General features: G+C 44.3%; 96 protein-coding genes and 1 tRNA gene. 35 read left to right on the top strand and 62 right to left on the bottom strand.

Annotated features, from left to right (window positions below):
* The first annotated feature begins 173 nt into the window (after nucleotides 1-173).
* Nucleotides 174-1,931, top strand: coding sequence for an aromatic amino acid hydroxylase (locus ACLI09_RS13415; protein WP_411420139.1), 1,758 nt, complete (start codon nucleotides 174-176; stop codon nucleotides 1,929-1,931).
* Between the two features lie 127 nt (nucleotides 1,932-2,058).
* Here the strand turns inward: ACLI09_RS13415 and ACLI09_RS13410 are convergent, their stop codons facing one another.
* The 4 genes from ACLI09_RS13410 to alaS all read right to left on the bottom strand — a co-directional run bounded on the left by ACLI09_RS13410 (nucleotide 2,059) and on the right by alaS (nucleotide 7,186).
* Nucleotides 2,059-2,670, bottom strand: a complete 612-nt coding sequence (locus ACLI09_RS13410) for a DUF4230 domain-containing protein (protein WP_411420138.1) — start codon at nucleotides 2,668-2,670, stop codon at nucleotides 2,059-2,061.
* Between the two features lie 51 nt (nucleotides 2,671-2,721).
* Nucleotides 2,722-3,678: a GSCFA domain-containing protein gene (locus ACLI09_RS13405; protein WP_411420137.1), complete on the bottom strand. Its 957-nt coding sequence runs from the start codon at nucleotides 3,676-3,678 to the stop codon at nucleotides 2,722-2,724.
* A 3-nt stretch (nucleotides 3,679-3,681) separates the two neighbouring features.
* The gene (locus ACLI09_RS13400) at nucleotides 3,682-4,431 is read right to left on the bottom strand and encodes a hypothetical protein (protein ID WP_411420136.1); all 750 of its coding nucleotides are present in this window, start codon (nucleotides 4,429-4,431) and stop codon (nucleotides 3,682-3,684) included.
* A gap of 112 nt (nucleotides 4,432-4,543) precedes the next feature.
* Nucleotides 4,544-7,186: an alanine--tRNA ligase gene (gene alaS / locus ACLI09_RS13395; RefSeq protein ID WP_411420135.1), complete on the bottom strand. Its 2,643-nt coding sequence runs from the start codon at nucleotides 7,184-7,186 to the stop codon at nucleotides 4,544-4,546.
* A gap of 165 nt (nucleotides 7,187-7,351) precedes the next feature.
* Between alaS and ACLI09_RS13390 the strand changes: the two genes are divergently transcribed.
* From ACLI09_RS13390 to ACLI09_RS13365, 6 genes are read left to right on the top strand one after another with little or no spacing between them, the layout of a single operon-like run.
* The gene (locus ACLI09_RS13390) at nucleotides 7,352-8,329 is read left to right on the top strand and encodes a M23 family metallopeptidase (protein ID WP_411420134.1); all 978 of its coding nucleotides are present in this window, start codon (nucleotides 7,352-7,354) and stop codon (nucleotides 8,327-8,329) included.
* 1 nt (nucleotide 8,330) lies between these two features.
* Complete coding sequence (locus ACLI09_RS13385; RefSeq protein ID WP_411420133.1) at nucleotides 8,331-8,660, top strand: MerR family transcriptional regulator; 330 nt, start codon at nucleotides 8,331-8,333, stop codon at nucleotides 8,658-8,660.
* Nucleotides 8,661-8,673: 13 nt separating this feature from the next.
* On the top strand, nucleotides 8,674-9,273 hold the full coding sequence (locus ACLI09_RS13380; RefSeq protein WP_411420132.1) for a LemA family protein: 600 nt from the start codon (nucleotides 8,674-8,676) through the stop codon (nucleotides 9,271-9,273).
* Nucleotides 9,273-9,710 (top strand): TPM domain-containing protein, encoded by a 438-nt coding sequence (locus ACLI09_RS13375; protein ID WP_411420131.1) that lies wholly within the window; start codon nucleotides 9,273-9,275, stop codon nucleotides 9,708-9,710. The genes ACLI09_RS13380 and ACLI09_RS13375 overlap by 1 nt, the downstream gene beginning before the upstream one ends.
* Nucleotides 9,711-10,502, top strand: a complete 792-nt coding sequence (locus ACLI09_RS13370) for a TPM domain-containing protein (protein WP_411420130.1) — start codon at nucleotides 9,711-9,713, stop codon at nucleotides 10,500-10,502.
* A 12-nt stretch (nucleotides 10,503-10,514) separates the two neighbouring features.
* Nucleotides 10,515-10,970 carry a GNAT family N-acetyltransferase gene (locus ACLI09_RS13365; RefSeq protein WP_411420129.1) on the top strand — a complete coding sequence of 152 codons (456 nt, stop codon included), beginning with the start codon at nucleotides 10,515-10,517 and terminating at the stop codon, nucleotides 10,968-10,970.
* Between the two features lie 102 nt (nucleotides 10,971-11,072).
* Here the strand turns inward: ACLI09_RS13365 and der are convergent, their stop codons facing one another.
* The 7 genes from der to ACLI09_RS13330 all read right to left on the bottom strand — a co-directional run bounded on the left by der (nucleotide 11,073) and on the right by ACLI09_RS13330 (nucleotide 17,087).
* Entirely contained in the window at nucleotides 11,073-12,383 is a 1,311-nt protein-coding gene (gene der, locus ACLI09_RS13360; RefSeq protein ID WP_411420128.1) for a ribosome biogenesis GTPase Der, read from the bottom strand.
* 86 nt (nucleotides 12,384-12,469) lie between these two features.
* Nucleotides 12,470-12,805, bottom strand: a complete 336-nt coding sequence (locus ACLI09_RS13355) for a DUF86 domain-containing protein (protein WP_411420127.1) — start codon at nucleotides 12,803-12,805, stop codon at nucleotides 12,470-12,472.
* Nucleotides 12,798-13,088: a nucleotidyltransferase family protein gene (locus tag ACLI09_RS13350; RefSeq protein WP_411420126.1), complete on the bottom strand. Its 291-nt coding sequence runs from the start codon at nucleotides 13,086-13,088 to the stop codon at nucleotides 12,798-12,800. The genes ACLI09_RS13355 and ACLI09_RS13350 overlap by 8 nt, the downstream gene beginning before the upstream one ends.
* Nucleotides 13,089-13,131: 43 nt before the next feature.
* On the bottom strand, nucleotides 13,132-14,016 hold the full coding sequence (gene era / locus ACLI09_RS13345) for a GTPase Era (protein ID WP_411420125.1): 885 nt from the start codon (nucleotides 14,014-14,016) through the stop codon (nucleotides 13,132-13,134).
* Between the two features lie 108 nt (nucleotides 14,017-14,124).
* Nucleotides 14,125-14,865 carry a tyrosine-protein phosphatase gene (locus ACLI09_RS13340; protein WP_411420124.1) on the bottom strand — a complete coding sequence of 247 codons (741 nt, stop codon included), beginning with the start codon at nucleotides 14,863-14,865 and terminating at the stop codon, nucleotides 14,125-14,127.
* A 46-nt stretch (nucleotides 14,866-14,911) separates the two neighbouring features.
* Nucleotides 14,912-16,078 carry a DUF4105 domain-containing protein gene (locus ACLI09_RS13335; RefSeq protein ID WP_411420123.1) on the bottom strand — a complete coding sequence of 389 codons (1,167 nt, stop codon included), beginning with the start codon at nucleotides 16,076-16,078 and terminating at the stop codon, nucleotides 14,912-14,914.
* 19 nt (nucleotides 16,079-16,097) lie between these two features.
* Nucleotides 16,098-17,087 (bottom strand): PorV/PorQ family protein, encoded by a 990-nt coding sequence (locus ACLI09_RS13330; protein ID WP_411420141.1) that lies wholly within the window; start codon nucleotides 17,085-17,087, stop codon nucleotides 16,098-16,100.
* A 183-nt stretch (nucleotides 17,088-17,270) separates the two neighbouring features.
* Between ACLI09_RS13330 and ACLI09_RS13325 the strand changes: the two genes are divergently transcribed.
* On the top strand, nucleotides 17,271-18,011 hold the full coding sequence (locus ACLI09_RS13325; protein WP_411420122.1) for a CDP-alcohol phosphatidyltransferase family protein: 741 nt from the start codon (nucleotides 17,271-17,273) through the stop codon (nucleotides 18,009-18,011).
* A gap of 8 nt (nucleotides 18,012-18,019) precedes the next feature.
* Nucleotides 18,020-18,919 (top strand): glycoside hydrolase family 25 protein, encoded by a 900-nt coding sequence (locus tag ACLI09_RS13320; RefSeq protein ID WP_411420121.1) that lies wholly within the window; start codon nucleotides 18,020-18,022, stop codon nucleotides 18,917-18,919.
* A gap of 328 nt (nucleotides 18,920-19,247) precedes the next feature.
* Here the strand turns inward: ACLI09_RS13320 and ACLI09_RS13315 are convergent, their stop codons facing one another.
* Both ACLI09_RS13315 and ACLI09_RS13310 read right to left on the bottom strand, forming a co-directional pair.
* Complete coding sequence (locus ACLI09_RS13315; RefSeq protein ID WP_411420120.1) at nucleotides 19,248-20,804, bottom strand: NAD(P)/FAD-dependent oxidoreductase; 1,557 nt, start codon at nucleotides 20,802-20,804, stop codon at nucleotides 19,248-19,250.
* 164 nt (nucleotides 20,805-20,968) lie between these two features.
* Complete coding sequence (locus ACLI09_RS13310; protein ID WP_411420119.1) at nucleotides 20,969-22,039, bottom strand: DUF2891 domain-containing protein; 1,071 nt, start codon at nucleotides 22,037-22,039, stop codon at nucleotides 20,969-20,971.
* Between the two features lie 103 nt (nucleotides 22,040-22,142).
* On the opposite strand from ACLI09_RS13310, the gene ACLI09_RS13305 reads away from it, so the two are divergent.
* Nucleotides 22,143-22,409, top strand: coding sequence for a hypothetical protein (locus ACLI09_RS13305; protein ID WP_411420118.1), 267 nt, complete (start codon nucleotides 22,143-22,145; stop codon nucleotides 22,407-22,409).
* A gap of 80 nt (nucleotides 22,410-22,489) precedes the next feature.
* On the opposite strand, the gene recQ is transcribed toward ACLI09_RS13305, so the two are convergent.
* The gene (recQ, locus tag ACLI09_RS13300) at nucleotides 22,490-24,685 is read right to left on the bottom strand and encodes a DNA helicase RecQ (RefSeq protein ID WP_411420117.1); all 2,196 of its coding nucleotides are present in this window, start codon (nucleotides 24,683-24,685) and stop codon (nucleotides 22,490-22,492) included.
* A gap of 88 nt (nucleotides 24,686-24,773) precedes the next feature.
* On the opposite strand from recQ, the gene ACLI09_RS13295 reads away from it, so the two are divergent.
* Genes ACLI09_RS13295 through lptB form a run of 5 tightly spaced genes read left to right on the top strand, consistent with a single transcriptional unit; the run spans nucleotide 24,774 to nucleotide 29,322 of the window.
* Nucleotides 24,774-25,739 carry an SIS domain-containing protein gene (locus tag ACLI09_RS13295; protein WP_411420116.1) on the top strand — a complete coding sequence of 322 codons (966 nt, stop codon included), beginning with the start codon at nucleotides 24,774-24,776 and terminating at the stop codon, nucleotides 25,737-25,739.
* A gap of 7 nt (nucleotides 25,740-25,746) precedes the next feature.
* A complete protein-coding gene (locus tag ACLI09_RS13290; RefSeq protein ID WP_411420115.1) occupies nucleotides 25,747-27,288 on the top strand; it encodes a hypothetical protein in 1,542 nt (513 codons plus the stop codon).
* A gap of 18 nt (nucleotides 27,289-27,306) precedes the next feature.
* Nucleotides 27,307-28,137, top strand: coding sequence for a twin-arginine translocase subunit TatC (tatC, locus tag ACLI09_RS13285; protein ID WP_411420114.1), 831 nt, complete (start codon nucleotides 27,307-27,309; stop codon nucleotides 28,135-28,137).
* Between the two features lie 2 nt (nucleotides 28,138-28,139).
* Entirely contained in the window at nucleotides 28,140-28,496 is a 357-nt protein-coding gene (locus ACLI09_RS13280) for a carboxymuconolactone decarboxylase family protein (protein WP_411420113.1), read from the top strand.
* Nucleotides 28,497-28,506: 10 nt separating this feature from the next.
* Entirely contained in the window at nucleotides 28,507-29,322 is an 816-nt protein-coding gene (gene lptB / locus ACLI09_RS13275) for an LPS export ABC transporter ATP-binding protein (protein ID WP_411420112.1), read from the top strand.
* On the opposite strand, the gene ACLI09_RS13270 is transcribed toward lptB, so the two are convergent.
* The 4 genes from ACLI09_RS13270 to ACLI09_RS13255 form a co-directional block, all read right to left on the bottom strand.
* The gene (locus tag ACLI09_RS13270; RefSeq protein ID WP_411420111.1) at nucleotides 29,317-30,267 is read right to left on the bottom strand and encodes a hypothetical protein; all 951 of its coding nucleotides are present in this window, start codon (nucleotides 30,265-30,267) and stop codon (nucleotides 29,317-29,319) included. The genes lptB and ACLI09_RS13270 overlap by 6 nt on opposite strands.
* Nucleotides 30,268-30,271: 4 nt before the next feature.
* On the bottom strand, nucleotides 30,272-31,717 hold the full coding sequence (locus ACLI09_RS13265; protein ID WP_411420110.1) for an MBOAT family O-acyltransferase: 1,446 nt from the start codon (nucleotides 31,715-31,717) through the stop codon (nucleotides 30,272-30,274).
* 61 nt (nucleotides 31,718-31,778) lie between these two features.
* Complete coding sequence (locus ACLI09_RS13260) at nucleotides 31,779-34,598, bottom strand: outer membrane beta-barrel protein (protein ID WP_411420109.1); 2,820 nt, start codon at nucleotides 34,596-34,598, stop codon at nucleotides 31,779-31,781.
* 94 nt (nucleotides 34,599-34,692) lie between these two features.
* Nucleotides 34,693-37,485 (bottom strand): outer membrane beta-barrel protein, encoded by a 2,793-nt coding sequence (locus ACLI09_RS13255; RefSeq protein ID WP_411420108.1) that lies wholly within the window; start codon nucleotides 37,483-37,485, stop codon nucleotides 34,693-34,695.
* A 270-nt stretch (nucleotides 37,486-37,755) separates the two neighbouring features.
* Between ACLI09_RS13255 and ACLI09_RS13250 the strand changes: the two genes are divergently transcribed.
* The 5 genes from ACLI09_RS13250 to ACLI09_RS13230 all read left to right on the top strand — a co-directional run bounded on the left by ACLI09_RS13250 (nucleotide 37,756) and on the right by ACLI09_RS13230 (nucleotide 42,903).
* Nucleotides 37,756-39,153, top strand: coding sequence for an alpha/beta hydrolase family protein (locus ACLI09_RS13250; protein WP_411420107.1), 1,398 nt, complete (start codon nucleotides 37,756-37,758; stop codon nucleotides 39,151-39,153).
* 10 nt (nucleotides 39,154-39,163) lie between these two features.
* A complete protein-coding gene (locus ACLI09_RS13245) occupies nucleotides 39,164-39,586 on the top strand; it encodes a PH domain-containing protein (protein ID WP_411420106.1) in 423 nt (140 codons plus the stop codon).
* An 86-nt stretch (nucleotides 39,587-39,672) separates the two neighbouring features.
* The gene (locus tag ACLI09_RS13240) at nucleotides 39,673-41,508 is read left to right on the top strand and encodes a peptidase M61 (RefSeq protein WP_411420105.1); all 1,836 of its coding nucleotides are present in this window, start codon (nucleotides 39,673-39,675) and stop codon (nucleotides 41,506-41,508) included.
* 141 nt (nucleotides 41,509-41,649) lie between these two features.
* Nucleotides 41,650-42,381: a DUF4369 domain-containing protein gene (locus ACLI09_RS13235; RefSeq protein ID WP_411420104.1), complete on the top strand. Its 732-nt coding sequence runs from the start codon at nucleotides 41,650-41,652 to the stop codon at nucleotides 42,379-42,381.
* Between the two features lie 75 nt (nucleotides 42,382-42,456).
* Complete coding sequence (locus ACLI09_RS13230) at nucleotides 42,457-42,903, top strand: hypothetical protein (RefSeq protein WP_411420103.1); 447 nt, start codon at nucleotides 42,457-42,459, stop codon at nucleotides 42,901-42,903.
* Nucleotides 42,904-42,916: 13 nt separating this feature from the next.
* Here ACLI09_RS13230 and ACLI09_RS13225 read toward each other — a convergent pair whose 3' ends face one another.
* The 12 genes from ACLI09_RS13225 to ACLI09_RS13170 form a co-directional block, all read right to left on the bottom strand.
* Entirely contained in the window at nucleotides 42,917-43,519 is a 603-nt protein-coding gene (locus tag ACLI09_RS13225) for a nucleosidase (protein WP_411420102.1), read from the bottom strand.
* Between the two features lie 101 nt (nucleotides 43,520-43,620).
* A tRNA-Thr gene (locus ACLI09_RS13220) sits at nucleotides 43,621-43,694 on the bottom strand.
* A gap of 80 nt (nucleotides 43,695-43,774) precedes the next feature.
* Nucleotides 43,775-44,041: a hypothetical protein gene (locus tag ACLI09_RS13215; RefSeq protein WP_411420101.1), complete on the bottom strand. Its 267-nt coding sequence runs from the start codon at nucleotides 44,039-44,041 to the stop codon at nucleotides 43,775-43,777.
* A gap of 55 nt (nucleotides 44,042-44,096) precedes the next feature.
* Nucleotides 44,097-45,065, bottom strand: a complete 969-nt coding sequence (locus ACLI09_RS13210) for a type I phosphomannose isomerase catalytic subunit (protein ID WP_411420100.1) — start codon at nucleotides 45,063-45,065, stop codon at nucleotides 44,097-44,099.
* Nucleotides 45,066-45,080: 15 nt separating this feature from the next.
* Entirely contained in the window at nucleotides 45,081-45,494 is a 414-nt protein-coding gene (locus ACLI09_RS13205) for a 6-carboxytetrahydropterin synthase (protein ID WP_411420099.1), read from the bottom strand.
* A 72-nt stretch (nucleotides 45,495-45,566) separates the two neighbouring features.
* Nucleotides 45,567-46,094, bottom strand: coding sequence for an isopentenyl-diphosphate Delta-isomerase (gene idi, locus ACLI09_RS13200; RefSeq protein WP_411420098.1), 528 nt, complete (start codon nucleotides 46,092-46,094; stop codon nucleotides 45,567-45,569).
* Between the two features lie 239 nt (nucleotides 46,095-46,333).
* Nucleotides 46,334-47,644, bottom strand: a complete 1,311-nt coding sequence (locus ACLI09_RS13195) for an ABC1 kinase family protein (protein ID WP_411420097.1) — start codon at nucleotides 47,642-47,644, stop codon at nucleotides 46,334-46,336.
* Nucleotides 47,645-47,659: 15 nt separating this feature from the next.
* Entirely contained in the window at nucleotides 47,660-48,328 is a 669-nt protein-coding gene (locus tag ACLI09_RS13190; RefSeq protein ID WP_411420096.1) for a TetR family transcriptional regulator C-terminal domain-containing protein, read from the bottom strand.
* Nucleotides 48,329-48,555: 227 nt separating this feature from the next.
* Nucleotides 48,556-48,828 (bottom strand): DUF2805 domain-containing protein, encoded by a 273-nt coding sequence (locus tag ACLI09_RS13185; protein ID WP_411420095.1) that lies wholly within the window; start codon nucleotides 48,826-48,828, stop codon nucleotides 48,556-48,558.
* Nucleotides 48,829-49,071: 243 nt separating this feature from the next.
* Nucleotides 49,072-49,425, bottom strand: coding sequence for a DoxX family protein (locus ACLI09_RS13180; RefSeq protein ID WP_411420094.1), 354 nt, complete (start codon nucleotides 49,423-49,425; stop codon nucleotides 49,072-49,074).
* A gap of 27 nt (nucleotides 49,426-49,452) precedes the next feature.
* Nucleotides 49,453-50,082, bottom strand: coding sequence for an EamA family transporter (locus tag ACLI09_RS13175; protein WP_411420093.1), 630 nt, complete (start codon nucleotides 50,080-50,082; stop codon nucleotides 49,453-49,455).
* 38 nt (nucleotides 50,083-50,120) lie between these two features.
* Complete coding sequence (locus tag ACLI09_RS13170; protein ID WP_411420092.1) at nucleotides 50,121-50,345, bottom strand: hypothetical protein; 225 nt, start codon at nucleotides 50,343-50,345, stop codon at nucleotides 50,121-50,123.
* A gap of 175 nt (nucleotides 50,346-50,520) precedes the next feature.
* Between ACLI09_RS13170 and ACLI09_RS13165 the strand changes: the two genes are divergently transcribed.
* Nucleotides 50,521-51,279, top strand: coding sequence for a phosphatase PAP2 family protein (locus ACLI09_RS13165; RefSeq protein WP_411420091.1), 759 nt, complete (start codon nucleotides 50,521-50,523; stop codon nucleotides 51,277-51,279).
* A 3-nt stretch (nucleotides 51,280-51,282) separates the two neighbouring features.
* Here ACLI09_RS13165 and ACLI09_RS13160 read toward each other — a convergent pair whose 3' ends face one another.
* The gene (locus ACLI09_RS13160; RefSeq protein WP_411420090.1) at nucleotides 51,283-51,729 is read right to left on the bottom strand and encodes a hypothetical protein; all 447 of its coding nucleotides are present in this window, start codon (nucleotides 51,727-51,729) and stop codon (nucleotides 51,283-51,285) included.
* Between the two features lie 219 nt (nucleotides 51,730-51,948).
* On the opposite strand from ACLI09_RS13160, the gene ACLI09_RS13155 reads away from it, so the two are divergent.
* The gene (locus ACLI09_RS13155; RefSeq protein WP_411420089.1) at nucleotides 51,949-52,578 is read left to right on the top strand and encodes a MarC family NAAT transporter; all 630 of its coding nucleotides are present in this window, start codon (nucleotides 51,949-51,951) and stop codon (nucleotides 52,576-52,578) included.
* Between the two features lie 179 nt (nucleotides 52,579-52,757).
* On the opposite strand, the gene ACLI09_RS13150 is transcribed toward ACLI09_RS13155, so the two are convergent.
* The 4 genes from ACLI09_RS13150 to ACLI09_RS13135 form a co-directional block, all read right to left on the bottom strand.
* Entirely contained in the window at nucleotides 52,758-53,921 is a 1,164-nt protein-coding gene (locus ACLI09_RS13150; RefSeq protein WP_411420088.1) for a DUF1501 domain-containing protein, read from the bottom strand.
* A 13-nt stretch (nucleotides 53,922-53,934) separates the two neighbouring features.
* The gene (locus ACLI09_RS13145; protein WP_411420087.1) at nucleotides 53,935-55,302 is read right to left on the bottom strand and encodes a DUF1800 family protein; all 1,368 of its coding nucleotides are present in this window, start codon (nucleotides 55,300-55,302) and stop codon (nucleotides 53,935-53,937) included.
* Between the two features lie 157 nt (nucleotides 55,303-55,459).
* On the bottom strand, nucleotides 55,460-55,651 hold the full coding sequence (locus ACLI09_RS13140) for a hypothetical protein (protein WP_411420086.1): 192 nt from the start codon (nucleotides 55,649-55,651) through the stop codon (nucleotides 55,460-55,462).
* 2 nt (nucleotides 55,652-55,653) lie between these two features.
* Nucleotides 55,654-56,646 carry a hypothetical protein gene (locus ACLI09_RS13135; protein WP_411420085.1) on the bottom strand — a complete coding sequence of 331 codons (993 nt, stop codon included), beginning with the start codon at nucleotides 56,644-56,646 and terminating at the stop codon, nucleotides 55,654-55,656.
* Nucleotides 56,647-56,806: 160 nt separating this feature from the next.
* On the opposite strand from ACLI09_RS13135, the gene ACLI09_RS13130 reads away from it, so the two are divergent.
* A complete protein-coding gene (locus ACLI09_RS13130; protein ID WP_411420084.1) occupies nucleotides 56,807-57,745 on the top strand; it encodes a hypothetical protein in 939 nt (312 codons plus the stop codon).
* Nucleotides 57,742-58,266: a hypothetical protein gene (locus ACLI09_RS13125; protein WP_411420083.1), complete on the top strand. Its 525-nt coding sequence runs from the start codon at nucleotides 57,742-57,744 to the stop codon at nucleotides 58,264-58,266. The genes ACLI09_RS13130 and ACLI09_RS13125 overlap by 4 nt, the downstream gene beginning before the upstream one ends.
* A gap of 254 nt (nucleotides 58,267-58,520) precedes the next feature.
* Here ACLI09_RS13125 and ACLI09_RS13120 read toward each other — a convergent pair whose 3' ends face one another.
* The 3 genes from ACLI09_RS13120 to ACLI09_RS13110 all read right to left on the bottom strand — a co-directional run bounded on the left by ACLI09_RS13120 (nucleotide 58,521) and on the right by ACLI09_RS13110 (nucleotide 61,534).
* Nucleotides 58,521-59,771 (bottom strand): sulfate adenylyltransferase subunit 1, encoded by a 1,251-nt coding sequence (locus ACLI09_RS13120; RefSeq protein WP_411420082.1) that lies wholly within the window; start codon nucleotides 59,769-59,771, stop codon nucleotides 58,521-58,523.
* A gap of 136 nt (nucleotides 59,772-59,907) precedes the next feature.
* Nucleotides 59,908-60,813 (bottom strand): sulfate adenylyltransferase subunit CysD, encoded by a 906-nt coding sequence (cysD, locus tag ACLI09_RS13115; RefSeq protein WP_411420081.1) that lies wholly within the window; start codon nucleotides 60,811-60,813, stop codon nucleotides 59,908-59,910.
* 4 nt (nucleotides 60,814-60,817) lie between these two features.
* Entirely contained in the window at nucleotides 60,818-61,534 is a 717-nt protein-coding gene (locus ACLI09_RS13110) for a phosphoadenylyl-sulfate reductase (RefSeq protein WP_411420140.1), read from the bottom strand.
* Between the two features lie 209 nt (nucleotides 61,535-61,743).
* On the opposite strand from ACLI09_RS13110, the gene lpxB reads away from it, so the two are divergent.
* The 3 genes from lpxB (at nucleotide 61,744) to ACLI09_RS13095 (ending at nucleotide 65,687) form a co-directional block, all read left to right on the top strand.
* The gene (gene lpxB, locus ACLI09_RS13105) at nucleotides 61,744-62,859 is read left to right on the top strand and encodes a lipid-A-disaccharide synthase (protein WP_411420080.1); all 1,116 of its coding nucleotides are present in this window, start codon (nucleotides 61,744-61,746) and stop codon (nucleotides 62,857-62,859) included.
* 68 nt (nucleotides 62,860-62,927) lie between these two features.
* Complete coding sequence (locus ACLI09_RS13100) at nucleotides 62,928-63,617, top strand: C40 family peptidase (protein WP_411420079.1); 690 nt, start codon at nucleotides 62,928-62,930, stop codon at nucleotides 63,615-63,617.
* A 33-nt stretch (nucleotides 63,618-63,650) separates the two neighbouring features.
* Nucleotides 63,651-65,687 carry a ComEC/Rec2 family competence protein gene (locus tag ACLI09_RS13095; protein ID WP_411420078.1) on the top strand — a complete coding sequence of 679 codons (2,037 nt, stop codon included), beginning with the start codon at nucleotides 63,651-63,653 and terminating at the stop codon, nucleotides 65,685-65,687.
* 50 nt (nucleotides 65,688-65,737) lie between these two features.
* Here ACLI09_RS13095 and ACLI09_RS13090 read toward each other — a convergent pair whose 3' ends face one another.
* The 5 genes from ACLI09_RS13090 to ACLI09_RS13070 form a co-directional block, all read right to left on the bottom strand.
* Nucleotides 65,738-66,307, bottom strand: coding sequence for a hypothetical protein (locus ACLI09_RS13090; protein WP_411420077.1), 570 nt, complete (start codon nucleotides 66,305-66,307; stop codon nucleotides 65,738-65,740).
* A gap of 39 nt (nucleotides 66,308-66,346) precedes the next feature.
* Nucleotides 66,347-67,087, bottom strand: coding sequence for a lycopene cyclase domain-containing protein (locus ACLI09_RS13085; protein ID WP_411420076.1), 741 nt, complete (start codon nucleotides 67,085-67,087; stop codon nucleotides 66,347-66,349).
* A 125-nt stretch (nucleotides 67,088-67,212) separates the two neighbouring features.
* Nucleotides 67,213-67,524 (bottom strand): YchJ family protein, encoded by a 312-nt coding sequence (locus ACLI09_RS13080; protein ID WP_411420075.1) that lies wholly within the window; start codon nucleotides 67,522-67,524, stop codon nucleotides 67,213-67,215.
* A gap of 970 nt (nucleotides 67,525-68,494) precedes the next feature.
* Entirely contained in the window at nucleotides 68,495-69,169 is a 675-nt protein-coding gene (locus ACLI09_RS13075) for a response regulator (RefSeq protein WP_411420074.1), read from the bottom strand.
* 81 nt (nucleotides 69,170-69,250) lie between these two features.
* Nucleotides 69,251-70,009, bottom strand: coding sequence for a sensor histidine kinase (locus tag ACLI09_RS13070; protein WP_411420073.1), 759 nt, complete (start codon nucleotides 70,007-70,009; stop codon nucleotides 69,251-69,253).
* 199 nt (nucleotides 70,010-70,208) lie between these two features.
* On the opposite strand from ACLI09_RS13070, the gene ACLI09_RS13065 reads away from it, so the two are divergent.
* The 3 genes from ACLI09_RS13065 to ACLI09_RS13055 all read left to right on the top strand — a co-directional run bounded on the left by ACLI09_RS13065 (nucleotide 70,209) and on the right by ACLI09_RS13055 (nucleotide 72,298).
* Nucleotides 70,209-70,619: a DUF2721 domain-containing protein gene (locus tag ACLI09_RS13065; RefSeq protein WP_411420072.1), complete on the top strand. Its 411-nt coding sequence runs from the start codon at nucleotides 70,209-70,211 to the stop codon at nucleotides 70,617-70,619.
* 163 nt (nucleotides 70,620-70,782) lie between these two features.
* Complete coding sequence (locus ACLI09_RS13060) at nucleotides 70,783-71,862, top strand: carboxypeptidase-like regulatory domain-containing protein (RefSeq protein ID WP_411420071.1); 1,080 nt, start codon at nucleotides 70,783-70,785, stop codon at nucleotides 71,860-71,862.
* Nucleotides 71,863-71,932: 70 nt separating this feature from the next.
* On the top strand, nucleotides 71,933-72,298 hold the full coding sequence (locus ACLI09_RS13055) for a CoA-binding protein (protein ID WP_411420070.1): 366 nt from the start codon (nucleotides 71,933-71,935) through the stop codon (nucleotides 72,296-72,298).
* Nucleotides 72,299-72,365: 67 nt separating this feature from the next.
* Here ACLI09_RS13055 and surE read toward each other — a convergent pair whose 3' ends face one another.
* Nucleotides 72,366-73,142: a 5'/3'-nucleotidase SurE gene (surE, locus tag ACLI09_RS13050; RefSeq protein WP_411420069.1), complete on the bottom strand. Its 777-nt coding sequence runs from the start codon at nucleotides 73,140-73,142 to the stop codon at nucleotides 72,366-72,368.
* 134 nt (nucleotides 73,143-73,276) lie between these two features.
* Between surE and ACLI09_RS13045 the strand changes: the two genes are divergently transcribed.
* Together ACLI09_RS13045 and ACLI09_RS13040 are read left to right on the top strand one after the other, a co-directional pair.
* The gene (locus ACLI09_RS13045; RefSeq protein ID WP_411420068.1) at nucleotides 73,277-75,544 is read left to right on the top strand and encodes a carboxy terminal-processing peptidase; all 2,268 of its coding nucleotides are present in this window, start codon (nucleotides 73,277-73,279) and stop codon (nucleotides 75,542-75,544) included.
* Between the two features lie 7 nt (nucleotides 75,545-75,551).
* Nucleotides 75,552-76,661 carry an ABC transporter permease gene (locus ACLI09_RS13040; protein WP_411420067.1) on the top strand — a complete coding sequence of 370 codons (1,110 nt, stop codon included), beginning with the start codon at nucleotides 75,552-75,554 and terminating at the stop codon, nucleotides 76,659-76,661.
* A 124-nt stretch (nucleotides 76,662-76,785) separates the two neighbouring features.
* Here the strand turns inward: ACLI09_RS13040 and rodA are convergent, their stop codons facing one another.
* From rodA to purH, 6 genes are all read right to left on the bottom strand, one after another.
* The gene (gene rodA / locus ACLI09_RS13035) at nucleotides 76,786-78,042 is read right to left on the bottom strand and encodes a rod shape-determining protein RodA (protein ID WP_411420066.1); all 1,257 of its coding nucleotides are present in this window, start codon (nucleotides 78,040-78,042) and stop codon (nucleotides 76,786-76,788) included.
* Nucleotides 78,039-79,904 carry a penicillin-binding protein 2 gene (gene mrdA / locus ACLI09_RS13030; protein WP_411420065.1) on the bottom strand — a complete coding sequence of 622 codons (1,866 nt, stop codon included), beginning with the start codon at nucleotides 79,902-79,904 and terminating at the stop codon, nucleotides 78,039-78,041. Before mrdA ends, rodA begins: the two co-directional genes overlap by 4 nt.
* The gene (locus tag ACLI09_RS13025; protein WP_411420064.1) at nucleotides 79,901-80,407 is read right to left on the bottom strand and encodes a rod shape-determining protein MreD; all 507 of its coding nucleotides are present in this window, start codon (nucleotides 80,405-80,407) and stop codon (nucleotides 79,901-79,903) included. Before ACLI09_RS13025 ends, mrdA begins: the two co-directional genes overlap by 4 nt.
* On the bottom strand, nucleotides 80,400-81,230 hold the full coding sequence (mreC, locus tag ACLI09_RS13020) for a rod shape-determining protein MreC (protein WP_411420063.1): 831 nt from the start codon (nucleotides 81,228-81,230) through the stop codon (nucleotides 80,400-80,402). Before mreC ends, ACLI09_RS13025 begins: the two co-directional genes overlap by 8 nt.
* 10 nt (nucleotides 81,231-81,240) lie before the next feature.
* On the bottom strand, nucleotides 81,241-82,269 hold the full coding sequence (locus ACLI09_RS13015; protein ID WP_411420062.1) for a rod shape-determining protein: 1,029 nt from the start codon (nucleotides 82,267-82,269) through the stop codon (nucleotides 81,241-81,243).
* Nucleotides 82,270-82,331: 62 nt separating this feature from the next.
* Nucleotides 82,332-83,858, bottom strand: a complete 1,527-nt coding sequence (purH, locus tag ACLI09_RS13010) for a bifunctional phosphoribosylaminoimidazolecarboxamide formyltransferase/IMP cyclohydrolase (protein WP_411420061.1) — start codon at nucleotides 83,856-83,858, stop codon at nucleotides 82,332-82,334.
* A gap of 170 nt (nucleotides 83,859-84,028) precedes the next feature.
* Here purH and ACLI09_RS13005 point away from each other — a divergent pair, with 170 nt between their 5' ends.
* Together ACLI09_RS13005 and ACLI09_RS13000 are read left to right on the top strand one after the other, a co-directional pair.
* The gene (locus tag ACLI09_RS13005; RefSeq protein WP_411420060.1) at nucleotides 84,029-85,279 is read left to right on the top strand and encodes an ABC transporter permease; all 1,251 of its coding nucleotides are present in this window, start codon (nucleotides 84,029-84,031) and stop codon (nucleotides 85,277-85,279) included.
* 243 nt (nucleotides 85,280-85,522) lie between these two features.
* Complete coding sequence (locus tag ACLI09_RS13000) at nucleotides 85,523-86,368, top strand: hypothetical protein (protein ID WP_411420059.1); 846 nt, start codon at nucleotides 85,523-85,525, stop codon at nucleotides 86,366-86,368.
* 54 nt (nucleotides 86,369-86,422) lie between these two features.
* On the opposite strand, the gene ACLI09_RS12995 is transcribed toward ACLI09_RS13000, so the two are convergent.
* The 5 genes from ACLI09_RS12995 to ACLI09_RS12975 all read right to left on the bottom strand — a co-directional run bounded on the left by ACLI09_RS12995 (nucleotide 86,423) and on the right by ACLI09_RS12975 (nucleotide 100,432).
* Complete coding sequence (locus tag ACLI09_RS12995) at nucleotides 86,423-87,499, bottom strand: serine hydrolase domain-containing protein (RefSeq protein ID WP_411420058.1); 1,077 nt, start codon at nucleotides 87,497-87,499, stop codon at nucleotides 86,423-86,425.
* A 194-nt stretch (nucleotides 87,500-87,693) separates the two neighbouring features.
* On the bottom strand, nucleotides 87,694-95,118 hold the full coding sequence (locus tag ACLI09_RS12990) for a T9SS sorting signal type C domain-containing protein (protein WP_411420057.1): 7,425 nt from the start codon (nucleotides 95,116-95,118) through the stop codon (nucleotides 87,694-87,696).
* A 678-nt stretch (nucleotides 95,119-95,796) separates the two neighbouring features.
* Nucleotides 95,797-96,651, bottom strand: a complete 855-nt coding sequence (gene accD, locus ACLI09_RS12985; RefSeq protein ID WP_411420056.1) for an acetyl-CoA carboxylase, carboxyltransferase subunit beta — start codon at nucleotides 96,649-96,651, stop codon at nucleotides 95,797-95,799.
* 91 nt (nucleotides 96,652-96,742) lie between these two features.
* Nucleotides 96,743-97,810, bottom strand: coding sequence for a class II fructose-bisphosphate aldolase (gene fbaA / locus ACLI09_RS12980; RefSeq protein ID WP_411420055.1), 1,068 nt, complete (start codon nucleotides 97,808-97,810; stop codon nucleotides 96,743-96,745).
* A gap of 48 nt (nucleotides 97,811-97,858) precedes the next feature.
* Complete coding sequence (locus tag ACLI09_RS12975; protein ID WP_411420054.1) at nucleotides 97,859-100,432, bottom strand: BamA/TamA family outer membrane protein; 2,574 nt, start codon at nucleotides 100,430-100,432, stop codon at nucleotides 97,859-97,861.
* A 39-nt stretch (nucleotides 100,433-100,471) separates the two neighbouring features.
* Between ACLI09_RS12975 and ACLI09_RS12970 the strand changes: the two genes are divergently transcribed.
* Entirely contained in the window at nucleotides 100,472-101,197 is a 726-nt protein-coding gene (locus ACLI09_RS12970) for a TrmH family RNA methyltransferase (RefSeq protein WP_411420053.1), read from the top strand.
* Nucleotides 101,198-101,241: 44 nt separating this feature from the next.
* Here ACLI09_RS12970 and ACLI09_RS12965 read toward each other — a convergent pair whose 3' ends face one another.
* The 7 genes from ACLI09_RS12965 to ACLI09_RS12935 form a co-directional block, all read right to left on the bottom strand.
* A complete protein-coding gene (locus ACLI09_RS12965; protein WP_411420052.1) occupies nucleotides 101,242-101,958 on the bottom strand; it encodes a porin family protein in 717 nt (238 codons plus the stop codon).
* A gap of 1 nt (nucleotide 101,959) precedes the next feature.
* Nucleotides 101,960-102,691, bottom strand: coding sequence for a bifunctional demethylmenaquinone methyltransferase/2-methoxy-6-polyprenyl-1,4-benzoquinol methylase UbiE (gene ubiE / locus ACLI09_RS12960; RefSeq protein ID WP_411420051.1), 732 nt, complete (start codon nucleotides 102,689-102,691; stop codon nucleotides 101,960-101,962).
* A gap of 80 nt (nucleotides 102,692-102,771) precedes the next feature.
* Nucleotides 102,772-104,235, bottom strand: a complete 1,464-nt coding sequence (locus ACLI09_RS12955; RefSeq protein WP_411420050.1) for a WG repeat-containing protein — start codon at nucleotides 104,233-104,235, stop codon at nucleotides 102,772-102,774.
* A gap of 39 nt (nucleotides 104,236-104,274) precedes the next feature.
* Entirely contained in the window at nucleotides 104,275-104,925 is a 651-nt protein-coding gene (locus ACLI09_RS12950; protein ID WP_411420049.1) for a hypothetical protein, read from the bottom strand.
* Between the two features lie 587 nt (nucleotides 104,926-105,512).
* Nucleotides 105,513-106,004 (bottom strand): dihydrofolate reductase, encoded by a 492-nt coding sequence (locus ACLI09_RS12945; RefSeq protein ID WP_411420048.1) that lies wholly within the window; start codon nucleotides 106,002-106,004, stop codon nucleotides 105,513-105,515.
* On the bottom strand, nucleotides 106,004-106,348 hold the full coding sequence (locus ACLI09_RS12940; protein WP_411420047.1) for a 2TM domain-containing protein: 345 nt from the start codon (nucleotides 106,346-106,348) through the stop codon (nucleotides 106,004-106,006). The genes ACLI09_RS12945 and ACLI09_RS12940 overlap by 1 nt, the downstream gene beginning before the upstream one ends.
* Before the next feature lie 81 nt (nucleotides 106,349-106,429).
* On the bottom strand, nucleotides 106,430-107,275 hold the full coding sequence (locus ACLI09_RS12935) for a thymidylate synthase (RefSeq protein WP_411420046.1): 846 nt from the start codon (nucleotides 107,273-107,275) through the stop codon (nucleotides 106,430-106,432).
* Nucleotides 107,276-107,455 lie beyond the last annotated feature (180 nt).

Here is a 107,455-nt window from a genome sequence, read left to right as displayed (position 1 = left end):
ATAGCATATACCGAATCTTTATATTTATTAATCAATTCCACCTGTGCGGTTTTCAATATTGATATCTCCTAATAGAAATATTCTACTAATAATTTTTGTTATAAATTGCAGAGGGAACCGATTTCTATTATTAAATCTATAATTTTACAAGTGCACAATACAATTATATTCGCATGAGTTCACCTTTTGAAAGTAATATTTTACTCGACAGGCTCCCTAAACATTTAAGGCAGTTTATAAAACCGCAGGATTATAATAGCTATACCCCTATAAACCAGGCGGTGTGGCGCTACGTCATGCGTAAAAATGTAGATTATCTTAGTAAGGTAGCACATAGTTCCTATCTTGAAGGCCTGCAAAAAACCGGAATTGAGGTAGAAAATATTCCAAGTATGTATGGCATGAACCGTATACTTAAAGATATAGGCTGGGCTGCCGTAGCAGTAGACGGCTTTATTCCGCCAAACGCGTTTATGGAGTTCCAGGCATATAATGTATTGGTTATAGCTTCCGACATCCGCCAACTTGAAAATATAGAATATACCCCCGCGCCGGATATTATTCATGAAGGTGCCGGGCATGCGCCAATAATAGCCAATCCTGAGTATGCCGAATACCTGCGCCGCTTTGGCGAGATAGGCTGCAAGGCCATATCGTCGGCCCGCGATTATGAGATTTATGAGGCCATACGCCTGCTTTCGATACTGGAAGAAGCCGAAGGCACCCCGCAGGAAGAGCTTGACGCGATACGTGCGAAAGTTGATGCCCTGCAAAATGAGCCAGCCGAACCAAGCGAAATGGCACTCATCCGCAACCTGCACTGGTGGACGGTAGAGTATGGCCTGATAGGCACGCCCGAAGAACCTAAGATATACGGTGCCGGCCTGCTGTCATCTATTGGTGAAAGCGCCTGGTGCATGACCGATAATGTAAAAAAACTGCCGTATGATATTAACGCCGCTTACCAGGGCTTTGATATTACCAAGCCCCAGCCGCAGCTGTACGTAACGCCCGATTTTGCCCACCTGAGCCTGGTGCTGGAGGAATTTGCCAATAAAATGGCGCTACGCACCGGTGGCCTTAGTAGTATAAGCAAACTTATAAACAGCAAGGCACTAGGTACTATAGAACTCAGTACCGGTATACAGATATCGGGCGTGTTTACTAATGTTATAGAAAATGAGGGTAAGCCCGTGTATGTGCAGACTACCGGTAAAACAGCGTTAAGCTACCGCGAAAAAGAACTGGTAGGCCATGATACATCATATCACGCTGAGGGCTTTGGCAGCCCAGTAGGCAAGCTGAAAGGCATTAACCTGGCCATTGAAGACATGAGCCCGCGCGACCTGATGGCTTACAATATTTATGAAGGCTTTGCGGTAACGCTGGAGTTTGAAGGGGATATTACCGTTACCGGCGAAATCATTACCGGTACACGAAACCTGCAGGGCAAGATCATCATCATCAGCTTTAAAAACTGCACGGTTACGCATAAGGATACAGTGCTGTTTCAGCCGGAATGGGGTATTTATGATATGGCCGTGGGTAAAAAAGTGGTTTCGGCTTTTTCCGGCCCGGCTGATGTAAGGAGTTTTGACTTAGTAAGCCACGTGCCATCAAGCAAAACCATTAAGGCTAAAAAAACCGATGAGCGCGAGGAGCTTGAAGGATTATATAAAAATATCCGCGATATTCGCGAAGGCAAAGAAACTACGCTTAGTATAGCTGAGATTTTTGCTGTACTGAAAGAAAAGCATGCTGAGGACTGGCTGCTTTCGGTAGAGATTGCCGAGTTGTTGCACAAGCAAAATAACGAAACCCTGCTTGATGAAGTACTAAATCATCTTGAAGATTTGAAAAAAAAACGCCCTAAGGTAGCGCACCTTATTACCGGTGGGCTTTCGCTGATATTTGAAAAAGAAAGCATATAATGCAAACGAAGGCTGCCAAACAGGTAGCCTTTTCCATTTCGACGATAGGAGAAATCTCTATAAGTAAATTGTGAGATTTCTCCACTTCGGTCGAAATGTAAGAGCGTTGTCTTACAAATCAAATATATTACAGCAACGTATTAATATTTGCATCTTCCACCGGCTGCCCATTATACACTAATTTCCAGTCCATAGTATTGGTAAGTATAAGTATCTTGCTCAGTTCGCTCAACAGGCGGTTCTTGGCGTTAGTTTTCAGCGTGCTTTTCTCAATTTTTTTACGCAGGCTGGCTTTTACTTTAGCGTTTATCTTGTTATAATCATCTCCGGTAAACTCGTTAAACGTGCTCGACTCCACATCATAAAACTTAATGTCGGGGGAAATCTTTATTTCTTCCTTCGGGATGTTTTTTATCATAATGGTTTTTGTGGCCTCGTTAATGTCGTACTGTATCTGGCGCAGGTCGTAGCTTACCGTAGCATCAGCGTTGACAATTACCAATGCCTTTTTTTCAAAAGACAACATGTCCATCATATAGCTTTGCTGGTTCTTATAGGTAAGCACTTCGCTGTAATGGCCTTCGGTAACTACGAGCTTGCCTACATTTAGCAGCTGCTGCTGTATGAGCGCGGTTTCTTCAAAGGTTGTTTTATCATCATCATGCTTAAATTCGCAATAGCGGAATGCAAGTACAATGAGAAATATGATACCAATGGTGACAAGGATTTTTTTACCCATTTTTTATTTTAAATGTAAGAAAAGTATTCAGGGCACTGTGTTATAGCATCCTTAAAACTGTATGTGCGGATGCTGTTGCTGTAGCATAGCAATCTTTGTGCCGAGGTTAGCCGTAAACTTTTTATGGCTTTCAGACTCGGGGTTAAACGGGCGGTGCTGCAGGCTTTTTTGTATAGTATCTGCCAGCTTCATGGTGTGCTGGGCTTCCTCGCTTATCCAGGCCGATGTAAACTGCTGCCAGATATAATCAATAGCTACCTGGTTCGGGTGAATCATGTCTTCGGCATAAAAACGATAGTCGCGCAGCTCGTCCATCATTATTTCGTAGGAGGGGAAATAAAGCCCCCTAACCCCCAAAGGGGGAACTTGCAGCGCCGAATGAAGGGCGGAGACGAGGTTGGCTTTGCTCAACTGGTTTTCGGTAAAGCCGTCTTTTATATGGCGCACCGGCGATACTGTAAAAATAATTTTAGCCGATGGATTTATGCTTCCAACCAATGAGCAGATGTTTTGAAGGCTTTGCGCAATGACATCGATAGATAACAACTCTTTTGTAAATTCCTTTTGCGCTACCTTGTGGCAGTTGGCCACCAGTGCATTACTTTCTGTGAAACGGTATACCCAGGAAGTGCCGAGGGTTATAATGATATGGCTAACCTGTTTTAGCTGGATGCCTAATAAAGCTGTGGCATTATTAAGGTTTTGCAACAGTACGTCCTTATCGGCATGGCTCAGGTCGCTGTGGGCATCAAAGCTGTGCCAGCGCTCGTTATGAAAAAAAATATCGGCCCCGGTAAACGTGTATCCGTTTACAGCGAAGCCGATAATCTTTTCTATAGCTAAAGGATGGAACAAAATACCAAAAGGGTTGGTTACATTCCTGAATTTGAAATAGTCAAGTTTTTGCCCTATGTTTACCGCAAAACATGACCCCAGCGACACTATGTGGCTGTTGTAATCTATTGCCGGGTTGCCTTGTTGCAGGGGTATTTGTGTGGTAAATTGCATGGGCTAATAGCTGTAAGCCGTGCTTGTAATACTTCCGTTAGCTGCTGTGTAGGTAGACGTAAGCGGATAGTCGATAGGGTTATAGGTATATGTTGTAAGTGTATTTACAATGGTGCCACTATTATTTACCTGTAGCGTTGTAATGTTATTAGCCCCGCCTTCAAATTCAGCAAGTGTTATTGCCTGGTATCCTGCAATTTCGCGCATCGGGCTGCTCTTGGTGTCAAAACCATAGTTTATGGTAGTATTGCCGCTGACATATTTTGTGATGTTGCCATGTATTGTAACCGAGAGCGTTGCAGTACCCGCGGGCGTGGTTTGCGCGGCCTCATCACCGCTGAATTTAGTTACCGATACCGTACCACCGGTATAGGTATAATTATATTTAAGGGCGTGGTTATTGGCTGGGTTAGCCAGGTCATAAAAATAAGAGATGTGTGTGGCAAGCCCTATTTCATCATATGTAAACACTTCTTTTTCTATTAGGCTGCTATTTTGGTAGTGCTTTATCTCGGTAATATAGTTATTGGTATAGGTATATGTTTCGTTAGTCCCATCACTGTGGGTTACGGTAGTAAGCTTATTATCATCATAATTATATTGTGTTGTAACAGCCGCGGCACCGGGAGGCGTTACCACTTTTTTCTTTAACAGTACATAGCCGCCGCCATTTCCCGGTCCACTGTTTTCAAGGTCGTCTGAGCAGCTAACGGTTAATACTGCCGCGGTAATAAATAACAAAATCTTTTTCATAATTTAAATAAACAATTTAATGTAAAGATACTGTTTTGTGCAAAAGGTTGCGTTTGCAAACAGAAAAGAGCGCCTTTGCAAAACAAAAGCGCTCTTTGTAGTATTATACGGTTTACTTTACAAAAGCTTCCGCAGCTTTAAGTGCCTCCGGTATACCTGCAGGGTTTTTACCTCCTGCGGTGGCAAAGAACGGCTGGCCGCCGCCGCCGCCCTGTATAAACTTACCCAGCTCGCGCACTACCTGCCCGGCGTTTAAGCCTTTTTCGGTAGCAAGTTCTTTGGAGATGTAGCAGGTAAGCATCGGCTTATCATCACTAACTGTAGCAAGCACAATGAACAGGTTAATGCCCAGGTTGCCAAGTTCGTAGGCAAGGTCTTTAGCACCGTTAGCGTCAAGGTCTACCTGCTTGGCAAGGAATTTCACGCCGTTTATTTCGGTCAGTTCCGCTGCAAGTTCGCCCTTAAGGTTCTTGGCTTTATCGCGCAGCAGTTGCTCCAGTTGTTTTTTTAGTTTAGTATTTTCATCTTGTAGCGATACTACCGCTTTCAGCGTATCCTGCGGATTTTTAAGGGTAGCTTTAATGTTTTCTAGCGTTTTTTCCTGCACAGCGAAGAAATCTTTAACGGCTGTGCCGGTTATGGCCTCAATACGCCGAATACCGGCCGCTACGGCGCCTTCGCTTATGATTTTAAAATACCAGATATCGGCGGTGTTCTTTACGTGGGTACCCCCGCAAAGCTCCATACTGTCACCAAATTTAATGGCACGCACATTATCTCCGTATTTTTCGCCAAATAATGCCATCGCGCCTTCTTCCACCGCCTGTTTAAAGGGTATGCTCCTGCGCTCTACAAGCGGCAGGTGCTCCTGTATACGGGCGTTTACAAAGGCTTCTACCTGCTGCTGCTCTTCTTCGGAAACTTTTGCAAAATGTGAAAAGTCGAACCTCAAATAACCCGGGCTAACCAGTGAGCCTTTTTGCTCTACGTGCGTGCCCAGTATGCTGCGTAATGCCTGGTGCAGTAAGTGCGTAGCGGTATGGTTGCTTTGGCTCTCCGCGCGAAGTGTTGCATCTACTTTAGCGGTAAATGCACCATTTACATTCTCCGGCAGCGCTTTGGTTATATGCAGTATAAGGTTGTTTTCTTTTTTAGTGTCAAGTACCTCAAAGGATTCGTTAGCCGATTTAAGCACACCTTTATCACCTACCTGCCCACCACCTTCCGGGTAAAAAGGCGTGGCATCAAGTACAATCTGGTATTGCAAACCATCTTTTTTAGAGTCGACTTTGCGGTAACGGGTTATCTTCACTTCGTTCTCCAGTCGGTCGTAACCTACAAAGCTTTCGGTATTGCCTTCCACTAAAATAACCCAATCGTCTTTAGCCACTTCAGAAGCGGCGCGGCTACGTGTTTTTTGTTTTAGCAATTCGGCATCAAAGCCGGCTTTATCATAGGTAACCCCTTTTTCCTTGAGTATAAGTGCTGTAAGGTCTTCCGGAAATCCAAAGGTGTCATACAATTCAAATACTTTAGCACCGGGAATATTGCCGCCTTTTTCGCCTAACACGGTATAATCGGCAATGATGGTATCCAGCAGCTGAAGCCCCTGGTCAAGCGTGCGTAAAAACGAAGCCTCTTCTTCACGTATCACATTGGTTACAAGTCCTTTCTGAGACCGTATCTCCGGGAAAAAATCACCCATTTGGTCAGCCAGCACGGCTACCAGTTCATAGATAAACGCTTCTTTTTTATCCAGGAAGGTGGACGCATAGCGTATGGCCCTCCTTAATATCCTGCGGATAACATAGCCCGCGCCACCATTACCTGGCAGTTGGCCGTCGGCAATGGCAAAGGCCACGGCACGCACGTGGTCGGCCACTACGCGTATCGCTATGTTTACTTTTTCTTCTTCGGGTGTAGCGTTTTTTGCTACATATTTAGTGCCGGTTACGGCTTCTATTTTAGTGATAAGCGGCGTAAACACGTCGGTATCGTAGTTACTCTGCACACCCTGCAGCACCATGCACAGGCGCTCAAAGCCCATACCTGTATCTACGTGCTGTGCGGGTAGTTTCTCCAGGCTCTTATCGGCCTTACGGTTAAACTCCATAAATACGTTGTTCCATATCTCAACCACATGCGGGTGGTCGTTATTTACCAGGCTTTTGCCCGATACCAGCGCTTTTTCTTCGGCAGAGCGTATGTCTACGTGAATTTCGCTGCACGGCCCGCACGGCCCCTGGTCGCCCATTTCCCAGAAGTTGTCTTTTTTATTGCCGAGGATAATACGGTCTTCGTCGATAAGCCCTTTCCAGATGTCGTACGCCTCCTGGTCAAAAGGCACGCCTTCTTCAGGGTTACCTTCAAAAACGGAAACATACAGTATATCTTTCGGAATCTTATATACTTCGGTAAGGAGTTCCCATGCCCAGTTAATGGCTTCTTTTTTAAAGTAATCGCCAAAGCTCCAGTTGCCCAGCATCTCAAACATGGTGTGGTGGTAGGTATCAAAACCCACATCCTCCAGGTCGTTGTGCTTTCCGCTTACGCGAAGGCATTTCTGGGTATCGGCAATACGCTTGCTTTTGGGCGTGCCGTTGCCTAAAAAGAACTCCTTAAACTGCGCCATACCACTGTTGTTAAACATCAGGGTTGGGTCGTCTTTTGTAACTATGGGTGCAGACGGAACGATTAAATGGCCCCTGTCTTTAAAAAATTGCAGGAATTGCTTCCTTATATCCTGGGATTTCATAAGATATGAAAGTTTGTTTTATGCGTTCAAAATTACATTTAAAATAACCTTTGCCGTATAAAAGCCGTGCTAAAAAGCGCAACATTTATTACATTTGCCTGTTACACATCAGGCACATGGCACGGTTTTTCGGGTTAAGGTGCAAAAATAGAATAATTTACCCACATGGCGAAGGCAAAATATTATTACGACCCGGAAAGGCTCGCCTTTACTAAAATAAAGACAAAAAAAGGGAAGAAGATAGGTGTGGTACTGCTGTTCCTTACGGCATCTGCATTGTTTGGTTTCCTGTGTTTTGTAGCGCTGCTTAATACACCGTTTTTTGAAACCCCGAAAGACAGGCTCCTTACCCGCGAGATAGAGAACCTGAAAATCCAATACCAGATTCTCAACCGCAAGGCTGCCCTTATGGAAGAAGCCATTAGCAACGTAGAGGAGCGCGATAATAATGTATACCGCACTTACTTTAACGCCACACCCATAAGCGAAGAGCAGCGTAAGGCAGGCTTTGGGGGGGTTAACCGTTATAAAGAACTGGAGGGCTACAACAATAGCGACCTGGTAATTAACACCACAAAACGGCTCGACGTGCTGAGCAAAGAGATAGTAATAGAAAGCCAAAGTTTAGATGAGATAGCCAAACTTGCTAAAGACAAGGCCAAGCTCCTTACTGCCATACCAGCCATACAGCCGGTTAAGAACGAGGATTTGAGGCACGTGGCATCAGGCTTTGGTTACCGCAGCGACCCGTTTACAAAAATCCGTAAATTTCACGCGGGTATGGACTTTAGCGCGCGTACCGGTACGCCCATTTATGCCACCGGCGACGGTGTGGTGAGCGCCGCCGATAACAAAATGTCGGGCTACGGCAACCGCGTGCTTGTTAGCCACGGCTTTGGCTACCAGACGCTTTATGGGCATATGAGCAAATTTGCCGTACGCTCAGGCCAAAGGGTAAAACGCGGCGATATACTGGGCTATGTGGGCAGTACCGGCCGTAGCGAGGCCCCCCACCTGCACTATGAGGTACATAAAAACGGCACGGTGGTAAACCCCCTAAACTTCTATTACGGAAATATTTCTGCTAAAGAGTACGTTTTAATTGCTAAATTAGCAAATCAGGAAAACCAATCCCTCGATTAAAATGCACTTAGACCTGCCCGAAAAACGATACTACAGCATAGGCGAGCTTGCTAAGGCGTTTGATGTAAACGCTTCCCTTATACGCTTTTGGGATAAGGAGTTTGACATCCTTAAGCCTAAAAAGAATGCTAAGGGTAACCGCATGTTTACACCCGACGATGTAAAGAACCTGCAACTGATTTACCATCTTGTTAAAGAACGCGGCTTTACGCTCGACGGCGCAAGGGTGCATCTTAAAGAAGGCCAAAAGAAAACCATGGACACCTTCGAAATAATTCGTAAATTAGAGGCTATAAAAACACAACTGGTTAATATAAAAAATCAACTTTAAACTAAAACTAAAAATGAAAAAGTGGTTAATACCTGTAATAATTATTGTTGCTCTGGTTATAATTGGCTTTATATGGTCAGTAAATATTAAAAATGGCGCCATTACCCAAAACCAGGCTGTGAGTGCCGCGTGGGGCGAGGTACAGGCAGATTATCAGCGCAGGAACGACCTTATAGGCAACCTGGTAAAAACCGTGCAGGGTGCCGCTGATTTTGAAAAAAGCACGCTTACCGCAGTTGTTGAGGCGCGTGCCAAGGCCACGTCAGTAACTATAGACCCGTCTAATATCACCCCGGAACAGCTTGACGAATTTAACAAAGCGCAAAGTGGCGTTAGCTCATCATTATCCAGGCTATTGGTAAGCGTAGAGAACTATCCGAACCTCAAGGCAAACGAGAACTTCCTGAAGCTACAGGACGAGCTCGCCAGTACCGAAAATGAGATACGCACGGCAAGGGTACGCTTTAACGAGGCGGTGCAGAGTTATAACAACTATGTGCTGAGATTTCCCAACTCAATGTTCCTGGGCGGCTATAAAGAGAAACCTTATTTTAACTCGGTTGAAGGCGCTGATAAACCTGTAGATGTAGAATTTAATTTCGATAAGAAGTAATGGCAACGGCTACTGATTTTTTTACCCCTGATGAGGAAGCGGCAGTTATAGAAGCCATTCGCCAGGCCGAAAAAAACACCAGCGGTGAAGTACGCGTACATATAGAAAATACATCAGAAAAACCTCCGCTCGAAAGGGCACAGGAGGTTTTTGGTTTTTTAGGCATGAATGCTACCGCTGACCGGAATGGTGTGCTTTTTTATGTGGGTATTGAAAACCATTCGTTTGCCATACTGGGCGATGAAGGAATTGATAAAGTAGTAGAACCTGACTTTTGGGACAGTACTAAAGATATAGTTATAGAGGAATTTAAGCAAGGCCGTTTTGCCGAGGGTCTTGTGAAAGGAGTTTTGCTGGCGGGTGAACGGTTAAAAATTTATTTCCCTTATGATAAAAATGATATTAATGAATTGCCCGACACCATATCTAAAGGATAAATGAAAGCAAAATATACGTTCAGCCTTATAATTGTCATGCTTTTATTAGTGCCATTACAGGGTTTTGCCCAATTTAAAATTCCGGATAAGCCGCGTTTGCAAACCAGCGTTTATGATAATGCAAACCTGCTTTCGGCAACTGATGAAGCTGCGTTAAAAGAAAAACTGGTGCAGTATAGCGACTCTACTTCTACCCAGATAGTGGTCGCTACTGTAGATAACCTTAATGGTGAAAGCGCTTCACGCGTAGCACCTGACTGGGCACAGCAATGGGGTATAGGCCAGGCTAAGGAAGATAACGGCATTTTTATACTGGTAAGCCGTGATGACCGCGATATGTACATTGCCACCGGCTACGGGGTGCAGGGCAGGCTGCCTGCAGGTACTGTGGGTACTATTATAAGGCGCTATATAACACCTGAGTTTAAAACCGGAGATTATTATACCGGCCTCGATAAAGGCACCGATGCTATTTTCCTTGCACTAAACGGTAAGTTTAAAGAAGAGCGTGTAACGAAGGACCATGATGGCGGTATGGCAGGCCTGCTACCATTTATTATATTTATTATAATACTGGTTGTAGTGTTTTTAGGGCGCGGCACGCGCGGGGGCAACAACCGTGGCGGTGGTGGCGGTTCCGGGCTTTTAGGTGCGCTTATATTAAGTAGCCTTGGCAGCAGCCGTGGAAGTAGTGGTGGCAGCTGGGGTGGCGGAAGCTCTGGTGGTGGTGGCTTTAGCGGTGGCTTCGGCGGCGGCGGTTTTAGTGGCGGCGGTGCCGGGGGAAGCTGGTAAAGAAATATTTTTATGGAAATTATACTGAAAAAAACCGATTCATCTGATGCTGATTTTATAGCACTTGTAAAATTACTTGATGCCGACCTGGCCCTACGCGATGGTGATGAGCATGCTTTTTACGACCAGTTTAACAAGGTAACTGCCATAAAGCATGTAATAGTAGCCTATAACGATGGCACACCCGTAGGCTGCGGCGCCATAAAGCACTTAGCGGACGATGCCATGGAAGTAAAGCGCATGTATGTGCTTGAAGGCTACAGGGGCAGGGGTATAGCGGTTGAAATTCTGACCGCATTAGAACACTGGGCGGCCGAACTGGGCTACTCCAGATGCCTGCTCGAAACCGGGCTAAAGCAGCCCGAAGCTATTTCCCTCTATAAAAAATCAGGCTATAGCATTATACCAAATTACGGGCAATACGCAGGTGTGGAAAATAGTGTGTGCTTTGAGAAGGTGTTCTTGTAGTTATGTTTCACAATGGGTTTACAAAGTGGAATAAGAATGTGAAAATTCAACCACATTTATAAAAACAATAAAAACCGCAGCTCTCACTGCGGTTTCTTATTATTATTTCTGGCGGAAATAAATATCTATAGGTACACCCTGTAGGTTATAAATTTCGCGCATCTTATTTTCAAGGAAACGTTTGTAAGGCTCCTTAACATACTGTGGCATATTACAGAAAAATACAAACTGCGGGGTAGGGGTAGGCAGCTGCATACAGAATTTAATCTTTACATACTTGCCTTTAAGTGCCGGTGGCGGCATGGCCTCTATAATAGGCAGCATGGTTTCATTAAGCTTGCTGGTGGCTATGCGTTGCTTGCGGTTTTCAAACACCTCTACGGCAGTTTCAAGTGCTTTAAGCAAACGCTGTTTTGTAATGGCCGATACAAACAGTATGGGCACATCGGTAAACGGTTGCAGTTCTTCGCGAATCTTAACCTCGTAATCGCGGGTACTCATAGTGTCTTTTTCTACAAGGTCCCATTTGTTTACCAGTATCACCACACCTTTGCGGTTTTTCTCGGCCAGCCAGAAGATGCTCTGGTCCTGTCCTTCAAAACCACGGGTAGCGTCGATAACCAGTATACATATATCACTATGCTCTATGGCACGTACTGAGCGCATTACACTATAAAATTCAAGGTCTTCCTTCACCTTTGCCTTACGGCGGATGCCTGCGGTATCGACAAGGTTGAACTTGAATCCAAAACGGTTGTAGGTAGTATCTATGGCATCTCGAGTGGTGCCGGCAATATCGGTAACCACAAAACGGTCTTCGCCAATAAGCGCGTTTATAAACGATGATTTACCCGCATTAGGGCGTCCCACTACGGCAAAGCGTGGCAGCGCCACTTCATTTTCATCCGGGGCTACAGCCTCCGGGAGCAGGTCAACCAAGGCATCAAGCAGTTCACCCGTACCGCTTCCGCTCATACCGGCAATGGTATAGTATTCGCCAAGGCCCAGGTTATAAAACTCAACCGCGTCTTTTTCACGCATGGAGTTGTCAACTTTATTAACCGCTACAAGCACCGGTTTAGTCACCTTGCGCAGCAGCTTAGCCACTTCCGCATCCATGGGCGTAATGCCTTCCTCAACATCCACAAGAAACACAATAACATCGGCCTCATCAATGGCCAGTTCTACCTGGCGGCGTATTTCGGCCTCAAAAACGTCGTCACTACCTTTTATATATCCCCCGGTATCAATTACCGAAAACTCTTTTCCGTTCCATTCACTTTTTCCATAGTTGCGGTCGCGCGTTACCCCACTAACGGAGTCAACAATTGCTTCCCGGCGCTGTATGAGGCGGTTAAAAAAAGTAGACTTCCCTACATTAGGCCTTCCCACTATGGCTACGATATTATTCATTTCCTGAAATTTAAGGGTGCAAAGATAGCTTTTTTAGTTGGGAGTGGGGCATACAGAATTTAGAGATTTTAAAAAACCTTGCCCTCTTATGCTGTATAGGCCTCGAGCCATTCAATTAGTTCGTGTAAATAGGATTCTATAATCGCCCAGACAATTTCTGTATCAATGCCAAAATATTCATGTACAATACGATTGCGAAACCCGCGTATCCTGTTCCACTCAATTTCAGGGTTTTCTAACCTGAAGTCTTCTGGTATGCGGTTTGCGGCTTCGCCTATGATTTCAAAATTGCGGATAACAGCGTCAATGCTTTTGTCGTCTTCAGCAAATGATTTATAATCAAGGCCCTGGGTATATTTCCTGATTTTATATGCAGATTGCAGCATATCATCTAACAGTAATGTAACATTCCGTTTAGACATAAATTAAATCGGTACTGATGGCATCAAGATATTTTCCTTTTATAGCATTTTTAGAAACCAGGTCTACTTTTGTACCTGTAATTACTTCTATTTCTTCTGCCAGGTCTATAAAACGGATTCCTATTTTGCCGGAAAACTCAATCAGCACATCTAAGTCGCTGTCTGTTTTTTGCTCATTACGCGAATATGAGCCAAAGATAGCAAGCGATTTTATAGGGTATTCCCTGAATAATCGCTGCTTATGGCTCACTAAAACCGATTGAATTTCCTGTAACGTATTCATATCCAAAGCTACAAAAAGATAATTAATAATCAAAAATCTGAAATTACTTATTGTTATACCCGAACCTCCTCAACTGATAGTTGTTGCTGCGCCAGTCCTTGTTCACCTTAACAAACATCTCAATATGAATTTGCTTGCCAAAGAACTTCTCAAGGTCTTCACGGGCCTGTATGCCCACTTTTTTAAGTGCGCTGCCTTTATGGCCTATAATAATGCCTTTCTGGGTATCACGCTCTACCATAATTACCGCACGTATGCGGATGATGTTATCATCTTCAATAAACTCTTCCGTTTCTATCTCTACGGCATAAGGGATTTCCTTATCGTAGTTCAACAGTATTTTTTCCCGAATGGTTTCATTTACAAAAAAGCGCTCTGGTTTATCGGTAAGCGCGTCTTTAGGGTAATAGGGCGGCGATTCGGGCAGGATTTCGAGTATGCGGTTAAACACATTCTGCACGTTAAAGTTCTTAAGCGCGCTTATGGGATATATTTCGGCATTTGGCACTTTTTCCTGCCAGTGCTGCACCTGTGCTTCCAGCTGTTCCTGGGTGGATGTGTCTATCTTATTTAGCAGCAGTAATACCGGGATTTTAGTGTGTACAATTTTATTAAAAAATGCCTCATCTTTAAGCTCTTTTTCGCCTATTTCTACCATGTAAATAAGGATGTCGGCATCTTCAAAGGCGGTTTTTACAAAATCCATCATACTGCTTTGCAACTGATACGCCGGCTTAATGATGCCGGGCGTGTCGCTGAGCACTACCTGAAAATCATCGCCGTTTACAATGCCCAGTATGCGGTGCCTGGTGGTTTGCGCCTTACTGGTAATGATGGAAAGGCGTTCGCCCACAAATGCGTTCATCAGGGTGCTTTTACCCACATTAGGGTTGCCTATTATGTTTACAAAGCCTGCTTTATGTGCCATAGTATGTGCTGAATAAAAAAGGCCATTAGTTAAAATGGCCTTTTGTGATGTTATGCTGCAAAGGTATTACTATTATCGGTTATGGCAATACAGTATTTTTATGGAGTGTTATATGCCAAAACACTCATTGGCCCTTAACGCTTTTTCAAGCGGTGCCATATCTTTTAGCAACACCGGGTTAAGGAAGGCTGAAGTGTGCCGCTCGTGGTGTGTGTCGCTGCCGGTATAGTCTATCATGCCGTCATTTAGCAACTTCTCTGCAATTTCTGCCACATGCTTGCCATAATATCCGGTTACCGAAAGCAGGTTGAGCTGAAACTTGCAGCCCGCTTTTTTTAGCTTGTCATACTCCTGGGTGTTGCGGTGATAAAACAGGTAGCGCTCCGGGTGTGCCAGTAGGGGCTGGTAGCCCTCCATCTGGAGTTCAAAAATTATTTCATACAGTTGCAATGGGGCATTAAGGTAACTCATTTCTACCAGCACCATCTTGTCTTTTAGGGTAAGCAGCGGCTCGGTTTTTATCTTTTTTAAAAAAACATCATCCATCAGGTATTCGGCCGCGGCCTTAAACGGGTGCCCAATACCCTGGGTTTTTAAAAACTCCTGCGTTGTTTTTTCTACTGTGCGTATGCCTTCAGTTGTGTTGTTCCATACACCGGTAAGCACGTGCGGGGTAGTGATGAACTGCCCGAAACCATAATCGCGCAGCGTATTGATAAGGCTAAGCGAATTTGCCTGGTCGGCAGCGCCGTCGTCAATGCCCGGCAGCAGGTGCGAATGTATGTCTACATAGCCCTGGGGAATAAGGCTGGCAAGGGTGGTTTTAGGCTTCTTTTTAAAAAACAGCAAGGCGACAGATATTTAATTTTAACAAAAATAGCGAAACAATTTTGCTTTACGCGTGCTTTTTGGTTTTAATATGTGAGTTTTGCCATCCCTTTCCTTTTAGCGGTATGGCCTGGCGAACGAGCATTACGGCTACCACCGCTATAAGGGGCAGCATAATAAACAGGTGTGGCTTATTAAGCATAAACAGTACATACAGTACCATAATGCCCAGCAGTACATAACTCAGTTTTCGTTCTGCCACAGCATTGCGTTTAAGGCTAAAGTACAGCATCAATAAAAACAGTGGGTTAATAAGCAGCGCGTTGTAGTTTTGCGTTACCTCCGTATGAAAGGAATAAAGGCCTACAAAGCAAAAGAAAACACCCAGCAGGCCAAAAACGGTGTAAAGTACCCTCCTGACAATTATATTGCTACTGAATATCATAAGCAGAAGGCATATAAAGGCGCAGGTGTAGTAATTGTTTAACCACGATTTTCCTGCCACAAAATTGCCTTTTACAACAGCCTGCGCGGGTTGTGCCAGCGGTGTGCCGTCGGCTAATTTAGTATTGTCTATGCCCTGCATCAAATGCACCGGCAGGAAAAGGTTATGCAGCTCTGTATCGGTTTTATACCCAAAGATAAGGCTGATACCCAGGTTCTCATAAAAGCTGTTGTCCAGCCTTTCAATCACTATCTTTCGGTAGCTTTTTCCCGAATCTTCATTTTTTTGTGAAATGGTTACCGGAAGGTTTTTTTGCAGTACGTCACCCACCATGGTGGTACAATTGCGGTGAAAATACTTATAGGTGTAAAAACGGTCTTCAGAAATGAGCGTTGCGGCAAGTTCGTTTGCAATGTTTTGTTTTTGGGCTTGTGTAAGGTTTAGTTTTTGCTCAAAAACATCGCGGCCATAATATTGGTAGGCAGATACAAAATCGGTGTAACTGCTTGCCGATACAAAGTATTTAAGGTCGCCTTTTACAAATTTCAGGTAAAAATTTGGGGTGCTAAAGTCAAATGTGCCATAGTTGTACACTATGTCTGTAAGTGTGGCAGGGTCATACACCCGGATGGCGGTATGGCCAAAGACAGAGTACAGTTCGTCACCGGGGCCGCAGGTTAATAATGAAATGGATGATTGCCCGCTAAGGGGCGTTTGCGTTCGGGCATATTGCGGCAGGGCCAGCAATAAAACAATCGCCAACAATCGTAACAGGGGAAGGATACGCATGTTTTTGGTTTAAGGATTTTTAGTGCCTAAAGATACCCAAATCTACTTTAAGAGAAAAAATATTTGAATATAATGCTGCACTTTGGTCGCCAATGTCGGTAAGGGCGTAGTCTACCTGCACACCGCGGTACTTAAAACCCACGCCTATATTGGGTTGGAAGGTAACCTTCTGTGTATTATCCAGCTGCATCTCGTTCTGGAAATTTCCCGCGCCCGCCCGGATGAACACCATATCGATATAGCCAAACTCTAAACCCACGGCCGGGTCAATGCTTACAAAGTCGAGGTTAACAATGTCGTTTGTTTTGGCAAACTGCATATTAAGGTTTACCGCTGCCATAAGGCTGTAATCATTATGGAACATAAATTTTTTAGAAGTACCCAGCTGCGCCTTTGGCAATGTTATCTCGGTAGTTTCGGGCAGTTCCTGGTTCTGGCCGGCTACCGCGCCGCTTATGGTGTTAAATTCTTCTTCGTCTATGGCCCAAACATTATAGGTAGTGGTAATATCGCGCAGCATAAAGCCCAGCTTCCATTCGTTTTTGGTTTCATACTGCATGCCAAAATCAAACCCAAAACCCCACGAGTTGGCAAACTTACCAATGATACGGCGAATTACTTTGGCATTGACACCATACGTAAAGCCGTCTAACGGAGCCTTGCGTGCGTAGCTTAGGGTAAATCCATAATCGGCAGTAGAAAAAAGGGAAATGCGGTTGTAGTCGATATTGCCCTGGTCGTCTATAAGCTGTGTGGTATTAAGGATGTCATCTACCCCAAAGCGGATAACCGATACACCAAGGACGCTGCGGTCGTCTATAGGCATGGCAAAGGCGGCATAGTCATACTGGGCAATATTGGCAAAATAACTGGCGTGCATCAGCGCAAGCTGCTTGTCCTCTACACCCATAAGGCCCGCCGGGTTCCAGTAGCCTGAATTTACATCACCTGTGCTTGAAGTTACAGCATTACTCATACCTAAAGCGGCGGCATCTACCCCTATACTCATAAACTCATTGGAGTATTTCCGGGTAGTTTGCGCGGTGGCTACAAGGCCTGTAAGTAAAAGTATGGCGGTAAATAATTTTCCCAACACGGTAATTTTGTGCAAATATGATATAAAAATCTCAATTACTAAACTCCGTTTCTATTAACTTTATTGTATTACCTTTGCCGATAAAAGTTAACCGCTATGTCTGTAAAAAAGCATATCCCTAATATCATTACACTTTTAAACCTCACCTCGGGGCTTATCGCCCTTGATTATGCATATAATGCTAACCTTGGCATGGCCTTCTTTTGGGTGTGCATGGGCATATTTTTCGACTTTTGGGACGGCTTTGCCGCCCGAGCGCTTAAGGTGCAAAGCCCTTTAGGGCTACAGCTCGACTCGCTTGCTGATATGGTAACCAGCGGCGTAGTGCCCGGCGTAGCCATGTTTAAGATGATAGAAAACATTATAATGGATGACAATGCCGGCCTTACCTGGGATTCCGGCTATATAGTGCTGCTGCCGTTCTTAGGTTTTGTTATTACCCTTGGCGCGGCTTACAGGCTTGCCAAATTTAACGTGGATACGCGCCAGACCGACTCGTTCATTGGCCTGCCCACACCGGCTAACGCGCTCTTTATTATGAGCCTGCCCATAATTGCCTATAATGATACCTATCCGTTTTTGGCGCCAATTTTTAGTAACCCTTTTATCCTGATAGGGATTTGCCTGGTAAGTGCTTTTGTTATGAATGCCGAAATTCCGCTTTTCTCATTAAAAATTAAGTACCTGAACTGGGAAACCAATAAGTTGCAGTTCACTTTCCTTATACTGAGCATACTGTTGCTGTTTGCGCTGCAATATATAGCCATACCGCTTATCATAATGCTGTATGTTATTTTATCGGTAGTGAACAACAAACTCTGGGCTAAAACAGCCTAAACCTTTGCATGGCTGCCCCGAAACGTACTGTGCCGCCTAAGGCTAAAGCGCCCATAAAGGCTGTACGTAAGCCTGCAGCTAAAAAGAAAACTACATCATCTGCTACTACGCCTTTTAAGATATTGCGGTGGTCGCTCCTGTTGCTGTTTCTGTCTTTTATAGTAGCGGGCATATACCACTACCGTCACGGGGTACTATATTACCTGGGCTTTAAGAGCAGCAAGCGCATTGATGTAATTACCAAAGACGAAAAGAAAATAGGCGACCTGCGTATTTACGAAATTGTGAGCCGCCATAAGGACCGTGTTTTTGGGTTTGATATTTCGCATTACCAGGGCAGCATCAACTGGGACAGCATTGAGCGTACTAAAGGCGACATTCCGCTCGATTTTGTTTTTATCCGCGCCACCGCCGGGGTAGACGGTGCCGACACCGAGTACAAACGCAACTGGAAACAGTCTAAAAAAGCAGGCTTTATACGTGGAGCCTACCATTATTACCGCCCCGACGAAAACTCGATTAAACAGGCAGATAATTTTATAAAAACGGTAAAACTTGGCAAAGGCGACCTGCCCCCGGTTTTAGATATAGAAAAAGTAAGCGGGGTGCAAAGCATTGACAGCCTTAAAAGCGGGCTGCGCAAATGGCTCGTAAAAGTTGAGGGCCATTATGGTGTGAAGCCAATCATCTATAGTGGTGAAAGCTATTATACCGATTTTTTAAAGGAAGAATTTACAGAATACAACCTTTGGATAGCCAACTATAGCTTTTTTGAAGAAGAGATACGCAAGGAATGGCTCTTCTGGCAGTTTACCGATAAAGGTGCTGTTAAGGGTATTGATGGTACCGTGGATGTTAATATCTATAACGGCAACCTTGATGGGTTGAAAAAGCTGCAAATTCAATAATATAGCAATTTTTTTATATTTCAATGTACCAATTGCTCACTCATTCCCGATAATCGGACTGTCGAAAAATCCAACAATCTGTTTGCCTAAAATATCTTAAATATACAGCCGACTTCGACATGCTCAGCCTGACTGTATATTTAAGATATTTTTGCCTGAAATTAAAGTAAGTAATAGTCACACTGAGCCTGTCGAAGTGCGGCTATTACTTACTTTAATTCGTTATATATTAAGCTAATCTATGTTTGAACAGTCTAAAATACTGATATGCTTAAATTCTAATATACTGGGCAGTCCATACAATCTAAAATACCAAAATTCTAATATATTAACCAATACATTTCAAAGCACACTTCTCCCCATCAATAGCAGCTGAAATAATACCACCTGCATAACCGGCGCCTTCTCCGCAGGGGTAGAGGCCTTTTATTTGTAGATGCTCTAAGGTCTCGTTATCACGTGGTATACGCACGGGCGATGAGGTGCGCGATTCAGGCGCGTGCAGTATGGCCTCGTTAGTCAGGTAGCCTCGCATCGATTTGCCAAATTCCATAAACCCTTCACGCAGTGTTTGCGTAAGGAAGCCCGGGAATACCTGCCCCAGTTCAACCGGCGTAGTACCGGGAACGTATGAGGTTTTAGGGATATCTGCTGAAAGCTTGCTTTGGGTAAAGTCGACCATGCGCTGGGCGGGCACACGCTGGGTTTCACCGGCGAGGTGCCATGCCTTTTGCTCTATCGCCTTTTGGAATTCCATTCCTGCCAGGGCGCCAAATTTTGCAAATGGGGCAAAATCCTCCAGCTTTAGTTCGACCACTATGCCGGAATTTGCCGTGTCCTGGTCGCGCTTGCTGGGGCTCCACCCATTAGTAACCACCTCGCCGGGGCTGGTGGCACATGGGGCAATAACCCCACCGGGACACATACAGAACGAGTACATGCCGCGCCCGCCCACCTGTTTTACAATAGCATAGGGGGCAGGGGGCAGGTAGTCGCCACGGCCTGAGTTAAAATCGCAGCTGTATTGTATGCTGTCTATGAGCGCTTGCGGATGCTCGGCACGAACGCCCAGGGCAAACGGCTTGGCCTCTATAAATATCTTTTTACGGTCGAGCAATTCAAAAATATCACGGGCAGAGTGGCCGGTAGCCAGTATAATCTTGTCGGCTTTTATGGTATCGCCCTTTTGGGTAACCACCCCGGTTACGGCACTGCTTTTAATGAGGATATCGGTAACACGGGTTTCAAAAAGCACCTGCCCGCCAAATTCGATTATCTTTTCGCGCATGGCCTTGATTATCTTCGGGAGCTTGTTGGTACCTATGTGCGGATGGGCTTCCACCAATATTTCGGGCGAAGCGCCAAAGGCCACAAAAAGTTGGAGTATGCGGTCTACATCGCCGCGCTTTTTAGAGCGGGTGTAGAGCTTGCCGTCGCTATAGGTACCGGCACCGCCTTCGCCATAGCAATAGTTAGAATCTTCGTCAACTATATGGTCGCGGTTTATGGCCTTAAGGTCGCGGCGGCGTTCCTGCACATCCTTACCGCGCTCTAACACTATGGGTTTTAAGCCAAGCTCAATTAACTGTAATGCACCAAATAATCCTGCAGGCCCGGCGCCAATAATAATTACCTCTTTGGCATTACTCACGTCCTTATATTCTGGCAAGGGTATCGTGGTTTCGTGGTACTCTTCATTAAGGTATACTTGTAGCTTAAGGTTGACCTTAATGGCTTTCTGGCGCGCGTCGATACTGCGCTTAAGTATTGCAATGTGCTTTATGTCGGCAGGGTTAACGCTAAGCTGCTTCGCCACGTGCGAAATGAGCATCGGCATTTGCGCCGCTACTTCGGGCGCTACCTGTAATGAGAGTTCTTTCGGCATGGGGCAAAAGTACTGTTTTTTGTTGCAAGTTTAAAGTTGTTTCAAGTCCGATGTCGGATGTCCGAAGTCCGATACACAATCTACATCCGAGTGAAGCTGCTCTCCTCTCTTTCGGAGAGGGGCTGGGGGTGAGGCCTCTGCCAACTGCGACTGACCACTGAACACTACTCCCCCTTCGGGGGCCGGGGGGCTTCCTCAAACGCGTGCAGTGCAAAACTCGCCAGCCAGTGTTCACCCTCATAATTGCCGTCGACCACAGCGGGGAGGGAATAGTTAAGGTGTGTATCAGCCAGGGCGTTCAGGTGGCCCAGCTGTTTGGGGAACTGTTTTGCCAGGTGGTAAAAGTTCCACGCACGGCTAAAGTTAAGGCCGTCAAGGTGCACGAGTAGGCCATCGGTACGGTCAGACACCTTTCCGGGTTCCCAGTTGTAATTTTTATCGAACAGCTTCGGGGCAAAATCCTTCAGCCATTTCATAAATTCTTTTTCGGGCATAATACGCTGCATAATCCCTATCTCCTCCATACAGGGTGAAAGGAAATCAGTTCCGCTGGGTTCCCAGTCAAAAGGCCCATTTTTATCTTCCTTAAAAAGGCGCAATGCATTTTCGCGGATGCTGTTTTGCAGTGCGGTGTTTTTGGAATGCACGGCATAATCCCACGCAAAAGATAATCCGAAAGCCGTATTAGAATGCGTACCCACGCGTAACGGGTAGTTCAGTTTAGGCAGGAATTCGATATAGCGTTCGGCTACAAGCTGTGTAAGCGGCAGCAGGTTTTGCGACAGTTTTTTAGCAAAAGGCGCATCATAGGTGTCAAGTTCGTGCTGCAACTTGAGAAGCCATGCCCAGCCGTAGGTGCGCTCAAAAGATTTTTCGTGCTTCTTGGTCAGGTAGGCTACTTCCTGGGCAATGTTCTCTTTGCTGAGGTTGGTGTTCAGTTTGGTTATTATCTCCTCGCGTCCTTCTAAATTAGGGAAATGCTTTAGCAGATATACCAGGCTCCAGTGGCCATGCACTGATGAATGCCAGTCAAAACAGCCGTAAAAGGCAGGGTGCAGGGTTTTTGGGTTGGCAATCTCAGTACTGTCATTAAGCAGCTGGCCGAGCTTGTTTGGGTATTCCTGCTGCAGGCATTTTATGGGCAGTTTTGCCAGGCCGTTAGCGCGTTCTATAGTGAGTTGCTGCGCAAAGGTTAGGCTGGTAGCAAACAGCAGGGCAGTGGTGAGGAGTTTCATTGTGTGGGTTTTTTCAAAAGTAAGAAAAATTCAATAGTATCTGGATTGTAGGTTGCGTTGTGCCTAAACTTTATAACTTTACAACATTAAACTTTACAACTACATGTCTCGACAAATAAAACTGATTTGGGATTTCCGTGGGCCGGATGGCGCGAAGATTGCCGAACACCACGAAAAGCACCTTAAGGAATTTATAGCCCTCGAAAAACTACCGTTGAATATTACCGGCTTCGATATCCTTACCGATATGCACGCCATTGCCTGGATGGTAGTAACCGATGAGCACATGATAGCCGTAAGGGATGCATTAAAGCCGCATAGGGGGGAGGTTTATGAAGCCCCCTACCCCCCAAAGGGGGAACTCCGCTGAACGCAAAAATCCCCTGCAAGTTTATTTACAGGAGATTTTTTATGGTTTACAAACTCCCCCTTTAGGGGCTTGGGGGGCTTTTAATTCGCTACTTCGCTTATAAATTTTATGCGCATAAGCCTTAGCTCTTCGGTGTCATAATCGCCGTCAAATTCTTTCAGGGCATCTTTAATAGAGTCTGATTCTGATTCCATATAATAGTCGTGGATTTCTTCCTGCTGCTCATCGTCCAGTATTTCGTCTACCCAGTACTTAATATTAAGCTTGGTGCCACTGTAAACTATCTGTTCCATTTCCTTCAGCAGGGATTCCATGTCCAGGCCTTTGGCTTTGGCTATGTCGTTAAGCGGCAGCTTGCGGTCAATGTTTTGTATGATGTACAGCTTTAGCGCCGAGTTAGCCCCCGTGGTTTTTACCACAAGGTCGTCCGGGCGTATGATGTCATTATCCTCAACGTAGCGGGCTATAAGGTCTACAAACTCTTTACCGTATTTTTTGGCCTTGCCTTCGCCCACGCCATGTACACTACCCAGCTCTTCTATGTTAACGGGGTATTTAAGCGCCATATCTTCCAGCGATGGGTCCTGGAACACCACAAACGGCGGTACACCCAGTTTTTTGGCTACTTTTTTACGCAGGTCTTTCAGCATGTTGGTAAGTACCTCGTCGGCCACATTGGTAGCTTTTGTGGCAGTAACCGTATTTTCGTCGTCGTTTTCGCTATACACATGGTCTTCCGTCATCATAAATGACGAAGGATTCTCTATAAACGCTTCACCTTTTTTGGTAAGCTTTAAGATACCGTAGGTTTCAATATCCTTATCCAGCAGGTCGGCCACCAGCACCTGGCGGATGAGCGCCATCCAGTGCTTTTCGTCAAAGTCTTTGCCTATGCCAAAGTAAGGCTGTGTATCAGTTTTGTGGGCTTTAATTACCGCATTTATCTTTCCGGTAAGGGCAAATATAATTTCTTTGCTTTTGTACATCTGCTTGGTGTCGCGCACTATTTTTAGCAGCGTTACCACCTGGTCCTGCGCCTCAATCTTCTTTTTAGGGTTGCGCACGTTGTCATCCATATCGGCACCGTCGCCGTTTTCCTCGTCAAATTCTTCACCAAAGTAGTGCAGCAAAAACTTGCGCCTGCTCATAGATGTTTCGGCATAGGCTACCACTTCCTGCAGTAGTGCAAAGCCTATTTCCTGCTCGGCTACGGGCTTGCCGCTCATAAATTTCTCAAGTTTTTCTATGTCCTTGTAGGCGTAATAGGCCAGGCAGTGGCCTTCGCCGCCATCGCGCCCCGCGCGCCCGGTTTCCTGGTAATAACTCTCCAGCGATTTAGGGATGTCGTGGTGTATCACAAAGCGCACGTCGGGCTTGTCTATACCCATGCCAAAGGCTATGGTAGCCACTACCACTTCTACGTCTTCCATCAGGAACATGTCCTGGTGGCGGGCGCGGGTTTTTGCATCAAGCCCTGCATGGTAGGGTACGGCGCTTATACCGTTTACCTGAAGTACCTGGGCTATTTCCTCAACCTTTTTACGGCTAAGGCAATAAATAACCCCGCTTTTGCCCTTGTGCTGGCGGATAAAGCGTATGATGTCGCCCTCTACCGTTTTTTGCTTCGGGCGTATTTCATAATACAGGTTTGGCCTGTTAAACGATGCTTTAAAGGTATTGGCATCGGGCATGTCAAGGTTTTTCAGTATGTCTTCCTGTACCTTTGGAGTTGCTGTGGCGGTAAGCCCTATAATGGGAATATCCCCCAGGTTGCGTATTATGGTGCGCAGGTTGCGGTACTCCGGCCTGAAGTCGTGCCCCCATTCACTTATACAATGGGCTTCGTCTATCGCTACAAAAGACAGCGGCACGGTTTGTAAAAACGCGGTATATTCTTCTTTGGTGAGCGATTCCGGGGCTACATAGAGCAGCTTGGTAATTCCTGAGGTTATGTCTTTTTTAACCTGGGCTATTTCGGTTTTGGTAAGGGATGAGTTAAGCACGTGCGCTATACCCGGGTCAGCCGAAAGTCCGCGGATGGCATCTACCTGGTTTTTCATTAGTGCGATAAGTGGCGACACCACTATGGCAGTGCCTTCAAGAACCAGTGCAGGCAGCTGGTAGCAAAGCGATTTGCCACCGCCTGTAGGCATGATTACAAAAGTGTTGTTGCCGTAAATAATACTGCGTACCACCTCTTCCTGCAGCCCCTTGAATTTGTTAAAACCAAAATATTTTTTTAACTCTTTATGTAAGTCAATTTCGGTCGATTTCATTATATCATTATAGTAATTTACATAAATTTGCAGAACTAAAGATACAAAAATCTTTAATAACAACAACTAATAAAACTTTTCATACGATTTGATTGATACTCAAGCCCTACTGGCAGTGGCCAAAAAGGCAATACTTTCTGAAAGTGAGAGCATTGCCGCCCTTGTAAATTATCTTGATGACGATTTTACTGACAGTGTTAACACCATTTATGAGGCGCAGGGGCGCACAATAATTACCGGAATAGGCAAGAGCGCGCTTATAGCGGCTAAAATTGTGGCAACCTTAAACAGCACCGGTACCCCCTCGATATTTTTACATGCCGGCGAGGCCATACATGGCGACCTGGGTATGGTGCAGCCGGGTGACGTGGTTATTTGTATCAGCAAGAGCGGCAACAGCCCCGAGATTAAGGCGCTTGTCCCCCTTTTAAAACGGGGCGGCAATGTACTGATAGGCATGACGGCCAATAAAAATTCTTTCCTTGGTAAACAATCCAACCTTGTGCTGCATGCGTATGTAGAACAGGAAGCCTGCCCGCTGAACCTGGCGCCCACAAACAGCACCACGGCACAGCTGGTACTGGGTGATGCCCTTGCGGTGTGCCTTATGGAGCTGCGCGGCTTTACGGCAGAAGATTTTGCAAAATACCACCCCGGTGGCGCATTGGGCAAAAAGCTGCTGCTGCATGTGGGCGATATGCTCGATGCCACACACAAGCCTATGGTACAACCGGGCGACAGCGTAAAAGTGGCGATACACGAAATATCGGCAAAAAGGCTGGGTGTTACAGCAGTGGTAGATAATGGCACTGTAACGGGTGTAATAACCGATGGCGACGTGAGGCGTATGCTTAACGACCGCGATAATATAGCCGGAATTACCGCGGCAGATGTAATGACAAGAAACCCTAAAACAATAACATCGGCACACATGGTGGTTGATGCCTTTAATATTATGGAAAACCATGCCATAACCCAGCTTGTGGTTATAGACAACGGCGAGTATAAAGGCATACTGCACCTGCACGATATTTTAAAAGAGGGGATAGTATAATAAACGTATGGGAGGCAAAAACAATAAAGGTATACTGCTTATCGTGCTTTGGCTCATAGCTATACCTTTTGCGTTTGCAAACCCTCCTGGCGATATAACCGACTTTAAAAAGGTTACACCATCTGTGCAATATAAAAGGGAAGGCAGTATTGAGTACTGCGTACTTCAGCATGGGCAGCTTTCTTTACAGGTAGCTGTGCATGATGATGTGTGCGATTTTACCTGCTGGGCTGTTATAAGGTTTGTAAACAATGGCAAGCCGATAAGCGAATGGGTTAGCGAGGGTATGGATGACCCGGAACACTACCTGCAATTTTATTACTCGGAATCTGCAAAATCATATTACATAGTTTGCGAACAGTATGTTGAGGAATGGGAAGCGTTTAACTTGTACTATGTTGCGGCAAACACGGTAACTGATGAAGGTTTTTTTGAAGCTGATAATGAAGGTGCTAATAAGTTTTATATTGGTTCTTGGCTGGATTCTGCCCGTATTACAAGCGTAAGCCGTAAAGGCAATACATCGCAACTGGCCTATGTTGACAGGGCGGGTAAAGAGTTACTGAAGTTTAATAAATATGTAAGCACTGAGCCTCTTACTGAATATGACACCTACATGGATCCGGTACTGAAGGTCAAAGCGCCCTTGTTTAACTGGAAAGATGGCTTTACACCCACGCTTAAGTATACCAAAACATTTGATATTGATAAAGATAATGAGCCTGAACTATATAAAATAGACTGGGCAACCCACAGTGTTACATATGGCGATGCTAATGCCATGGAAGTGCTTAAAACGGATTATCTTAAAGATAACATACGTTTTAAGGGCGATACCCTTATGGTTATGGTAGATTTGCCTGGTACATGGAATACCGATATTGATTCGAAAACCTTTTATTTTACCCTCTCAAAAAAGTATAATACCGCCATGCTCTGCAAGTACCGCCGTTATATATACCGCAGTAATGCTATTAATAATAAGGGTGAGATGACAGTAACCTGTAATTTTGGCGAAGATTATTTTTCGTATGATGAGGAGCGTATGGAGTCATTAGAGACTGCTTTCAGTATTCCTGAGGACTACAATTTTTGCCATTATTGTTACGGCTATGGGCGCAGGTATACCCTTAACGAACTGTACAAGCATCTTGCCAAAAAAGAAGAGCCCAATAGCTTTGAAAATTTATGCTCTGATTTGCCAGATAAGCGCGAAATAGAGCAATTGTTTGTTAATGAGCCGCTAACCGCAAAAAATGTACAAAAATATAACGACATAGCTTTTTACATCCTTGAGTTGCTCCCGTACAATCAGGAAAAAAAGGCTTCGCTAACAGATTCTGCTATATTTTTGCTGGATAACATTACAAAAAGCTTTCCTGACCGTACAGTGGCCTGGCTGAACCTGGCCGATGCCTACTGGGAGAATGACCGCGGACACTGGAAAACTGCAAAAAAACATTACAGCAAATACCTGGCGCTAATGCAAATACAGGGCAAGGATATGAACAAAGTACCGCAACGGGTGTACCAGCGGCTTAAACAGTAACAGGTTTTAAAAACTATTATGGCTAAAAATAAAAACAAAGGCGACGAAATGTCGTTTCTTGACCACCTTGAAGAACTTCGCTGGCTATTGGTACGCAGTTTTGTTGCTATACTAATAGGCGGTTGTGTGGCATTTGCGTGCAGTGGCTTTATTTTTGACAATATAATCTTTGCACCAAAAAAGTCGGACTTTATTACCTACCGGTTTTTTTGTGACCTTGCTAACAAGTATGACCTGGACAAGAGCTTTTGTGTTACCGAAATTCCTTTTGAGCTTATAAGCCGCGACATGGAGGGCCAGCTGAATACCGATATCTGGACGTCTATTACGGCAGGATTTATACTGGTTTTTCCATACATATTGTACCAGCTATGGCGTTTTATAAGCCCGGCATTGTATGAGAAAGAGCGCAAAATGGCCGTGTGGTTTATACTCACCACATCAGTACTTTTCTTTTTAGGGATATTGTTTGGGTATTTTCTTATTGTGCCATTGTCTATAAACTTCCTGGCCAATTACAGGATTAGCGACGTGGTAGAAAATAATATTGACGTAGAGTCCTACCTTAGCCTCGTAAAAACTACGGTTATAGCCTGTGGCCTTGTTTTTGAGATGCCCATTATAATATACTTCCTGGCTAAACTGGGGCTGGTATCGGCAGCTTTCCTAAGAAAATACAGGCGCTATGCTTTGGTTATCATACTTATCATTGCTGCTATTGTAACCCCGCCCGATGTTATAAGCCAAACCATAGTAACCATACCGCTGGTAATTTTATATGAAGCCAGTATACTCATAGCAGCCCGTATAGACCGTATAAGGGCTAAGGAACTAACAACAACATCATAATTATGGCAAACGTAGTAGAAGAATTTAACGGCTACCGCCAAAAGATGAACGAAAAGCTTTTGGCCGACAATAATAAGGTAATTAAGCGTATTTTTAACCTTGATACAAATGCGTATATGGAAGGGGCGCTAAGCGTACAGACTAAAGAGCTGCTGGGCCTGGTGGCCAGTGCCGTACTGCGCTGCGACGATTGTGTAAAATACCACCTGGAAACCTGCCATAAAGAAGGGCTGAATAAAGAACAGGTAATGGAAGCCCTAAGCATAGCGACCCTTGTGGGTGGTACTATAGTAATACCGCACCTGCGCAGGGCATACGAATTTTGGGAGGCGCTGGAAGAAAATACAGCCGGAAACTAAATAACCAACGATGAAATTAAGGGCAGAAAATTTAATAAAGACCTATAAGGGCCGTAGTGTGGTAAAAGGCATTTCGGTAGAGGTAAACCAGGGCGAAATTGTAGGGTTGCTGGGACCTAACGGTGCCGGTAAAACAACGTCGTTCTACATGATTGTGGGGCTTGTAAAGCCAAACAGTGGCAAGATATACCTTGACCAGATGGAAATTACCGATTTCCCTATGTATAAGCGTGCACAAAATGGCATAGGCTACCTGGCACAGGAGGCATCGGTTTTCCGTAAACTGAGTATTGAGGATAATATACTTAGCGTACTGCAGCTTACTAACCTGACTAAAAAGGAGCAGGAAGCTAAAATGGAATCGCTTATAGAGGAGTTTAGCCTGGAGCACATCCGCACTAACCGGGGCGATTTACTTTCGGGTGGCGAGCGCCGCCGTACCGAGATAGCCCGCGCACTGGCTACCGACCCTAAGTTTATCCTCCTGGATGAGCCCTTTGCCGGGGTAGACCCTGTAGCAGTAGAGGATATACAGCGGATTGTAGCCCAGCTAAAAGATAAAAATATAGGTATATTAATAACCGACCATAACGTACAGGAAACCCTTGCCATTACTGATAAGACCTACCTGATGTTTGAAGGAGGCATACTTAAGGCCGGTATACCGGAAGACCTTGCCAGCGACGAAATGGTGCGCAAGGTTTACCTGGGCCAAAACTTTGAACTCCGTAAAAAGAAGATTGACTTTCATAAACCCAAGCCGGGCAAGGAGGAAGAAAGTAGTAATAATGAGGCTACTATCAATAAAGACGACAGCGGGCTATAATCCCCTGTCATCTTTAGGTATGCGGCTGAATATTTCGTTGTTCTTTAGTAATTCGCGGTTAAATAGTTCAACCCCACGCTGGTTGAGGTGGTTGTTGTCAAAAAAATGGAGCGAGTCATTAAGGTCAACTCTCGTATTATAATCGTAGTACCTGCCCCACCTGTTAAAATAGACTTCAAAATCCTGCGTGTTAGAAAATGCATTGTAGGTGCTTTTTGGCACTGGAGCAAAAACCAGGGCATATTGTATCCCGCTTTTTTCTAATAAAGCTATACTTTTTTCAAAAGCAGCCATTTGTTTTTCATTAAAATGTATGGCATGTTTTCTGCGTGCAGGCATGTTCTTATAATACGTAAGCTTTTTTTCTACATAGCCACCGGGTATATAGGTATCTTCCGCTGCTAAGTCGGTATTAGTTTTTACATTTTTACCCCGTGTAATGTCGTGGTAATAACCGTAGGCAAGCGTGTTATATATTATAAGGTGATTTACATTTAACGCCATATTGTAAGTAAGCGAATCATTCATGTCATTAGATATCAGGTCGGCAGCGCCTTCAATACCCTTATCTCTAAATGTACCCGGATACACCTCATAAATAACAAATTTTGGATGTATTGTTTTTAGGTACCGCTGTAGCAGCACAAACGTTTGTAATGGTGTTTGCGAACTCGATCCAAGGTTAAATGCAGTATATCCGGCATTGCTAAATATCCTAACATCAAAACCGCGGTACGCGTGTGATGACCCAAGTATTAAGATGTCCGGTCCGGATGTGTTCCGGGCCTCGTCAAGCATCCGCGGCGTATTACTGTGGCCTCTTTTATATTTTAGGCTGGTATACACCCAGTAAGGTGCCGCATCTCCCCATATAAAAAGCAGCGGCAGGTACATTACCGCCATTAATACCGTAAAGCAAACAAGCGCGCGTATAAACTTTTTCATATACTTAAAACTGAAAATAAATAAAAGGCACTTCAGAAAAACTCATAAACAATATCAAAAGAAACACCATTATGCAGTAGAAAAGCCAGCGTAAAGGGCGGGGCCATGTAACAGCGGTTTTTTCAATGGCAAAATCACTTTCCCTTCCCAGCCATTCGGCGGTTATAAAAGCCACTACAAGTAAAAGAACCGTAAGTGCATAAGGCTTATTGTCAAATTGAGGTATGCTGAATAAGGTTGGTGAAAACAACCTGCGGCAATACCCTATTGCGTGCGGTAAGGTTGCCGACCTGAAAAATATCCACCCAATGGTAACAAGGCTAAACGTTACCACGATATTGATGAATTCTTTAAACGACGGAATGATCTTTCCCTGAGCAGCTATTGCTGTGTTTTTGCGGTTAGTGCCGGCAAGGAGCAGGGGTAAAAAATAAACGGCGTGCAGTAACCCCCATGCAATAAAAGTAAAATTTGCGCCATGCCACAGGCCGCTTACTAAAAAAATTATGAATACGTTGCGAACGGTTTGAAAACGGCTGCCGCGGCTGCCGCCCAGGGGAATGTACACATAATCTTTAAACCACGAAGTAAGCGATATGTGCCAGCGCCGCCAAAACTCGGCAATGTCCCTGGAAAAATAAGGGTAATTAAAATTTTTGAGGAGGTTAAAGCCTAAAAGCTTTGATACACCCGATGCAATATCAGTATACCCCGAAAAGTCGCCATAAATTTGAAAAGAGAAAAGAAATGCACCAAAAACCAGGTTGCTTGCCGGCTGGTACTGATAGTTAGCAAATATATGGTTTACAAAGTAGGCGCAGTTATCGGCAATGACCATTTTTTTAAACAAACCCCATAGTACCTGCCTCATCCCAATTATTGCTAAAGGATAGTCAAAAGCGCGGGGCTTTTGTATTTGCGGGAGCAAATGCGTGGCACGCTCTATAGGGCCTGCTACCAGCAGCGGAAAAAAGCTTACAAACAGGCTGTAGTTTACGATGTTTGCAGTAGGGGAAATGCGGCCTTTATACACATCTATAACATAAGATAACCCATGAAATGTATAAAACGAAATGCCTACCGGCAAGACAACCGATAGCAGGTAAACATTAGCGTTAAACCCAAAAGACTCCAGCAGCTGTGCTGCCGAGCTTATAAAAAAGTTATAGTATTTAAAAAATGCCAGCAGCCCCAGGTTAATGGTAATAGCGGTATACAGCCACGCTTTTTTATGCCTTACCGATGCGGCTATGGCCCTGGCGCTATAAAAGTCAAGCAGGGTAGAGAAGGCGAGCAGCAGGCCAAAGCGCCAGTTCCAGCTGCAATAAAAATAATAGCTGGCTACTACCAGCAGCGTATTTTGCAGCCACAGCCTCCTGGTGCCCGCAAGCCAATATAAGGCAAAGACAATTACAAAAAAAACGGCAAACTGTAGTGAGTTAAACAGCATTATAAGCTACGTGATAAAGTTGCGGCAATATACTATAAAATTACATTCGCAAGACTGTAATTTATCCCGGACCCCTTCTGCCGCTCCTGCCGCCGGGCGATTCATTATTTCCTTTTTTACCGCCAAACTGGTTTATCTTGTAAGTTAGCGAAAACATAAGGTAACGCTTAAGTACCGTATTCTGGTAATCGTTAATGCCATTTGGGGTAATGGTGCGCCCGGTACCCAGGTTCTGGTTCAGCAGGTCATATACCTTTACCTTAAACAGCATTTTATCGGCCAGGAAATTGTAGCCTACGCTGGTGTTCCATAAAAAGAAATCTTTTTTATATCCTGCACTTAATTGCGAATTATAAGTGTAGTTAAAATCGTTGCCTACCACAAAATGCTTCGGCCAGTAATTGGTTATCAATAGTGTGGCCTTATGCACAAAATTAGTTGCGCCAGCCCTGTCAAAATTAGTATACCGGGTATCGTTAAATGTGTAAGAATAAGACGGATTGATGCTTAGCAGTTCGCCAAGGTCATAATTAAAGTTAACATTTGGTGTAACGCTAAAAGCTTTGGCGGTATACAACGTGGCATTGGTAAATCCCTTATCAAGGCTGTAATTGCTGCGTATGCCTAAAGTATAACGGTAGGTGTTGCCCTTTTCTGTTTTTATCGATTTACTAAAATTACCGCCAAGCCTGGCATTATATCCTCCATTTATGTTTCTGTAAGTGGTGTTTCGCTTTGCCACGCTGTCTACTATTGTGTAGTTTACTATCTGCGTTTCATTAATCGTAGCGCCGCCATAAAGGTAGTAGCCGGACCGGGTAGCCCAGTCGTAATTATTATAGCTAAGGTTAATGCTGTGGTTTTTGGCTGGCTTCAGGTCGGCATTACCGCTTATAGTGCTCAGTGCGCTACTTACATCGCTTATAGGTAGTATTTGCCTTGCAGATGGCATATTTACGTTAAAGCTGTAACCCGAATAAAATGTTTTCCCTCTGTCAAAACGGTACCTGAAACCAACGCGCGCGGTGGGCAGTACAAAGTTTTTGTTTACCCGGTACTGCTCACCCAAGTACTCGCCGTAATTATCAAAATTATAAAGGGCGGTGCCAATATTACCATTTATATCGATCTTCTTCTTTTTAAGGTGAATGATGGCATACGGGTTTAGTTTTGAAGTTTTACTTTGGTAATAACTGGTTATTAGGTCGTTTACTGCGGTATAGTCGTTGGTGGCGCCATCATAATCAAAACCTTTGTTGTTTTCTATGCTGTTATCCCGGTTATAAAAAGTGCCTATACTAACATCAATCGAGTCGCTTATCGGTTCAGTATACAGCAGGTCGAGCGCGTAGCTGTCGTTTACCTGCTGTCTTTTTTGAAGCTGGTTTCTTATGTCTTCGCGAGTTTCGATGGTGCCGTCATCATTGGTATCCTCATAAAAGCGGGTAACGGTATTGTTTATGTTTGCCGCGTCGTCTTTTGTATTGCTATTAGTAAGCTCCACATTTACAGAGCGGCCTTTTTTGCTGAGCGTCCTAAAATAATTAATAGAACTTGCAAAGTTTGAATTATCGCTGTCGGCGAGGGTTTGCCCGTTAGCCTCGTTCAGTAAGGTGCCTTCATCGTCAGTTGTGGTTTGAGTTGATGATCGCGTACTTTTACTGTTAGAGCGAATAAACTTCGGGTCAAAAAACAGGGTAGATGTACTGTCAATCTTATACTGAAACTCTGTGCCGATATTGTTGCTAAATTTGATGTTCTCGCTCCTGCTAACCGATTCGTTTATCAGGCTCCCTGCGTTATCAGGCAAAAATGTTTCGTTGCGGCTGCGGCTGTCGTTCTTAGAATTGGTGCTGGTGTAAAAATAATTAAGCGCAGGGGTAAGGTCTTTAAGCCATTCGTCGGCATAGTTAAGCCCCACCGCGTTTGTGGTGGTAATACCGCTTCCGCCGCCCACGCGCACGCCGTTTATATAGGTGCTGCCATCGCCTCCGCTCCATACGCTCATGTTGCGGCCTCCGCCCATGCTGTCAAAAATCTCGTCGTTGCTAAACCCTGACGAATTTATATTGTTGCTCGCCGCCAGCAGGCTTATCTTTTGCTTGCCCTTAAAGTAATTTACTATAGCATTGCTTTCATAGCGGTCGTCAGTACCGTAGCCACCCATCACCTTGCCAAAAATACCTTTGTTCTTGTCTTCGTCTATGGTAAAGTTTATAGTGCTGTTATCGCCGCTGGCCCGTTGCTTTGCCAACTCCTCCCGTTTGGTCTTGGTATCAGTAACCTGTACCTTTTTTATCACCTCTGCCGGAAGGTTTTGCAGCGCTATCTTACCGTCTTTATCAAAAAAGGGCTTGCCGTTTACCAGTATCTGGTTAACTTCTTTGCCGTTTACGGTTATCTTGCCGGTATCATCGATATCCACGCCGGGGAGTTGCTTTAGCAGGCTCTGCACATTGGCATCGGGCCGCACTTTAAACGATGCCGCATCAAACTCCAGCGTATCCTGTTTTATACGGATGGGTGGCACTTCACCCTCTATAACTACCTCTTTAAGGTCAGTACCCTCAGCCATTTTTACCGTTCCAAAATCAGTATCGGCAGTTATTGCACCCACTTTTTTCTGGTAATTGGTAAATCCCACAAAACTTACCTTCAGGTAAAGTTCTTTTGTGGTGGCACGTGTTTTTATAACCCAGTTGCCTTTGCTGTCAGTAATTGTGTATTCTACCAGGGTAGAGTCTTTTACACTGCTTAGGTATACCGTTGCCGATTCCAGCGGAAGGTTGTCAGGGTCAGTCACGGTACCCGTCAGGGTTATATTTTGGCTGTAGCCAATAGTTGTGCAGGCCAATAGGAGCAGGGTAATGAGTATGCGCATTTAGGGATGTTGGTTATTGTATAGCTAAAAGACTGCATATACCAGCAAAGGTTTAACTACAGTTGCAATTTATAGATAAATGCAGTAACCAGCTTTATTTCTGTTCCTCTTTTTTACCTGCAAATTTATCAAGCTTTACGCTTAGCGAAAACATTACGTAGCGCTTAAGCACGGTATTGAGCTGTTCTGAAATACCCGTAGGCGTAAGGCTGCGTGAGGCACCCAGGTTTTGGTTTAGTAAGTCGTATACTTTTACCTTAAAGGTAAATTTGTCTTTAAGGAAGTTGTAACCAAGGCTGGTGTTAAGCAGGTAATATGACTTGCGGAACGATGCCTGCTGCGAGTTGTAGTTGTAAGTAAGGTCGTTGCCCCAAACTACATGCTTGGGCCAGCGGCTGGTAGTGGCAAGGCTCAGCCGGTGTATGGTGCTTTTTGCCGAACTAATTACATAATTATCATAATCGGTCTGGTTAAACTCTATGCGGTAACGTGGGTTTATGGTAAGCAGCTCGCCATAACTGTATGTTAAGCCTACCCAGGGCTCTGTTGAATATGAAAGCGATGTAAACAATTGTTCGTTTTGCCGCCCTTTATTAAGCCCGCTTTCTATATACATACCTACCGACGCGTTGAGGCTGTGCGCTTCGCGTTTAAATGTTTTACCATATTGGCCGCCAAGCCAGTACTGGTAGGTATCGTTTACGTTAAAATATGATACGGTTGTACGGGCATTTTCGTCGATAAGCGTGCTGGTAGAAATATTATTCTGGTAATATGTACCCCCCGCATAGATGTTGTAACCTATTTTTTCAGACCAGTTGTAGTCATACAGGTTTATCCACAGGTTATGCGTTTTTACAAAGTCAAGGTCGCTGTTGCCTATTATAGTGGTTAGCGGGTTAAGTACATCGGCCACGGGCAGTATTTGCGATGCCTGCGGGGCGGTAAAGTTGTAATCGTAACTAATACTAAAGCTGCGTGTTTTGGTAAAATTGTAGTTAAGGTACATCTCTACATTAGGTATAACCTCATTACGCTTGGCGCTAAGGCCATTGCCCAGATAGCTGCCGTTTGCCGCATAGTCTATAAAGAATGTACCGGCCTCTATATTAAAATACATTTTAGATTTGGTAAAGTTGTATCCCAGTGCCGGTTTTGCCCTGTTGGTTTTAGCGCTCAGGTAACCGCTCAGCGCATCGTTATAGTCGCTGTAGTTATCAGTACCCTGGTTAAAGTTGTAACCCCTGCGGTTTTCGCTTTCGGTTTCGCGCCACACTTCACCCTGAAAATACACGTTGCTGGAATCGGTTACCGGCTCGCCATACGACACCGAAAAATGGTAGATGTCTTTACTGGTATCGGTGCGGCGTATCTGGTTGCGGTTTTCGGTAGTCACAACCGGTGTGCCACCGGCATAATCATAGGTATTGGTAATGGTGTTGTTCAGGTTATAGTTGTCGCCCTTCTGGTTGTTATTTTCCAGGTCGAAGCTCAGGAACCGCCCTTTTTTTGCGTTGAATTTTTTAGTGGCTACAAGCGTATTGCTAAAACCGGTGGTATTGTTTTCTGATGAGTTAACACCATTGTTATCGTTCAGCACTTCACCCGAAGCCAGGCGATAGGTACTGCTGGAGGCCTCGTTTTTAGTGTAATTATGCCCCTTTTGGAATTTAGGTTCGGCATAAATGGTAAACGTAGAGTCGGCTTTTATTTCAAACTGCGTGTTTACATAATGGCCGTATCGGTCCTGGTGGTTCTTGCCTGTGCTTTCGGTTACATAGCTCTGGTCTGCATCCGTTTCGGTTTCTTTTGGCACAAAGGTAGTTACTTTGCTTTCAGTATCGTTTTTACTGTCTGTACCGGTATAAAAGTAATTCACTGCGCCCTCAAAGCCCTTGGCCCACTTATCCGCATAATACGCGCCTCCAATATCGGTACGGGTAATACCCTGGCCACCGCCAAACTGCATACCATTTATGTTAAAGCTCTTACCGTCGCTCCAGGCACTTGTGTTGCGCCCACCACTCATGTTGTCAAAAATCTCATCCATAGAAAACCCTGTGGAGTTGATGTTGTTGGTACTGGCAAGCACACTTATCTTCCGTTCACCTTTAAAATAATTGGCCAGCATACTGTGTTCATAAACTCCGCTTGTGCCGAAGCCCACAGTGGCCCGCCCGAATATTCCCTTATTCTTTTCTTCGTCTATAGTTATGTTTATGCTGGCCTCGTTACCGGTAGATTTTTGCCCGGTCATTTCTTCCTCCTTCGTTTTAGTATCGCTAACCTGTATTTTATTGATTATCTCTGCCGGAAGGTTTTGCAGCGCAATTTTGCCGTCTTTATCAAAAAAGGGCTTTCCGTTAACCAGTATCTGGCTTACCTCTTTACCGTTTACGGTAATTTTGCCGGTTTCGTCTATTTCTACACCGGGCAGCTGCTTAAGCAGCTCCTGCACATTGGCATCCTCCCGCACGTTAAACGAGGCCGCGTCAAACTCCAGCGTGTCTTTTTTTATGCGTATGGGCGGTACTTCGCCTTCTATAACCACTTCGTTAAGGTTGGTACCTTTGTCCTGCATCTGTATCGTTCCAAAATCAGTATCTGAGGTAATTTTATCTATAAGCTGCCTGTGCGTGGTAAAACCCACGTAAGACACCTTTAGGTAGACCGGCGCATCAAAGGCCCTGGTTTTAAGCTGCCAGCCGCCTTTATTATCAGTAATGGTGTAATTGATAAGGGTAGAATCTTTAGCTGAACTGATGTACACAGTTGCGGCCTCCAGTGGAACGTTGTCAGGGTCGGTTACGTTGCCGGAGAGGGTAATGTTTTGGGCAGAAACAGCCCATGAGAATGCTAGTAACAGCACGGTGATTAAGGTGCGCATTTGATTTGATGATTTTGATTGATGATGATATAAAACGCTAAATACGGTTTTTGTTATGTCAAATGCAAGAAAAATTGTGCAAGTTGCTTCTTTTAGAATCATTTTTACTAAAAAATGGCAGTGTTTGCGCGCCCCGGGCTAACCCAAATATTTATTCTGTGCCGAAGCTTTGCAGCAGCTACAGAATTTATTTCTATCTTGCCTTTCAGGATAAGGCTATGTATTTATTACGCCGAAACTTGAAAATCAGTATACCGTATTAACACAACCATGAAAAAACTACTTTTATTTACATTACTTTTTTTTACAGCAATAAGTAACGCGCAGGATATAACAGGCGACTGGCACGGCAGGCTCGTTTTCCCTGGCGGAAAACTTCGCATAAGCCTGCATATAACCAAACTGGAAAACGGCTACAGTGGTACTATGGACAGCCCAGACCAGGGCGCTAACGGTATACCGCTTACCACGGTGGCTTTTGAAAGTGGCATCTTTGCTTTTGCCATTCCGCAGGGCGGCATTAATTATAAAGGCACGGTAGCGGGGACCGAAATAAAAGGCAATTTTAGTCAAAAAGGTGTAGATGTCCCGCTTAATTTTGGCCGAACTGAAATAAAAAAAGAAACACTTAAGCGCCCGCAGGAGCCTGAAAAGCCCTATCCGTATTATGAGGAAGAAGTTAGCTTTAGTAATGATAAAGCAGGCATCTCATTAGGGGGAACACTTACATTGCCAAAACAGGGCGGCAGCAACTACCCGGCGGTGGTATTAATAACCGGCAGCGGCCCGCAAAACAGGGATGAAGAAATACTGGGCCACAAGCCATTCCTTGTAATTGCCGATTACCTTACCCGCCAGGGCATCGCCGTACTGCGGTATGACGACCGCGGCGTGGGCAAAAGCACCGGAAAATTCAGTACTGCTACTACTGCCGATTTTGCGACCGATGCTGAAGCGGCCTTTGCCTACCTTAAGACCCGTAAAGAAATCAACGCGAAAAAAATAGGGCTGGCGGGCCATAGCGAGGGTGGCATTATAGCGCCCATAGTGGCCGCAAACCACCCTGATGTGGCCTTTATAGTATTGCTGGCGGGTACCGCGATACCCGGGGATGAACTTTTAATGCTACAAAATTACCTTGCAGGAAAAGCAAACGGCATGCCTGAAGAAGATTTAGCTAAACTGGGTAGCATAAACCGCGGTATATATACTATTGTAAAAGAGGAAGACAACCCCGCGGTGTTAAAAACCAGGTTAAGGGCGGCGCTGAATAAAGACCTTAAACCGCTGCTGATTTCTAAGGGCATACCTGAAAGTGAGGTCGTAAACAATATAGAATCCCAGTTGAGTGACTATACCACGCCGTGGTACATTAATTTTATACGCTATAACCCTTATCCCGTGTTAGAAAGACTGCAATGCCCAATACTTGCGATAAATGGCGATAAAGACGTGCAGGTGGCTCCCAAGGCAAACCTTGATGCCATAAAGCGTGCAGCAGATAAAAGCGGTAATAAAAAAGTTATAACAAAAGAGCTTCCGGGGCTTAACCACCTGTTCCAGGCCAGTACTACGGGCGCTCCGTCAGAATACGGCGATATTGAGGAGACTTTTAACCCCGCCGCACTTAAAATTGTGGGCGACTGGATAGCCATTCAGGTAAAATAAATTATTTGCTATGGTAACCGTTTATAAATCGAAAATAGGGTGGGAAATCATCGCCCTGCTTGCAGCATGCTTTATTCCGGCGTTTATTGCCGAGGCAAATACCCCGGGTAAAGGTACAGGAGGCCTGTATGTTATGGCCGGGGTTATGGTACTGGTTATCGCCCTGCTTTGTACCACATACTACAAGGTTAAGGGTACTACACTACGGGCATATGTGCTTTTTATTCCTTACAGGCCGGTGGCTATTTTATCCATCACTAAGATTGAAGAAACATTTAACCCGCTTAGCGCCCCGGCAACTTCTATTGACCGCCTGGGCATTACGCATGGTGACGGCTACCTCCTTATTTCGCCAAAAGATAAAGCCGGTTTTATAGCACACATGCAGCAAATAAACCCGGGCATAGTATTTGTACCGCGAAAGAAGAAGTAAAAAACAGGCTGAACTATTATTTTTATACATTTGGCTTGTAACAAACTAAACATATTGGTTACTTATACCGCAACAAAAGTTATTATATGAAAAAAATTATCTGTTCGCTTGCTTTTGCCCTAACCATGGGTGGGCTGGCGCATGCGCAAAAAGGAGGCGACGTTAAAGTGGCTATTGACCTTACTACTATTAAAGACGATAAAGTAATGGTTACGGTTACCCCCGCGGCAATTAAAGAAAAAACGGTTACGTATTACATACCTAAAACGGTTCCCGGTACGTACAGCGATGACGATTACGGGCAGTTTATTGAAGGTGTAAAGGCTTATGACAAAAAAGGCAAAGAACTTACAGTAACTAAAGGCGACGTAAACTCCTGGAAAATAGACGGCGCTAACAAGCTGGCAAAGCTTACTTACCTGGTAAACGACACCTACGATAATGAAAGCGAAAGGAAAGAGAAAATATTTTCGCCATCGGGCAGTAACATAGCGGCGGGTACAAACATAATGCTGAACACGCACGCATTTGTTGGCTATTTTAGCGGTATGACCGAAACACCTTATGATGTTACCATAAGCCACCCGGCAATGCTTACGGGCTTTACCAGTATGGTAGACCTTGATAAGAGCGACACGGCAGACCAGTTTAAAACATCACGCTACCTGGAGCTTACCGAATACCCTATAATGTATACCAAGCCCGATTTTACCACATTTAACGCCGAAGGCATGGATATTACGATAGCAGTATATTCGCCAAACGGCAAGGTAACGGCTAAAGACATTACCCCAATGATGGAGAAGACTATGCGTGCCCAAAAGAAATTCCTGGGCGCCATTAACTCCAATAAAAAATATACCGTGCTGGTATACCTTTCAGACATGACCGAAACCGATGCTTCTGGCTTTGGCGCGCTGGAACACCCCACCTGTACCACGGTTGTAATGCCGGAAACTATGGGGGTTGAAGCGCTTGCAGAGCAGCTTAAGGATATTGTGTCGCATGAGTTCTTCCACATTGTAACGCCGCTTAGTGTGCACAGTAAAGAAATTCAGTTCTTTGACTTTAACGCGCCAAAAATGAGTGAGCACCTTTGGATGTATGAGGGTGTAACAGAGTATTTTGCTAACCTGTTCCAGGTAAACCAGGGGCTTATTGATGAAGACGCCTTTTTTATACGTATGGCCGAGAAGATAGCAAACGCCGGCGAGTTTGACGATACTATGCCGTTTACCGTAATGAGTAAAGGGGTATTGGCAGAGCCTTATAAAAAAGAATACCGCAATGTTTATGAAAAAGGGGCGCTGATAGCCATGTGCGTAGACATCATCATCCGCGAGGAGAGCAAAGGCCAGAAAGGTATACTTACACTGATGCGCGACCTTACCAAGGCGTACGGTAACAACAAGCCTTTTGACGATGCCGAGCTGTTTGGAAAAATTACAGAACTTACCTATCCTGAAGTAGGTGAGTTCCTTAAAACATACGTAGCAGGGCCTACACCTATACCTTACGCGGAGTATTTTGCGAAAGTGGGCGTAACACCTTCCGCTACCTCTAAACCGGGTAACCCATTCCTTAAAGGTATGAGGGAACCGTTGGTAGGTATAGACCAGACAAAAGCAATTTTTGTAAGGCCGGATATAGAGCCTAATGTTTTCTTTACCACTTTAGGCATTCAGAAAGGCGACGTATTGCTTGCTTTTAATGAAAAAGAGTACAACCTGGATAATATTAACGACTTTATTACTACCAGCCTGAGCTGGAAAGATGGCGATGCCATTAGCGTAAAAATAAAACGCGACGGTAAAGAGCAGGTTGTAAAAGGGAAGATAAAGCTGCCTACCGAAGATGTAGAAGGCTGGAAAGCTACTGATGCTTCTAAAGCCGCACTGCGCGAAGCTTGGCTTAAAGGCTAATACTATAACGACTTTTTTAAATTTAATCCCCAACGCACAAAATGTTGGGGATTTTTTTATAAAAACAATTTTTAGGCGATACAATGTCTAATCCATAATTTTTATTACTTTGCGCTGATTTTAAAAACAGATAACCGCTTCATGAAAAAACTTTTCCCTGCATTTGCCGCACTTGCATTATTAGTATCCGCCTGCAATAAAGAAACCCACGGTGATGCCAACGTGCACATAACCGGAAATGTAAAGGGCTTTAAGAGCGGAAAACTGTTTATTAAAAGAGAAGTAGATACAAGCCTGGTAAATATCGATACTATAGAGGTAGACGGTAATTCGGCTTTTGAAAGCTACCTGAAGCTGGAATCTCCCGAAATGCTTTACCTTGTTATAGACCGCGGTACAACGGAAAGTATAGATGATAACCTGAAGTTTTTTGCAGAGCCGGGTACCGTTAATATAGAAACTACACTCGACTATTTTTATTCTAAAGCAAAAATTACCGGCAGCAAAAATCACGACAAATATGAAGAGTTTAAAAAGGTAAGGGCCCGCTTTACGGATGAGCACCTTGACCTGCTGCAAAAAAATATTGAAGCCACAGCGGTAGCGGATGTTGCACGGCTGGACAGTATCGCCGCAGCTGAAGAGCAAAACCAAAAAAGGCGCTACCTGTATACCGCAAACTTTGCGCTTAAAAACGGTAAGTATGAGGTAGCGCCTTACATAGCGCTGTCTGAAATACAGGATATAAACACTAAATATCTTGATACCATACAAAAAGGCATGACAAAAAAGGTAGCCGCATCTAAATATGGCAGGATGCTTACCAAATATGTGGCCGACCGTAAAAAGTATGAAGCGGAAGCTGTAAAATAAGCGCGAAAGTTATAACGCTTTGCCATTTTTGTGAAAAAATGCTACATTTGTTTTGCATTCAACTATTCAATGATTGTGAAAACAAGCATAATAAATTACACCTACCTATATTTTTTCTTTGCATCGCTGGGCATCTTTCTATATGCCCTTATTATTATGATTGGAGGGCAGGGTGGTATGGTAGGCTTTACATTGTTTAACCGCTACATGTACCTTGATGGTTTTCAGCTAAGCATACTTTTTAAAGTGGCGTACCTTGTTCTGGCACTTGGTTATTATTTTGCCGACAGGTTAAACCTGCAGCTTAATAAAAAAGTAACGTTACTGCACGCCTATATAACCATAGGCGCTGTTTTATTAAATGCTATCGTTGTTTTTATTAACAGTTGCTTTGTTCAAAATTACACTTATGTATACCGTATTAACGAAATAATTAGCCTGGGGTGCTGCGGTACGGCCCTGCTTGCCCAACCGCTTTTTTTGTGGAACCTGCTCCAGGCTGTGTTAAAAAAAAACAATTAAGCTTTTTATCTCGTTAAATACGGAGGCTCACTACCGCGCTTTTAAGTGCTGCCGCGGCGTGTTTTATAGTTGCGGGCCAGTCCTCGGCTGCGGCACCATCTGCACCATCTGATATGTATTTAAGGCTTAAGAACGGTATGTTTTCATGCAGTGCCAGCCACGCCATGGCATAAGCTTCCATATCAATTACATTATAATCGGCTGTATCATGGTTTACCACAAAGCTGTCGCCCGTGCCACAAATGCCCAATGGAAAGCCTTCGGCCTTAAGCCCGTTAAGCAGTACCGGCTCATGCGTAGCAAAGGGCGTATGGTATTTGTCAAAGCCCAGTGGCGTTACATCCATATCGCGCTGCACAAAGCCCGTACAGCACACTATCGACCCCCTGTTGTGCTCCAGGCTGCCCGCAGAACCCAAATTCACTATAATACCTGGTTTCTCATGCTGTATGCGCTTCATGAGGTGGTACATAGCATTTAATTTGCCCACGCCTACAAAGAGCGGCTTTTCGTCGGCAAACTCATTTGCAGCTTCAGATTCGAGCGCAAAAACATACAGCGGGTTATCATTCAGCAATTGTTTGATGTGGGAATTATCTACCGAAGTATGCAACATAGAGGAGTTTTTAAGTTGGCGCAAAGATAATGGAAAGATTTTGTGGGAATGAATATAGGTAAAAACAAAAAAACCACCCTGAATAGGGTGGTTTTATACTGAGCCGATAGAGGGACTCGAACCCACGACCTGCTGATTACAAATCAGCTGCTCTAGCCAGCTGAGCTACACCGGCATTCTCAATACGGGTGCAAATATAACAGTGGATTTTAAATTTCCAAAGAAATACCGGCACTTTTTATTGATATTTTTTGCTTACAGCGCGTTTAGTTTCCCAATAAGCTGGTTAGCAGTTTCTTCAAGTTTTTTGTTTATTTGCTTAAAGTGTGCTTTTTTATCTTCTACCTTTTTTGCATTAACCTGCTTCATAAGGTCGTCAAATACGGTAATAGCCTCATCTATAATAGCTTCTCCTGCTGCTGCAGATTTTCCGTCTTTTACAAGTTCATTAAGGTATACTGCCTCAATGATATCGCCCAATACAAAATTGATGTCTTTTTTTAAGTTTCTTACACTTGCCATTTCTCTGTTCTTTTAAATTATGGCGCAAAATTACGCCTTTTGTTAATAAAATCTGTTAAGAAATGTATATTTCTAACAAAGTAGCATTTCCTGCCAGCGTAAATGCTTTTACAGCAGCCGGCACCAGTATTGTGTCTCCTTTTTTAAAGCTATAGGCTTCGCCTTCTATATCAACCGTAAACTCACCATCCGTACAAATGTAAACCGTAAAGCTCTCGCCGCTGCGGCTTACAGTTGTGCTGCCATCTAAAGGTAAAAAGTTAGTTGTAAAATACGGGCAGTCTACCATCGTGTTGCTCTTGTTCGATTGGGTAGTGTAGTGCTTTTGGGTATCGGTCTCATTGTAGTTCATGGCGTCAAGCGCCTCTTCTACATGCAGCTGTCGGCCATTGCCGTTAGCATCTACCCTGTCCCAATCGTAAATACGGTAGGTAATGTCGCTTGTTTGCTGAATTTCCGCGATAACAATACCCGCTCCTATGGCGTGTATGGTCCCGGTTTCAAGGAAAAATACCTGGCCTTTTTCTGCCGGTACCTGGTTCAATATATCTATAAGTTGTTTACTTTCGAGCTTTTCTACATATTCTTCCGGGCTCGATGTGTGGTTAAAGCCTACAATAATGCGCGAACCCGGGTCGGCCTGCATTACATACCACATTTCGGTTTTGCCAAATGAGTTATGGCGTTTTTTTGCCAACTCATCATTCGGGTGTACCTGTATGCTCAGGTCTTCGCGGGCATCCAGGAATTTAAACAACAGCGGAAACTGCTTGCCAAACTTCGCGTGTACCGCAGTACCCAGTATATCATCAGGGTATTGCTCAAGCAAATCGGTAAGCGGCGTACCGGCAAGGGCGCCGTTTTTCACTATGCTTACGTTGCCTTCAACAGCGCTAAGTTCCCAGCTTTCGCCTGTAGTTTCGGTAGGTATGTCTTTACCAAGGTCGGTCCTTAGTTTTGTACCGCCCCAAATGCGGTCTTGTAATATGGGCGTAAAAACGAGTGGGTAATGTTTAGTACTCATAAATTGTTTGTTAGGTTAGCTTTCTCCTTTATAGGTTACAAAATTTCTCGGGGTTTCGTATAATGTTATTTCCAGGCTTTTATCTTCGGCTATGCGGCGGCGTATGCGGTTCCATATCACCACGGCTATATTTTCGGCCGTGGGGTTCAGGTCGGCAAATTCAGGCACATCAAGGTTAAGGTTCTTATGGTCAAAAGGCACCTCTACCTCATCGGTAATAATATCCTTTAGTATTTTTATGTCTATAACATAGCCCGTATCAGGGTCAATGGCACCCGTAACGCTTACAATCAGCTCGTAGTTGTGCCCGTGGAAGTTAGGGTTATTGCACTTGCCGAAGACTGCATTATTCTGTTCCTCCGCCCAGTCTTTGCGGTACAGGCGGTGGGCAGCATTAAAATGGGCGCTTCGGCTTACGGTTACTCTCATTGGTAGTCAGTTGTTGGTTGTTAGTTGCCGGTTGACGGCAGCTTCCAACAACCATCAACCGACAACCATCAACTATACTTTATGTTCTTCTAAAAAATGGTAAAACTCATCAAATATAATCCTGAACCATACGGTATACAGTTCGGGGTGCAGCCGCATATCATCACGTACCTCTTCAACCGCCATCCATTTCCAGCTTTCGGCCTCCTCAGGATTCAGGCTGGGCTCGCCTTCGTAAAGGCCTATCATTACATGGTCAAACTCATGCTCGGTAAGGCCGTTATCAAAAGGCGCTTTATAAATAAACGAAAAGAGCTCCTTAAGCGGGGTGCTAAAACCCATCTCCTCTTGTAAACGGCGTGTACCGGCTTCAATGTTGCTTTCGCCGTCGCGCTGGTGGCTACAGGTAGTATTCGTCCACAAGAGGGGCGAATGGTACTTGTGGGCGGCGCGCTGCTGTAGCATAATCTCATTTTTGCTGTTTACCACAAATACCGAAAAGGCACGGTGCAGCAGGGCTTTTTCATGCGCTTCCATCTTTGGCATTAGGCCAATGGGCACATCCTGCTCGTTTACCAGTATTACTTGTTCTTCCGTCATAACGTCTTATAGCTTTCAAAAATAAGAAAACTTTTGCGGAAATTAGGCGATTAACGTTTTGTTAGCAGTGGTTTTGTTTTTGGCAATTTCACGGAGGCACACACAGAAGGCGCAGAGGCGTACAGATACAATTAAAAAAGCCACGAATTGCACTAATTTATACAAATTTAAATTTGTCACAATTAATGCAATTCGTGGCTAATATTTATCAGGCAGATGAATTTAAATTTTAAAATTCATCATTGTTTCAGATATCTCTCAAACCCATAAATATCCACCTCCGCTTTTATATCAAACAATAGGCTAAACAGCCCAAAAAAGGTGCGGTTTACATAAATAAAATGTTTGCTGCCGCGGTTGGTATTCATCTTGCGGATGTTCTTGTCATTTGCAAAGCGCTCGCTAAGCCCCGCAATGGCGTTGTTAAACGATTCGCCCGAAAAATCAAAACGCGTGTGGCGGTACGGCTCTACAAACACATTGAGCAACTCATGGAACAGTTCTTTAAAATACTCCAACTCCTGCGGGGTATCGTCTGGTTTCAGTACGTCAAGCGTTATAAGTTTTTCGGTAAATAAAGTATCATTATCTAAAGTATCTGGCTGTATTAGCTCAAAATAGGGCGTGTAAAACTCCATTGGAAGCTCCTTCATACAGCCAAAGTCGATGGCTATTAAATTAGCATCTTCATCAACCAGGAAGTTGCCCGGATGCGGATCGGCGTGAAACTTGTGCAGCCCGTGTATCTGGTACATATAAAAATCATACAGCGCCTGGCCTACTTTATTACGTTTTTCCTGGCTGTGCTCCTGCTTGCACCATTCAGAAAGGTGGATGCCCCTCATCCAGTCCATCGTAATGATTTTTTCACAGCTCAGTTCGGGGTAATAGGTGGGAAAACGCAGGTTATCAAGTTTAGCACAGGCTATGCGTACTACTTCACTTTGTTGTAGCTCCAGCGTATAATCAGTCTCTTCCATCAGCTTGTCTTCCACTTCCTGAAAGTACTCATCGCTGGTACCTTTCAGGTTAAACATGCGCAGCGCAATGGGTTTTACCATGGCAATATCTGTCCCAATACTGTCTCGCACCCCGGGATACTGAATTTTTACCGCGAGGTCTTTACCTCCTTTTTTGGCACGGTGTACCTGGCCGATGCTGGCGGCGTTAACGCTCTCGGCGCTAAATTCATCAAAAAGCACGTGCGGCTCTGTGCCAAAGTATTTTTTAAACGTTTTCATTACCAGTGGGCCTGATAATGGAGGTACCGAGAACTGGCTCAACGAAAATTTCTCTACATAGCTTTGGGGCAGCAGGTTTTTTTCCATGCTCAGCATCTGTGCTACTTTAAGGGCGCTGCCTTTCAGCTCTTCTAGTCCGTCATAAATATCAGTGGCGTTATTTTCGTGCAGGGCGTCTTTAGTGGTTTCGGGGTTCACCATTTTCTGCCCGTAATATTTAAGGTAGTTGCCGCCTATTTTAACTCCGGTAGACACGAGTTTGGTAACCCGCTCAATTTTATTGGTGGGGATAGAATCTAATCGTTTCATTTTGTGGGGTTTTAGTTAAACCGTAAACTTTTCTTTCCAGATGAATTTGCCCAGGTCAAAAAGGCTATTTAGCGGGGTGTTGTACACCAAATCGCTCGATGCTTTAACGGATTTCTCGATAAACACATCGGTCTTTTCAAAGCCCGGAGAGGTATCGCGCAGCCAAAACTTAAAGATGGTTAAAAACTGTAGCCATGCCCCTTCCCGCAGTGCATCCTGCTGTATCTTCTCAGCCCTTGGGTGTTTCAGGTCAAATGGTTTATCAAGTATAGCCTGTGCATATACGGTAAATTCTTTGCGGAGTTCGCGCAGTTTCATCAGGTTTTTAAGCGTGCCACTGCCTTCGGTAAGGCTGTACACCACAAAGCTGCGGTTTGCGGTAGCAATTTCAAAAAAGGTAAAGTAAAAGGCAGATAATTTTTCTACGCCGCCATATGCTGCATAGGCGGGCGATTGCTCTAACGCCTCCAGCGCGTGGCTAAACATCTCCGCAAAATAATGGCGCTCAAGCACCTCAAACGAGCTGTAATATTTATAAAAGGTGGCTTCTTCGTAGCCGTTATCTTTTGCAAACTTATATACCGAAGCAGGTTTGTGGCCGTGCATAAGGCAATAATCTGCATATTGATCAATAATTTCAGATTTTGTAGGTTCTGTTGGTGGTATTACTTTCTTTGTTGCCATAGCTAAAAGTGTTAATTGACTGTAAATTTACTAAGCAATTAAACACGATGCTGCTGAAGGTGTGTTAATTATCGTTCAAAAAAAATGAAAGCTTCTGTAAGGAATATCGTTCGCGAATACCTTGAGTAGGCGTGAATTTAAGCAAAGGAATTACGAATTAATGTTACACAAGCCTTTAGTAAAGATATGTGCCGTGCAAAAAAAAACTCCCACAAAGGAGAGTCAGTTTAAAATTTCTTATTAAAATAGTACTTAGAGTCGAGGTCATCGTCTTCAAGTGTATTCAGCGGCTTTGGTTTTGGTTTTTTTGCAGCCGTCTTTTTTTTCCACGCCTCAAAACCGTCGGGAGACAGTCTTTTCTTCATTATGTCGGTCACTTCCTTTTCAGAGAGGCCATACTGGGCTTTTATCTCTTCAAATGGTTTTTTCTCTTCCTGGGCAAGCGATGCTATTTTATCTAGCGCTTCCCGGTTTAACTCTAAACGGCTGCTCTTTTTCATCACCCTGAAAAAATTAATTCAAAAAAAATATTATTATAGATTAAAGGATTGCTTCTTTCAATATTAGTAAAAAATACGATAAAATATAAGTTGTGATTTATTTTTTTTAAAATCCTAAAAAACATACCCCTAAGCCCTGTTTTCTTTGAATAATTTTTAAGTATACTGCTAAAAAGTATGTTTTAAGCAGGAAATTATTAAATGCATCATACAAAAAAGCATTGATAAAGAGCTGCAAAATCCTTAGGTATATTGAAATGCCCAGTAGATAAGCAAAAGCTGAAAGGGCAGGCGCAGCAGTACGGCCCACTTTGGCAGGCCCAATGCTGCCTCAGGGTTTACCGCCATGTATATGTTTGCGGGGAATACGGCTACAAGCAGCCCTATGGTAGCCCAGGCCGCTAAGTGCGAAATGGCCGGTATGCAAAGCCCTATACCGCAAAGTATCTCTGCTATTCCGCTAAGTGTGTTGAGTAACTTAGGGTTCGGCAGCTGTACGGGGATGATTTTTATATACATCCGCGGTACCCTTAAATGGTTAAGTCCCGCCAGTATATACAGTAGTGCCATAAGATAGAGGTGCCACGGTAGCTGCATGGTATAGCGTTTTGCCAAATGTACACTTTATCCCTGTTTATTGTGTGAAATATTCATTAAAACAATGGCGCCCAGTATCAGGGCTATACCCAGCCATTGTGATGTGCTTACGGTTTCGTGCAGCACAATATAGGCTGTGGTAACCGATACCGGCAATTCTACCGCCGAGACTATGCTGCCCATGCCCATGGGTATCTTTGGGAAACCGGCATTCATAAGCAATGGGGGCAGCAGCGTGCCAAAAACCGACAGGGGGATACCCCAGGTATAGAGAATCTCAACAGTAAAATGCCCCGGCCAGGTAATGGCGGTAAATACCAGTGCTACCACCGCTGCGCCATACAGCATATAGAGGCTGCGCTGTACGGGTGGCAGGTTTATGGCTATGCGGTTGCCTGCAAACATGGTAACTGTGTAGCTTACTGCCGCCAGCAGGCCCCATAGTATACCATGCCAGTGTGGCAATGCATCGGTTTTTAAAAGGTTGGTGGCCAGTAACGTGCCAGCAATTACCACTACTACAGCCAGTATTTTTTTAGGCGATGGCGTTTGTTTTGTAATCATCCATTCTGCCAGTACGCCCATCCATACGCTTTGCATGAGGAGCACAATGCCTACAGATACAGGTACATACTTTACCGCCAGGTAGTAAAACACAGTGGTAAAGCCTATAGAAGTGCCGGACAGGAGCAGGGCTAGGATATTGTTTGAAGTCGCTTTACATCCTTGGGTTGCTTACTCTTTTGGAATAACCATAACGCTGCCACGCATACAATGCCCAATACCATTTGCGAAACGGTAACCTCGGCGGTAGTGTAGCCTTTGGCATAGGCCATTTTTACAAATGTAGCCAGCAGGCCATAGCTTGCCGCGCCCAGCCCTACCAGCAGTACTCCCTTAACCATGTTGTTGCTAACCATTTTTTAAATTTTTAAAAAGCGGGCAAAGTTAGTGTTTAAGTGGTAAGTAGTCGTCAACCGGAAGGTATTTATTAACAGTGCAATAATTCGCAATAAATACAGTTGTGGTAGTGTACTCACATTTTAAAAAGGGGAGGGCTTTAATACAACATCGCGTCCTAATAACAAATTTTAAATGAACAAGTTACTTTTGGCAATGTGCCTTATTTCTTTATCGGGCCAGGCGCAGGACAACCTTACAGTTTCCGACACCATATGGCAGCCCGACACATCAAAACACCAATTTGGGTACAGGCAGCTTATCATTCCGGGGGTGCTTATTGGCTATGGGGTAATAGGTATTGGGTCTGACCAGCTTATTATTTACAACCAAAACATCCACAACGAAGTGAAGGAAGATATTGACCAAAAAATAACTATTGATGACTTTAGCCAGTATGTTCCCATGCTATCGGTTTACGCCTTAAACTTTGCAGGGATTGAAGGTAGGCATAACCTGGGCGACCGTACTATTATAATGGCTACATCATACCTTATAATGGCTACAACCGTAACCACATTAAAACACACGGTACATGAATACCGGCCTGACAGGACTTCAGAGAACTCTTTCCCTTCCGGGCATACGGCTACAGCCTTTAGTGGCGCTGAATTTTTATGGCAGGAGTATAAAGATAAAAATATATGGTATGGTATATCCGGCTATGCCGTTGCTGCCGGTACGGGTATATTCCGCATGTACAACGACCGTCACTGGCTTACCGATGTGGCCGCCGGGGCGGGTATAGGCATATTGAGTACCAAGGCTGCGTACTGGCTTTTCCCGGTTATTAAAAAATATATTTTTGGTGGGCATGAAAGCAAAACTACCGGAATGGTATTGCCATTTTATAACGGGCAGCAAATGGGTATGGCCGCTGCAATACGGCTTTAATCATTATTCTTTAAACTCTTTTAAATCCACCCCTACGGCCAGCACATTAGGCACATAAGGCCCTTTAAAATTATTTTTGATGGTAATGGTATTGTCTCCTTTTGTTAATACCGTGTTTTTTAAAACGGTATGGAGGTCGCATACGTCGCCCGCGCAGTCTAAGGAGCTGCCGTCGGCTTTGCCGGTAAGGTCAAGCAGTATAGAGACATACTGTGTGCTGCCATCGGGTGCGGTGATGCCTATGGATAGCGGAATATCGGTAAACTGGGGGCCGGATACAAAAGAAAACAGCAGCCCGAGTTGAGTTATACCATCTCCCGTAACATTGACACTAAATGTTTGTATATAGGTTTTTGGCCAGCGGTTATCAGGAAAATCTTTATTAATTGTTGATGAATTTCCACATGCTGCCAATAACAACATTACCGGTATGAGTAACAGTTTCTTCATGCTTAAGGTATTTTAGTACTGTTATAACGTAACATCAGAATCTTTATTACCTACACAATTAACGGCTTAAAAGATGTATAAACGTAGAGGTAATAAATTGCTTGCACTTCCTGCCCCGCAGATTTATCAGTTTGTTGCTATGTAATGGAGGCAATTAATAATTGGTCAAAAATAATAATTCTTCAAACATTTGTACCTTTGCCGTTCTAAACCGGGCGTATGGAATTATTCATTTACATTTTTGCAGCAATTTTTTCGGTTATTAACCCTCTTGGTGCAGTGCCTATTTTTGTGGGCCTTACCCAGGGAGATTCCCTTCGCGAACGCCAGCGCATCTCCTTCTGGACCGCCATAAATGTATTTATAATCCTGATAGTGTCATTTTTTATAGGACAGTATGCCCTAACGTTCTTCGGTATAAGTATCGACGCACTCCGTATAGCCGGCGGATTTATCATTGTAAACAGCGGCTTCTCCCTGCTTAACCGCCGTTTTAACAAAGGCCGCGGTATGCACAGGGAAATTGAAGAAGACGCGCAAAACCGTAACGACATAGCCCTTTCTCCCCTGGCTATACCCATACTGGCCGGGCCGGGCAGCATCTCCCTGCTCATAGCCATGTACCCTGACTATCCCGAAATCTGGCAGAAAATAATAGCGGTACTCGCTATGGCATCGGTAGCGCTGGTTATTTTTTTAATGCTGCGCAGCGCGCATTACCTCTCCCGCATACTGGGCGCGTCTGGTATTGTGGCCATATCGCGCATTATCGGGTTTATTACTGTTGCCATCGGGGTTCAGTACATCATCAGTTCGGTACAAAATATTATAACGTCGATTAATTTTTAGGTTGGATAATCTTTATCGTCGTGTTGCCTACACCGATGCGTGCTATCCACCAACTGTTAATTTTCCCTCGTACCTTTGGTTTAAAGAGCCTCCTTCAAAATTAATACTTGTACAATTTTTTGTAAATATAACTTCAGGCACATTTTCCATAGCGTAAACGTAACTGAAATATCCCGGCTTTAAAATATTCCTGTTAGCGCCGCGTTGTTGATGCCTATTTGTTTAGGATCAAAAGAAAATTTATCTTTTAGCAGGGCGGCATATACGCTCCTGAAGTCATGTTCATGTATCAGGTCGCCATGGTCAAGATTTACAAGATCAGGATTTTTCCCTATTACCTTCCCCTTGTTTTTTCCTCCTATGATAAACATGGGGGCGGCGGTACCATGGTCTGTACCGTGCCCATTGTCCTGCACCCTGCGGCCAAATTCTGAAAAAATAACCACGGTTACTTCGTCCATCTTTTTTGCAGCCTTAAGGTCGGTATAAAAAGCATGTACAGCATCGCTTACTTCGGCAAGTTTGCTTTTATGCTTGTTTAGCTGCCCCTCGTGCGTGTCGAAGCCGGATAGTGAAGTGTAGTACACTTTACTATTCAGCCCGCCTTTAATAAGCCCTGCAATCCATTCCATTTTTTTTGAGGTCTGCGATTTTGGGTAACTGATATCGGCTGGCTTTGCTTTGTTAAGCGCGGTTTTTATTTTGTCAGCGCTTTCATTTACCGAGTTCGACAGTTTGCGTACAAAATCGAGTTGAGGGTTTTGGCTTAATATACCGGTTTTATTCTCTATATTATTTTTTATTCCTACAGGATTATTTATCGTTATGGTATTTAGTTCATTTCCCCTTAAAGCCAGTGTATCGGTATTATCTATATTGATACTGGCGGTAGGATTATGTGCATCGCACTGCAGGTCTAAAAACCTGCCCAGCCAGCCGTTACTAAGATATTCGTTTGGCGCTGCTGTTACCCATATTTCCTGGCTGCGAAAGTGGGAGCGGTTTGGTTCAGGGTATCCTACGTTTTGTATAACGGTAAGGTCTCCTTTTTGCTGGATATCGGCCAGGCCCTTAAGAGCAGGGTGAAAGCCCATGCCGTTATGGCCGGCTATTATATCGTTTTTGTTAATAGCTATAGCGGGGCGGTACTTGTAGTACAGTTCATCCTGGTAAGGTATAAAGGTATTTAGCCCATCATTACCGCCATTTAGCTGGATAAAAACCAGGCAGCTGTCGCCGGGGGTAAGATTTTCCTGAAGGGCATAAGAGTACAAAAAATCAGGAAGCAGTAGCAACCCTCCGGTGCATGTACCGGTAAGTTTAAAAAAATTTCTCCTGTGCATAATCTTTCATCATTTAAATTAACTGAAATTCAGGTGTCTTAACTATAAAATTAAATAGGCGTAATACACCGTTTTCGGCACCCTGGCTTTTAGGGTCAAAATCATACGGTAATATAGTTTTAAAGCTTTCTTCAAGTGTATCGTCGGTAGCAAACAAGAGCCTGTTTTTAAGACTTTCAATTACGCCGGTATTGCCATTGTGTGTTTCATAAATTAATTTTGGCTTTAGCTCATATCCCTTTTCTGTTTGTGCGCTTTTAGAAATATTATTGTTTTGTAGCCTCCCTTTACACAATCGGTCTGCAACAAGATTACGCTGCATAAAAAGTTGAGCTGTTATCCAGCTTTTGCCTCCTTCCCAGCCTTTTACATTTAACTGGTTATAAAGATCCATATTTTGGCTTTTTAAAAAAACATGTACAAGTTTATAGTCAATATTCTTATAACCCAGTTCGTTTATAATTTGCAATATGTAGACAAGCGGATCTTTTATTTTTGAACCCTCAGTGGGTTTGTCATATTCCTCGGTAAATATCTTTATCAGAAATGGCTTCATCTCATAATCAACCTCTCGCAGGTAATTACCATAGTATAGTACCAAATCTTGGGGCGGATTATCATAAATAAACCATTTCAATATTTTAGAAGTAATAAGATAGGGAGCATTTTTTTGTTCAAAAATAATATCTACCATCTCGTCTGCCTTAAAATTACCTGTTTTCCCAAAATATATAAAGGGCTCGTTATTTTCTTTAGCCTTTATATAATGGCCCTTATCATCGCCGGCGGTAAGTCCTGCCAGGCCCTTTGCTCCATTTTTAATATCCTGTTCGCTATAGTTGCCTATTCCCAGTGTAAATAACTCTAAAAGCTCACGGCTAAGGTTTTCATTATAATTTCCTTTGCGGTTTCTATTATTATCCAGATATTGTATTTGTGCATTAGTTTGTATGGCTTTTTTTGTGAGTTCTCTAAAATTGCTAAAGGCTTCAACCCGCAAAAGTTGATTATGCTGGTAGTTGCGGTAGGTAATATTTGATGAAGCCACAAAATGATTATGCCAAAACAGTACTAGTTTTTCGCGCAGGGGGTATGAGCTGGTGTCCATTTTTTCAATCCACCATGTTTTTATGTCAATAACGCCGTCATCATAATTTTTCCGTGCCTCCATTCTGCTTTCTTCGGTTAGACTCATCTTTTTTTTAAGAGCCTCATACTCCTCTACTGTTTTTGGCATTTTATTGATAAGCGGTGGCTCATCTGTAGGCAGTGGCGCTGCAAAAGATTTTTGCAGGAAGGCTTTTATTCCCTCCTTTTTAATTTCACTTGCCTGTTTCCCACTAAAGCCAAGGCGCAATGACCAAAGATGTGCGTTGTTCATAATATCGAGTATATGATAAGTAATAATGCGGGTATATGGGTTAGACGTTTATAACGCTTAAAAGTTTAAATTATTAGTTAAATTTTTCTGGGTCTTCTATAAGGTCGAACGTATGTACGCAACGCATATACAGTTATTTATTTCCCAAAAAGATACCTCAAGCAATACTAACAACGATAACAGGTAAGGCGGGCAGTAAGGCTTTTGACTTCCATAAGTATGCTTTTGGGCGGCTTTTATCAAAACTTACTTTAAACAATACTTTCTGCTGGCTATATTCTATGCTGGAAGCCTGCGCCAATGCCGTTAACGATAACAGGCATAGCAGTAGTTGCAATAATTTTTTCATAATTAAAAAATAAGCTGTTTGATATCGCCGTTTTGGGTAACCATATATATCTGTTTCTTTTCTACCGGAGGGGCAGATTTAGGCTGAGGCGTTATAGTAGCCGGCGGCTCCGGTTTGGTAAGGTCGATGGTTACGGCTATGTCATAAAACAATTGTACCGCCGGCTCTGTAACTTCAGGGTTTATAACGTAGGTATGGGTTTTTAACATTACGGGGTTGTAATATTGGGTTTCGTTCTTAGCCGTTTCGTTTATCACCGCATTCTTTGTATAAGGCAGCTGGTGGCGCGAAAAAGCGGTATACCCCGCATAGCTTTCTATAGGGTAAGCCACGTTAAAGCTTTCGCTAAACGTGCGCTTCTTCTTGGTAAGGTCTTCGCCTTTTAATTCTGAATAAAATTTCAGCTTGCTGTTAAATTCTTCCAGTGTTTTTTGCTGCAACTTTTGCATCACGGCATCAAGGTTGGTCACCACGTGGTCTACCTTTACAAAATCGTACACCTCTTCCTTGGCGCATGCCGAAATAATCCGGTCGAGTAGCTGTCCTTTGTATTTAATAATGATGTTCTTTTTAAGTTCGTAGCCTGCGGGCTTTTCGTTATACGTCTTTTTATTGAATATCTTTTTTGAGGCCTCAAATTCATACACCGGTACAAACGATATCATGTCGGTTATTACCTCGGCGGCAGGGTCAATAGTTTTTAACTGCGCTTTAATATTCGCTATTTTTTCGTTTACAATACCGTCTATTTCCTCTGGCGTAATACCCACCTGCACCAGGCTGAACGTTGCCGAATACAGCCCCGCCTTCTCATTATAAATACCCCGTATGCTAAAGGTAAAACTGTTGCTGCCCTCATAACTTATGGTTTGCATGGCTTGCTGTTTTTGCTGATAATGGTTATTGCCATAATTAGCGTTGCCCATTTCCTGCGCGGTACTACCATTCGTACAGCCTAAAAAGATAATAAGCGCTGAAGTAAAAAGATTTTTCATGTTTATGATTTTTAAATGTTTATGCTGCAAACCTACCCGGACTGAAAAAAAAATGCGTTGCAAACCCGTGGTAAACAGCGGGAAAAGTATTTTTCAGTAGTTTTACAGTACATTTACAGCACAGGAAACCGAAGCTGAACCTAACTTTGCCACAGCCCTGATGGATGATATGCACACATTTTACCTGCTCAAACAAAACATACTGGCAAAGTACCGGGAGGCATTTCCGTTTTACACCGGTAGCATACAGGGCTTTGGCAACCGGGAAATAGCGCAGCTTATAGACCTGGTAGAAAAAGACTGCCATGAGCGCGTAAGCGAAAAATGGGTATATACCCACCTGAAGCCCGAAACCAACCAAAAGCTGCCACGCCGCGATATGCTGGATATTTTTTGCAAATGGACGGGAGCGGGGAGCTGGGAGGAGTTTGTTTTTAGCAAAGCGAGTAGTAATCAGCCTCCCGTGGTGAGTGTTCAGATAGCAGCGGTGGATAGCCATCAAGGAATAAAAAAGTTTGTGGCGCCGATAGCCATTGCGGCGCTTACCATTATTACCGGAATGCTGCTGGCATTTGGCGTATTTAAAGGCGCTGCTAAAGTAAGCATCTGCCTGAAGGATAAGTACACGCAAAAGCCCGTGGAGGCCGATAAGGTAAGCCTGTATCTGCTGGAGGACAGTAAGAAAACAAAGCTTACAGGTAAGGACAACTGTTTTATGCTTGCGCTGAAAACTGAAAAAGCGCTGGTAGCTGTTGAAAGCGCTTATTATAAGGCCGATACGCTTACCATTGAATCGGGCAATGAAAACCCGGAGTTCGACCTTCAGCCCGATGACTATGCCATGATGGTACGCGCCTACATGAACGGCAATGTGGCCGACTGGAAGAAACGCCGCCAGCAGCTTAGCGACATTATATCGGATGATGCTGTGATACAGGAGGTGATGTTTGATGATATAGGCGTGGAGTTTTTAAACAAACAGGAATATATTGACAAAGTTACCACACCAGGCATTGTAGTTAAGAATATGGAAGTGGTGGAGATAAAATATGACGGAGGGAAAATTATTTCGCTCAAATTTATGCAAAAAGGAAAATGAAGATACTGATAGCCCTGTTATTGTTACTCGCTTTACCCGCCGCCGCGCAGGATGCAGGGCCGGCCAAACGACAGATGGCTGCAAAAATGCTTATGGCTTATGAAGCGAAGTCTAAAAGCAAGGTAGCCGAGTTTTACAACTACTTGGAACTGCTTAGCGACCCCAAACTCGATACAGAAATGAAAATGCAGGTTACTTTACAGGCTAAAAAACTTTTTGGTAATGAAAAAACTATGGTCGCTGATGTGTTTGATAAAAAAACTAAATTAGTAACACTTGACGCCCTGCTTCAAACCGCTGCGTCGCAAAAAGAAAAATACAGCTTTACTATAACTGATTTTAAACCGGCACGCCCGATAGGGAATACCGAAAGCTGGACACTGCGCTACAGGCTCAACTATAAGAACAGCACCATTGCAGTAGAGCAGGGGTACTTTTTAGAGGATATCGTTAAAGATTTTGGAACGCTAACACAGGTGGTAACATCCGCTTATTTAGGCGATATAAAATTGATGCAATAATTTTTTGGAAATTTTACCACAGGAGGCACAAAGTATTTTCACAAGGTGCACTAAGGCAAACGAAGGGGCCAAAGCTTGTGTGCCAACTTTGTGTTCTCTGTACGTTAAAAAAAAATAGCCACGCAGCTTTGTGTTTTTAGTAAAAATATTTTATGGCCCTTGTGGTAAAAAAATCCATTGCAGTAAAAGTATAAAAAGAAAAACCTCCCCAAAGGAAGGTTTAACTGCTGATTTCAACTATAAACACAACTCTACTAAAGTTGACTCTTTACAAAACCCACCGCAACCGTGTTGTTGCTCTGCGGGTCGATAAGTATAAAAGTTCCGTTACCCCTGTTTGCTTCAAAGGAATCTAAAAACAAAGGCGCTGCCAGTTTAAGCTGCACATTTGCAATATCATTAAGTTGTAAGGCCGAAGCTTCATAGGTTTCCGCAGGATTTTCAGGCGGAATAATGCTGGCTATGGCCTGCAATTTACATACTGCCGTACGCGCACCTGATTGAATTATATAGCGCCCGCCGGCCTGCGCCTGCTTCTCGTCCATCCACACTAAGGTAGCAGAAATATCTTTAGCCAGCAAGATATTATTTTTTTCTTTAACCAGCATCATTCCACGGCTTGCATCTACATCATCTCTTAAACGAATTTGTATCGAAGCGCCTTTATGGGCAGTTTGCAGTGTATCGGTAAACTTACGTATTTCAATAACCTCGCTGCTGGTGCCTGACGGCAATATGCTTAATGTATCGCCTACTGCAATGCTGCCGCTGATAATACGTCCGGCATAAGAACGGTAATCTGTAAATGCTGCATTTTGCACATGCAGTACCTGCTGCACATCCATACGGAAATCATCAGTATCGGCAACATCGGGCACTATGCTGTGCAGTATCGCAGATAAACTTTCGCCGGTATACCATGGCATGCGCGCCGAGGTGTTCACCACATTGTCGCCCTTAAGCGAACTTATGGGTATTACATGTATATCGGGCGTATGGGCAAACTGCGCCGTCATTTTATTTATTTGAGATGCAATGTTAAGGAACACATCTTCACTAAAATCCACCAAATCCATTTTATTGATGCAAAACACCACTGTTTTTAACCGCAGCAGGCTGCTGATAAAATAGTGCCTGTGGGTTTGCTCCAGCAACCCCTTACGGGCATCAATAAGTATGATAGATACCTCACTGTTGCTGGCACCCGTAACCATATTGCGGGTATATTCCACATGGCCGGGGCTGTCGGCAATTATAAACTTGCGGGTATCGCTGCTAAAGTAAATATGGGCCACATCAATGGTAATGCCCTGCTCCCTTTCGGCAATAAGCCCATCGGTAATTACCGAAAAATCAAGGTCGGCAAGCCCTTTTTCCTTGGTCTTGCGCTCAATAAGCTCTACCTGTTCTATGGTAAGCGCGTTGCTGTCGTTAAGAAAACGCCCTATCAGGGTGCTTTTACCGTCGTCTACACTGCCGGCTGTATTTATGCGTAGTAAATCCATAATTCTTTTTTAAAAGCGGCTAAGCTGCTGAGTTTCTTAGCTGCTGAGCGTTTATAAAATCGTCTACTCCTTGTATTGACTGCAGAGGGTAGCTTGCTGCTAAGTAGCTTAGGAGCTAAGCAGCTTAGGAGCTTCCTTAAAAATATCCCCCTTTTTTGCGCTGCTCTAATGCAGCCTCACTGCGCTTATCGTCCATACGGGCGCCGCGCTCAGATGATTTAGAAGATTTGTTTTCATATAATATATCGTCAATCTCCGATGCCCGGCTAACAAACGCCGCGGTACAGGTCATATCGCCCACGGTACGGAAACGCACCGTCAGTTCTTCAATCTCATCGGTATCCACCAGGTTAAGGTGTTCGCTCCAGGCAAGGTAGGCACCGTCACGTTTTACCAGTTTGCGCTCATGGGAAAAGTATATGGTGGGCAGGCCTATTTGCTCCTGCTTGATGTAGTGCCAAACGTCTTCCTCTGTCCAGTTGCTTATGGGGAATGCCCTCACGTTTTCGCCAAAGGCTATTTTACCATTCAGTATATTGAAAAGCTCCGGGCGTTGTTTCTTTGCATCCCATTGCCCAAAGTCGTCACGCACTGAAAAGATGCGCTCCTTTGCCCGTGATTTTTCTTCATCGCGGCGGGCGCCGCCCATGCAGGCATCGAAGCCAAATTCTTCAATGGCATCCAGCAGGGTTACGGTTTGCAGCGCATTGCGGCTGGCATGCTTACCGGTTTCTTCCTGTACTTTTTTCTGGTCAATGCTGTCCTGAACGTAGCGTACTATAAGTTCTACACCCAGTTCTTTAACCAGCTCGTCGCGAAATGCAATGGTTTCAGGAAAGTTATGCCCGGTATCTATATGCAGGAACGGGAACGGGATTTTAGCCGGGTAAAAGGCTTTTTGTGCCAGGCGGGCCAGCGTAATGCTGTCTTTACCGCCGCTAAAAAGCAGCACCGGCTTCTGGAACTGTGCCACTACCTCACGGATGATGTAGATACCTTCGTCTTCAAGGGTTTGTAAATGTGATGATATATGTTGTGCCATGGTATTAATAGTTTTTATCAGTATGTATGTGCAGGCCGCACTCTTTCTTGCCGTCTTCCCACCACCAGCGCCCGGCACGGAAGGGCTCGCCTTCGGCCAACGCCCGTGTGCAGGGGGCACAGCCTATGCTGAGGTAACCTTTTTTATACAAACTGTTAAGGGGAATATTATAAGTATCTATTAACGCTTCGGTTTCTTTCAAGCTGTAGTGTAGCAACGGATTGTATTTAACCAACTGGTTGGCTTCATCCCACTCTAAAAACTGCATGTCGCTACGGTTTTCGCTCTGCTCGGCACGAAGGCCGGTAATCCAGAGTTCTGCTCCCTTTATGGCTCTTTGCAGCGGCACTACCTTACGGATGCGGCAGCACTCCTTGCGGTTTTCTATGCTGTTGTAAAAACCGTTAACCCCGTGCTTGCTTACGTAAGTGTTTACATCTTCCGCATCGGGGAAAAACGTTTGTACGTTAAGCGCAGGGTATTTGTTTTGGGTGCGCTGAAATACCTCGTAGGTCTCTGTAAACTGCCGGCCGGTATCGAGTGTAAATGTGGTAATAAATTCGGCATATGGCGCTAAAAAGTGCGTAAGCGCCTGGTCTTCTATGCCAAAAGACGTAGAAAACACCTTTTTGCCTTCAAAATTTTTAATTACAAACGCAAGGGCATCCACAAGGGGCATCCCCTGCAATTCCCGGTTTAAGTAGTCTATTTTCTCCTTCATCATCGTGTGCAAAAATACGTAACTGTAATAGTTGCCAAATATACTATTAGTCTATGGAAGTTGTAGGGTGTTTAATGGAATTTTTTTATTGTGCAGAAAACCTGCTGTCTATATTGAAATGAAATCTGCTCCGGGTGGCATGGTGAGCAGCATGGTAGAGTAGGGGGTAGAAATAAAAACCTGTATATTTGCCTTGTAAACCACCTTTAATGAAATACTACATAATAGCGGGTGAGGCCAGTGGCGACCTGCACGGCGCTAACCTGATGAAGGAACTCTATAAGGCAGACCCACAGGCTGAGATACGCTTTTGGGGTGGCGACCTTATGCGGGCAGTGGGCGGTACGCTGGTAAAGCATTATCGCGAACTGGCATTTATGGGTTTTGCAGAGGTGGTGGCTAACCTTAAGACCATCCTTAATAATATAAAATTTTGCAAGGTAGATATACAGGCCTTTAAGCCCGATGCCATTATATTTATAGATTACCCCGGCTTTAACATGCGTATTGCAAAGTGGGCTAAGGAGTTCGGCATCCCTACACACTATTATATATCCCCGCAAATATGGGCCTGGAAGGAAAACCGCATCAGGGCCATAAAGCGTGATGTAGATAAGATGTATATTATATTGCCATTTGAAAAAGATTTTTACGAAAAGAAACACAACTTTGCCGTAGAGTTTGTAGGCCATCCTCTTATAGATGCCATACAAAATACCCCGCCTGTTGATGAGGCAGCCTTCCGTAAAGAGAATAACCTTGACGACAGGCCAATTATAGCATTGCTGCCGGGCAGCCGCAAGCAGGAAATCTCTAAAATGCTCAGCGTGATGCTCAGCGTGGTACATGATTTTCCCGGCTACCAGTTTGTAATAGCCGGTGCACCCAGCCAGGAATTCAGTTTTTATGAGCAGTTCTTAAACAGCGAACGCGTACACTTTATAAGCAACAAGACCTATCCGCTGCTCAGCATGGCACATGCCGCCCTGGTAACATCGGGAACAGCAACGCTGGAAACGGCGCTTTTTAAGGTTCCGGAAGTGGTGTGTTACAAAGGCGGATGGATAAGCTACCAGATAGCAAAACGCATAATTACGCTTAAATTTATCTCTTTGGTGAACCTTATTATGGACAAAGAAGTGGTAAAAGAGCTCATCCAGGACGATTTTAACACAAAAAATTTACGTGCGGAACTGCAAAAAATCCTTGACCCGAAACACCGCGAAAACCTGCGTAAACAGTACGATGAACTGGAAAATAAGCTTGGTGGGGCAGGGGCGAGTTTTAACACCGCAAATAAGATTGTTAAAAACTTTAACAGATAGTACTAAAATTTTATTAATTCAATGCGTTATATTTGTAAAAAACGATTTTGAATTTGATAGAATAAAAGATGCTGAAACACCTAAAGTCATTACCGCTCACCTTACTATTACTCACCACTGTGGGCGCAACGGCGCAAAGTGTAACCTCTAAAAGTGAATCCTCTCAAAATGATGTGGCGCTTGCCACTACCGAAAAAGTTGTTTTTCTTGACCATGATGTGGTTACTTACAGTACCCCTGTAAAAGAAAAAATCAAAGGCGGCCCTAATAAACCTGCCGACAATCCCAAAAAGAAAAAGAAAAAAATAGTAATTGTAGACGAACCTACACCTGCTGATTATATAGCTGACGCTGAAGAGAGCTACCTGGCGCGACAGATTGTAAATAATGCGCTTGAGTTTCAGGGTACCCCTTACAGGGGGGGCGGCACTACAACTGCCGGTATGGACTGCTCGGGCATGGTATATGCCACCTTCCAGATATTTGATATTACACTGCCACGCAGTTCGGCTTCTATGGCTGCAGGCTCAGGCACCGAGGTAAAGCTTGAAAATGTAAAACCCGGCGACCTGCTGTTTTTTGACAACAACCGCCGCCACCGTGGCATTAACCACGTAGGTATGGTAACCGAGGTTACCGCCGAGGGCGAGGTTAAATTTATACACAGCTCATCAAGCCGCGGCGTTATAGTGTCGTCTATGAATGAGCCTTACAACTCCCGCACATTTATCCAGGCAAAAAGGGTTATCGAAGACTAAAATAAGATACGGTTATTTCAATATCGGATAATTATGAAGGTGTTGAAATACCCTATTATCCCTTTTACAATATTTATGGCAGCCGGTATTTTTACCGGCTTTCATTTGTTATGGCTGCATTACATCATTCCGTATCTGCTCATAGTATCTGCTATCTTTCTTGCACTTACCTATTACTACGCCCGAAAGGCACTGGTTCAAAAACCCAATTTTGCCGCAGGGGTTGCCATCTTTGCTTTTGTATGCGGCATCGCGGCGCAGTGTATGCATTACGCACCAAACGATTCCCGACACTATGCAAACTTCTTAAATTCACGGAATGATTTATCCGAATTACCCACCATCAGGGGTGTGATTACCGAGCGCATAAAACCTAACGATTTTAGCGAAAAATATTACCTCGAAATCACATCTATAAACCTCAGTACATGCACGGGCACGCTGCTTGTAACCATGCCAAAGAACAGCCTTGCGAAAACCCTGCATGCAGGTGACGTACTTTACATTACCGCCCTGCCCAAGCCCATAACCCCGGCGCTTAACCCTAACCAGTTTGATTATGCCGGCTATATGGCACGGCAGAATATTTTCGGGCAGATAAAGCTGAAAAACAACTACATTATTGCCGGGCAGCAAAAGGGTTTTAACTACCATATCAACCGCCTGCGCGAAACACTTACGGGCAGCTTTAGCATCCACCATTATCCATTGCCTGTGCAAAACCTGATTAATGCCCTTATGTTTGGGCAGCGGCAGGACATGGAAAAGGAAATGAACAGCGACTATATCAATGCAGGGGTCATTCACGTGCTGGCCATATCGGGGCTGCATTTTACACTGCTGTTTGCTATTTTTAACGGGCTATTGGCACCGCTTAAGCGTTTCAGGAAATTTGGCACTACAGGCCATTTTATCAGCATACTGTTACTTATGTGGCTGTTTGCATTAATAACAGGGCTATCGGCATCGGTGGTGCGCGCGGTTGTAATGTTTAGTTTTCTGATGACCGGCGGGATACTCGCCCGGCGTGTTACTACCTTAAACTCACTTGCCATATCGGCATTGGTACTGCTTTTGGCAAAACCTTCTTTCCTGTTTGATGCAGGATTCCAACTCAGCTATATAGCCGTTCTGGGTATTGTGCTCTTACAGCCGTTTTATAAAAAATGGAAGCGCAGTAAGTATACCCTCATTGCAAAAACGCAGGATCTGATTGCAGTTTCGCTGGCGGCGCAGCTGTTTGTGCTGCCCATAAGCCTGTATTATTTTAACCAGTTCCCCCTACTATTTTTAGTCGCGAATATTGTTGTGATACCCCTATCTGATGTAGTATTAATCCTCGGGCTTGTTACACTGGCGCTGAATTTTACCATTCCCGTTGCAAGCATCTGGATTGGCAAACTATTAGAGTACTGCATACTTTTTATGAACAGTTTTGTAAAATGGGTAGCTTCTTTTGACAGCCTGGTACTTAAAAATATCCCCTTTACCTTGCTTATGAACCTTTGCCTGTATGGCGTTATCGGTTTTGGGGTGTGGTATCTTTACAAAAAAAGTTACAGGCTTGCGGTAGCAGCGCTTGTAAGTGTATTGGTATTTCAGCTCGCCTATATGGTTACGGCTTATAACCTGAAGCAAAAAAGCGAACTGGTGGTGTTTAACAACTATGGCCATACACTTATCGCGCAAAAAACGGGCGATTCAATAACCGTGAGCAGTACCGACAGCCTTGCGCTTCAAAACTATAGTGTGCTGGCCTACGCCAAAGGGAATTTTAATTATGGAATGCGATTAATGCCTTTACAAAACTACATTTATGGCAAAGGCAAAAAAATCTATATACTTGATAAATCGGGTATGTATGATGCGAATGTAAAGCCCGATATCCTGCTGCTAAGCCAGTCGCCAAAAGTAAATTTAGAACGTGCCCTGGCCGACCTTAAGCCTAAAATTGTAATAGCCGATGCTACCAATTACAAAACCTATAGTACCCGCTGGCGGGAAACCTGCGCCCGGCAAAAAATACCTTTCCACGCTACTGCCGAAAACGGTTCGTATATTTTAGAGTAGGGAAGTCGACACTTCGCGGTAACGGTACTCTGGAGGTATAAAGCACAGGTTTACCGTTCTTCGAAATAATAAGCCCCGCCTACCGGGTGCTTGCCAAAACAGTCGCAGTTGCCATAGCTTTGGCCTTTTTTAAAAATTATAGCTTTCTGGTTTTCGCTATACCATTTTAAAAGGGCTTCTTTAAGTGCGGTGCGGGTGGCTTTATCTTTAAGCCCCTGCTCATAAAAATAGTATGGTGCGGCAAAATCGGCCATTTTTAAGCCGGATAGTGTTTCTAAAGGAATATTGTGGATAATCTCTTTTAACGCTATAAGGGCAACATCGCCGGTGCGGTAATAGCCGTCCCGCGAAGGCAGCTTTGCCTGGCTTACTGTCATATCATCTACCATGCTTATAAGCTGGGGTACAGCCTGTAGCCTTATGTTAACTACCTGCCAGAACAAATGGTCACCACAGCCGGCATTGTATACAAACTTGTCTGTGCCGTCAGGAATTTCTGCCATACCCTGTGGCACATCAGTAACGTAGCGGACGTTGCTTATAATACCCGCAATGCGTTTTTGGGCTGTGGTAATAACAGATATTTGAAGAAGTAATAGTATGCAAATCTTTTTTATCATCAGCCAAATATACAAAACGGATTAACAGGCTAAAATAAATTACGCTTCACCGTTAAGGTTAGCATATTCATTATCCAACAGTACTTGTTTTTCGGCCTTTACACTTACGGTGCCTGAAGCAAAATTATGTGCAATGCCCGCCATACAGCCCCAGCTAAAATACCAGCATAACTCTGTAACCGGTATATGCCCCAGTATGGTAACGCCCAGCCTGGTTTTAGACAGCAGCCAGTACTTATCCCAATAAACCGTATTTATAAAATCAAACAAAATAGCATAAACAGGAACGATGATACAAAGTAACAGTAAGCCGGAGAGCAATGCCTGCGTGAGGAGGTCGGGCCTTATGTATACCATAATAGCAGCAAACACAAGGAAACAGCCACTGCTTACCACAATAGAATTTATATGCAATACTATACTAAAAACCATCATTGCGGCTACACCGGATAAAAATAGCCTGCCGAACATTTTTTTGCGTTTTTTAGCAGATTTAGCCACGCGTATATTAAATACAAACTCATATAGTGCTACAGACAGGCCCGTAACAGTAAAGCCAAAAAGGAAATCTTCGGGGCAAATAGTTGTTTGGCCTAAAACAGTGGGCGGGTGCCAGTAATCTTTAAAATACCAGTACTCTGCGATAAAGCCTGCTAAACCACCCATAATGCTTGTTTTAAGCATTTTTTTACGGATGCCTTTTTTAAAAAAGTAAATTATTCCCCAGGGGATAAACAGCAGCGCCGGGATTAACAGATATGTTATGGTGTCTAAAGACATTTGTATAAAGGGTTTAAAAACAGACGGCAATACCATTCCAAATTTAACAAATAAACTTTAACATTTACAAAAGAATATATATAGTTAAAAGTAATCGGTGGTTTAAAAAGAGGTAAGAGGTAGTTTTAATAATATTCACCTTTTTTATAATACCATTTTCCATTGTACATTTCAAAAAAAGAATGTTCATAATGTACCTGAGGCCGTAGCGCGCTATCAAGGTAATAAGCCTTAAACACTACAGTATTTCCGTCGGCTTTTAAAACGTCCAGCTTTAACCAATGGCAACTTTTTGCCCAGGCAAGAATCTCTTTTTTATTGTGGTGCCTGCGTTCAGCCGGATGGGTTGTAGTATATATATAATCGGCATTATGCTGCGTGTAGGCCGTGTAGCGGGACCTCATGAGCACCTGGGGCGTGGGTGGGTGCATACCCATAATGTAAGGCAGGCAGCACTGTTCCAGCGCTAATCCAGAACCACAGGGGGCAGGTGTTATGCATGGGTGTTTTTTGGTCAAATATAGCAGTATCCGGCATAAGCAAAATAGCAGATAAATTAAATTTTGTAAATAGTGTAACAACAAGCCTTAAACATCGTCTATTATATTGAGTTCAGTCATCAAAATCATTTAACGGCAACTAAAAACGATTTGGGTTTCGCGTTTTTAAGTTACAGTAAAGAATTTTGGCCTCCGCAGCAGCGGGGGCTTTTCTTTTTAAACAAACCTGTCACCACAGGTTAAATGTGGAAGCTCATCGGCTGTAAATCTCCATTTCACATCTGTATTTTAGCTTTATATTTCTACGGTTTAATACTGCACAGTGCTATTAACTGAGTCGCTAATAAAAAAAAGCGGGATCACTAAACCCGCTTTTTCTGTAGCTGAAAATTAAATAAAAATTACTATAATTGTTTAGAAGGATGCCTGTTTAAAAAGCCGGTTTCAGATTCGACCTGTTTCAATACGGTCAAAAATTGCGAGATTTTTAATAGAGGAAAAACCCCGTATTGCACATCCTACGCCGGCTTTTTCAGGATATACTATGCACAAACCGTTTACCTTTTTAACTCCACTTAAAAATATGAAACATCGGTTTGTTAATTTTATTACGCTTAAATTAACTTGCATATATTGTTATATCCCGTTACAAAGTTGCACATATCAATATCCTCCACACAGGTAGAAATTACCTGAATTTGTAATTCGGGTATTTATACGTGGTAGCTTATTGTTTGCTGTTTGGGGTTTGTAGTTTGTAGTTGGTGTCGGAGGTCGGAGGTCCGATGCCGGGATGTGGAAATTGGGAAGTACGAAATTATAGCCAGAGCGCTATAAACCTTAAGCACGAAACTCTGTAGCTAAACCTAAGCGCCTTAGCAACCAAATACCCCGGCAACTCAACTTCTCAGATTATCGGTAGCTCTTCTACCCTTATTATTTCGTTTTGTATGGCATAAATTACAAGGCCCGCAATATTCTTGGCGCCTGTTTTTGCAAAGAGGTTGTTTTTGTGCCCTTCGGCGGTGCGCTGGGTAATGTACAGTTCGTCGCCTATTTCCTTTGCCGTTTTCTGCTGGCATATAAGGCGCAATACTTCCCTTTCGCGGTCGCTAAGCAGTTCCTCCTGCTGTAGTACAGGGCGTGGTGCCTTAGTGGGTATCTGTTCGCGGAGGGCTTCGAGCTGGTCGTCTTTAAAAAAGTATCCTTGTTTTTTTACCGTGCGTATTACCTCAACAAGCTCTATGGGCGATACACCTTTTGGTAAAAAAGCAGCTACCCCCGTTTTAAGCATAAAACCCATAAAACTCTTCTGGTAGTGCGATGAAATAACAATAATTTTTATTTCTGGAAATTCAACTTTTATTTTTTCGGTTACCGCCACGCCGTCCATGCCATCCATACGGAGGTCCAGCAGTAAAACCTGCGGGGCCTGTATGCCTGATGACAGCTTTTCAAAAAGCTCAGGGCCGCCCCCCGCCGTAAAGATTACTGTGATATCGGGGGTAGTATTAAGGTAGTTTTCGAGCAGGCTAACTATAAGCGCGTCATCATCAGTAATGGCAACAGAAATTTTTTCCATATCGGTATGTTTGGCTGATGCCAAATTATAAAAATTTAGCAATAAATCATAACTGCCACCGCTTTTAATTTGAAATAGAGACTATGCGGGTAACGGAAGTGCAAGCAGTACATTAGTGCCCGCGCCGGGCTTAGAGGTAAGCCGGTACCGCCCGTTAAGGTACTGCGCGCGCATTTCGAGGCTGCCCAGCCCCAGGCCCTGCTTTAAAATTGAAGTATCAAATCCCTGCCCGTTATCTTTTATACAAAGGGCAATATTTTTTTGAGAGTGCCTTAGCGTTATGGTTACATGGCTTGCCTGCGCGTGCTTTATAGTATTTGTTATAAGTTCCTGCACCATGCGGATAAGCTGAATTTTTACACGGGCCGGCACATCAGCATCAGTTCGCACATCGGCCAGATACTCAATGCTTATTTTTTGTTTCCAGGGTTCGGCCAGGTTAGCTATTAGTTCATGCAGGGGTGTATAGTCTATAAGCGGCGGCATCAAATCGTGCGATATGCGGCGGGCTTCGGCTATGCTTTCGCCTAAAAGTATATCTATATCAACCGGCGCGTTGCTTATCTGGCTTTTCATACGCACTACGGTAAGTTTGCCTATAAGTCCGTCGTGCAGGTCGGCAGCTATGCGGGTACGTTCTTTCTCCTGGGCCAGCAGGCCTGTTTCCAGGAGCTTTTTCTGGTGTTCTACTTCCAGCCGGGCCTGCCTCAGGTTAGCTTCGGTCATCTTTTTATAGCCGGCATGCATAATTTTTACCACAAAAAGCAGTATAGTAAATATCAGTACAATAACAATAGCTATCCACAGCGCCAGCACTTGAGGGTCCTGCCATTTTTCCATCCCCAACCAATTTAATAGTGCCACAAAAATAACACTATCGCCAGTAATTGCGGGTATTTTAGCTAACTATTTTAATAATGCCGTGCTATAAGCAGTGCCGGAGGGCTTGCAAAATTGATGGTTTTTATTGAGTTCTAACCAAGGCAATACCATGCGGCTGATTTTTATTTGATTATATTTACGATATAAATTTTATTTTATGGAGCTTAATATACAAACGCCCGCACTGCTTTTTTCGGCCACATCACTTATACTGCTTGCCTATACAAACCGATTTTTAACCATAGCGGGTATAGTGCGGGGTTTAAAAATAAGCTATGAGCAAAACCAAACCAAAAGTATATTGCTGGAAATAAAAAACCTTAATACCCGCCTTACCCTTATACGCCACATGCAGATGTATGGGGTACTAAGCCTGTTTTTTTCGGTATTTGCAATGATGCTTATTTTCTTTAATATAGTGGATTGGGGCGCGTATACCTTTGGGCTCAGCCTGCTGTTGCTGTTAATATCACTGGGCGTATCTTTTTGGGAAATAAACATATCGGTACATGCGCTGCGTATACATCTTAGCGACCTTATAGAAGATGCAAAGAAATTTCAGGAGTAAATACATTATACGTAAGCATTATAGAAATTTGATATATCTGGTTATAATTTTTAAGGTAGAAAGAGTTTTAACACCCGTAAATTACCGTGAAACGAGAATTGATGCGGTTAAAAATGGGGGACATGTTCTGTATAATCCGTAATTTTATAAAAAATAGAGATTAATGAAACAATGGCTGCTATACCTGCTGCTGCTTTCGGGGAGCGTTCACGCGCAGGTGCTTTCGGGCTACATTTATGATGAGGCAGAGAAGAAACCCCTTGAGGGCGCTTATGTATACCTTGACGGCACGACCTTTTCGGCCAGTACCGACGCCAGCGGACTTTTTCGCATCAGTGTGCCGCACGCCTACAATACGCAGCTTGTTATAAGCTATGTGGGCTTTGAAACCCTGCGTATAGATAACCCGTTTCAGTACAGTAAATCAATAAAAGTTTTTTTACGCGAGGATGCCACCGAACTGGATGAAGTGGTAATAACCAATAGAAGCCCCTTTACCCGGCGGCAGATGCTCAGGGTATTCCGGCAGCAGTTTTTAGGGCGCAGTAAGGCCGGGCGCAGCTGTAAGATAGAGAATGAAGATGATATTTATGTGTATTATGATGAAAGCACCCATACGCTTAAGGCACGCTGCCGCAGGCCCATACGTGTGGTAAACAAAGAACTTGAATATAAACTGGCGTTTGACCTTATGGGGTTTGAAGTAGCCTACAGTACTACCAGCCTTGATGAGAGCAGGATGCGGAAAAGTTTTTTTGCAGGCACTACGTCGTTTACCGATATTGCGTTAAAAGGGCTTGCGGATAAAAAACGCAAAAAAGTATACTTAGGGTCGGTCGTGCACCTGATGCATACCGTTGGCGCCGGCGACTGGGAAAAGCAAAAGTTTAGCCTGTATATAGACAGGTTACCGGCAAAGCCGCAGGATTATTTTAAAGTAACCGATTCGCTAACGTATAAGAAGGTGACCCTAAACGACAGCCTTATTACCGCAACGCATCCCCCGCCAAAAATTGAGGGTATTAGCAACTTAAAACTCCCGCCGGCTTATAAAAAACTTGATTTTACCATCCTGTACAATATGGATACGCGTATGCAGTCGTCTATTAATTTTGAGCGCCTTACGTTTTATATCGACAGGAACGGGCTTTTTTTTCCACTGGATGCCATGCTTTTTAAAGGGTATATGGGTACCCTTAAAGCGGGCGATCTGCTGCCTACCGACTATGTGTACACGCCCTGATGTTACAGTATCCTTAAAAAAGTAGCGTTTCACAAACGGGTGTTGTACCTTTAAATTCAAATACTTTACAATGAAAGAGCGAAAAACACTGGTAATGGGCGCAAGCACAGAGCCAACCCGATATGCCTATAAAGCCGTAAAAATGCTGCAGCGTTTTGGCCACCCGGTGGTAGCCATGGGCAAAAAAGAAGATAATCTTGACGGGATAAAAATAGAAAAGGGCGCGGCGCCGTTTGATGGAGTAGATACCGTCACCCTGTACCTTAACCCGATGAACCAGAAACAATACTACGACTATATTGTAGGGCTTAACCCAAAACGCGTAGTATTTAACCCCGGGACAGAAAACCCGGAACTGTTTACCATACTGCGCCAAAACAATATAGAAGTAGAGGTAGGCTGCACACTCGTAATGTTGAGTACTAACCAGTATTAGGCTTTCTCCAGCCTATAAAGCAGAGGGGTGATGTGAATCATGTGTTAAGGTAAGAAGTTAGTGCCTTTTACTTCATGTCCCAACCGTTAATGGTTTGTATCGCATGGTGGGCGGTAAGGTCAAACTGCACCGGCACTACACTGATGTAGCCTTCGGCCAATGCCCACTCATCGGTATCTTCGCCTTTATCAAGGTTAACAAACTTACCACTCAGCCAGTAATAGTCCTTACCCATAGGGTTGGTACGTTTGTCAAATTTTTCGGTCCACATCGCTTTCGCCTGGCGGCACACCTTTATGCCTTTAATGTCTTTCTCTGCCCGTTTGGGTAAGTTTACATTCAGCACCACTCCTTCGGGCAGGCCATGCTCTAAAACCTGCTGCGCTATCTTTTTTATAAACGGCTTCGCAGGCTCAAAATCAGCATTCCAGTTATAGTCCAAAAGTGAAAAGCCAATAGCGGGTATGCCTTCTATACCGGCCTCTACCGCCGCGCTCATGGTGCCGCTATATATAACGTTTATAGAGGAGTTGCTGCCATGGTTTACGCCGCTCACGCACAGGTCAGGCTTGCGGTGCAGTATTTCGTTCACGGCAAACTTTACGCAGTCTACAGGTGTACCGCTACAGCTGTATTCCTGGTCTATGTCAGGGTCTATATATATCTTGTTAATGTGCAGTGTGTTGTTTATGGTAATGGCATGTCCGGTGGCACTCTGCGGGCTGTCCGGCGCCACTACAACAACGTCGCCCAGCTGCTTCATTACGCTTATCAGGGCGCGTATTCCGGGTGCGGTAACGCCGTCGTCATTGGTTACGAGTATTAAAGGTTTTTTCTTTGCCATGAGGTAAATCGAAATAAGAGTTGTACTTTTACGTTTAGCTAAAATACGTAATTTTTATCGTGGCAGGATAAAGACACACGGACAATGAATTTTGGCACACTTTTTACTGTGTTACTATTTATACAAAAGATTCAATGAATGCCTTTTTAAAATTTATGAAAAGAAACTATAAAATTGTAGCGTTAGTTGTGCTGTTAGCCGGCGCGCTTTTCGGGTTTACCATGCTGCCCGGTACTAAAAAGGATGACCCGGATAAAGATAAGCTTTTAATGGAGCTGATAACCTATGTTATAGAAAAAGGGCATTATGACCCGGCTGCTATAGACGATAATTTTAGCAAAGGCGTTTATAAGGACTACCTAGAAAACCTTGACCCAAGCAAGAGGTTTTTTACCCAGGCCGACCTTAACGAGTTTGCCAAATATGAAACCCAGATAGACGACCAGATAAACAACAAGGACCTTAGCTTTTTTACGCTGACTTACGACAGGCTGCAAAAACGCATTAAGGAAGCCGAAGGTTTCTACAAAGAAATACTGGCACAGCCATTTGACTTTACTGCAAACGAAGATTTTAACGCAGACTATGAGAAAATGCCGTTTGCCCAAGACGAAGCCGCCCTGCGCGACCGATGGAGGAAACAGCTAAAACTGAGTGTGCTTAGCTCGGTAACGGATAAGGAAAAACTGCAGGACACCCCTGTGGAAGACAAGCAGGAACTTAAAGAGAAAGGCGCTACTACAGAGAAGGCTTTAGAGCACAACCCGGGTTCTGACGTAAAAATTACCAAGCCAAACGGAGAGAAAAAACCGTTTGCCACACTTGAAAAAGAAGCCCGCGAAAGCACCCTTAAATCGCTTGATGATTACTTTGAATTTGTAGACGAGCTAAGGCGTGATGAATGGTTTAGCGTTTACCTTAACGCTATTGCTGAGCGATTTGACCCACACACCTACTACTTTGCCCCTGATGATAAAGACAAGTTTGATACCAGCATGCGCGGTTCGCTTGAAGGCATCGGCGCGAGGCTGCAAAAAAAAGGCGATTATGTAGAAATTTCTGAACTGATACCCGGCGGCCCGGCATGGAGGGGTAAAGACCTGGAGCAGGGCGACCTGATCATGAAGGTTGCGCAAGGCAAGGAAGAGCCTGTAGACATTAGCGGCATGAGGCTGGATGATGTGGTTAAAAAAATAAAGGGGCCTAAAGGTACCGAGGTGCGCCTTACCGTAAAACGCGTAGACGGCAGCCTTAAAGTTATAGCCATAGTGCGCGAGGTTGTAGAGATTGAAGAGACCTATGCCAAATCAAGCATTGTGAAAAAAGGCGGAAAGACCTACGGGGTTATTTACCTGCCCAAATTTTATATCGATTTTGAAAACCAGGACAACCGCGACGCTGCTAAAGATGTGGCTGCAGAGGTAGACCATCTTAAGGAACAGGGTGTAGACGGTATCGTTATGGACCTTCGTGATAACGGCGGCGGCTCGCTTAAAACGGTGGTTGATATTGCCGGCCTATTTATAGAAAAAGGCCCTGTTGTACAGGTGCGCAGCCGTGCCGAAGATGGCGGCCGCGACGGAAAGGTGGAAGTACTTAACGATGTAGACAGCAAAGTGCATTATGATGGCCCGCTTGTGGTGCTTATCAACAATTTTTCGGCTTCGGCCTCAGAGATTTTTGCGGCGGCAATACAGGATTATAACCGTGGCATTATTATGGGCAGCAAGCAAAGCTATGGCAAAGGTACTGTGCAAAACATTATCGACCTTAACCGCTTTGTGCGCGGCAGCACCTTTGGCGACCTTGGCGCTATTAAAACCACCACACAAAAATTCTACCGTATAAACGGCGGGTCTACACAGCGTGAAGGTGTAAAAAGCGACATCGTAATGCCCGATAAATACAGCTATATAGAAGTAGGCGAACGCGACAGCGACAACGCACTGCCCTGGGATAAGATAGCACAGGCCCCTTACAAGCCATTTAAAAATAACTTTGCCCCTGTAATTGCAAAAAGCAAAGCCCGTATGGCACAAAACCCTGAATTTAAACTGCTTGACGAAAGTGCGAAATACCTGAGCGCCCGCAAGGATGATAACGACTACAGCCTGAACATAACTAAGTTTAAAGCTGATGCCGACAGGATAGAAAACGAAGCTAAAAAGTTTAAGGCACTGGGTAAATACAACAGCAACCTTACGTTTGACGCCCTGCCTTATGAGAAGGAGCAGTTTAAAAAAGACCCTGCCCTGGCAGAGAAAAAACAGGACTGGTATAAAAGCCTTGGTAAAGATGTATATGTAAATGAGGCGCTTAATGTGCTGGATGATATGCAAACAAAAACCAAATCAGCGGCCAGCGTAGAGAAAAAAGTAGCTACAAAAGTAAAAACACGCTAAGCGGTATATGGCTAACACCGGAAAATCGCTCACTGGCTTGGCGCTCCAAAAGTTTAAAAAGAACTTTTGGGGCGTTTTTAGCTTTATATTTATTGCATTGATGGCGCTCATAGCCCTTTTTTCCTACGCGCTTTCACCCGACAAAACGCAGAATGCTAACTGGGGCGACCTTGCCATACACAGCAAGCCACCAGGTTTTAAAGTAGCCATGCTGCATTTTCCCACAAAGGAAAGCGGGCAGGGGTGGTTCTCAAAACTTTTTTTTGGCAATGAAATTCCTCCGAATAAAGTTGCCATTATCAATTACAAAGTTTTGGGCAACAACCTTACATATGCGGAATATACTGATGAACATTCTTTAGCACAATACAGAAACATTGCACTAAGCACATTTGGTACAGGCGTAACGGCATCAAATTTCACTGAAAAATGCATCACACAGCAAACCTTTCGGCTGGGAACTGACAGCCAGGGGCGCGACTTATTGAGCCGGCTTATCATAGGCAGCAGGGTCTCGATAGCCATTGGCTTTGTGGCGGTATTTATATCGCTGGTGGTAGGTATTTTCTTTGGGGCTATTGCAGGCTATTTTGGTGGAAAAGTCGATGCCTTCGTTATGTGGCTGGTAAACATTATCTGGAGCATACCCACACTTTTACTGGTTATCGCTATAACACTCGCATTGGGTAAAGGCTTCTGGCAGGTATTTGTGGCGGTGGGCCTTACCATGTGGGTAGAAGTAGCCCGTGTGGTGCGCGGGCAGGTAATGGGCATTAAGCAAATGCAGTACGTTACCGCGGCGCGGGCACTGGGCTACGGCAATGCGCGTATTATCTTCCACCACATATTGCCTAATAGTATGGCGCCGGTTATTGTAATATCGGCAGCAAATTTTGCCTCAGCCATACTGGTAGAAAGCGGCCTGAGCTTCCTTGGCCTTGGCGCACAGCCCCCCGTACCCAGCTGGGGCGGCATGATAAAAGACCACTACAATTATATTATATTAGGTAAACCCTGGCTGGCGCTTGCCCCGGGTATTGCCATGCTGCTATTGGTACTGGCCTTTATGATGGCGGGTAACGCTTTACGCGATGCGCTGGATGTAAAGGGGGAATAAGGCAACACTGATGACACTGATTTAAGGGATTGTCACAGATTTTGAATCCTTTAAAATCGGTGTTTGCGAAGCATCTGTGTCATCTGTGTTCCGAATTACCAAATCCACACATTCACAAAAAAAACTACCACTCATTTACCTGGTTAGCATCCATTTTAATAAAAATGAACAGCAGTAGCGTAAATGCCCAAAGGCTCGACCCACCATAACTAAAGAACGGCAGAGGTACCCCCACGGTAGGGAACAGGCGTATGAGCATGGTAATATTCAGGAAAAAGTGCATGAATAGTATTGAGGCAACACAGTAGCCGTAGGTACGGCTAAACTTAGACTTTTGGCGTTCTGCCCGGTAAATAATGCGGAGCAACAGGCATACAATAAGCACGATAACCGTTACTGAGCCTGCAAAGCCCCATTCTTCGCCCACGGTGGTAAAGATGTAATCAGTATGCTGTTCGGGGACAAAGCCGCCCTTGGTCTGCGTGCCTTCCAGGTAGCCCTTGCCCATCCACCCGCCGGAACCAATGGCTATCTGTGCCTGGTTAAGGTTATAACCCTCTGCCTGCAGGTTTACGTCTTTGCCGAACAGCACATTGATACGGTCTTTCTGGTGGTCTTCAAGCACATTGGTAAACACATAATCTACCGAAAATACAAAAGCAATAAGCCCCACAAAAATAATGGTATACAGTATGGGATTACGCAGCACGCGGCGTGTCATAAAATAAGCGGCCAGCATTACAATACCGCAAAACAATACCAGCGCTACAGGCTGAATAAGCAATGCGAGTATAAATAACGCTATGGCAATAGCTCCGGTGGCAAGATACCAGCCGGGCAGGCCCTCGCGGTACATGGCCAGGATAAGGGCAAAGAAAATCATGGCGCTACCCGCATCGGGCTGTAGCATGATGAGCACTACCGGCAAAAATATAATGCCAAACGCTATAAGCTGGTGGTTAAAATTTTTAAGGTTAATCTGCACATCGCTAAGGAATTTGGCAAGCAGTAGGGAGGTGGCAATCTTTACGAACTCTGACGGCTGCATACTAAAGCCACCGAACGAGTACCAATTGGTCTGGCCCTTATGCGACGAACCAAAAACAAAAAGCCCCGCCAGCAGGAGTAACCCCAACGAATAAAAAATGAGGGCGCCTTTTTCGTAAATTTTGGCATCCATGGCCAATACTACAATAATAAGCGGGATGGTGGTGATTATGAACATAATCTGCTTTCCGGAAACCTGGCTGATGTCAAAAATGCTGGTTTCCACGTTAGGCAATGAAGCCGAATATATGTTCATCCACCCCATTGCTACCAGCAGGGTATACAACAGTATGCTTATCCAGTCGATATTATTGGTTACTTTTTGGTTTTTCATCGTCCCTGGTTAATCAAGAAAGGCTGGCCGCTGGTTACCTTGGCATATTCTTCTTTAAGGCCGTGCGTCATTATCCATTCTTCGCGGGCCTTTTGGGTAAGCGCTTCGCCCTTAAGGTATTTTTCTATCATAAGGCTGGCAATAGGCCCTGCCCAGCGTGCGCCCCAGTAGCCGTTTTCTACAAATACCGCTATGGCAATTTTCGGGTCGTCTTTAGGTGCAAAAGCTACAAATATAGAGTGGTCTGTAAGCTGGGTGCGTACGCCGTTTATCTTTGTAAAGTTCTCGGCCGTACCCGTTTTACCACAAATGTCTATGCCTTCTACCTTAAGGTGGTAGGCAGTACCGTGGTTATATACATCAAAAAGCCCTTGTATTACCGGGTCAAAATACTGCTTGGCAATTGTGGTGTAATGCCGTGTGGTGAATTTTTTGTCGATATCCAGCCCTTTAATTTTTTTAATTACGTGAGGGGTATAGTAATAGCCCTTGTTAGCCACGGTAGCCATCATGTTTGCCAGCTGTATGGGCGTCATTTTTATTTCGCCCTGGCCAATGGAGTTAGAGATAATTGTAGAGCTCCTCCAGCCGCCGTTAGGGTAAAAGTGCTTGTAATACTTAGCATCTGGTACCAGGCCCTTGCGCCCGGGTGGCAGGTCGTAGCCCAAGAAGTTGCCCAGGCCAAAGCTCTTAAGGTGGCTGCTCCAGGCATCCACACCATATTCGGGCTTTGTATATTTATCTATGGTAAGCTTAAAGGTATTGCCAAAGTAAGCGTTGCAGGAATTGTAAATACCGTTGTTAAGCTGGTGCGGCCCGGAGCCGTGGCATTTCATAAAAGCGCCGCGCCCGTAGCTAAAGCCGTGGTGGCACATAAAGGTGGTGTTCTCATCTATTACCTCTTCCTGCAGGCCTATGAGGCCGGTAAGTATCTTAAATGGGGAGCCGGGTGGGTACTCTGCAAGGAGGCCTCGGTCAAAAAGAGGCAGGCCCAGGCTGTCGCGTTCCAGCAGCTGGTAATTTTTAGAGCGGTCACGCCCTACCAGTATGGCAGGGTCATACGTAGGGGCGGTAACCAGTGCCAGTATCTCGCCGGTTTTTGGTTCTATGGCCACAATACCGCCGCGTTTTTCAAACATCAGCTTTTCGCCATATTCCTGTAGGGCCGCGTCGATACTAAGGGTAATATCCTGTCCCTGCACCGGCACGGTGTCGTAAATACCCTCTTTAAACGAACCTATTTCGCGGTTAAACCGGTCTTTTTGTATGTACTTTACGCCCTTGGTACCACGCAAAACTTCCTCATACATCTGCTCTACACCCTGCTTTCCTATAAGGTCGCCGCTTTTGTAGTAAGGGTCGCCTTTAATAATATTATCATTTACCTGGGCAATGTAGCCAAATATATTAGATGCCGCGTGCACCTGGTAGTCGCGCAGCGAACGCTTTACAATATCAAATCCCTTAAAGCGGCGGATGCGCTCCTGGAAGGCGGCAAACTCTTTCTTGCTGAGCGACGGTAAAAAAACCGAAGGCAGCCGGGGGCTGTATACCCGTGCTTTTTTAAGGCGGTAATTAAAATAGGTAGTGTCTATCTTCAGTAGCCGGCAAAGGTCTAAGGTATCAATATCCTTCATTTCGCCCGGCGTAACCATAATATCATAAGACGGCTGGTTTGCCACCATAAGCTTACCGTTACGGTCATAAATATAGCCGCGTTCGGGGTAGTCGTATTTTACCTTGTAGGCGTTGTTGTCGCTCTTTTTAATCCATGAGTCGTCTACAATCTGTAAATAAAACAGCCTGCCGATGATTAGCAGGGTTCCGGCAACTATCAGTACTGGCAGTAAAATCTTTCTCATTGTTTGCCCGGCTTAATTAGGTAAATGGTAATTATACATACTACTAACGTAAAAATACCCGAACACAGTGTGCGCAGCAGCGCGGCCGGGATGAGGCTGAAGCGAAACTCCTCCAGTAAATATAAAATGAGGTGGTGTATTATTACCGCCAGGAAGATGAACATTAGCCTGTCCGGGTCTATGCGCTCATTAATTTTTATGGTCTGGTACTCATAACTGATACCAAAGGAGAACTTAAACAGTGTAGGGCGCACAAAAGCCAACACTATACAGGCTACCGCATGCGGCCCCCCGGTATTTAGCAGGCTGTCCTGGCAAATGCCCAGCAAAAAAGCCAGCAGCAGCAGCAGGTGCCTGTTACCGTTTACCGGATATAATATGATAAACAATATATACGGAAAGCAGAAGGCGATGCCAAACAGGCTGAATTTATTAAATACAAGCGCCTGTGCCGCAAGCAGTGCTAAAAAACGTAGTATGTTTACTATAACCGTATTATTCATCGGGCTGGGTGTCCTGCTGTAGTTGTATAATTTCTTTTTTATCCTTGTTTTCTATAATGTAGATATAGCCAAGGCTGGTCATGTCGTTAAACAGCCTTACATCAAGCGTAAAGTAGTTTGTAGCGGTATCTATATAAACCTTTTCAATAACCCCAATAGGTATGTTTTCAGGGAATATGGTCGACTCGTTACCAGTTACAATAGTATCGCCCTTAGCAACGCTCGCCAGGCGGGGCACATCAATAAGCTGGGCAAATCCGGTGCTTTTTCCGTTCCAGCTCAGTGTGCCAAAGTGGTCGTTCTTCTTTATTTTGGCATCCATTTTAAACTGGCGGTTCAGTACCGTCATTACAGTAGCGTAGTGTTTAGATGTTTTTTCTACATAGCCTATTACGCCTGCGCTGCTTACCACGCCCATGTCTTTAACCACGCCATCCTCGGTACCGGCGTTTATGGTAATATAGTTTTCCTGGCTGCGGTAGGAGTTAGAAATTACCATTGCCTCTACTACCTTATAATTTCCGGGTACGTTTTCCGGCAATATCATTGGTGGTTTGTTGGCCGTGTCCTGCGTATTGTACAGTATATTCTTCAGGCGTGCATTTTCGGCAGAAAGCCTGTTATTCTGCTCACGCAGGCCAAAGTATTGCTCTACCGCGTTTTGCTGCTCATATACATAGCCGGTAACCGCGTTTGCACTCGAAACCGAAAGGCTGCGGTGGTAGGAGTGGCTTTGTATGGTAAACGTTAACGAAATGCCTAAAAGCAGCAAAAACAGTAAGTTAATACTGTTTTTAAATAAAAAGGTTATTATTTGCTGCATTTGCTATTCTTTATTTTATAAGGATGCTCCTGTATTTTGGTATGTTTTTTAGCGCCATTCCCGTGCCTCTTACTACGGCCCTTAGCGGGTCTTCGGCAATGTATACGGGCAGGTCGGTTTTTTGCGAAATCCTTTTGTCAAGACCCCTTAGCATACTACCGCCTCCTGCCAGGTAAATACCGGTGTTGTATATATCGGCTGCAAGCTCCGGCGGGGTCTGGCTCAGGGTTTCCATTACCGCGTCTTCTATACGCTGTATCGACTTATCAAGCGCTTTGGCAATTTCCCGGTAGCTTACCTCTACCTGTTTAGGCTTTCCGGTAAGCAGGTCGCGCCCCTGTACGCTCATATCATCTGGCGGGGTTTCAAGGTCTTCGAGCGCCGCACCTATAGATATTTTTATTTTCTCTGCAGTACCCTCACCTACAAAAAGGTTGTGCTGGGTGCGCATGTAGTATATTATGTCATTGGTAAACACGTCGCCGGCAATTTTAACCGATTTATCGCACACGATACCGCCCAGCGCTATAACGGCAATCTCGGTAGTACCACCGCCTATGTCTACAATCATGTTACCTTTAGGCTGCATAATGTCAATTCCTATACCTATGGCCGCTGCCATGGGCTCGTGTATAAGGTATACCTCTTTGCCGTTTACACGCTCTGCCGATTCTTTTACCGCGCGCATCTCTACCTCTGTAATACCTGATGGTATACAGATAACCAGGCGCAGGGCAGGGGCAAACAGTTTCTTTTTTAATGCCGGTATGCTTTTTATAAACATGGTAAGCATTTTTTCAGAGGCATCAAAGTCGGCAATAACCCCGTCTTTAAGCGGGCGTATGGTCTTTATGTTTTCATGGGTTTTACCCTGCATCATACTCGCCTCCTTACCCACAGCTATTATTTTGCCGGATACGCGGTCGCGTGCCACAATAGAGGGGCTGTCTATAACTACTTTATCATTATGGATGATGAGGGTATTTGCGGTACCAAGGTCGATAGCGATATCCTCGGTCATGAAATCAAAAAATCCCATACAAAATTAGGGTTTAGGTATTTATATATATTAGTTTGTTTAGTCCTGTAAAAGTAATCAAATTAATGTTTAAAATGACGTGTGCCGGTAAATACCATGCTCACTCCGTTTTCATTGCAATAGTTGATGCTCAGTTCGTCTTTTATCGATCCGCCGGGTTGTATTACGGCCGTAATACCGGCGTTTTTTGCCAGTTCCACACAATCCGGGAACGGAAAGAACGCGTCGCTTGCCATAACCGCGCCGTTAAGGTCAAACCCAAACGAATGCGCTTTTTCTACCGCGTGGATAAGCGCATCTACACGGCTGGTTTGCCCGGTGCCAGAGGCTATAAGCTGGCCGTTCTTTGCAAAAACTATAGTGTTTGATTTGGTATGCTTACAAATTTTTGAAGCAAACAGCAGGTCGTCAACTTCCTGCGCCGTGGGTGATGTTACCGTAACGGTTTTCAGGTGTTCTTTATTGTCGGTAATGTTATCCTTGTCCTGAACCAATAGTCCGTTAAGGCAGGTACGCACCTGTTTTTCGGGCAGGGTAACATCGTTTTGTATCAGTATAATCCTGTTCTTTTTTTCCTGTAGTATGGCCGCCGCGTCGTCATCATACGCCGGCGCGATTACCACTTCGCAAAACAGCTTGTTAATTTCGTCGGCCGCTGCCTTGTCAATTTTTTTATTGGCAATTAGCACGCCACCAAAGGCCGAAGTAGGGTCGGCGGCAAGGGCATCCAGGTAGGCCTGTGCTACGGTGTCGCGCGTGGCAAGTCCACAGGCATTATTGTGTTTTAGTATGGCAAACGTGGGCTTATCATCTTTAAACTCGGCAATAAGGTTTACAGCGGCGTCAACATCCAGCAGGTTGTTGTAAGACAGTTCTTTGCCGTGTAGCTTGGTAAACATTTCGCTAAGCCCGCCAAAGAAATAACCCTTTTGGTGCGGGTTTTCGCCATAGCGTAATATTTCGCCGCCTTCAACACTCGCTTTATAATAAGTATCGTCGGTATTAAAATAATTAAAGATGGCCGTGTCGTAGTTAGACGATACATGGAAGGCGCGGGTTGCAAAAATCCTGCGCTCCTCCAGGGTAGTTCCACCATTATTAGCAGTATAGGCATGAAGGAAATTGCTGTAGTCGTTAACCGAGGCCACAATAACCGTATCTTTAAAGTTTTTGGCCGCCGCGCGTATCAGCGATATGCCGCCTATGTCGATCTTCTCAATAATATCGGCTTCTGTAGCGCCCGATGCCACTGTTTTTTCAAACGGGTACAGGTCTACAATAACCAGGTCAATCTGCGGTATGTTATATTCCTGCATCTGCGCCACATCGCCTTCGTGGTCCTGGCGGTTTAGTATGCCGCCAAAAACTTTAGGGTGAAGGGTTTTTACCCTGCCGCCAAGTATTGAAGGGTAGGAGGTTACATCTTCTACGGCCACCACGGGTATGCCCAGGCTTTTGATAAAATCTTCGGTGCCGCCCGTACTGTAAAGGGTAACGCCGTTAGCATGCAATGCAATTACTATGGGCTCAAGGCCGTCTTTATCAAATACCGATATAAGGGCAGATGTTATTGGTTTCAGGGTATTCATTTGTTGTCCGTTTAGTTGCGTGTTTATTCAGGGTGCAAAAGTAATATTTGTGCGGGGAACATTCAACATACATAAGTGCTAATTTTTTAATTATCCTGAAAATAATAGCGCTATGGTTTTCATGGTTGTAAAAAAATGCTGAATTTTACGCATACCAATTCATTATTGCCATGCTGCTATACCTGCGTTTACTTAAAGAAAGCTTTTTCTTTGCCATGAATGCCCTTACCAATAATAAGCTGCGCACCTTTTTGTCGCTACTGGGCGTAACCATAGGCATTTTTTCTATCATCGCGGTACTTGCGGCGGTAGACTCGCTCGAACATAAAATTAAGGCCGATATGAGTACGGTAGACAAAAACACCATGTACCTGAAGCGTTTTAGCTTTGCGCCTGTGGATATACCGCGCTGGAAGATGGATAACTTCCCTAACGTTACTTTTGACGAATACCAGTACCTTAAAGACAATGTGGTGACGGCCCAGCACATGGCGTTCCAGTTGTTTACCAAAAGCGAAACCATGCGCTACGACGACAAATCGGCTACGGGGCTTAATGTGGTGCCGGTGTCGTATGAGTTTCTGGACATACAGGCGCTTAAGCTGGCCCAGGGGCGTTTTTATAACGAGTCGGAGTCCAACTCCGGTACCGATGTGGTGGTGCTGGGGTATGATGTGGCGCAAACGCTCTTTGGCGATGCCAATGCCCTGGAGAAAAAAGTAAAAATGTATGGCAAGCGCTTTACCGTAATAGGCGTGCTCGAAAAGCAGGGGGCAAGCAGCTTTGGCCCCAGCAACGATACCTCGGTTTTTATACCGGTAAACGCCCTGCGTAAAATGTATGGCGACAACAATGATTTTATGACGCCTATTATACTGATAAAGCCGCAGCCCGGAGCCGACCCTGAAGAGGCTAAGGCCGAGATTACCCAGAAGCTGCGCAACTACCGCGGCATAAAGGCGGGGCAGGACACTAACTTTATGATTGACATCCTCTCCGGGTTTACCGACCTGATAGACCAGATTATAGGCATGATGAAGGCGGTAGGCTGGATTATCGCGGGGTTCTCTATCCTTGTGGGGGGCTTTGGTATTGCAAACATCATGTTTGTATCGGTTAAGGAACGTACCAGTATCATCGGCATTCAGAAGTCGCTAGGTGCTAAGAGCCGCTTTATCCTAATGCAGTTTTTGTTTGAAGCTGTTATCCTTTCGTTATTTGGGGGTGCCATAGGTATCCTCATGGTGTGGGGCATAGCAGCCCTGGCTACAAAGCTGCTCGACTTTGAGTTTATCCTGGGCTTTGGCAATATTATGCTGGGGACGTCACTTTCTATAGTAATCGGGCTTATTTCGGGTATACTCCCGGCTATCTCCGCCGCCAGGCTCGACCCGGTAGAGGCGATACGGACGGGGATGTAATTTGTTGGTGATGTTTAGGGTTTGTAGTTTGGAGCTTCACTCGTATTTAATGTGTAGTGACGTCTTTACGCGCCGTCATCGCGACGGAGGAACGACCGCGGCGATCTTGTAAAACTCTTTGAGTTCTGCTGCTGCATGCCTTAAATTAGTAAGGCTTTCTGTGCATAACTTTTTATGCTTGTTCATAGAATTATATTCTGAATGATTCATATTTAGGTAATTTTAGTATTCAAATATCTACATATGAAGTGGACCGTAATTTTAACCATATTAATAGGTGTTTTTCAGTTGATAGCCATAATTATGCCTTTGACAGGCACTTTATCAGATAGACGTAGAAGACCGTATTATAAAATACTAACTTGGAGAGGCTATACAATAGTTGTATCTAGCTTTTTTGCCCTGTTATGTACTATTGCCATATTTATTATAACCGACAGTGAATCTAATTCTAACGACGCTGCACTTAAAAAACAATTAAAAATTCGAGATAATGAGCATGCAAAAGCAATTAAACAGGCGGGGATGGAATACATAGATAGATTAGGAGCTAACCAGAGAGAGACTGCTGAAGCTTTAGCTAAGTATGGTCTTAAATATGACAAAACAAAGGAGGAAATAATTAAAATAGCCAAAAGCGATACTCTAAGGCAACATTTAGCTCCATATATAGATTTAGCTGATGATGGAATAAAGTTAGATTCTATTAATAAAACAAATACTATCAGCTATTTTAAGTTTAGGATGAAGAACACTATATCACCTGCAAAAAATACTTTATTAAATTTGTATATACTCGAAGGCGCTAATAATTTGATTAGATTTAAAAAAGATGCTTTTGTTATGCTTAGTGGAAATGATTTTGCTTTTGATAGTATAATGGAATCTAATATTTATGAAATACCTATTAGGGAAGATGCGGACAAAGTATTTTTTTATTTTTATGGGACTTATATGGATATGAGTAATAAACACTATGAATTAAAAAGAGTTTATTATTTTGATTTAAAAACTAAATCGTATGGACTCCCCAGTACATTTGACTTTTTAAATATCAAAGAGATACTGATTAAAAACGGTTTGTATTAAACTTATAGGATTACTAAGCATTTTAAATTGAATATTTGCGGCTTACTTGGCTAACTACTCCAGCGCCTCATCCACCAGCTTTTTTAACTCTGCATATTTTTCCTGGCGGCCTTTGTGCTTCAGGTTTACTGCGAATAAAACCGCGCTATACCCCTTGCTGTTCTCCACCCATGGGAAACTGCCAAACAGCCCCGGGCTGCTCACCGTACCATTGGGCTGGCCGCCGGCATCGGTAAAAATCCATTGGCCATAGCCATAACCCGTGCCGGGCGCTTCAGCGGGTGAGTGGGCTATTGTTACATCCGGCGTTATACGGTTTACCTGCATTTCGGCCACGCTTTTTTCGCTGAGAATACGCCTGCCCTCAAACATTCCCCTCCGTAATATCATGGCGGTAAAGTTAAGATAGTCTTCGGCGGTACTAAACGCGCCACCGGCAGGTAAGGGGACTTTACCTTTGCCAAAGTCGGTATCCTTCATGTTTAGCGGTTTTGCTATCCGCTCGGCAAACAGTTCTTCAAAACTTTTACCGCTTATCTTTTCCAGTACTGCCCCGGCAATCTGCAGCCCCGCGTTACCGTAATGGAATACCGTGCCCGGCTTGCCTTCCATGGGCAGTGCGGCAATTGCGGCTATGGCATCGTCCATACTGTTGTAGGTTTTCATTTCCTTAAGGCCCTCTTTAAGGTCAGGCGTTTTGATGCCCGTAGTATGCGACAGGCACTGGCTTATGGTAATGTTTCCCTTGCCGTTTTTAGAGAGTATAGGGAGGTAAGTGCCTACGGTATCGGTAAGTTTTAAAGTGCCTTCGTCTACAAACGTCATTACCAGCGCGGCGCTCAGCCATTTGCTGCAGCTGGCTATGGGCTGGCGGGTAGACGGGGTAAAATCATCGAGGTTAGCATCGGTTCCTCTGCGGCGGGCAATAACTTTAGTGCCCGTTTTTTGCCTGCGGCTCATGTGGTTTACGCTGTAGGAGTATACAGTTTTAGTGCCTTTATATACTACAAGTACCACGCGCCCGCCTATATCCCGGGCGTTATCGTCGAGCCAGGTGTCAACTTTAGAAAAATCCTGCTGTGCCGTTGATAATACGGGCAGGAGCAACAAAAGGTATAACAGCTTTTTCATGTGTATTTTTATTTATAAATATAGCGAATTAGGCGTATACTTTTACAGGTATTTATCTGAGCAGGACAAAATAGTGCCTGAAAGTTTTGTGTGATATAAACCTGAATATTATTGAAGATATGGTATCCAAAAAGCCCCCACGCCGTGAGGCATGGGGGCTATAAATTTTGGGATTTTATTATTTTATGCAGCCGTTAGAACACGATGCGTTTAGAAACCACACCCTTGTCGGTGGTGATTTCTACTATAAGTACCTGCTGCTGTACGTTTAGGTTGCCTGTAACCGTTTCGGTAGCGTTTATGCCCTCCTGGGTGTACAGTTGCCTTCCGCGCACGTCAAATACTTTTACGCCACCCATAAGGGCTGTGCCGGTGTTGATGCTTATAGCCTCGCCCTGCTTAAACACAACTACACTGTTTGCATCAAGTATTGGCGTGGTGCCAAGGGCCGATGCCTGGTAGTGTACCTCAAAGCGGCCTTCAAAGTTGCCTGCCTCGGTGGTAAAGGTATAGTCATATTCGCTCAGGTTGCGCAGCACCCCTTCCTGAAGGTCTTTCAGGTAAATGGTTTGCCCCTGGGCAAACAGCCCGTCCATATGGTCGATGCTGATGGTGTACTGCCCTGCCGCAGGCGCGGTAAAGCCCATAGGCACCACATCGCTTACCTCAAACCCCGGCCTTGCCTGTATGGCAAGCCTGTTCTCTGCTGCAAGGGAGTACAGCGCAAGTTCAGCCGTGTTAAATACCTTACTGTCATAACCGTAATCTATACCCATGGTGCCGTTTTCGCTGTAGGCTACAAGCGCCTGGGTACCGTTGCCGTTCTGGGCAACCATGTTCAGCCAGTAGCGTGATGCCGTGCCGGCAGCCGTACGGAAGAAGGCCTGCGCACCCGGTGTGGCACGGCGCATGCTGTTGGTAAAGCTTATTGTGGTAGCCGAAGGCTGTGCTTTTACGATAAAGCCCTGGCCCGGCGCTATAATCCAATCATTACTGCTTCCTGTAAAGTAAGCTCCAAGCTCCGCGTCTAAGTCTCCGTTGCCATTGGTATTGCTTGGCGGGGTTACCAAGCCACTAAGGTTAAGGGTAAGGTACGAAGTCTCTGAAGCATTCTTTTTCCTCCAGAACCATAAACCGGTATCGGTAACCAGGTTGCCGTTGTTGGCTGTTAAGAAGGCCTCAAGGCTTATAGGCGACGGGTAAGGGTTACCCACGGCGGTAAAGCCGTCGCCACCGTCTACCGTAGCAGGGTAATAGCTGCCGTTATTTGGCTTACCGGTAAAGGTACCGTCAAAAATATAGTTGCCGTCTCCCGCAACATATTCCGCAGGGGTGGTGGTAGACGGGTTTCCGTTTTCATCAACACCTGTTACATCTGATGTAATGGTGTTTGGCATACGGATAAGGTAGCTTGTGCCCGCCGCTAGTTCAGTAAAATAGGTAGTAAGCGGATCTACCGGCCAGTAGCCTTGTACGTATGCGGTGCCGTTGAAGGCATAGTCATATATATAAAAACGGTTGTTAGAGGTACCCATAGAGAACGTACGAAGCGTTTGGCCCGACGTTGGTGCAGACCACAGGGTATAGTCTAACCTGTAAAGCGGGTTAGTAAACTTATGGAACTCTATTTTACCAAAATTCTCATTTGTGGTAGCAGCAGCACCCTGTACTATTGCGCCGTTGTTTTGTACAATTATGTTAGGTGTAGTGCCGCTGGTTATGGCATTTTCTACCCTTAGCGTAGCACCACTGTTTACAGTAAGTATGGCACCCTCGTTTACAGTAAGGTTATTGGCATAAGCCACACCTGAACTGATAACAGGGTTATGGCTGCTGGCAGAAATGGTTACATCATCGGCAGCGGTAGGCAGTATGCCGTTACACCAGTTTGCGGTATTTGTCCACGATGTATCTGCCGTTCCTGTCCAGTTAAAGCATTGGCCGGTAACGCTTAGGGTATAATCAGCCCATGTTCCGTAACCGTTTACGCCAGCTGCTCCATAGGTTCCGCATGGTGAGTTAACAGGTACTCCGTCGCTTGAGTTAGCCAGCCTGTTCCATATCCTAAGCCTGTAAAGCCCTGTACCTATATTAGCAGGTATAGTAATTGCAACAGTATAAGTGGCAGCGTCACTCGCAATATAATCAGGTAGCGCAAGTGTCTCATTTGAAGATGCAAACGTACCATCAGCATTAAAGTCAGCGGCAACCCCCACACCTATCCAACCAATAGTGGAAATATTAAAAGTATAGGTTTGGCCTGCGGTAACCGCAAACTGGGTAGCGGTACGGTTTGTGTTTGTACCACATGAGCCGGAAGCAAACGCATCGCTAAATGAAAGCTGCGGAACAGTAACCTGTGTAATTCTGTGACTGGTATCACAACCGTTATAATAAGTAGGAGTACAGTATGCTCCTGTGCTAAAGCTTCCACCGCTTACCCATGAACTCTTGTCTGTATCGCTGCAATGTGCACGAACCCAAACATAATAAGTTACGTTTGCCGGTGTTGTAATAGTTACTGTAGTGTTTCCGTTAGGTACCGCAGTACCGGCTGTTGCCTCTGTAGGGGCCGTATTGGTAGTGCTATAGTAATAGTCATAGTTACCTGCGGCAGTGCCTGTCCAGGTTACCACAGCTGCTGTAAAACCACTTGTTGCTACTACATTAGTAGGCGCAGGGCAAGTAGGTACTACTATTGAAACATTATCAACGGACGCCGGCGGTTGTGTGCCTAGGCTTCCATCATTTCTCCATTCAAATACAAGGCGCATGGTCTGGCCTGCAAAAGAACTAAGGTTTAAAGTAGTATTTGCATAAGTATTATAAACAGACTGCTGGTTAAAGTTCCCGCCGATTTGTATACGGTCCGTTCCCGCAGTAATTTGTGTGCCCGCAACCGGTGTGTAAGAGGCAGGCACTAACCATACCCTTAGGTAATCATAAGTGCTTTCTCCATATCCTTTCCAGTCAAAAGAGAATTCAACATTGCCGGTACCCGCAGGTACAGCAATATCCCTGTATGCCTGAACAACATTTAATACATCAAGATTGTAGTTGTAGGTTGTACCGGCAGCATTATCAGAGATATAAAGCGATTTAGTACCTCCGTTACTAGTAGCAGTGCCTACAAACCATTTATTGGTTTGTGAATCGTTGACAAACGTCCAGTTATTTGTGCCTTCAAAACCTTCGGCTAAGTTTAAGGTAGCAGGTATTTGAGATGTTATAAAAGAGCCTGTTACGTAACCCGATTCACACGCTGCGTTTGCAGCTTTAACCCTGTAATAATATGTGGTTGAAGCATTAAGGCCTGTAATAGTATATGCAGTTCCCGTTAGCGCTGTTACAGGGGCTATTGCCGCTGCAGTAAAGGCAGCATCAGTATATACTTCTACAGTATATGTAGGTGTACCACCCTCTCCTTCGGCAGAAAGTACCCAGCCTATATTAGCGCCTGTTGCGTTAACCGTGTTTACTACTGTAGAGCCCATAGTAGGGCAGTCGCCAATTATTTTACCTGAAATGGCAAAAATGTTTAGCACCGGCTCAGTAGCGCCTGTAGAAGTTTTAGTAAACTTAACGGCCGATACTTTGCGCGTTTGGTTAGCAACATTTACAGATATGGCTACCTGGAATATTTTTGTTGCAAGTTGTTCAACGGCCCCGGTAGTGTTAGACATATTAGCCCTTCCGAGGTTGTTTACGATTATTGAACCTGTACCTACAACCCAGTCTGGTATAGCAATACCTGTAGTGATTTGAGATGTACCGCCATCACTAAAGATAATTTCAGCCGAAGCTGTAAGTGGGCCACTACCACCTGTAGTAGCAATGTATAAGTCTGTAAGTTTTACAGGAGTTTCAAAAGTAAGTGTACCTGTATCATTTTGAGCAGGAAGCCTTAAACTGTTGTTACCACTATAATCAGGTACTATAAAGTTAAGACCTGATGTTGTTGTGCTCGCAAGGAAACGGTTAACAGGAAGGCCTACCGGTGTGGCATTGCCATTACCATCTACATAATTAAGCGCTACATAAGCGTTATTGGCTCCTACAGCATCTACCGGCGCAGTTGTCGAAGACTGGGCTGCGCCCGGACCGTTAGCAATTACGTCTTGGTTATAACCACCTGTGGTAACGTCTATAGGTGTAAAGCCGTTAGTAGCCTGGAATGAACCTGTACTTGGCGTAGCGGCACATGCACCTGCGGCTACCGCCTGTACTTTATAGTAATAAAAAGCATTTGCAGTAAGGCCTTCAATTGCTTGTTTTGCAGCGGTAAGGCCGGGGTATGATGCAAATAGTGTAGTGTATGCAGCATCAGTATACACATCGAGTGTATAAGTTACCGTAGTGGCACCACCACCTGAAACTGATGTCCAGTTAAGCGTAGCGGAGCTGTTTTTTATATTACTTGCTCCCACTACAAGTGCCTGGCCTATACATGTTGTAGTATTTGCTGTAGCACCAGTAGTACTATAAATAGGCCCTGCACAACTTGCGCCGGTATTGTAAGCATATACAAAGTAGTAATATAGCGTGTTAGACGCCGCTGTCGTATCGTTAAGTGCTGTTGATGTACCTACATAAACTACTTTGCCGCCGCCTACAGTTGCGCCCGTGGTATAGGCTGTAGCGTTAGCCGGGGCAGCACTTAGCGTAACCGACGTACTGCGTATTACAAGATAGCCTGTAGGAGCAGTAGCAGGGGCGGTAATTGTACCCGAAACCGAAGTTGAGCCTGTAGCTGTTATTGCAAACGCCGGGGCATCGGGGGTAGGGCATTCTGTCATCAGTGTTGTAAAGCTTCCGGTAACTGCAGGAGATTCACAAGCTGCGTTTACCGCTGTTACCCTATAGTAGTACGTGGTAAAGGGCGATAAACCCGTCAGGTTTTGAGAAGCTACACCGGTGGCGGTTGTAAACGGGGAACCCACTATGGCGCCTGTAAAGTTGCTGTTGGTAAATACTTCAACTTTATACCACACGTTTGCCGTTGTAAGGCCTTCGCCGGCAGTAGCCAGTACTGCATTTACAGTAGCGGAAGTGGAGGTGATATTAGACGTATTGGCACTTGCCATGGTAGGGCAGTCGCCAATAACCTTTCCTGATATGGCAAATATGTTTGCTACAGGTTCGGTGGCTCCTCCAGATGTTTTAGTGAAAGTAACACCTGTAATTTTCTTTTCCTGATTTGCAGCAGCGATAGGAATGGTAACCTGGAAAATTTTTGAATTTCCTGATTCAGGATTTCCTATTGAATTTTCCCTGTTTACACGTCCCAGGTTTGTTGCAAGGTTTGGTGTCGCTGCATTGGTTTGGTACCAGTCCTGAAAAGTAAGGTTTGGCGTTGCCTGAGTGCTTCCGTCTTCAAAATTAATGGTAGCCGTTACAGTAGCTGTGCCACTGCCTCCTGTTACCGCGATATACATATCGGTAAGCTTTAGGGGCACTGTAAGGTATATCGTGGCGCTTTCGTTTTGCGCCGCGATACGGATAGAGTTGTTTTGTGCATAATCTTCCAGGAAGAATTTTAATCCGCTTATTGAGCCTGTAAGGTTCCTGTTTACCGGCAGCCCAAAGGTAGCCGCGTTACTGCTGGCGGTTGCTTTGTAGTCGCGCGACATATAAGCGTTGCTTACCGCATCTATAGCGCCTGTGGTGCTAAGGTTAGCAATACCGGTACCATTTGCTATCACGTCTGTCGTATAGCCGTTTACGTCAATTGGGGTGTAGGTGTTCTCGGCCTTAAAGTTAGAGGTAGCCCAGTCTGAGGCACACTGGCCTGCCTGGTCAGCCTTAACCCTCCAATAATAGGTGGCGTTAGCCGTAAGTCCTGTTATGGTTTGGCGTGCTGTAGTAAGGGTAAAAGGCGAACCTGTAAACGGTGTTGTTAGCCCGGCATCGGTATATACTTCTAACGTATATGTTATTGCGGGGTTAGTGCCTACACCGGCAGATTTTGTCCAGTTAAGGTTAGCCGAACTGTTTTTTACGTTACTTGCACCCACAATAAGTGGTGCGGCGATACATGTTGTTGTACTGGCTGTAGATGATGTGGTGCTATATACCGGCCCCACACAGGTAGCGCCCGTATTATAAGCATATACAAAATAGTAGTAAGTACTGTTTGCTGTTAGTCCGGTATTGTTAAAGGTAGTGCCCGTACCTACGGCTACTACATTGCCCCCGCCTATTGTGCTGCTAGTGGTATACGTAGTATTGTTAACAGGGCCTGCGCTTAGTGTGGCTGATGTGCTCCTGATAACCAGGTAACCTGTGCCATCTGATGGCGTTATAGTACCCGCAACAGCGGTGGATGCTGGTGTGAGGGTTATTGTACCCGGTACTGTAGGTGCGGCACATGGCGCATAAGGTGTAGTAACAGTGCCTGTTACATAGGCTGAACTGCATGCTTGGCCATCAGCTTTTACCCTAAAGTAGTAAGCAGTAAAAGGCGATAGCCCAGTAACGTTATACGTAGAGCCGGTTAAACCTGTAAAAGGAGAACCTGATACAGGATTGTTATACGCGTTGTCTGTAGCAACTTCAAGGGTATAGGTAGGGGTAACGCCGTCGTTTGGCAGTGCACCCAGTACCCAGTTTGCGGTAAATGAAGCTGAAGTGACACTATTAGAACTAACCGATGTCATTACCGGGCAGTTATCAAGCGTTCGTCCTGATAATCCAAAAATTTGTGCTACTGCACCGCTTGCGCCATTTTTAGTAAAGGTAATAGAACTAAGCAGTTTACCCTGATGGGCGACCGGTACCGTAATTGTAAAGTAAAACAACTTAAAATTAGCAGTACCTGTAGGTGCGGTAGCTGTAGCAGAAGTGCGGTCTATGCGGTTTAGTACATTAGCATTCGTAGCTGCCGGAACGGCGGCAGTACCATTTCCGCTCCAGTCTATAAGTGTAGTTGCAGATGCAGAATAGGTGCTGCCATCTGCAAAGTTTAGGGTGGGAAGAAGCGATGCTGCGCCGCTACCCGATGTAACCACAGCGTATATAGTGCTGAACCTTTGCGGATACGCTAAAGTTATGGTGCCTGTTGAGCCATTGCCAGGCATTCTTAAGCTGTTAGTGCCTGTATAATCCTGTGTAAAAAAGGTCAGCCCTGAAGTGGCTGTAGTAATAGTACGGTTTATAGGAAGGCCCGAGTTTGTTCCCGGCAAGTTGCTGCCAGCGTTAAGTTTATAGTCCATTGCATAGTACACAAAGTTCCCGGCATCTACACCTGCACCAGATGATAGTGAAGGAGCCCCGGTGCCATTTGCTATTACGTCTGCAGTATAACCAATGGTCGCTAAAGGTGTATAAGTCCCTTTTTTAGGCACAAACGAACCGGTGGTGCTGTAATCGCCGCAAGTAGTGTTATCTACTTTAACTCTAAAGTAATAGGTAGTGTTCTCTGTAAGGCCGGTTACTTGGTAACGTGTAGTATTTACAGAAGATGCAGTAGTAATGATGTTTGTAAAGCCGGTGTCGGTTGCTACATCAATAGTGTACGTGCCATTTGTAACACCTGCAACACTACTCCACTGTGCGACAGCAGATGTAGCCGTTAAGTCACTGCCTCCCACAACTATAGGAGCTACAGTACACTGTGCCATCGTGGTGTTAACAGTAAAGAGTAATCCAAAGAAAAGGACAGTAAATACATTCAGCATGCTTTTGTTGCGCTGCTGATAGGGGACAGTTAAAAAAGCAGGGTCTGCTTTCAGATGATTTAGATACCCTGTAGGAGGGTGGTTTTGCCCTGAAATTAATCGCGAAAAATTGCGAAAATTTTTCAGGAGCAACAGGTAATTTTCTTTCATTACTATATAGATTTTAAAAACAGTGTAGTTAAAAGTATAATAATGATGCTTATAATTTAGATAACATTAATTAATTATTAAATATTTTACGAAACCGTTGTAGGGAATGCGGTAAGATTTAAATATTTCGATAACTACCCCTGTTAATTATGATTAATATATCAAATGCAAAATATTTAACATTTGTATTTCCTTAAAAAATTTACTAATTAATACATTCTAATGCTTAAAAATAGCTAATTTGTTGTGTTTTATTTATTTTATATAGATAAATCTCTGTAATTACTTAAAATTATGTAACATTTTCATTTAAATTTTACTTTATTTATAACATATGTTTAACAAATACCCCGTTTGTAGGGAGTTTTTATTACAAAAATTTTAATAGATATTGATGTATAATAAACTCCCAGAGCATAAAAAAACCCGGACTGTTAAATCCGGGTTATGTGTATATTAAATAACTTTTACTTATCGTAATGGCTGGTTTTGTATCAGGTCAAGGTATAAATTTATCTTATCCTTAAGTTCTTTCCTTGGTGTAATAAAATCAAGGAAGCCGTGCTCAAGTAAAAACTCCGAAGTCTGGAAACCTTCCGGCAGGTCCTTGCCGGTAGTGTCTTTTACTACACGCGGGCCTGCAAAGCCTATCAGGGCTCCCGGTTCGGCAATGTTTACATCGCCCAGCATGGCATACGATGCCGTTACACCCCCCGTTGTAGGGTCAGTAGATAATGATATATACGGCAGGCCGGCTTCGGCAAGCTGTGCCAGCTTAGCGCTGGTCTTGGCCAGTTGCATTAGCGATGCCGCCGCTTCCATCATTCGTGCCCCGCCCGATTTTGAGATCATTAAAAAAGGCAACCTGTGCTTTATGGCATAGTCTATGGCGCGGGCTATCTTTTCGCCTACCACGCCGCCCATTGAGCCACCTATAAATGAAAAGTCCATACAGGCTATAACAAGGTCTTTGCCTTTGCTTTTGCCTACTGCGGTACGCACCGCGTCTTTAAGACCGGTTTTATCCATAGCCTCCTTAAGGCGGTCGTTATATTTTTTAGTATCTACAAACTTAAGGCTGTCTTTACTTTCAATGTTTTTGTCAAGTTCGGTAAACTCATTGTCGTCAAACAGTATCTGGAAGTATTCTTTGCTTCCTATCCTTACATGGTAGCCATCTTCGGGGCTTACATAATAGTTCCTGGCAAGCTCATCGGCATCTACAATCTTTCCGGTGGGCGATTTATACCAAAGGCCCTTGGGTACGTCCCTTTTGCTTTCGGTAGGTGTGGTTATCCCTTTTTCCGTTCTTTTAAACCAAGCCATAATCTTATTTTTATTGAAAATGGTTGTTGGTTGTTAGTTATTGGTTGTTGGGCTTACCAGCAACTAAAAACTAACAACCAACAACAAATAACTAAAGTGTATTTACATTATTGAGGTCGGCAAATGCCTGCTCAAGCCTTTTTATGAATGTAACTTCGCCTTCGCGAAGCCATTTGCGCGGGTCATAATGTTTTTTATTTGGCGACTCAGGTCCATCCGGGCTGCCTATCTGTGTTTTAAGGTAGTCTACTTTACCCACCATATAATCACGGATGCCTTCGGTAAAGGCAAACTGAAGGTCGGTATCAATATTCATTTTAATAACACCGTAAGAAATCGCTTCCCTTATCTCCTCAAGCGTAGAGCCAGAGCCTCCGTGGAATACAAAATCGATAGGGTTAGCTTCTGTGTTGAACTTTTCCTGTACATACTCCTGGGAATTTTTAAGGATTTTTGGCGTAAGCTTTACGTTACCAGGCTTATATACACCGTGCACGTTGCCAAAGGCTGCCGCTATTGTAAACTTGTCTGACACTGCGCTTAGTGCCTCATATACTTCAGCTACTTCTTCCGGCTGGGTATACAGTTTAGAGCTGTCTACATCGCTGTTGTCTACACCGTCTTCTTCGCCACCGGTAATGCCAAGCTCTATTTCAAGTGTCATGCCCAGTTTGCTCATCCTTTTAAGGTACTCCACACATATCTCTATGTTTTCGTGCAGCGGCTCCTCGCTAAGGTCAAGCATGTGAGAGCTAAAAAGCGGCTTACCTGTTTCTTCAAAATGTTTTTCACTGGCATCAAGCAGGCCGTCTACCCATGGTAAAAGGTTCTTGGCGCAGTGGTCTGTATGTAAAATTACTGTGGCGCCGTATGCCTCAGCAAGGGTATGTATATGTTTGGCTCCGGCTATTGCTCCCAGTATCGAAGCTTTCTGGCCGTCATTGCTCAGGCCTTTACCGGCATTAAAAGAAGCGCCGCCGTTAGAGAACTGGATTATTACAGGAGATTTTAGCTTAGCTGCGGTTTCAAGTACACCGTTTATAGTGTCAGAACCTATTACGTTTACTGCAGGAAGCGCAAAGCCTTTTTCTTTGGCATATTTAAAAATTTCCTGTACCTGGTCTCCGGTAGCTACTCCGGGTTTAATGTTGTGGGCCATCAGTTATTGGGTTTTTAAAATTAATTTACAAATTTAATATTTTTAAATTTAGAAAGGGTAATTAATTCCGACATTTAAAACAGTCTTGCTCAAATTGTAGCCTTTAAACCAGCGGTCTCCCTCGGCACGGCCGGGGTCGTAGGTTTTAAAGCCAAAGTCGAGGCGGAACACAAAAAAGTTAAAATCGTACCTAAAACCGGTACCTGTGCCAAAAGCCAGGTCGCGTAGCGAGTTAAACCCGTTAAAGGTATAGGCCTTGTCTGTTTCTTCATCAAACACGTTCCAGATGTTGCCCACATCGCCAAAAACGGCGCCATACAGCTGCCCGAATATGTTGTACCTGAGCTCTGCGCTGTAGGCTAATTTAAGGTTAGCCTCGTTAAAGTCGTTTATGCTGCCGCTGCTTCCCGGCCCCAGGCTGTAGCTTTGCCACGCACGGTTATCATTACTACCCCCCGCAAAATAACTGCGTGTAAAAGGTATGGAAGTAGAGTTGCCATAAGGTACGGCAAGGCCAAAGAACGCCCTCATGGCCAGGGCCCTTTTGCGGCCAAGGTCAAAATGTTTTATAAAATCTACCTCCCCTTTTACATACTGGGCATACTGTACATCAAAAAAAGTGCGCGACCCTGTGGGCACACCTTTGTTTTCGTTCATTAGCGGCCCCAGCAGGCTCAGCACACCCCCGGCGCTTTCAAGCTTTGTTTTAAACAGGAAAAACTCAAGGTCGTTAATGTTTTGCCGGGTAGTAGTGGTAAAGGTATAGGCGCTGGATGAAATCAGGTTATTTTCAGTAAGCCTTTCTTTACGTTCGCCCAGGCGGTTTATTTCCTGCAGGTCAGCTTCTGATAGTGCAGCGCCTGTATTATTGTTCCTCGCATCTAGTATAAAAGCATCTACCATTCCGCTATCGCGGTCAAGCTTCCTGTCTTCCCCGGTTCCTGTAAAGTAGCCCTGGCTTATGCCGGGATATTGCTTTGCTATATCATTAAGCCTGTTGTAGGACGATGTATATACATAAAAATAATTCTGCGGATTTAAATTGCGTATGTACTGCAGGTTTAGCAGGTCAAACTTTCCGGTATGGTTACGCTTGGGGGTCCAGGTATAGCTTATAATCCCGGTTACGCTTTCTTTATCAAGCCCTATGTTTTTCTGGCGGCTTACGCCCAGGCTGGCAATGGTGCTGGGCAGCATCTCTTTAAGGATAACCTTATTAGTATTAACAGGGAACCAAATTCGCGGTATGGTTAACTTGGCATCGGCGCCATACTCTAATATATTAAAAAATGCATTGTCGCGGCTTAATACGGCCGGATCGCGTGATGAGCCTATGTTGCCCCGGGTGGTAAGGTCGAGCGTTTCGGCTCCCCTGAAAACATTACGTATGGTTACACCCACGCTTCCCTGCACGCCAAAATCCTGTATGCTGTTATGGTTAAAATCGGCCGCAAGGTTAAACCGGAATTTTTTACGCTGGTTTAATCGTATTGTTGCAATAAGCGATGTGCCGGTAGTATCTGCAGGGTCTTCGGCAAAGGCTATTCCGGGATAATAAAACATGCGCAGGTTAGTAAGGTAGCGCGAGGTGCGGGTACGGTTCAGGTCGGCATAGGTGCTGCCGGGCGTTATAAAAATAGCATCGGTAAGGGCCTTAGCCCTGTAGCGCAGCTTCCCGGTACTAAATATTTTAAACCCATGGTAATTAGTACTGTCTATCACACCGGTTTCGTCGTTTGCATCATTTACAAAAACTTCTACCTTGCTTACTTTGTATAGCCTGAAAGGCCGTGTAATGGTGCTGTCGCCCCGGTTTATGGTTTCGTTGTCTATAACCAGGTCTACATTGGCCTTGTGTCCTGTGTTAACGGTATCTAACGTATAGTTTATATTGGTTTGCGAAAATGTATAGGCGCCCCTGTTCCTAAAGTAGGTGTAAATGCGTTCGCGCTCGGCAATAAAGTCGGCTTCATTATACTGTTGCCCTTTTTTTAGCAGGCTGCGGTCTTTGCTTTCTTTATAAAGGCTGTCAAGTGCCGGCGTTTCAATATAAGTGTACAGTGAGTCTAATATATAGGGCTCCCCGGTTAACAGGTTGTACTTTACCACTACTCTTTTATCAGGAAGTGTATCTATAGTATAGCTTGAGCGGGCATTAAAAAAACCCTGTTTATAATAATAGGCATACAGCCTGTTTCGCGATTTTTTTATACGTGTAAGGTCTGATATTACAGGTGGCTCCCCGGTTTTTTTAAGAAAATTGCTAATGCCCGATACTACAAAGCTTTTACCCAGGCGGTTTACCTGCTTTTCGCTGAGCAATTTTGTATAAAGCTCATGGCGGCCCGGTTTGCGGTCAAGCCAGGCATGGTATGATGAGTCCGGATTAGGGGTGGCCAGGTTATAAAGGTGCAGCCTGAGGTGAAAGCCGCCTATATTAGTATTCTCCTGCTGGTACAGCTGGGCGAAGTGCTGGTCGTCGTCTTTTTTTTCACCGTTTACCGTAATTTCATTGCGCTCTAACAACTTCTTGTCTTCAGGTACCCTTTTTGTAAGGTCGCATGAAGCAAGGATGAATAAAAATAGGGTAAATAATGTTATTTTTGTGCTTATATTCTTCAAAATCGTACTGCCGAAACTTAAATCAAAAATACATTTTTTATGCTTAGTAAAAACCAAATAAAAATAATAACGGGCTTACAGCAAAAAAAATACAGGAAGCAGCATAAAATGTTTTTTGCTGAAGGAATAAAAGTAGTACAGGAATTGCTGGATTCTAACGTTACGCTGTCACATCTTTATAGTGAACCCGGCTACTTTAACGGTATTCCTGACAATATGATAACAGCAGTGACGGAAGCCGAACTAAAAAAAATAAGCGCACTTACTACCCCGCAGCACTGCCTGGCGCTTTTTGAAATACCTGATGAAAAGCCCATACCACAAAACGGGCTCATTGTAGCGCTTGACGACGTGCGCGACCCGGGTAACCTGGGTACGATTATAAGGCTGTGCGACTGGTTTGGTATCGGTACCCTGGTGTGTTCGCACGAATGTGTAGATGTATACAACCCTAAGGTAGTGCAGGCCACCATGGGCAGCATAAGCCGGGTAAATGTGGTATATACAAATTTGGAGGAATATCTTGAAAGCAGCGGCCAGCCTGTATTTGGTACGTTTATGGACGGTGCCAATATCTATAAAGAAAACCTGCCCGCAGATGGTATTATAGTTTTAGGCAATGAAGCAAACGGCATATCGGGTGGGGTAGGGGTACGCTGCACGCAGCGGCTGAGCATACCTCGCTTTGGAAACCTGCAAAAAACAGAAAGCCTTAATGTGGCTACCGCGGCTGCCATCATATTAAGCGAGTTCAGGAGGGGCTAAGGTTCTACACAAGTTTGCAGCACCCGGTCAGCAATGGTTTGGGTTTAATGAAACGTAAAATTCACTAATACTGCCCTGGTTCTAAGGCTCTCAATGTTGCCGGTGTAAGGGCTGTTAGGGTCGTTATCGCGCACCAGCTCATCACCCAGGCCAAATACCCCACGTATAGAGGGCGAAAACTTAAAGTATTCAAAGTAAATATCAATACCGGCTCCTATTTCCCAGTTATTCGTCCAGGTTTTCATACGGAAGCGGTCTCCTGTTATGTTATCATCCTTGACCCTTTCATTGGCATCAAAATTCAGTGTGCGCGAAAGGCCGCCCACCAGGTAAGGCTTAATATTGCCCGTGCGTGTGGCACTAAATTTTAGCAGCAACGGAAAGTGGATGTAGGTAGACTTTACTTCGCGCAGCTTATCCCAGCTGTTTATAAGTGCAGGGTCGGTATAAATAAGGTTGCGCTGGGTGTAGTACAGGCCCGGCTCAAAACGCAGGTCGAGGTGCTCAAAAATACGCAGGTTGCCCACAAGGCCCACGTTAAAGCCCGTAGTACTTTGTTCTATAATGTCTACCTGTGGGGTAGTCTTGTAGTCAATTTTAAAGCCGTAGCTGTTAAAGCCCAAAAAATAACCCCAGTGCGTGCGCTGCTTATCAAAGTTCTCCATGTTTATTATAGGGTCTTTGCTAAATATCTGGGTGCCAAACTGTGCATGGCCGCAAAGCCCCGAAAACAGGAGTATATACAGAAAAAAATTCTTCATCTTATTGTTTTGAAGCCGAATAAATGGTAGCCACGCCCATGGTTTGGGGCATTGCCTTAACGTCTATAAACCCGATTTTTCGCAAAATATTGTTTAGCGCTTCGCCAAAAGGGAAAACAGCCGCCGATTCGCCCAGGTAAGTGTAAGCGCTGCCCTCTTTGCTAAACAGCCTGCCTATAAGCGGCAACAGTACTTTTGTATGGAAATTATAGCCCTGCTTAAACGGGAATTTTGTAGGTACCGATGTTTCTAAAATCACAAATATACCGCCCGGTTTTAATACGCGCAGTATTTCGGCAAGGCCTTTTTCCAGCGTTTCAAAGTTACGGATGCCGAAGGCTACGGTAATGGCGTCGAAATAATTATCTTCAAAGGGCAGGTTTTCGCTGTCGCCATATTGCAGGGTAACGCGGCTTTCAAGGCCTTTTTCGGCTACCTTTTTTCGGCCCACCTCCATCATGCCTTCGCTAATGTCGGCCCCTATAATTTGGGGTGCATTGGTTTGCGCCATCAGTATGGCCAGGTCGCCAGTGCCGGTGGCAATGTCCAGTATGGTTTTCGGGTTTTTTGCCGAAACCATTGCCAGCACCTTTTTGCGCCACTTTATGTCGATACCAAACGATATTACGCGGTTAAGCCCATCATAATTACCGCTTATGTTATCAAACATCCGGGCTACCTGTTCTTTTTTCCCGAGTCCGGAATCTTTATAGGGCGTTATTTGTTGCGACATTACAGCGATTTAGGGTGCAAAGATAAAAATTGTTTTGCTAATGAAATTATAATATGCCTGTAATATGCAGTTCATGGTTTTTAAGGGGTTCTAAAATCAGCAGTTGAGGCATTAACATGATACGAATATCGTATGCTTTTATTTCCTTTTCTTAATACTATAACTTCTTTTACCCAGTGGGCACTATCATAAATCAAGGGTTGTTTTACTTCACCCCGGGTGTTAATTATACCATACTTGCCGTTTTGCTTAGCTATGTATTCGTCAGAACCATCAATATACTCTAAATCTTCATATACAGGAGCCACCAGAACTTCAGCATTTACAGAAAGTATTCCATAGCTGCCCTTATTACTAAAAATTGCGGTATTATTTTGCCTGTACAGATAATTTCTTGAGGGTTTAAAATTTTCGGCATTTTCTATTTCAAGGGGCCGCTTAGGGTTGTTCAGTTTCAGAAAGTAACAGTTATTGCCTTTATTGCAAAACGCGACATCAAGCCACAACTCGCAAAATGAATATTCAAAAGGGAGCAGTAATTTCCCTGTTTCATCATACACGGCGTTCTTTTCTGAGAGTTCTGCAATCACAAACCTGTTCCTGTACCAAAACAGATTGTCATATCTACCAGGTATTACAGAAACATTGCTCCGGCTAACAAGGCTTTCTCCCTGCGAGTCATGTACTATAAAATTATTTCCTGCACTGGCAATCATTGAAAACCGGGAGGGTATGAGCTCCTGCCCATCGTTAGTTACCAGTCCCTTTAAGCCGCCGGAAGTTATAATAAGGTCGGTGCCCATTGGCTCAATGTACTGGTACTTACAGGCTATTTTGGTGGTGCCGTCAAGGCCAATTGTTCCATATAGGCGCTTGTTATTAATTATAATCGCATACTCTTTTTCAACAGATATAATTTCATGGGCCTTTATCGGAGGGAACAATCTGCTTCCGGTAGTATCTATAATAGTGGTTCTGCCATCCTGCAATTGTACAGCGCTTAGCCCGTTCTCAAAACGCTTAGCATCGGTAAAAATAAAATCGGAGAGCTTTTCAGATTTATGAAAGAGGGCGCTCAAGTCCGATTTTTCAGCAAAATAATATCCCTTCGCTGCATCAAGCACATTGTTATATTCTAACGGAACCACTATATTTCCCAGCGTATCGAGCACACCTTTATTACCTTTAAGTGCAGCAAATATTTCTGCTGCAGACGGCATGAAAACAAAATCATAGCTCAGGGGTATTCGCACAGAACCATCTTTATTTATATAGCCTCTCTTCATGCTTTTTCCATGCCTGAGCCCGGCTTCCAGCCACCCATATGCCGTTATATTTATATAATCATACTTAGGGGTAAATAATTGCCTGCCCGCTTTGTCCAGTAGCGTATATTGTGATTTTTTACTACGGGCTTCTGCAACACCGTTTATCAGCCGGCCAATGTATTCGTATTCTGATTTCAGGCTGTCCCTGATTTTTTCAAAATCCTGCCCTGCAACCAATGCGGGAATCAAAAGGAGTACTATGCATATTAGTTTCATAATCTAAAGTTGGTTTTCAAATATTGAAGGGAGGCTTCATTAACTAACCCATTCATTCCAAGTGGCAATTAACTCCCATTTGCCCTCCGTTTTCCTGTAAATGTACAGACCACCTGTGCCACATAAGGCACCGCAACTGTACGATAAACGTATCATAGCTGTTTTAAAATCCGCCGAAAACAACGGCATAGATACAAGGCAATAGGGTTCACATTCATCAAGCAGTCTCTCCCAAAACTTATGCCTTTTTTCTCCAAGTGCTTCTTCAAATTCCGGAAGTACCACGGTTCGGGCTTCCGCTAAGTTTCGTTCATTTAATTTAAAGGTCGTGCTGTAACGTGCCTGCTTAAATATAAAATCCGCATCTGCTTTAGTAAATATGCTGTCGGCTTGTACAATTTGAAGTGAATCACGTTCATACATAAACGGAGGCAGGTATTCACGCCCTATAATTGTATTACAATGATTAAAATAGGAAGTATCTGAAGCAATAATGCTGTTGATGAACTCATAAATGGTTTTATCACCTACTAACTGTTTCGCATTGGGGTCGGGTGTTATATTTACTGATGTGGGTTTTTCTTCATTTGAGATTTCAGTATCAATTACTTCTTCCGAAATCAGGGATGCGTTTTTGTCGCAGGAGCTAAGTGTAGTGAGGAACAATAAAAGGCAGGCTAACGTTTTCATAACAATATGGTTGGTGTTACTAAGATAACGGAAAAATTCAATTTTTATTCACCTTCCCAACTTTCCTTTGTAAAAAACATATTGCCAAATTTTGGCGAATCAAATACGAGTGTAAAGCCCCATACGCTTCGGTATATTGTAGGGTTACTTGTCAATACATGGTGTGTGGGTTGCGGCATATGGACTACTAACCTTTCAGAATTATGGGGTTTAACGGTCGATATCGTTCCTTTATATGTTTGCTGTATCCTGTTTTTATCGGTTAAATAAAAATAAATGGAATCGTTATCCTTTATTTCAAACCTGAAATGATTGTATTGCCAGTCGGCTTGTTTTCCGTGGATTATTTCCCTATCAATAACATATACGCCATAATAATCGTCTTTGGATAATATTTTTTTACTCGTAAGTGTTCTTAAAATACTGGAGAGTACTATTAAGCTAAAAAGGCTAACAAATATCCAGACGATACTTTTGAGAAATATTTTTTTAGGTTTTATAAGCCACAAGACAAATAATATGATGACTAAGGGAACTAAAATGACAATAAAAAAAAGAGTAAAGCCCAATCCCATAGTTCAGTATTGTTATGTCGTTTTCACCCACGTCTCAAATACAAACTCATATCCATGCTTCTCGTCTTTCCCGTGAAAAACACTCTCGGTAAGCGTCCATTCGTCGGTGTCAATATCAGGGAAATACGCGTCTGCTTCGGGGCTGATTCCAAGCACGCGGGTGAGTTCAATCTTGTCGGCTCTGGCAATGCTTTGCTTGTAAATTTCGCCACCGCCTATGATGTAGACTTCCTCATCTCGAGGAGAGGCAGCGAGGGCTTCGTCGAGGCTGTTTACAATAATGCAGCCCTCATGGGTGTAATCCGCCTGGCGGGTAATTACAACATTAGTGCGGTTGGGCAGTGGGCCATCCATACTCTCCAGGGTCTTGCGGCCCATAATAATGTGGTGTCCGGTAGTAAGCTGCTTAAAGCGCTTAAAATCATCCGGCAGGCGCCAAATCATCCGGTTGTCTTTGCCCAGGGCATTGTTTTCGGCCGCGGCGGCTATCAGGGTAACGGTCATTATATAGGGGTAGAGGTGGGGTTTTCTTTTTCGAACTTCTTTTCAAGTTCGCCAATGCGGCGTTCCTGGCGGGCTACCAGTTTTTCTATCTGCTCGCGTTCCCAGGTTTTGTTTATAAAGCTTTCCGTAACAAATACCTTTATAAAATGCAGTACAAATACAAACGCCCAAGCGGTTATGGCCCATAGGTACCAGTCGTCCTGCGGGTCTACTTCAAGCAGCTTATTGATGATGTAAAAGAAAATGCTGCTTACAAAAAATAGTATAAAGTGGAAGTACACCCGCTTTTTTTGTTTGATGCGTTTTCGGGCATATTCGTATAATTCATGCTGTGGTTTTTCCATTATCTCTATTTTATGAATAAAGATAGTAAAAAAACTAAATTTAATTTACAATCTTAGTTAGAGGAAGGTTAATGTTGCAATTTAAACCGCCACAGCCCCCTTTATGTGCGGGTGCGGGTCGTATTCGGTAAGCGTAAAATCTTCAAAGGTAAAATCGAAAATGTTTTTTACCTCAGGGTTCAGCGTCATTTTAGGCAGCGGGCGAGGCGCGCGGGTAAGCTGTAGCTCCAGTTGCTCAAAATGGTTATTGTAAATGTGCGCGTCGCCAAAGGTGTGAATAAAATCACCCGGCTCAAAACCGCAAACGTGCGCAATCATTAATGTCAATAACGCATACGAAGCAATATTAAACGGAACTCCTAAAAAGATATCCGCACTCCTTTGGTATAATTGGCACGATAGCTTCGCGGCTCCCCCTTCGGGGGTTGGGGGGCTTACATAAAACTGGAAAAACGCGTGGCAGGGTGGGAGCGCCACTTTGCCCTCGGCCACATTCTCGGCAAATGATTTTGAAGTATCAGGCAATACCCTTGGGTTCCAGGCGCTCACCAGCATACGGCGGCTATTTGGGTTGGTTTTTAACGTGTCGATAAGTTCGGCAATCTGGTCAATTTCCCGGCTGTCCCAGTTGCGCCACTGGTGGCCGTATACTGGGCCAAGGTTACCGTTTTCATCGGCCCACTCGTCCCAAATCTTAACGCCGTTCTCCGTGAGGAAGCCAATATTAGTCTCGCCTTTAAGGAACCAGAGCAGTTCATATATAATCGACTTAAGGTGCAGTTTTTTGGTCGTAACCAATGGGAAGCCCTCGCTCAGGTCAAAACGCATCTGGTAGCCAAAAACACTTTTTGTGCCCGTACCGGTGCGGTCGCCTTTCTGGTTGCCGTGCTCCATTACATGCTTCACTAAGTCTAAATACTGCTTCATTTTTGTAATTTGAAAATTTGAAAATGTGGTAATTTGAAAATGCTGTTGCAAGGTATAAAATTACGAAAATTTAAAACTGATTGCCTGTTGTGTTTTATCCCCAAGTTATCCACAAAAAAACAGCCCGGAAGCTGTTTGTATTTATTTATGTTTTGAGATTTTTTATAGATTGCTTCGTGC

The organism is Flavobacterium sp. RHBU_24, assembly GCF_046613695.1.
Classification (GTDB): domain Bacteria; phylum Bacteroidota; class Bacteroidia; order Flavobacteriales; family Flavobacteriaceae; genus Flavobacterium.
Note: the sequence above shows the minus strand (reverse complement) of the source record. Positions and strands in the feature narration are given on the sequence as shown.

Excerpts from the sequence above, each read along its gene's own strand:
- ACLI09_RS13415 (WP_411420139.1), top strand. The coding sequence starts at position 174 with ATGAGTTCACCTTTTGAAAGTAATATTTTACTCGACAGGCTCCCTAAA.
- ACLI09_RS13410 (WP_411420138.1), bottom strand. The coding sequence starts at position 2,670 with ATGGGTAAAAAAATCCTTGTCACCATTGGTATCATATTTCTCATTGTA.
- ACLI09_RS13405 (WP_411420137.1), bottom strand. The coding sequence starts at position 3,678 with ATGCAATTTACCACACAAATACCCCTGCAACAAGGCAACCCGGCAATA.
- ACLI09_RS13400 (WP_411420136.1), bottom strand. The coding sequence starts at position 4,431 with ATGAAAAAGATTTTGTTATTTATTACCGCGGCAGTATTAACCGTTAGC.
- alaS (WP_411420135.1), bottom strand. The coding sequence starts at position 7,186 with ATGAAATCCCAGGATATAAGGAAGCAATTCCTGCAATTTTTTAAAGAC.
- ACLI09_RS13390 (WP_411420134.1), top strand. The coding sequence starts at position 7,352 with ATGGCGAAGGCAAAATATTATTACGACCCGGAAAGGCTCGCCTTTACT.
- ACLI09_RS13385 (WP_411420133.1), top strand. The coding sequence starts at position 8,331 with ATGCACTTAGACCTGCCCGAAAAACGATACTACAGCATAGGCGAGCTT.
- ACLI09_RS13380 (WP_411420132.1), top strand. The coding sequence starts at position 8,674 with ATGAAAAAGTGGTTAATACCTGTAATAATTATTGTTGCTCTGGTTATA.
- ACLI09_RS13375 (WP_411420131.1), top strand. The coding sequence starts at position 9,273 with ATGGCAACGGCTACTGATTTTTTTACCCCTGATGAGGAAGCGGCAGTT.
- ACLI09_RS13370 (WP_411420130.1), top strand. The coding sequence starts at position 9,711 with ATGAAAGCAAAATATACGTTCAGCCTTATAATTGTCATGCTTTTATTA.
- ACLI09_RS13365 (WP_411420129.1), top strand. The coding sequence starts at position 10,515 with ATGGAAATTATACTGAAAAAAACCGATTCATCTGATGCTGATTTTATA.
- der (WP_411420128.1), bottom strand. The coding sequence starts at position 12,383 with ATGAATAATATCGTAGCCATAGTGGGAAGGCCTAATGTAGGGAAGTCT.
- ACLI09_RS13355 (WP_411420127.1), bottom strand. The coding sequence starts at position 12,805 with ATGTCTAAACGGAATGTTACATTACTGTTAGATGATATGCTGCAATCT.
- ACLI09_RS13350 (WP_411420126.1), bottom strand. The coding sequence starts at position 13,088 with ATGAATACGTTACAGGAAATTCAATCGGTTTTAGTGAGCCATAAGCAG.
- era (WP_411420125.1), bottom strand. The coding sequence starts at position 14,016 with ATGGCACATAAAGCAGGCTTTGTAAACATAATAGGCAACCCTAATGTG.
- ACLI09_RS13335 (WP_411420123.1), bottom strand. The coding sequence starts at position 16,078 with ATGCGTATCCTTCCCCTGTTACGATTGTTGGCGATTGTTTTATTGCTG.
- ACLI09_RS13330 (WP_411420141.1), bottom strand. The coding sequence starts at position 17,087 with ATGAGTATAGGGGTAGATGCCGCCGCTTTAGGTATGAGTAATGCTGTA.
- ACLI09_RS13325 (WP_411420122.1), top strand. The coding sequence starts at position 17,271 with ATGTCTGTAAAAAAGCATATCCCTAATATCATTACACTTTTAAACCTC.
- ACLI09_RS13320 (WP_411420121.1), top strand. The coding sequence starts at position 18,020 with ATGGCTGCCCCGAAACGTACTGTGCCGCCTAAGGCTAAAGCGCCCATA.
- ACLI09_RS13315 (WP_411420120.1), bottom strand. The coding sequence starts at position 20,804 with ATGCCGAAAGAACTCTCATTACAGGTAGCGCCCGAAGTAGCGGCGCAA.
- ACLI09_RS13310 (WP_411420119.1), bottom strand. The coding sequence starts at position 22,039 with ATGAAACTCCTCACCACTGCCCTGCTGTTTGCTACCAGCCTAACCTTT.
- ACLI09_RS13305 (WP_411420118.1), top strand. The coding sequence starts at position 22,143 with ATGTCTCGACAAATAAAACTGATTTGGGATTTCCGTGGGCCGGATGGC.
- recQ (WP_411420117.1), bottom strand. The coding sequence starts at position 24,685 with ATGAAATCGACCGAAATTGACTTACATAAAGAGTTAAAAAAATATTTT.
- ACLI09_RS13290 (WP_411420115.1), top strand. The coding sequence starts at position 25,747 with ATGGGAGGCAAAAACAATAAAGGTATACTGCTTATCGTGCTTTGGCTC.
- tatC (WP_411420114.1), top strand. The coding sequence starts at position 27,307 with ATGGCTAAAAATAAAAACAAAGGCGACGAAATGTCGTTTCTTGACCAC.
- ACLI09_RS13280 (WP_411420113.1), top strand. The coding sequence starts at position 28,140 with ATGGCAAACGTAGTAGAAGAATTTAACGGCTACCGCCAAAAGATGAAC.
- lptB (WP_411420112.1), top strand. The coding sequence starts at position 28,507 with ATGAAATTAAGGGCAGAAAATTTAATAAAGACCTATAAGGGCCGTAGT.
- ACLI09_RS13270 (WP_411420111.1), bottom strand. The coding sequence starts at position 30,267 with ATGAAAAAGTTTATACGCGCGCTTGTTTGCTTTACGGTATTAATGGCG.
- ACLI09_RS13265 (WP_411420110.1), bottom strand. The coding sequence starts at position 31,717 with ATGCTGTTTAACTCACTACAGTTTGCCGTTTTTTTTGTAATTGTCTTT.
- ACLI09_RS13260 (WP_411420109.1), bottom strand. The coding sequence starts at position 34,598 with ATGCGCATACTCATTACCCTGCTCCTATTGGCCTGCACAACTATTGGC.
- ACLI09_RS13255 (WP_411420108.1), bottom strand. The coding sequence starts at position 37,485 with ATGCGCACCTTAATCACCGTGCTGTTACTAGCATTCTCATGGGCTGTT.
- ACLI09_RS13250 (WP_411420107.1), top strand. The coding sequence starts at position 37,756 with ATGAAAAAACTACTTTTATTTACATTACTTTTTTTTACAGCAATAAGT.
- ACLI09_RS13245 (WP_411420106.1), top strand. The coding sequence starts at position 39,164 with ATGGTAACCGTTTATAAATCGAAAATAGGGTGGGAAATCATCGCCCTG.
- ACLI09_RS13240 (WP_411420105.1), top strand. The coding sequence starts at position 39,673 with ATGAAAAAAATTATCTGTTCGCTTGCTTTTGCCCTAACCATGGGTGGG.
- ACLI09_RS13235 (WP_411420104.1), top strand. The coding sequence starts at position 41,650 with ATGAAAAAACTTTTCCCTGCATTTGCCGCACTTGCATTATTAGTATCC.
- ACLI09_RS13225 (WP_411420102.1), bottom strand. The coding sequence starts at position 43,519 with ATGTTGCATACTTCGGTAGATAATTCCCACATCAAACAATTGCTGAAT.
- ACLI09_RS13215 (WP_411420101.1), bottom strand. The coding sequence starts at position 44,041 with ATGGCAAGTGTAAGAAACTTAAAAAAAGACATCAATTTTGTATTGGGC.
- ACLI09_RS13210 (WP_411420100.1), bottom strand. The coding sequence starts at position 45,065 with ATGAGTACTAAACATTACCCACTCGTTTTTACGCCCATATTACAAGAC.
- ACLI09_RS13205 (WP_411420099.1), bottom strand. The coding sequence starts at position 45,494 with ATGAGAGTAACCGTAAGCCGAAGCGCCCATTTTAATGCTGCCCACCGC.
- idi (WP_411420098.1), bottom strand. The coding sequence starts at position 46,094 with ATGACGGAAGAACAAGTAATACTGGTAAACGAGCAGGATGTGCCCATT.
- ACLI09_RS13195 (WP_411420097.1), bottom strand. The coding sequence starts at position 47,644 with ATGAAACGATTAGATTCTATCCCCACCAATAAAATTGAGCGGGTTACC.
- ACLI09_RS13190 (WP_411420096.1), bottom strand. The coding sequence starts at position 48,328 with ATGGCAACAAAGAAAGTAATACCACCAACAGAACCTACAAAATCTGAA.
- ACLI09_RS13185 (WP_411420095.1), bottom strand. The coding sequence starts at position 48,828 with ATGAAAAAGAGCAGCCGTTTAGAGTTAAACCGGGAAGCGCTAGATAAA.
- ACLI09_RS13180 (WP_411420094.1), bottom strand. The coding sequence starts at position 49,425 with ATGCAGCTACCGTGGCACCTCTATCTTATGGCACTACTGTATATACTG.
- ACLI09_RS13170 (WP_411420092.1), bottom strand. The coding sequence starts at position 50,345 with ATGGTTAGCAACAACATGGTTAAGGGAGTACTGCTGGTAGGGCTGGGC.
- ACLI09_RS13165 (WP_411420091.1), top strand. The coding sequence starts at position 50,521 with ATGAACAAGTTACTTTTGGCAATGTGCCTTATTTCTTTATCGGGCCAG.
- ACLI09_RS13160 (WP_411420090.1), bottom strand. The coding sequence starts at position 51,729 with ATGAAGAAACTGTTACTCATACCGGTAATGTTGTTATTGGCAGCATGT.
- ACLI09_RS13155 (WP_411420089.1), top strand. The coding sequence starts at position 51,949 with ATGGAATTATTCATTTACATTTTTGCAGCAATTTTTTCGGTTATTAAC.
- ACLI09_RS13150 (WP_411420088.1), bottom strand. The coding sequence starts at position 53,921 with ATGCACAGGAGAAATTTTTTTAAACTTACCGGTACATGCACCGGAGGG.
- ACLI09_RS13145 (WP_411420087.1), bottom strand. The coding sequence starts at position 55,302 with ATGAACAACGCACATCTTTGGTCATTGCGCCTTGGCTTTAGTGGGAAA.
- ACLI09_RS13140 (WP_411420086.1), bottom strand. The coding sequence starts at position 55,651 with ATGAAAAAATTATTGCAACTACTGCTATGCCTGTTATCGTTAACGGCA.
- ACLI09_RS13135 (WP_411420085.1), bottom strand. The coding sequence starts at position 56,646 with ATGAAAAATCTTTTTACTTCAGCGCTTATTATCTTTTTAGGCTGTACG.
- ACLI09_RS13130 (WP_411420084.1), top strand. The coding sequence starts at position 56,807 with ATGGATGATATGCACACATTTTACCTGCTCAAACAAAACATACTGGCA.
- ACLI09_RS13125 (WP_411420083.1), top strand. The coding sequence starts at position 57,742 with ATGAAGATACTGATAGCCCTGTTATTGTTACTCGCTTTACCCGCCGCC.
- ACLI09_RS13120 (WP_411420082.1), bottom strand. The coding sequence starts at position 59,771 with ATGGATTTACTACGCATAAATACAGCCGGCAGTGTAGACGACGGTAAA.
- cysD (WP_411420081.1), bottom strand. The coding sequence starts at position 60,813 with ATGGCACAACATATATCATCACATTTACAAACCCTTGAAGACGAAGGT.
- ACLI09_RS13110 (WP_411420140.1), bottom strand. The coding sequence starts at position 61,534 with ATGAAGGAGAAAATAGACTACTTAAACCGGGAATTGCAGGGGATGCCC.
- lpxB (WP_411420080.1), top strand. The coding sequence starts at position 61,744 with ATGAAATACTACATAATAGCGGGTGAGGCCAGTGGCGACCTGCACGGC.
- ACLI09_RS13100 (WP_411420079.1), top strand. The coding sequence starts at position 62,928 with ATGCTGAAACACCTAAAGTCATTACCGCTCACCTTACTATTACTCACC.
- ACLI09_RS13095 (WP_411420078.1), top strand. The coding sequence starts at position 63,651 with ATGAAGGTGTTGAAATACCCTATTATCCCTTTTACAATATTTATGGCA.
- ACLI09_RS13090 (WP_411420077.1), bottom strand. The coding sequence starts at position 66,307 with ATGATAAAAAAGATTTGCATACTATTACTTCTTCAAATATCTGTTATT.
- ACLI09_RS13085 (WP_411420076.1), bottom strand. The coding sequence starts at position 67,087 with ATGTCTTTAGACACCATAACATATCTGTTAATCCCGGCGCTGCTGTTT.
- ACLI09_RS13080 (WP_411420075.1), bottom strand. The coding sequence starts at position 67,524 with ATGGGTATGCACCCACCCACGCCCCAGGTGCTCATGAGGTCCCGCTAC.
- ACLI09_RS13075 (WP_411420074.1), bottom strand. The coding sequence starts at position 69,169 with ATGGAAAAAATTTCTGTTGCCATTACTGATGATGACGCGCTTATAGTT.
- ACLI09_RS13070 (WP_411420073.1), bottom strand. The coding sequence starts at position 70,009 with ATGGAAAAATGGCAGGACCCTCAAGTGCTGGCGCTGTGGATAGCTATT.
- ACLI09_RS13065 (WP_411420072.1), top strand. The coding sequence starts at position 70,209 with ATGGAGCTTAATATACAAACGCCCGCACTGCTTTTTTCGGCCACATCA.
- ACLI09_RS13060 (WP_411420071.1), top strand. The coding sequence starts at position 70,783 with ATGAAACAATGGCTGCTATACCTGCTGCTGCTTTCGGGGAGCGTTCAC.
- ACLI09_RS13055 (WP_411420070.1), top strand. The coding sequence starts at position 71,933 with ATGAAAGAGCGAAAAACACTGGTAATGGGCGCAAGCACAGAGCCAACC.
- surE (WP_411420069.1), bottom strand. The coding sequence starts at position 73,142 with ATGGCAAAGAAAAAACCTTTAATACTCGTAACCAATGACGACGGCGTT.
- ACLI09_RS13045 (WP_411420068.1), top strand. The coding sequence starts at position 73,277 with ATGAATGCCTTTTTAAAATTTATGAAAAGAAACTATAAAATTGTAGCG.
- ACLI09_RS13040 (WP_411420067.1), top strand. The coding sequence starts at position 75,552 with ATGGCTAACACCGGAAAATCGCTCACTGGCTTGGCGCTCCAAAAGTTT.
- rodA (WP_411420066.1), bottom strand. The coding sequence starts at position 78,042 with ATGAAAAACCAAAAAGTAACCAATAATATCGACTGGATAAGCATACTG.
- mrdA (WP_411420065.1), bottom strand. The coding sequence starts at position 79,904 with ATGAGAAAGATTTTACTGCCAGTACTGATAGTTGCCGGAACCCTGCTA.
- ACLI09_RS13025 (WP_411420064.1), bottom strand. The coding sequence starts at position 80,407 with ATGAATAATACGGTTATAGTAAACATACTACGTTTTTTAGCACTGCTT.
- mreC (WP_411420063.1), bottom strand. The coding sequence starts at position 81,230 with ATGCAGCAAATAATAACCTTTTTATTTAAAAACAGTATTAACTTACTG.
- ACLI09_RS13015 (WP_411420062.1), bottom strand. The coding sequence starts at position 82,269 with ATGGGATTTTTTGATTTCATGACCGAGGATATCGCTATCGACCTTGGT.
- purH (WP_411420061.1), bottom strand. The coding sequence starts at position 83,858 with ATGAATACCCTGAAACCAATAACATCTGCCCTTATATCGGTATTTGAT.
- ACLI09_RS13005 (WP_411420060.1), top strand. The coding sequence starts at position 84,029 with ATGCTGCTATACCTGCGTTTACTTAAAGAAAGCTTTTTCTTTGCCATG.
- ACLI09_RS13000 (WP_411420059.1), top strand. The coding sequence starts at position 85,523 with ATGAAGTGGACCGTAATTTTAACCATATTAATAGGTGTTTTTCAGTTG.
- ACLI09_RS12995 (WP_411420058.1), bottom strand. The coding sequence starts at position 87,499 with ATGAAAAAGCTGTTATACCTTTTGTTGCTCCTGCCCGTATTATCAACG.
- ACLI09_RS12990 (WP_411420057.1), bottom strand. The coding sequence starts at position 95,118 with ATGGCACAGTGTACTGTAGCTCCTATAGTTGTGGGAGGCAGTGACTTA.
- accD (WP_411420056.1), bottom strand. The coding sequence starts at position 96,651 with ATGGCTTGGTTTAAAAGAACGGAAAAAGGGATAACCACACCTACCGAA.
- fbaA (WP_411420055.1), bottom strand. The coding sequence starts at position 97,810 with ATGGCCCACAACATTAAACCCGGAGTAGCTACCGGAGACCAGGTACAG.
- ACLI09_RS12970 (WP_411420053.1), top strand. The coding sequence starts at position 100,472 with ATGCTTAGTAAAAACCAAATAAAAATAATAACGGGCTTACAGCAAAAA.
- ACLI09_RS12965 (WP_411420052.1), bottom strand. The coding sequence starts at position 101,958 with ATGAAGAATTTTTTTCTGTATATACTCCTGTTTTCGGGGCTTTGCGGC.
- ubiE (WP_411420051.1), bottom strand. The coding sequence starts at position 102,691 with ATGTCGCAACAAATAACGCCCTATAAAGATTCCGGACTCGGGAAAAAA.
- ACLI09_RS12955 (WP_411420050.1), bottom strand. The coding sequence starts at position 104,235 with ATGAAACTAATATGCATAGTACTCCTTTTGATTCCCGCATTGGTTGCA.
- ACLI09_RS12950 (WP_411420049.1), bottom strand. The coding sequence starts at position 104,925 with ATGAAAACGTTAGCCTGCCTTTTATTGTTCCTCACTACACTTAGCTCC.
- ACLI09_RS12945 (WP_411420048.1), bottom strand. The coding sequence starts at position 106,004 with ATGACCGTTACCCTGATAGCCGCCGCGGCCGAAAACAATGCCCTGGGC.
- ACLI09_RS12940 (WP_411420047.1), bottom strand. The coding sequence starts at position 106,348 with ATGGAAAAACCACAGCATGAATTATACGAATATGCCCGAAAACGCATC.
- ACLI09_RS12935 (WP_411420046.1), bottom strand. The coding sequence starts at position 107,275 with ATGAAGCAGTATTTAGACTTAGTGAAGCATGTAATGGAGCACGGCAAC.